A 115,343-nucleotide genomic window follows, 5' to 3' on the forward strand; every position below is an offset into this window, starting at 1 on the left:
ACGACCCCCGCGTGCGCCACCGGATCGTGTTCCTGCCCGACTACGGCATGGCCATGGCCCAGAAGCTCTACCCGGGCTGCGACGTCTGGCTCAACAACCCGCTGCGCCCGCTGGAGGCCTGCGGCACCAGCGGGATGAAGGCGGCGCTCAACGGCTGCCTCAACCTGTCCGTCCTGGACGGCTGGTGGGACGAATGGTTCGAGCCGGACTTCGGCTGGGCCATCCCGACCGCCGACGGACTCGGCGCGGACGAGGACCGCCGCGACGACCTGGAGGCGAACGCCCTCTACGACCTGATCGAGGGCCGGGTCGCCCCCCGGTTCTACGACCGGGCCGGCCAGGCCGGACTCCCGGTCCGGTGGATCGAGATGGTCCGGCGCACCCTGGTCTCCCTGGGGCCCAAGGTGCTCGCGGGCCGCATGGTGCGGGAGTACGTGGAGCGGCTCTACGCTCCGGCCGCGCTCTCCCACCGCGCCCTGACCGCGGACGCGGCCCGGGACCTCGCCTGGTGGAAGGGCCGGGTCCGCGCGGCCTGGCCGCAGCTCACCGTCGAGCACGTGGAGGCCCTGACCGCGGGCCCGGTCGGCGGCACCGCCGAACTCGGGGCCACCCTCACCCTGCGCGTGCAGGTCTCCCTCGACGCCCTCGCCCCCGAGGACGTGGAGGTGCAGGCCGTCGCGGGCCGGGTCGACGCGCAGGACGTGATCCAGAGCGGGCGGGCCTTCCCGCTCAAGCCCGCCGGCGGACCCGACCTGGAGGGCCGCTGGCTGTACGAGGGCCCGCTCGCCCTCGACCGTACGGGGCCCTTCGGCTACACCGTACGGATCCTGCCGGCACACCCGCTGCTGGCGACCCCGGCCGAACTGGGTCTGGTCGCGGGCCCCGCCACGGGCACGGACACGGACACGGGAGGCGGTGTCGTGCTGCGCTGACGGCCCAGGCCGTCCAGGGCAGACCTTCAGGGGCAGAGCTTCAGGGGGCGGGCGGCGGGTCCACCAGCCGCCCGTCCTCCACCAGCATCCCGGCCCGCTTGACGCTGCGCAGGGCCGGGATCACCTCCACCTGCCCCACCCCGTCCACCGCGCCGATCCGCTCGGTCAGGTACGTGTACAGGGCGTCCGTGTCCCGGCACACCACCACCGCCATCAGCGAGGCGGCGCCGGTCACGGCCGCCGCGAAGGCCACCTCGCGGTGGCCCGCCAGCGCTGCCCCCACCTGCGCCAGCCGGGCGGGCGGAACGGTCAGCACGATCGTCGCCTCCGCCTCGTAGCCGAAGAGAGCCGGGACGAACTCCACGTCGAAGAAGACCGCCCCCACCTCGCGCAGCCGCTCCAGCCTGCGCCGCGCGGTGGACTCCGACAGGCCACTGGAACGGGCCAGTTCCGGGTACCCGGCGCGGCCGTCCCGGCCCAGCACCGAGAGCAGGGCCAGCTCCGCCTCGTCGAGCACGCACCGCTGCGGACCCGGATCGGCGGCCGGCCTTTCCAGGGCCGCGGCCTGGTCCGGGCCCAGGACGTCCAGGCCGACCCAGGCGTCGGGCCCCCCGAAGAACTTCCGCAGGATGGTGTGGGCACTCACGCCGGTCACCCGGCGGGTCCGCGGCAGCTTCTCCAGCAGCAGGGCGTCCCGGTCCTGGCGGGTACGGGCCCGGGTCATGCAGTGGATCTCGGTACCGCCCGAGCCCAGGGTCACCCACGCGATGTCCGGGCGGCGGGCGAGCGCCTCGGCCACCGGCAGCGCGGCGTCGGGAGCGCACTGCACCCGCAGCCAGGACTCGAAGAGCCCGACGCGGCTGCCCAGCGGCAGTCCGACGACCCGGATCAGGCCGGTGGTCCGCAGTCGCCGGTAGCGCCGTACAACGGTCTGGTCGGAGACCCCCAGGACCTCGGCCAGCCGGCTGAAGGGGGCCCGGCCGTCGATCGTGAGGGCCTGGACCAGGGACCGGTCGAGGAGATCCAGCTCCGTATCGTTCACGGTTTCCATCATTCCAGACGGTGAGATGAGGGAAATCCGGCGTCGGATGGCTGCTGGGTGGGGGGTGCCGGGGGCGGGCTGACATCGTGTGGGAGGCGGAAGCCGCGCCCGGGCCATCCGCCCGGTGCCCCGCCCCCGCACCGCCCCACCCCTGCCCCGGACACCCCCAGGAGTACCCCCATGCGCAAATGGCTGCCGTTGACGGCGGTGTGTCTCGGAGCCTTCATGCTCCTGGTCGACGTCACGATCGTGACCGTCGCCCTGCCCGACATGGCCGCCGACATGCACACCGGGTTCTCCGGGCTCCAGTGGGTGATGGACGGCTACGCGCTCGCCCTGGCCGCCCTGCTGCTCGGCGCGGGATCGCTCGCCGACCGGATCGGCCGCCGCCGCGTCTACCTCGGCGGCCTCGGCCTCTTCGCCGTCTCCTCCCTCGCCTGCGGCCTGGCCGAGGGCCCGGCCGCGCTCGTCGCCTTCCGCGCCGTCCAGGGCATCGGCGGCGCCGCGATGTTCGCCACCACCATGGCCCTGCTCAGCTCCGCCTACCAGGGACGCGACCGGGGCGTCGCCTTCGGCGTCTGGGGCGCGGTCAACGGAGCCGCCGCCGCGGCCGGTCCGATCATCGGCGGGCTGCTCACCGAGCAGTTCGGCTGGCGCTGGATCTTCTTCATCAACCTGCCGGTCTGCGCCCTCGCCGTGTACGTCACCCTCAAGGCCGTCACCGAGTCCCGCGACCCGCACGCCAAGGGCCTGGATCTGCCCGGCATGGCCACCTTCACCGCAGGCGCCGCGGCCGTCACCTACGCCCTCATCCGCGGCGGAGAGAACGGCTGGACCTCCGCGACCACCCTGGCGCTGTTCGCCCTGAGCGCCGCCGCCTTCGCCGCCTTCATCCTGGTCGAACTGCGCAGCTCCCGCCCGATGCTGGACCTCTCGCTGTTCCGCAGCCCGACCTTCGTGGCCGTCATGGCCGCCGCGCTGCTGATGTCCGGCGCCGCCTTCGGGTACCTGATGTACGTCTCCCTGTGGCTGCAGAGCGCCGAGGGCATGAGCCCGGTCGCCGCCGGTCTGACGATGCTCCCGATGAGCCTGGCCGCCTTCGTGGTCGCCGCCGTGACCGGCAAGCTGATGCACGGGGCCCCGGCCCGGATCACCATCGGCGGCGGGCTGTTCCTGATCGGCGCGGGCGCCCTGCTCATGGGCTGGATGCTGGACACCGGGGACGGCTGGACGGCGCTCGTCGCCGGACTGGCGGTCACCGGTCTGGGTGTCGGCATGATCTCCCCGGCCCTCGCGGCCGCCGCGATGGGGGCCGTGCCCCCGGCCCGCGCGGGGATGGCGGGCGGCGCCCTCAACACCGCGCGCCAGCTGGGCATGGCCCTGGGCATCGCGGTGCTCGGCGCCGTCTTCCAGTCCGGTCTGGAGGACGGTCTGGCCGGCTCCGGCCAGCCGCACGGCACGGCCGAGGCACTGGCCGGCGGCGGGGCCGGACAGCTGTTGCACGCGGCCCCGGCGGCCCGGCACTGGGTGGAGGCGGCCTTCGCGAGCGGGCTGCGCGACACCTTCTGGGTCTCGGGGGCGATGGGCCTGGCCGGGGCGCTGATCCTGGTCGTCCTGGTCCGCCGGCCGGCCGCTGCCGCGGGTGCCCCCGCCGGCGCCGCCCCCGCTGCCGCCGGGGCTCCGGCCGCGGTGCCGGGTCAGGGCTCCGGGGCGGAGCGGGGCGCCGGACACGCCGCCGTCTGAGCGACCCGGGCGGGCGTACGGGGCCGCGCGCGAAGGCCCGTACGTCGCCCCTTCGCGCGGCCCTCGTACGCCCCGAATCTGCTCCGGATCCGGGGCGTACGCGCGTTCGGGCCAGGAGGGGACCGTGAGGGTGAACCCTCGAACGCACTGCCGTGCCGAATCGTTTCTGCGTGCGCCTCCACTCCTACGCTGCCCGCGGATGCCACCGCATCAGGCGTCCGAGGAACCCGAGGAACGGACTCCCCCATGCGTCTTCGTACCACCGCCACCGCACTCCTAGGCGCCCTCGCGCTGGTCCTGCCGACCGCCGGGCTGTCGTACGCCAACGACCACGACGACCGCGAGAGCCTCGGCACGCTGCACTACCGGTACAGCGACGAGGTTGACACGCGGTACGGCTGGATCGAGCCCGCGGGCAACGACACCTGCTACCCGCTGACGCACGCTTCGCGGAACCACCCGGCCTTCCATGTGCGCAACGAAACGGAATCGCAGGCGCTGCTGTTCGAGGGCCGTTCCTGCGGCGGCCAGGCCGTGGAGACGCTGCAGCCGGGCGAGCGGGCGGACGACCTGTCGGTCCGCTCGGTCTCCTTCCAGCCGACCGATGCCTGGGACCACGACGGACGGCACGACGACGACTGGAGCGACGACGAGGACCGCAGCATCGGCGGCCGCGCCGCCGCCGCACCGGCCGACGGGACCTCGAAGATCCTCGACTCGGTCTTCAGCTCCGTCGGCTGACCCCACCGACCGCGAAGGGCCCGGCTCCCCCTGGGGGAGCCGGGCCCTTCACCTGTCCCGGGGCCTCAGTGACCGGCGGGCCGGTCCGCGCCCGCCGCGAGCCAGCGCACCACGTCCGCGGCCGTGTACGGCTCGGCGTTCGGGGCCAGCTCCGTGAGGAAGGACAGGTCCTTGCCGATCGTCACCAGCGGGGGCTCCACCCGGCCGTGCGGCCGGCGCTGGGCCAGCCCGATCGTGGCCAGCAGCCCGTTGCACAGGCACTGGCGGCCCTTGGTGTCGGCGGCGTCGCCGCCCTTGCGGACGTAGGCCGCGACCGGCTCGGCCGCGCACCGGTACACCAGACCGCGCGGACCCCGTACCGGAGTGCGCAGGAACCCGAGGTCGCAGACCCGGCGCCGGGTCTCGGACACCTCCGGCTCGGAGACCGTCCCGGGCAGGTCCGCCACCTTGAACGGGAACGAGGTCGGGGAGGCCTCGGGGTCGTTGCGGACCGAGAGGGTGCCGGTGTGCGCCCGCTCCAGCAGCTCCTCGCGCAGGTGGCGGGCCATGCCCGACTCCTCGCACAGGGCGAACGCGCTGCCGACCTGGACCCCGGCCGCGCCCTCGGCCAGCGCCCCGGCGACGGCCTCGGGACTGGCCTGGCCGCCTGCGAGCCAGAACGGCAGCCCGAGCGCCGTCATCTTGGCGAGGTCGGGGTTGTCGCGCGGTCCGTAGACCGGCTCGCCGTCCTCGTCGAGCTTCATCGGGCCGCGCGGCGGGGCGCTGTGGCCGCCGGCCTGGCTGGTCTCGATCACGAAGCCGTCGGGGCGGGTGATCTCGTCCCGGGCCAGGTAGGTGGCCAGGACCGGGAGCGAGACGATGGCCAGCACGTGGGGGCGGCGCAGCGGGCCGGGCAGGTGCCCGGCGAGCAGGGCCGCCGGGTCGAAGAGGTGCTCGAGCGGCTCCTCGTCCCCTTCTACGTGGATCTTGCTCACGCAGCGTTCGTAGACCGCCAGCCTCGAGGCGAGGGCAGGGATCTGACCGGGGACTCCCGCGCCCACGAGCACGTAGTCGACGCCTGCCAGGATCGCGCCGAACATTGCGGGGGCCGTGGCGAGCTGGATCTTCTCCAGGTAGTTGATGCCGATGACACCGTCATGTCCCTCCTTGGCGAGCCAGACCTCGACGAAGTTGCCGAGGACGGTAAGGATCTCGGCCTGCGATCCGCCCGTCGCCCGCAGTCGCGGGGTGGTGCGCATCGCCACGCCTTCCGCGAGGCCTTCCTCGCGGAAGTAGAGGTCGAGGGCGGACTGGGCGAGCTCCGGTAGCGGGAAGGCCGCCAGCGCCCGGCGGGCGTGGCCGCCGGGGTCGCCGGTCTGCAGCACGCGGGCCAGCACGACGTCCAGGGCCGTGCCGGAGACCACGCCCAACTGACCCTCGCCGGACACGGCCTTGGCCAGCCGCCAGCCGGAGACGCCGACGCCCATGCCGCCCTGGATGAGCCAGGGGTGCTGCGCGGCGGGGGCGTTCGTGGGGGGCTGCGGCATGGGTCACGTCCTCGGAATCACCCGAACCTACGGTTCCGTAGGTTCGCTGAATTCCACTATGACGCCGGCCCGGCCGGTCGGCGGACGCCGAAGGTCCCGGCCCTGGGGGTACGTGGACCCCGGCGGCCGGGCCCAATGGAACGGTGCCCCATGGAACAGGGCCGCCCGGGGAGGTTTCCTCCCGGGCGGCCCCGTGGTCTAGCGGATCAGCTCTGGTTCACAGCCGGCCCCGGTGGGGGTCAGAAGGTGAGCTTCCAGCTGTCGATCTTGCCGGTGTCGAGGTTCGCGTTGTCGTTGACCCGGAGCTTCCAGACGCCCTGGGCGACCTCGGAGGAGGCGTTGACCGTGACGGACTTGATGATGTTGTCCGCGCTGCCGCCGGTGCGGTTGTGCAGGTTGTACAGGGTGCCGTCGGGGGCGACGAGGTCGACCTTCAGGTCACCGATGTACGTGTGCAGGATGTTCACGTCCACCTTGAGCGTGCTCGGGGCGTTGCCCGTGCGGTTCACGGTGATCGGGGAGTCGACCGTCGCGTTGTCGGCGATCGCGAAGTCGGTGGTGTTCTCGAACACCGACGGCTGCGAGGTACCGACGGTCCAGACGAAGGACGCCGTACCGGTCTGGTTCGCCGAGTCCGTCACCGTGACCGTGGTGTTGTACGTACCGGCGGTGGAGGCGGTCCCGGAGATCAGGCCGGTCGAGGAGTTGATCGACAGCCCGGTCGGCAGACCGGTCGCCGCGTAGCTCAGGGCGCCGGCGTTGGTGCTGCTGGCCTGGATCTGGAGGCTGGCGGCGCTGCCCGTGACGGTGTTCTGGTTACCGGGGTTGGTGACCGAGACACCGGCGACGATGCGGGGACCGACGTTGATGGCGGCCCAGGCGTTGGCGGCGTTGTTGTACGTGGTCGAGCCCAGGCCGTAGAGGTCGGCGGCGGCCTTCAGCGTCTGGACGCGGGCGTCGGCGTAGTTGGTGGTCGACTTGAAGTAGCCCACCGTCAGCGCGCGGAACCAGATCTTCGAGGCGGCGTCGCGGCCGATCGCGGTGACCGGCAGACCGTCGGAGGTCGGCGAGTCGTAGCTGACCCCGTTGACGACCTTGGTGCCGGAGCCCTCGGAGGCCAGGTAGTACCAGTGGTTGGCCGGGCCCGAGGAGTAGTGGACGTCGATGGAGCCGATGCCCGAGTACCAGGCGTCCTTGGACGAGCCGTCCTTGCTGGGCTTGTCCATGTAGCGCAGCGGGGTGCCGTTGCCGCGGATGTCGATCTTCTCGCCGACCAGGTAGTCGCCGACGTCCTGCGGGTTGTTGGCGTTGAACTCGACGGCCGCCGCGAAGATGTCGGAGGTCGCCTCGTTCAGGCCGCCGGACTCGCCCGAGTAGGTCATGTTGCCGGTGACCGAGGTCAGACCGTGGGTCATCTCGTGCGCGGCCACGTCGATCGAGGTCAGCGGCTTGGTGTTGCCCGTGCCGTCGCCGTACGTCATGCAGAAGCAGGAGTCGCTCCAGAACGCGTTGACGTACGCGTTGCCGTAGTGGACCCGGCTGTACGGGGCCACGCCGTCGTTGCGCAGGCCGTTGCGGCCGTGCACGTTCTTGTAGTAGTCCCACGTCAGCTGGGCGCCGTAGTGCGCGTCCGCGCCCGCGGTCTCCCGGCTGGAGGCGGCGCCGGTGCCCCAGATGTCGTCCGGGCCGGAGAAGAGGGTGCCCGAGCCGCTGCCCGTGCCCCCGTTGAGGTCGTAGGTCTTGTGGCTGCCGCGCCCGGCGTCGGTCAGCGTGAAGTTGCTGCCCGAGGGGGAGGTGCCCAGGGTGACCTGACCGCTGTACATGGTGTTGCCGGTGCCGGTCTCGATGGCCTGCCAGTCGGTGATCTTCGCGCCGGTCTTGGCGTTGGTGATCACGTGCAGCTCGCTGGGCGTGCCGTCGTGCTGGACACCGCCGACGACCGTCTCGAAGGCGAGGACCGGGATGCCGTTGGCGGCCCAGATCACCTTGCGCGCGCCCTTGGATGCCTTGGTGTCCTTGGAGCCCGCGGCCTTGGCGGAGGAGATCGCCGCGGCGTCGGCCGAGGCCGGGGTGACGGTGGCGGTGGTGTCCGCGACCTTGATGTCGGCGTTGGTGGCCTTGGTGACGCTCTTGGTGACACCGTCCTTGGCGTGGACGGTCAGGTCACCGCCGAGCACCGGTATGCCGTTGTAGGTGCGCTCGTACGTGGTGTGCGTGGTGCCGTCCGCGTCCTTGACCACGTCACGGACGATGAGCTTCTCCGTGCCGGCGAGGCCCAGGGCCTTGGCCGCCTGCGCGGTGGTGGAGTTGGCCTCGGCCAGGAGCGTCGCACGCTCCGAAGCGCTGAGTGCGCGGTTCTCCGCGCCGGGGTTGACCTGGGCGACCGAAGCGGCCTTCGACGCGGTGGCGTCGGCGTTGGCGGATCCGGTCTGGATGCCTACGGCGAGGAGAGCGGCCGCGGCAACAAGCGCGCCGGCCGTGGTGGCACGCCGCTGGGGGGTGGGACTCAACGCAGACTCCTTCTGCAAGGGGGGTTCCGGATGGCTGGGTGGGCCTCCGGGCAGATCGGGCTGGTGCGAAGAACGGTCGAAGAGTGTCACCTGAGCGACGGGATGTCAGGGCCGCGTCAAAAGGTTGGCCGGAAATCGTTCGTTGTCCGAAGAGACGTATCCGGTATGCGGAACATTCACTTTGGGATGCGAGAGGGGCGTCCGGGGTGTCCGGCGGTCGGAACGCGGACGGCCGACGCTAACGCTTGGGCAACAAGATGTCCGGTTCCCGGAAACGGCATTTAACGTACGGGCGTTTGTCGTACTGTTTCCCGGTGCGCCTGATGTCCACTGTTTGGGGAAGCCGGGGACTCGCGCCATAGTCAGAGACCACGTGCCAGGGGGGCCCATGAGGCATGTCCATATACCTGTGCAAAGAGTGGCCGGTGCGACCCGGCTGTCGGCCATGCCGGCCAGGGGCCTCGGTGACAAGGCCCGTTGGTACCTGCCCGCCGCGGTCATCGCGGACCTGATCGGCGCGGGAATCCCCGTCGGCCTGGTCTTCGGGGCCGCTCAGCAGGCCCGGCCGCTGTACTGCGCGCTCGGCGCGGCTCTTGCCTGGACCGGCGTACAACTGGTGCGCCGGCGCTATGCGGGCCGCGTGCTCGGAGAATCCCGGGGAGTCCTGCCGGTCGTACACGACTGGCTGATTCTTATCGGTGTGCTCGCCGTGGCCCGCGTGGTCACGGGCGAGAACACCCCCCGGCTGTCCGCCCTGGGCGCCCTCGTGCCCGCCCTCCTCGTCACCGTCGCCTGCCACAAGCTGACCTACCGCCACCTCTCCGCCGCCCGGCGCGAGGCCCAGGCAGTGAGCCGGGTGCTGGTCGTCGGCGAGCCCGCCGCCGCCGAGTCCGTCATCGGACACCTCGCCGCGCGCACCGACCACCCGTACGTGGTGGTCGGCGTGGTCCCAGTGGGTCCCGGCGGACTGGACAGCGGGGTCCCCGTGGCCACGCGGCTCGGCTCCGCGATGGCGCAGACCCCGAACGGTGACTCCACCGCCGTGCTCGGCGCCGTCGCCAGCCACCGCGCCGACCTGGTGCTCGTCGCACCGGGGGCGCGTCTGGCGGGCGAGCGGCTGCGGCGGATCTCCTGGGCCCTGCACGACGCCGGGCTCGAACTGGCGGTCTTCCCCGGCCTGGTGGAGGTCTCCGTCAAGAGGCTGGAGACCCTGTCCGCGGGCGGCCTGGCCATACTGCGGGTGGCGCCGCCGGTGAGCCGCGGCATGCAGCCCCTGCTGAAGTCCGTACTGGACCGCGCGGGCGCGGCGATCGGACTGGTCCTGCTGTCGCCGGCCTTCCTCGCGATGGTCCTGGCGATCCGCTTCGGCTCGCGCGGGCCGGCCTTCTACCGGCAGCGGCGCATAGGCCGCGACGGGGTCCCCTTCGTCATGTGGAAGTTCCGCACGATGGTCGTGGACGCCGATGCCCGCAAGGCCGAGCTGTCCGGGGCCAACGAGAACGACGGCCTGATGTTCAAGATGCGCCGCGACCCCCGGGTGACCCGGGTGGGCCGGCTGCTGCGCCGCACGTCCATGGACGAACTGCCCCAGCTGATCAATGTGGTGGCGGGCGATATGTCCCTGGTCGGCCCGCGCCCGCCGCTTCCGGAGGAGGTGGCGGAGTACGACGAGGTCGAACTGCGCCGGCTCGCGGTGCGGCCGGGGATGACCGGGCTGTGGCAGATCAGCGGGCGGTCCGACCTCTCGTGGGACGAAACGATCCAGCTCGACCTGCAGTACGTGGACAACTGGTCGTTCACCAGTGACGTCGACGTCATGGGCCGCACGCTCCGCGCCGTCGTCGACGGTCGCGGAGCGTACTGAGGCACCGGGGCACCCCGCTTGGGATCAGCCCTGCGCGGGGGCCTTCCCGGCGCTCTGCTCGGCGCTCTGCGCACGCCACCAGGCGTACGTGGAGGCGATGCCCTCGCGCAGCGGGATCGCGGGCTTCCAGCCGAGCCCGGTCAGCCGGGTCACGTCCAGCAGCTTGCGGGGCGTCCCGTCGGGCTTGGTGGTGTCCCAGGCGAGCCTGCCCCGGAAGCCGGTCACCTCGGCGACGGTCTCCGCGAGGGCCTTGATGGTGAGGTCCTCGCCGCAGCCGATGTTCACCGGCTCGGCGCCGTCGTACTCGCGCAGCAGCACGGCGCAGGCGGCGGCCAGGTCGTCCACGTGCAGGAACTCCCGGCGGGGCGTCCCCGATCCCCACAGCGTGACCTCCTCGCGGCCCTCGGCGGAGGCCTCGTGGAAGCGGCGGATGAGGGCGGGCAGGACGTGCGAGGACTCCAGGTCGAAGTTGTCGCCCGGGCCGTAGAGGTTCGTGGGCATGGCGGAGATGTACGAGGCCCCGTACTGCTTGCGGTACGACTGGACCTGGACGATGCCGGCGATCTTCGCCAGGGCGTACGCCTCGTTCGTCGGCTCCAGCGGGCCCGTCAGCAGGGCGTCCTCGCTGATGGGCTGCGGGGCCAGCTTGGGGTAGATGCAGGAGGAGCCGAGGAACAGCAGCCGGCCGACCTCCGCGGCGTGCGCCCCGGCGACGACGCTCAGCTGGATCCTGAGGTTGTCCTCCAGGAACTGCACCGGGAACGTGCTGTTGGCCATGATCCCGCCGACCTTGGCGGCGGCCAGGACGACGGCGTCGGGCCGCACGTCCCGCAGGTACGCCGCGGTCGCGGCGGCATCGCGCAGATCGAGGTCGGCGCGGCCGCGGGTGAGCACCTCGTACCCGTCGGCGGTGAGCCGGCGGACGACCGCGGACCCCACGAGGCCGCGGTGTCCGGCGACGAAGACGCGGGCGTTCGGGGGCAGGAACGGCGAACTTGTCATACCGCCGATGATGCCAGTCCGCTGTCCGCGGTTTTACGGGGGAGCCCCGGCGTTGCCCTTCTCGACGCGCCCCTCGCACCGCTCGGCCCTGGCGGGCCTCCCGGGCTTCGCGCCGCTGCGCCGGGCTCCGTCCGGCGGTGGCCGGTCGAGGTTGCCGCCACCGCCGCCGCCCGGCGCGGGGTCCGGTGGGCGGGTGCGGGTGTCCGGCCCTGCGGGGCGGAGTTCCCCTACCCGCCCTTCCACCGTTCCCCAGGCGCTGCCCGGACCCGGTCCTCAAGCGCCGGACGGGCTGGGAAGGGGTGCCGGGCCGCGCCCGGACCCCGTGGGGCTGCGCCCCGGGCCCCGGTCCTCGAGCGCCGGGTGGGGCCGGTTGGTGTGAGCCCGGGCCCGGAGGGTCCGTGGGGCGGGCGGATTCAGGGTGGTAACGGCCAGTCCGGTACATACCGCCCCGCAAGGGGGCGAGGGGGCTCGATCCGGCGGGAGGGGCTTCCGGTGGAACGTGTACGGTACCCATCCGGTACCCGTCTCCAGCCCCCTGGCGGCGGACCGCGCAGCATCCCGGGCCCGGCCCCACTCCGCATCCGGCGGCCGGCCCGAACACCGGGGGCGCGGCCCCGGACCGAACTCCGGAGCCTGGTCCCGACCCGGCCCCGGAGCCTCGGTCCCGAGCCGTACTCCGGTGCCCGGTCCGGACCCCGGACCGGGCTCCCGGTTCCGACCCCGGGTCTTGGTTCCGGCCCGGAGCCGGTTCCGGCCCGGAGCCGGTTCCGGCCCGGAGCCGGTTCCGACCCGGAGCCGGTTCCGACCCGGGTTTTGGTTCCGGCCCGGAGCCGGTTCCGACCCCGGGCCCGGCCCCGACCCCGCTCCGGACGAGGCCCCGTGCCCCGCCCGGGGCCCCGTATGGCGAGGTGTGACCCCGAGTCCGGTCGGGGGTGCGCCTCGAGTCACACCCCGGGGCGTCCGCCCCGAAACGAACGGCTTCGGCCCGTACTACGGGGCGCAGCCACGACCGCACCGCACCGCAACGATCCCCAGGGGGACCCAATGGGCAAGACCGCGCTGATCACCGGCGTCACCGGGCAGGACGGCTCGTACCTCGCAGAGCTCCTGCTCTCCAAGGGCTACACGGTGCACGGGCTCGTGCGGCGGTCCTCCAGCTTCAACACGGAGCGGATCGACCACATCTACCAGGACCCGCAGACGGCGAACCGGTCGCTCGTGCTGCACCACGCCGACCTCTCCGACGGCGTCGCTCTGGTGAACCTGCTCCGCGAGATACGCCCCGACGAGGTCTACAACCTCGGCGCCCAGTCGCACGTCCGCGTCTCCTTCGACGCCCCGCTCTACACCGGCGACGTGACCGGCCTCGGCGCCCTGCGCCTGCTGGAGGCGATCCGGGCCAGCGGCGTGGACACCCGTATCTACCAGGCCTCCTCCTCGGAGATGTTCGGCGCCACCCCGCCCCCGCAGAACGAGGCCACCCCGTTCCACCCGCGCAGCCCGTACGGCGCCGCGAAGGTGTTCGCGTACTGGACGACGGTGAACTACCGCGAGGCGTACGGAATGTTCGCCGTCAACGGGATCCTCTTCAACCACGAGTCCCCGCGCCGCGGCGAGACCTTCGTGACCCGCAAGATCACCCGCGCGGTCGCCCGGATCAAGGCCGGCCTCCAGGAGAAGCTCTACCTCGGCAACCTCGACGCCGTCCGCGACTGGGGCTACGCCCCGGAGTACGTGGACGCCATGTGGCGGATGCTCCAGCAGGACGAGGCCACCGACTACGTCGTGGCCACCGGCGTCGCCGCCACCGTCCGCGAGTTCGTCGAGGCCTCCTTCACGCACGCCGGTCTCGACTGGAACGAGCACGTGCGCTACGACCCCAAGTACGAGCGCCCCAGCGAGGTCGACGCCCTGATCGGCGACGCCTCCAAGGCCAACGACCTGCTCGGCTGGAAGCCGACGGTCCTGGTGGCCGAACTGGCCCGGATCATGGTGGACTCCGATATCCGGCAGGTCGAGGACCAACTGGCGGGCGCCAGCGTCCGCATCGACCGCTGAGGCCATATATTTCACCTACGATTTGCTCTGTCCCGGCCATTCGCGCAGCTAACGGCGGGTGTGGCCGGGGCAAATCTGCCGTATGTCCGTAGTGCTCCATCCACACCGGACCCGTTGATTCCAAGTTGGTATGCAATGGGTCAAGCGTGGTGACCAGGCCCTCGCGTGAGCCCTAGTCTGCGCCAGTACATATGGCTGTTCCGATAGATGCCGAACCAGCCATTCAAGCCGGGCAATTGCCCTGGGGGGCTCATGCGTAGATCCAGAGGGCTGACTGCTGCCCTCGCCGTGTCACTGGCCGGCGCCGGCACCGCGATAGGCCTGGTGCTGATACCCGAGGCGTCGGCCATCACGCAGCCGGTCGCCTTCACCGCCGACAACCTGCCGACGTGGCAGCCCAACGGAATCGTCTGGGCGATGGCCGAGGCCAACGGCACCGTCTTCGCCGGCGGCACCTTCTCGGCCGTCCGCCCGCCCACCGGCGGCGCCGGCGCGGAGCAGGAAGCCGTGAACTTCGTCGCGCTCGACGCGGCGACCGGCGCCCCCACCTCCTGCAAGCTCTCCTTCACGATCGCCGACGGCAGCGCCACCGTGCGCGCCCTCACCGTCTCGAAGGACAAGAAGACCCTGTACGCCGGCGGCTACTTCGCCGCCGTCAACGGGACCCCGGTCAACAGCGTCGCCGCCATCGACATCGCGACCTGCGCCCCCAAGGCCTCGTTCCACCCGAAGTTCCCGTCCACGGTGCGCGCGCTCGCCGCCACCGAGGGCACCCTGTACGCGGCAGGGGACTTCAGCACCGTCGAGGGGTCGACCCGTGAGCGGTTCGCCGCGGTCGACGCCAGCTCCGGTGCGCTCAAGCCCTTCGTCGCCAACGCCGACGAGCCCGGCCGCGCGCTCCAGGTCAGCAACGACGGCAAGAACATCCTGCTGGGCGGTGACTTCTTCACCGTCAACGGCTCCCAGAGCCACGCGCTCGCCGTCGTGAACGCCACCACCGGAGCCGTCGCCAAGACGTACGGCACCATCCCCTCGATGTCGGTGATCAAGTCCATCACGGCCGACTCCACGGGCTACTACACCGGCGCCGAGGGCACGGGCGGCTTCGACGGCCGCGTCGCGCTGGCCACCGACTACAGCGAGAAGTGGCGCGACCAGTGCCTGGGCGCCACCCAGGCCGTGCTGCCGTACGACGGAGTCCTCTACAGCTCCTCGCACGCGCACAACTGCAGCTCCGAAGGCCAGTACCCCGACGGCAAGCGCCACTTCCTGCTGGCGCAGCTGACCGACTGGGCCAACGGCGAAGCCCCCGCGGCCGTCAACGGCTTCGTGCGCAGCCCGGCCAAGCTCGGCTGGCACCCCACCGCCAACGACGGCCTCGGCGAGGGCATCGGCCCGCGCGTGATGGCCGTGGCGGAGAAGGACTCCACCAAGTACATGTGGGTCGGCGGTGAGTTCACCCTCATCAACGGCAAGGAGCAGCAGGCCCTGACCCGCTTCGCCTCCACCGGCGACATCGGCGCCCCGACCACCCCGGTCTCCAGCGTCTCCAGCGTCAAGCCCGGCGAGGTCCAGGTCCGCTGGCGCGCCAGCTACGACGCGGACGACAGCAAGCTGACCTACCGCATCTACCGCAACGGCTCCGCGACCCCGATCGCCACCGTCAGCGCGAGCTCCCTGGAGTGGCTGCGCCAGCAGGCCTCCTGGACGGACACCACGGTCAAGGCCGGCGCGTCCTACAGCTACCGGGTCACCGCCACCGACGCGGCGGGCAACACCAGCGCCCTGTCGGCCACCACCTCGGTCTCGGTCCCGACCGCGGTCAGCGCGTACCCGAACCAGGTCCGCGAGGACGGCGCCAACCTGTACTGGCGCTACGACGACGTCGTCAGCCCGTACGTGGCTGACTCCTCGGTCTCCGGCAACACCAGCGGCATCCAGCTCAACGCCCCGGCCCTGCGCCAGACCCCGGGCGCGCTCACCGGAGCCAGCACGGCCATGGGCTTCAACGGCACCAGCCAGCAGGTGTACAGCGACCACCGTCAGACGGTCGGCAGCAGCTACACGCTGGAGACCTGGTTCAAGACGAACTCCACGCGCGGCGGCAAGCTGATCGGTTTCGGCAACAACCAGGACCGCAACAGCAACGCGTACGACAAGAACATCTACATGACCAACACCGGCCGGATCTTCTTCGGGGTCAACCCGGGCTCGCCGAAGACCGTCTCCACCGGCCTGCTGGACACGTTCAACGACAACAAGTGGCACCACGTCGTCGCCACCCAGGGCCCCTCCGGCATGGCGCTGTACGTGGACGGCAAGGCCAAGGACTCCAGTAACACCACCGGCTCCCAGGCCATCGAGGGCTACTGGCACGTCGGCGGCGACAACCTCGCCGGCTGGTCCTCCCGGCCGACCAGCAACTTCTTCGCCGGCCAGATCGACGAGACGGCCGTCTACCCGAAGGTGCTGACCGAGGCCCAGGTCAAGAACCACTTCAACCTGGCGAAGGCCGCCACCGACACGGTCTCCAAGGTCACCGCGACCGAGGACACCTACATCAACCAGGGCGCCCCCAGCACCGCCTACGGCACGTCCACCTCGCTCGCCGTCCGCGGCACCGGGGCCTACGAGACGTACCTGCGCTTCGACATCCCGGCCGCTCCGGCCGGCACGGTGCTGAAGTCCGCGTCCCTCCAGGTCAAGACCACGACCGCGGCGAGTGCCGGCACCACCGACACCGTCTCCGTGGTCCCGGTCACCGGTACCTGGAGCGGTGCGGGCACGACCTTCAAGAGCAAGCCCACCCTGGGCACCAGCCCGATCGGCTCCTTCGCGGGCGTGCCGGACGGTTCGGCGGTCCAGAGCACGCCGCTGGACACCGCGGCGCTCTCCGCGGCGCTGGGCGGCAGCTACAGCCTGGGCCTGACGAGCACGGGTACCGACCCGCTGTGGATCTGGTCCTCGGAGTCCACGGCCGTGGACGCCAAGCCGCAGCTGACCCTCACCTTCGGCGCGAAGTAACCGCTTGACGGAGTGCGGGGCCCGGCCGCCTGAGCGGCCGGGCCCCGCGCACCCCTCTCATACGTACGGGAGCCACCTCATGTACCGACGCTCCGCAGCGGTCGGCGTCCTGCTGGCCGCCGCCCTGACGCTGACGGCCTGCAGTTCGGGCGGCGACGGCAAGGCCGAAGCCTCGGCCGCCTCGCCCAAGCCGCCGGCCGCCTCGTCGGCGCCCGACCCGGCCGACGCCACGGCCACCCCGTCGCAGCCCCCGGCGGACGCGAAGCCGACGGGTCCCGTCCTGCCGGACACCAAGCTCGTCCCGAAGACGGGCAGCTTCACGGCGCCGCAGAAGCAGTACCTGAGCGGTCGGGTCCCGGAGCAGATGGACCCGGCGGCCGTCCTGCAGAGCGGCCAGGAGGCCTGCCAGCGGGTGGAGCGCACGGCGAAGAGGGACAAGGACGCGGCGGTCGGCGCCCTCGTGGCCGGGGAGATCCCGGGCGCGAAGGACGCCATCACCTACCTCTGCCCCGAGCAGAAGCCGGTCCTCGACGCGGCGGCGAAGGGCTTCCCGGACGGTACGAAGCAGTCCCCGGCGGCGGGCACGTACCGCGCGCTGACCCAGAGCACCACCTGCGTCTGGGAGGCCAAGGGCAAGGACGGCGCCGCCCTCGCCTCGGGCCCGCAGACCCCGCCGAAGCCGGGTGACAGGATCACCGCCAAGATCCCGGCGGGCACGACCCAGTTCGTCTCGAACGGCTGCTACGCGTGGGTGCCTTCGGCATAACACCCCCTGCACGTGACGCTCCGTGCCAGGCGCCACGCCCCCGCTGCCCCTACCCCGGGCACCGGGGGCGTTTCCGTTCCCGCATCGGGGGCATCCGCGTTTCCACACGGCGGGGCCGCACCCCGTCCACGATGCTGGAGGAGAATTCCATGAGGGGCATCAGCGGTTGCATAGGCCTGATCGTGGTGGGGGCCATCCTCACCTTCGCGAGCGACTGGCAGCTGCAGAGCGTCAACCTCGATCTGGTCGGGGTCATCATGATGGTGGCGGGCATCATCGGCCTCGCGGTCTACGCGAGCGTCCTCAAGCGCCGCCGCGTCGGCGCCCTCCCGGTCGTCGACGAAACCCGCCGGGGGCTCTGAGCCGACCGGCGGCAGCGCGGGAACGGCCCGCTGAGCAGCGCCTTCGGCGCAAACGATTCGACCCGGCCGGGCGGCGAAGGCACCATGGGCCGATGACGTCGACCGAAGAAGCAGCGATCGCTCTGCAGGACCATGTCGCCCTCTGGAGCGTCAGCGAAGTCAGCGGGAGCGATGTCGTCAGCACCGCCTGCGAAGCGCTGGTCGCCGGACTCGACACCCCGGGCCTGCGCGTCCTCGCAGCCTGCACGCGCGCCGAGGCGGTCTACGACGTCCACGACCTGCTCCCCGCGGCGCTCCACGAACTGGGCCTCGTCTTCTACCCGGTCGACGGCGCGGCCGGCCGCGAAGCCGCGGTCCCCGCGCTCGCACGCCGCATGCTCGCCGGCGAGTTCACGCCTTCGGAGCTCACGCTCCGCGTCCACCGGCGCTACGGCCACGAGCCGCTCCTGACACGGCGGCTCGCGGAGCTCGACGACGAGTACGACACCCTCGAGTACGGCGGCCGGACCACGGACGAGATCGACGCCGAGGTCAGGGCCGTGGCCCGGACCCTCGGGGCCCACGCCCACGTCCAGGGCCGCGAGGGCTGACGGTGCCGGGCCGGTCCGCTCAGCGGGAGATGCGTTCGTAGACCGGTAGCAGCGTGTCCAGGACCGCGTCCATCGAGAAGGCGGACGAGGCCAGTTCGCGGGCGGCCTTCGAGGACGTGGCGTTCTCGGCCGGGTCCAGCAGGGACAGGACGGCTTCCGCGACGCCCGCCGGGCCCGGGTCGACCGCGCGGCCCGCGCCCGCGCGGGCGATGTCGCGGGCCAGGCCGTTGGAGTGGGTCACCACCGGCGGGACGCCCACCGACAGGGCCTCCAGGACCGACATCGGGAACGGCTCGTCCACGGAGGGCAGTACGTAGACGTGCGCGCGGCGCAGCTCCGTCAGGACCTCCGCGCCGGACAGGGCGCCGGGGACCGTGAAGCGGGAGGAGAGGCCCAGCTCCGTGATCCGGGCGCGGACCGCCGCGAGCTCGCCCTCGTCCGGGCCGGCCACCACGAACTCCGCGTCCGGGTGCGCCGCCAGGACGGCCGGGGCGGCGTCGACGAAGTCCACCGGGCGCTTGCGGGCCTGCAGGCGGGCCGAGTAGAGGATCCGCGGGGGCCCGGACAGGGCGGGGCGCTCCTCCTGGGCCGGGGTGCCGTTGACGAGCCGGACGGTGTTCGGGAGCGGCGGCGCCCCGACCACGGCGTCGAGGCCCTCGCGCTCGTGCGGGGTGAGGTACAGCAGGGCGTCGGCGCCGCGCAGGAGGCGGCGTACCGCCAGCGCGTCCAGCACCTTGGCCAGGAGCTTCCCGCTCGGGTCGACCATGCCGTGGGTCTGCAGGACCAGCGGTGTGCCGGCCCGCAGCGCCGCCAGGGCGACGGGCAGGGTGACCAGGTCCCGCGCCAGGTGCACGTGGACCACGTCCGCTCCCCGCACCAGCCGGCCCGCGGAGGCGAGCAGGGCCGGCGAGGTCATCCCGCTGAAGCCGAGGGGGAGCAGGCGCCGGGCGGGGAAGAGCTTCGCCGGGACCCCTTCCACCGAGGTCGGCCAGGGCTCCGGGAACCCCTCGCCCAGCGCCAGCAGGTTCGCCTCGTGCCCGCGGGCCCGCAGCCCCTTGGCCAGGTTCAGCGCGACCCGCACCGGCCCGCCGAAGGCGTGCGTGGGGGAGTGCAGGGTGACGGCGTGCAGGACTCTCAAAGCGGCACTCACTTCGGCTCGTCGACCGGGCGGCGGTGCCCGTCCTGGGTCTGCAGGGTCAGCGCGGGGAGGTCCTTGTGGACCACGGACCCGGCGCCCGCGACCGCGCAGCGGCCGATGGTCACGCCGGCCAGCACGGTGGCCCGTACCGCCACCCACGCGCCGTCCCCGACGGCGATCGGCGCGTTGCGGTAGCGGAAGTCGGCGGCCCGGTGGTCGTGCGAGCCGGTGCACAGCAGCGCCTCCTGCGAGAGGCAGGCGTGCGCGCCGATCGTCACCGGCTCCAGGTTGAGTATCCAGGCACCCTCGCCGATCCACGCGTGGTCGCCCACGGTCAGCTTCCAGGGCCACAGCACCCGCACCTTGTGCCGGATCAGCACCCCTTCGCCGATCCGGGCCCCGAAGGCCCGCAGCAGCGCGACCCGCAGCCGGGCGGGACACAGCCAGCTCATGAAGAGCGTGTTCATCACGGCGAACCAGAGCGCCTGCGTCAGCCGCCCGCGCCCCTTGTCGTATCCGGCCAGCGTGAAGGCAGGAAGATCACGCACAGGCACCCCTCGTACTCCGGCCCCCGACGGCGCCCCCGAAGGCGCCTCCCCGGGCGCCCGAGCGCTCAGACTAGACTGCGCCCGAATCAGGCACAGGGGGTGGGGGCAAGCGTGGCGACCGACATACGCGGGGCCGTCGCCCGGGCCGTGCCGACGCGGCCGGGGGACGAGAAGGGCTGGGGCCGGGTCACCACCCCGCGGACGCTGCTCTCGCGGGCGCTCTCCGTGCCGCTGGCCCTCGGGTTCACCGTCTTCCTGCCGCTGTTCGTCGCGGTGCAGCCCGGCGCCGGGCAGCACGACGCGGCCTTCTGGCTCCAGCTGCTGCTCACCATGTACGCGGGCGCCCGGCTCTCGGCGATGGTCCTGACCAGCCGCCGCAAGCTGCTCCAGGGCTCCTTCTGGCTCTTCGTCTACATGGCCATGGGCGTGGCCCCCCTCGCGCAGGCCGTCCTCGGCCAGGTCCCGACCCCCGTCGTCGGCCCGCGCTCCGACCTCACCGCCGCCATCGGCCTGGTGCTGCTCGGCTGCGCCGCCTTCGACGTGGGCGTGCTGCTGGCCCGGCACCGGCCGGCGGGCCGCGCGGGCGGTTCGCTGAAGGAGCCGCGCCCGGTCATGGCGCACCGGCGGCGGCTGCACCTGCTGACGGCCGTGGCGTTCCTGGGCAGCGCGGCCCTGATCGTGAAGCTCGGCGGACCGGCGGTGTTCTTCTCCAGCCGCCAGGAGATCATCGCGGGCATCGAGGAGGCGGGCGTCTCCCAGGACGGCCAGGCCGGTCAGGCCCTGCTGCGGGGCTTCGGCACGGTCCCCGCGCTGCTGGCCCTGCTGCTGTACACGCGCTGGCTGATCACCTCGAAGTTCGCCCGCCGCAAGGTGTCGATCATCGTCACCTGGTCGGCGCTCATGGTCCTCAACCTGATCGTCAACAACCCGATCTCCAACCCGCGCTACTGGTTCCTCACGGTCATGTTCGCGATGCTCTTCACCGTCTTCCCGGTGAGCGCCGCGATGTACCGGGTGGCCCTGTCCATGGCCGTGGTGATCGCCCTCCTGATCTTCCCGTTCGCGGACCGCTTCCGCTACGACGAGAAGAACTACAAGCCGGTCGAGACGACCTCGTTCCTGGAGCCGATGGCGCTCAAGGACTACGACCAGATCGGCATGTTCGCGAACACCATCACCTTCTCCGAATCCGGTCCCGGCCATTCCTACGGGCGCCAGCTCGCGGGATCGGTCTTCTTCGCGGTGCCGCGCTCGGTGTGGTCGTCCAAGCCGCGCGACACCGGCGTGATGGTCGGCCAGTGGATGGGTACGGTCAACACCAACCTGTCCTCCCCGATCTGGGCCGAGCTGTGGATCGACTTCGGGCCGCTGGGCATGGGGGCGGGGCTGCTGGGGATGGGGTACGCCGCCGCCCGCGTCGACCGGCGCTACGCGAAGCGCGCCCGGCGCAGCTCGCCGCCGGGCAGCCTGATCTCGACGGTGGTCCCGCTGGTCGCGGGGTACTCCTTCATCCTGCTGCGCGGGCCGCTGCTCCAGGCCTCGGGCCGGATCGCCATCGCGGGGATGTGCCTGGCGCTCGTGGCCACGTACCGGCAGGACAGGGCCACCTCCCTGCGCTAAAGGTGGAACCACTCAACTTGTGCACCGGATACGCAACGCCGGTACAGTGGTCCCATGACCGAGACAGTGGGGCGCCGCGAGCGCAAGAAGGCCCAGACCCGCAAGGCCCTGGCCGATGCCGCGCTGCGCCTGTTCCTGGAGCGCGGGTACGACAAGGTCGGCGTCCGGGACGTGGCCGAGGAGGCCGACGTTTCGGTGACCACGCTGTTCAAGCACTTCCCGAGCAAGGAGGCCCTGGTCTTCGACGAGGACGAGGACAACGAGGCCGAGCTCGTCTCGGCGGTACGGGACCGCGCGCCGGGGCAGTCGGTCCTGCACTCCCTGCGCGAGCACTTCGTGGAGACCCGGGCCTCCCGCCGGATCGACGATCCGGCGGTGATCGCCCACCTCACGCTGGTCCGGGAGACGCCGGAACTGGTGGAGTACTGGGACCGGATGTGGCGGCGCCACGAGTTCGCGCTCGCCGCCGCGATCGCGGCCGAGGCCGGAGCCCCCGAGGGCGACCTCAGGTCCGCGGCGCTGGCCCGGTTCGTGATGGACACCGCGAGCCTGATCCGCGGCCAGGAAGACCAGCGGCAGGCCATGCGGGACCTGTTCGACCTGATCGAAGCGGGCTTCGGCGAGACCCCGGCCTGACCCGCGGCCGGCCCAGCCTCGGGCCCAGCCTCAGACCAACCCTCAGGCTGCCCGGACCTGGTCGGACGTGGCGGCCGGGGCCGGTTCGGGGGCCGGCAGCCGGGCCACCCGCAGCCAGCCCGCCGCGGCCTTCGCGGCGGAGCCGAGGGCGAGGCCCCACGCGGCCCCCGCCACGCCCCAGAGGGCGTACCCGCCCAGCAGCAGCCCGACCGACAGTAGCGAGAAGACCACCTGGAGCGAGAGGGTGGCCTTCGGGTTCAGCACCCGCAGGGTCAGCAGCGCACAGGTGCCCAGCCCCATGACGGCGTACTGGGCGCCCGTCGCGGGCAGCAGCGCGGCCGCAGCCTCCCAGGTGTCGCCGAGCAGTTCGCGGCCGACCCGCTCCGGCAGCGCGTACAGCACCGCCCCCCACGCGGCGCCGGTCAGCGCGAGCGCGCCGCCCATCAGGGCGGTCAGCCGGACCACGCCCCGCTTGCCCGAGGCCCGGCCGACGACGGGTGGGCCGAAGGAGTTCGCGGAGTTGAACAGCACGTTCAGCGGCCCGAACAGGGTGGTGGCGCCGCGCAGCGCGCCCACGGCCAGCGGGGTCGCGAAGACGCCGAGCCCCAGGACGGCGAGCTGGCTGGAGCCGTTGCCCACGGCGAACTCCACCACGAACCGCTGCCCCAGGTACCCGCGCCGCAGGTACGGGCGCAGGTCCGTGGCGCCGCCCCGCACCGAGGGCAGCAGCAGCCACAGGCCGAGCGCGAGCGCGGGCAGGGCGGAGACCCCCCACACCAGCACCAGCCGTCCGGCCGGGGAGCCCTCGGGCTGGAGCAGCAGCGCGGTCACCACGCAGGCCAGGCGCAGAGCGTCGGCGGCCAGGGCCCGCCCGGGGGCCCGCAGGGCGGAGAAGCAGTAGCGCAGCCCGTCCTGCAGCAGCACCAGGGGCAGTACGAGTCCCAGCGCGAGGAACGCCCACCCGGTCGCCCCGGGCAGCAGCAGGCCCAGGAGGGCCAGTACGGCTCCCACCGCCGCCGAGGCGGCGCCGGTGAAGGCGAGGCCCGAGCGGCAGGCCGCGGCGAGGCGGGCGGAGCCGGGGTCGTCCTTCTCCAGCACCAGGGTCTGGCCGACGTAGGCCATGTTCAGGCCGAGCAGCACCGTGAAGGTCACGTAGACCATCGAGAAGTCGGCGAAGCCGGCCGCCGAGGAGAGCCGGGCGGCCAGCACCAGGACCAGGATGTTCGTGGCGCTGGACGCGGCCTGGTCCAGTACCGAGGCGACCGCGGCGAGGGAGCGCCGGCTCACCGCCGGCCCGTGCGGACCGTACGCAGGGCGACCGTGTCGGTGCCGTCGCCCGGGATGTGCTGCGAGGCGTCGGCGGCGGCCACCTCGTAGGGGATCGGCTGCGGCTCGCGCGCGCGGGCCGACGGAGGCGCGGGGGCCGGCCGGGGCTCCTCGGCGGCGGGGCCGCCGCCCTTGGGGCTCCGGCCGAGGCCGCGCTTCTTCTCGCCGGGCAGCGGCGCGTGCAGTACGGCGCCCAGCACCGTGCCACCGGCCCCGCTGATCAGCTCGCGGATGCGGGAGAGGTCGGTGCGGCGCACCGCACCGGGGTTGCAGACCACCAGGACCCCGTCGACGCGGTCGACGAGCGCGAGGGCGTCGGCGTAGGAGAGGACGGGCGGGGCGAGCACCACGACGGTGGCGTTGGGGGAGTCGGCCTCGGAGATCAGCCGGGTGGCCCGCTGCGAGGTCAGCGCGCGGGGCACGTTGCGCACCCGCTCGCCCGGGATCAGGTCGAAGCTGCCCGACTCCCCGGCGTCCACCAGGAGCTGGCGGCCGTCGGGCCACTCGGTCTCCGCGTGCTGCGCGCCGGCGCCGCTCTGCGACTGGCTCCAGCGCGGCCGGCCGGCGGCGTCGGTGGGCAGCTGGCTGGCCAGGACCGGGGTGCGCAGGTCGGCCTCGATGAGGAGAACGTCCTTGCCGGTCTCCGCGAAGGAGGCGGCCAGGTTCACCGCGACGGCGGCGGCGATCTCGCTGCTGCCGCGCGGGGCGACCACCAGGAGGCGGCGCCGGTCCGCGAAGCGGGCGTCGTAGGCGAGCCGGAAGGCGACCGAGCGGAACTCCTCGGCCAGCCGGGGGTCCTCCTCGCCCGCCGCGAGCAGCGGTCCGCCGTCGGCCTTGCCCCGCGGCAGGGATCCCAGGACGGGCGCGCGCAGGGCCCGGGCGACGTCGCCCTCGGAGCGCGGAGCCGGGTCGAAGACGAGCCGCACCCAGGCACCGAGCAGGCCCAGCGCGAGGCCCACGGCGGCGCCGAGCGCGAGCGACATGGCGATGCCGGGGCCGTCGGCCCCGTGCGGCGGGACGGCGGTGCTGGTGACCCGGCCCGGGGTCATGTCCAGGGCCTTGAGCTTGGCGATGTTGCCGTTGAGCGTGTTGATCTTGCTCTGCTGGTCGGTCTTGGCGGCGTACGCGGCGTCCCGTGCCGGACCGGCCGGCATGCCGGCGGTCTGCTTGGTCAGGTCTTCGAGCTGCTTGGCCACCGGATCTCGCTGCTCCTGGTAGCCCTTGACCATCTTGTCGCGGGTGACGTCGAGGGCCTCCTGCCGCTTGAGCAGGTAGGCCTCGGTCATCGCGTTGGCGCGCCTGGCGGCCTCGGCGGGGGTGGCGGCGGTGTAGGTGAAGCGCAGCACCATCGTCTGCGGGGGGTTGGTCACCTGCAGACCGGCGCGCAGGGCCGAGAAGTCGGTGGCCGAGACCCCGAGCTTCTTCGCGGCCTCGTTGGCTATGGAGCTGGAGAGCGCGACCTGCCGCTCCGAGCCGATGTTGATCGCCTTGTCGGGGGCGAGGCTCGGGTTGAAGGGGTCGTCGGTGGGCGCGCGCAGCACGATGTCGGCGGTGGCCACGTAGGTGTCCGCCGTGGAGACGCCGAGGTAGACCCCGCCGAGCAGGCCGACGCCCACGCCCGCGGCGAGGAGCCGGCGGTAGCGCAGGAGCTGCTTGAACTGATCCCGGAGCAGGTCCGGTTCGTCCTCGGCCGGAGCCGCTGCCGGGCGGTTGGTCTCGATCACGGCCGGGGACCCCCAAGTGCTTCGTCCATCAGTGCGTCGATGCGGGCCAGGCCCGCCTCACGGCTCAGGTGCGCCGCCACGTGGCGCGGCCCGGCCGCGCCCAGCGCGTCCGCGCCCGCGGGGTCCTCGGCCAGTGCCCGTACGGCCTTGAGCAGGGCCTCCGGGTTCTCCGGCGGTACGAGCACCCCGGCGCCCGAGCGTTCCACCTCCTGGGCGGTCCCGCCCAGCGCCGCGACGGAGGCGACGACGGGACGACCGGCCTGGAAGTACGAGGTCAGCTTGGACGGCACGCTCATGTCCATCACGGCGGCGTGCTGCGTGACCGCGAGCACGTCCGCCGCGGCGAGGATATCCGGGAACTCGCCGTCGGCGGCAGGGGGGATGATGTCGAGGTTGGGAACGTCGGCCGCCAGATCGGCGAGGGCGGAGCGCTGGCTGCCGTCACCCATCAGTACGAACCGGACGCTCGGGTCGAGCCGGGCGGCGCCGACGAGGACCTCCAGCCCCTGCTTGAGCCCCATGTTCCCGGAGTGCAGGACGACGGTCTGGTCGGGGGCCCATCCGAGGTGGTGGCGGGTCCGGCCGCGGGGCTTGGTGGGCAGTGCCACGTGGGACCAGTTCGGGACGAGCCGGATCCGCTGGGGGTCCACGCCCATGGCGACGACCCGGTCGACGAACGTCTCGTGGATCACACCGACGAGGGCGGCCCGCTTCAGGGCGTGGGCCTCGGCCCGCCCGGCGAACGCGGCCGCCTTGTCCCCGCCGCTGATCCCGCTCTGCGCGGCGGCGGCGCCCATAAGGTCCTGGACGACCGGGACGAAGGGGACCTTCCAGCGCGCGGCGAGGCGCGCGGCCACCAGGCCGCCGGCCAGGCTCGGCATCTGGGCCAGGACCGCGTCCGGCTTCCCCATCCGGGGCGGGGCCACGGAGCCGTGGAGCAGAATCGATCCTTCGAAAAGGGCCCGGCGGACGGCGGTCTGACGCGGGGGAACGGTGTGCGCGCGCCGGTGCACGGTCACGCCCGCGCGCTGTTCCGTGCGCCGTAGCGCCCCCTTGTACTCCGGCTCGACGGACCACGCCGGGTAGTGGGGCATGCCCGCCAGGACGTGGGTCTCGTGACCGAGATCCGCCCAGTGCTCAGCGATCTGAGTGGCGTACGGGCCGATGCCCGTGTGCTCAGGGGCGTAATTCGTGGAAACCAGCAGTAGGCGCCGCTGACCGGATTTCGACACTGGACGTCCCCCTCTCACCAGGATGATGCGCACGTCACCCTATTCGTTCACCGGCAACACAGGGAACGTGCACGCTATTGTCTGCTAATCCGCCACACCGAGGTGTGCGGCTTCTGGGGGATATCACGTGACGGAGAAGGATATGTCCGAATTTGTTGAGTCTGGGCGGAGGTCCCACCGGATCGGCTACGCGCCGGGTGCCTACGACCTCTTCCATATCGGACACCTCAACATCCTTCGCCACGCCCGGAGTCAGTGCGACTACCTGGTGGCGGGGGTCGTGTCCGACGAAATGGCGGAACTCGCCAAGGGGCGCCGCCCGGTGATACCGCTCGTCGAGCGGCTCGAGATCGTCCGCAGCGTCCAGTATGTGGATGCCGCTTTTGTCGAGACCGTCCCGGACAAGGTCGAAACGTGGAAGCAAGTCCGTTTCGACGTCATATTCAAGGGCGACGACTGGCGCGGCACCCCCAAGGGCGACCAGCTGGAAAAGGACTTCGCCGTGCACGGGGTCGAGGTCGTCTACTTCCCGTACACGGTCCACACCTCCAGCACCCAACTGCGCCGGGCCCTGGACGTGCTGTCGGAGCCGCTCGCCACCGAACAGCGGGGCTGAGCGGACCGACGGCCGGCGCCTTCCCGGGCTACCTGGGGACGGCGCTGAGCTCCCGGAACCACTTCGCGAGGAACGCCACCAGGAACAGCGCGGCCATCACGCCCGCCCCGGCGTACGCCCAGCGGAACACCCCGCTCCCACCGAGGAGCAGGAACACCAGGCAGAACACCCCGTAGTCCACGGGCAGCAGCGCCACCGCGCGCAGGCTCGACGGCGCGGCGGCCGCGCTTCCCGGTGCGGGCTTCGGCTTGAGCTTCTCGGTCAGCAGCCCGCCGAAGAAGGTCACGACCGCGGCGAGCTGGAAGCCCAGCGGCACCAGCAGCCAGCCGGCCGAGGCGGCGCCGTCCGGCCCGCCGCCGATCCCGTAGGCCTCGGGGAAGCGGTAGAAGGCGATCAGTACGCAGGTGTGCAGCGAGGTGAGCTTCGCGCAGTCCACGACGTGGTCCAGCCACTCGCCCGCCGCGCTGCCGCCCCCGCGCAGCCGGGCGAGCTGCCCGTCGGCGGAGTCGAAGGCGAAGCCGACGGCGAGCAGGGCCCACACCGCGACCCCCAGCCCCCACGAGGGCGAGGCCAGGGCGACGGCGGCCGCGCCCGCGAAACTCAGGGCGGCGCTGATCAGCGTCACCTGGTTCGGGGTGAGCCCGAGTGCGTACGACCCGGCGGCCAGGTACCGCCCGACCGGCCGGTTGACGAACCGGGAGTACAGCGACACCCCCTTCGCCGACTTCTGCGCCCCGCGCAGCTCCCGCAGCGCGGTCCCGACACTCGCCATCGACACAACCCCTCGAACATCCGTATACGCGTGTGTGCGTACGAAGGGCACATCATCGCAGGAGGTCCGGGAACTCCCGCCCCGGGTCCGTCCGGCGCCGGAGCCCCGGACACGGCGCCGGAGCCCCGGACACGGCGCCGGACGCCCTACGCGTCCCCGCCCACCACCTTCAGCAGCAGCACCGAGCGGGCCGGTACGGTCACGCTCCCGCCCCCGCGGTGCACGGTGGCGGGCGCCGCCGCCTGGTCCTCCCGGGAGGTGTCCAGGACCAGTTCGTACGCCCTGCCCCACGGCGCCCCCGGCAGCGTCCAGGCCACCGGCCGGTCCCCGGCGTGCAGCAGGGCCAGGAAGCTGTCGTCCGTGACCTGCCGCCCGCGCTCGTCACGGCCCGGGATGTCCTGCCCCGACAGGTACAGGCCCACCGACCCGGCCGGGGCGTACCAGTCCCGCTCGGTCATCTCCGCCCCCGCCGGGGTGAACCAGGCCAGGTCGCGCAGCCCGTCCGCCCCCTGCGAGCGCCCCGAGAAGAACGCGCGGCGCCGCAGCACCGGATGGTCCCGGCGCAGTGCCAGCAGCCGCCGGGTCAGCGCGAGCAGCGCCTGCCAGGACGGATCCTCCAGCAGCGACCAGTCCACCCAGCTCGTCTCGTTGTCCTGGCAGTACGCGTTGTTGTTGCCGCCCTGCGTCCGGCCGAACTCGTCCCCCGCCACCAGCATCGGCACCCCGGTCGACAGCAGCAGCGTGGTCAGGAGGTTGCGCAACTGCCGCCGGCGCAGCGCCGCGATCCGCGGATCCGTGCCCTCCTCGGGCTCGCCCTCCACCCCGCAGTTCCAGGACCGGTTGTCATTGGTCCCGTCGCGCCCCGCCTCGCCGTTCTCCTCGTTGTGCTTGGACTCGTACGAGACCAGGTCGCGCAGGGTGAAGCCGTCGTGCGCGGTGATGAAGTTGACCGAGGCGTACGGCCGCCGCCCGCCCCACGCGTACAGGTCGCTCGACCCCGACAGCCGGTACCCGAGGTCCCGTACGTCGGGCAGCGCGCCGCGCCAGAAGTCCCGTACGGCGTCCCGGTAGCGGTCGTTCCACTCCGTCCACAGCGGCGGGAACGCCCCCACCTGGTACCCGCCCGAGCCCACGTCCCACGGCTCGGCGATCAGCTTCACCCGCCGCAGCACCGGATCCTGGGCGATCACCGCGAGGAACGGCGAGAGCATGTCCACGTCGTGCATCGAGCGGGCCAGGGCCGCCGCCAGGTCGAAGCGGAAGCCGTCCACGCCCATCTCCGTCACCCAGTACCGCAGCGAATCGGTGATCAGGCGCAGCACGTGCGGGCGCCCCGCGTGCAGGGTGTTGCCGCAGCCGGTGTAGTCCGCGTACCGCCGCTGGTCCGACTGGAGCCGGTAGTACGCCCGGTTGTCGATCCCGCGCAGCGACAGCGTCGGGCCCAGCTCGCCGGCCTCCGCCGTGTGGTTGTAGACCACGTCGAGGATGACCTCGATCCCGGCGGCGTGCAGCGCCTTGACCATCCGCTTGAACTCGCCGACCTGCTGGCCGGCCGTACCGCTGGAGGAGTACGCGGCGTGCGGGGCGAAGTAGCCGATCGAGTTGTAGCCCCAGTAGTTGCGCAGGCCCCGGCGCAGCAGGTGGTCCTCGTGCGCGAACTGGTGGACCGGCAGCAGCTCCACCGCCGTCACCCCGAGCCCGGTCAGGTGCTCGATCGCCGCCGGGTGGGCGAGGCCCGCGTACGTGCCGCGCAGGTGCTCGGGGATGCCGGGATGGCGCATCGTGAAGCCGCGCACGTGCAGTTCGTAGATGACCGAATCGGCCCACGGGGTCTTCGGCCGGACGTCGTCCGCCCAGTCGTCGTCGTCGTGGACCACGACCCCCTTGGGGACGTGCGGGGCCGAGTCGCGGTCGTCGCGCACGGTGTCGGCGATGTACTGCTGGGGCCAGTCGCGGACGTGCCCGTACACCTCGGGCGGCAGCAGGAAGTCCCCGTCCACGGCCCGCGCGTACGGATCCAGGAGCAGCTTCGCCGGATTGTGGCGGGCCCCCGTCCACGGGTCCCAGCGCCCGTGCACCCGGAATCCGTACCGCTGCCCGGGCCGGACGCCCGGCAGGAAGCCGTGCCAGATCTCGTGGGTCAGCTCCGTCAGCGCGCAGCGGCTCTCGGAGCCGTCCTCCGCGAAGAGGCAGACCTCCACCGCCTCCGCGCCCTGGGCCCACAGCGCGAAGTTGGTACCGGCCGTCCCGCCCGGCCCCTGGTGGAACCGCGCCCCCAGCGGATGCGAGGACCCGGGCCACACCGGTGGCCCGGGAACCCCCCGGCCCACCGCGGCATGCCCCCTGACCTGCGGTTCCATCAGCCTCTGGGCCTGGCCGGCCGGATGCCCGTTCCCGTTTCCGTTCCCGTTCCCCGACTGGGTCCCGTTCCCGGCTTCGGTTCCGGGCTCGGTTCCGGCCTCGTCCAGGGGCCCGGCCCCGGATCCGGTCCCCACCCCGGCCAGGGGCTTCGCCTCTTGCTCGGCTGCGCTCGACACTGCCCGCCTCCACGGCTCTCGGTACCTGCGGGGGTGGGGGAACTGCGACCCCGGCGTCCCTGCCGCGGCCCGCCCCCGTCCGGTCCTTCCCACTGTTCTGCCCGGACTGTCCTGCCTGGAACGTGGGCCGCCCCCACGTTTCCCCCGGAGGGGCCCGGTCGTTGGAGGAACGTGACTCTTCTGACGAGGCGGGCAGGGGCGGGCTTGGCCGCCGTGGCGGTATGGGCGGGCCTCCTCGGAGGCCTGGCCGGATGCACCGAGAACGGCGGCTCCCCGATCGAGATCCAGCTGCCCGGCAAACCCCGGTCGCCGGACGAGGCGATCAGGATCACCCCCGGCGACAACGCCAAGGGGGTGCCGGCCGAGGGCCCGCTGACGGTCACCGTGCCCGAGGGGCGCCTGGAGCGGGTCGTGGTCACGAAGGTGGAGGACGCGCAGCAGGAGCAGGTGCCCGGCGCCATCGCCGTCGACGGGCTGAGCTGGAGCCCGGACCCGGCACAGGGCCGGCTCGCGCTCGCCGCCAAGTACACCGTGGACGCGGTCGCGCTCGACGGGCACAACCGCCGCCAGGCACGGCACACCACCTTCACCACCTACGTTCCCGAGGAGCGGTTCATCGGCTACTTCAAGCCGGAGAACCGCTCGACCGTCGGCACCGGCATGATCATCTCCTTCGGGTTCAGCCAGTCCATCGAACGCCGCGCCGACGTGGAGCGGGCCATCAAGATCACCTCCGTCCCCGCCGTGGAGGTGGTGGGTCACTGGTTCGGCGACGAGCGCCTGGACTTCCGGCCCAAGACCTACTGGAAGCCCGGCACCGAGGTCACCGTCAAGATCGGCCTGCGGGACGTCGAGGGAGCGCCCGGCTCCTACGGCATCCAGGACAAGACCCTGCGCTTCACCGTGGGCCGGTCCCAGATCTCCACCGTCGACGCGGCCGCGCACACCATGGAGGTCCGGCGCGACGGCGAACTGCTGTCCACCGTGCCGATCACCGCCGGGGCTCCGAAGAACATGACCTACAACGGGAAGATGGTGGTGATGGAGCTCTTCGACGTCACCCGGATGAACGGGCAGACCGTGGGCTTCGGCGGCGAGTACGACATTCCCGACGTCCCGCACGCCATCCGCCTCACCCGCTCCGGGACCTTCCTGCACGGCAACTACTGGGCCAGTCCGGACACCTTCGGCTCCACCAACGTCAGCCACGGCTGCATCGGCCTGCGCGACAACAAGGGCGGCGGCTCGGACACCCCGGCCGGCTGGTTCTTCGACCGGACCCTGGTCGGCGACGTGGTGGAGGTCGTCAACTCGCAGGACAAGACGGTCGCTCCGGACAACGGGCTGGGCGGCTGGAACATGTCCTGGCCCGCCTGGGTCGCGGGCTCCGCGATCGGCTGACCCGCCGCGGTCCGCCGTCCGCCCTGCGCCGTCCGCCGTTTCCCGCACGTGCCGCCGCCCGCACCCGACACCCCAGTCGAGTGATTGTCGTACCGGAATGCCGCAGTGGGGGAGTGTCGGTCCGCCCGGCTCGCCGGGGCCCGCCGCCAGCCTGTACGGGCCTGCCCGCACGCGGCGGCGGGCAACGGACGGAGCGTCATGTCAGCAAGGAAGTGGACCCTCGGACCCCTGGGGCTCGCCCTCGGGGCCGTACTGGCCGCAGGCGCCCCGGCCGTCCTGGCGGCGCCGGCCGCGCCGGGCCCCGGCGGGCCGCAGCCGACGCCCGCCCGGCACACCGCCGCGGCCCTGCGGGCCCCGCTGCCCGGCGGGCTCGGTCCCTGCCTCGGGGCGGGGTGTCCGCCCGTGTTCCCGCCGATCGACGTCGGCACCGATCCCAACGGCTACGACGAGGCCGTCAACATCTTCGTCGGCGCCGACTTCCTGGTCCGCGAGCGCGCCGCCGAGGCCGAGGGCAAGGTCGTCGTCCTCGGCAGCTTCGACCAGAACAAGAACCTGGCGGCCACCGGCGGCGGGTACAACATCGGCATCGTCGGGGCGGGCTCGCTCGTGCGGCCCCCGGCAGGCTCGGACTTCCTCACCACCGGCCGCAACGTCACCATCGCCGCCCGGCAGCAGCTGATCTCGGACGGCGGCGTCGTCCGCCACGCGGGCACCGCCCCCGGGCCCGGCACCGTCACCGGCCCGCTGGTGGCCGACCCCGCCGCGATCACCCCCTACGCCGCCCTGCGCGACCAACTCACCTCGGCCAGCCGGTGCTACGCCCGGGTCGACGGCAGCCCGCGCCCGGCCACGGGCACCGCCGTCAACCAGGACGGCACCACCGTCTTCACCGGGGACAACACCTCCGCGCTCCAGGTCTTCAACGTGAACTTCGACCTGGTGAGCGCGCGCGACGGTGCCGTCGGCATCCGCTTCGACCGGATCCCGGCCGACGCCACCGTCCTGGTCAACGTCCTGGGCGCCAGCCGTACGATCAACACCTACAGCGGCGGCATCAACGACACCGGGCCGGGCGCGGACCCCTGGAACGGCTACCGCACCCGGCTCCTGTGGAACTTCCCCGACGCCACCGCCGTCCAACTGGCCGGCACCGGACAGTTCCAGGGCAGCGTGCTCGTCGGCGAGCAGGCCTCGCGCACCACCGTGACCCTGCCCGGCACCAACGGCCGCTTCTTCACCACCGGCGAGCTCGTCCACACCAGCACCGCGGGCGGCGGCCAGGAGCTCCACGCTTACCCGTTCGACGGGGACCTGCCCGACTGCGGGAACACGGCGCCGGTCACGGGCGCCGTCTCCCTCACCAAGCGGGACGACGCGGACAAACCGCTGGCCGGAGCCACGTACGAGCTGTGGCGGGAGACCAACGGCACCCCCGGAGCCCAGTTCACGAGCCCCGGCGGGGACACCAAGGCCGCCGACTGCGTGACCCCGGCGAGCGGCGTCTGCTCCCGCACCGTCCCGCTCGGTACGTACTACTGGCGCGAGACCCAGGCACCGGACGGCTACCGGCTCGAGGACAACCCCGTCGCCGAACTGACGCTGACCGAGCGGAACGCCACCGCGGGCGTGAGCGTGAGCGTGAGCAACGCGAAGCTCCCGGGCAGCGCCGAGGTGGTGCTGCGCAAGTCCGACGCGGCCGGCGGGGCCCTGCTGTCCGGCGCCCGCTTCGAGCTGTGGCGCGAGGCCAACGGCCGTAGGGGCCTGCAGACCGGCGGAACGGACCCCGACGCGCAGCTCGCCGGGTCCTGCACCACCGACGCGCAGGGCAGCTGCACGGTCCAGCTCCCCATCGGTGAGCTCTACTACTGGCGGGAGACGCAGGCACCGGCCGGCTACGACCTGCCGGCGGACCCGGTCACGCCCTTCGACCTCGACGAGGGACACGTGACGACGGGCCTCGTCGTCGGTTCACGGACGAGCGGACCGAGAAGCCCGACCACGAGGGCTCGATCGAGGTCCTGAAGAAGGACGCGAAGACGAAGCGCCCGCTGCGCGGGGCGGTCTTCGAGGTGTGGAAGGAGACCAACAGCACCCAGGGCCTCCAGACGCGCGGCATCAACCCCGACCGCAAGGTGACGGAGGGCTGCGCGACCGACCGGGACGGGGTCTGCACGTTCCCGGGCCTGGAGGAGGGCTGGTACTACGTGGTCGAGACGGCCGTCCCGGAGGGCTACGTCCTGCCGCGGAACCGGGTCAGGGGTCCGCTCCACCTGGAGGAGAGCACCCCGGACCACCTGCTGGTGATCACCCTGGAGAACAAGCGGGACGACCAGGGCAAGGGCGGCAAGGGCAAGGGCCCGAAGCGGCCCGCGGAGTAGCCCGCCCGGGTAGCCCGCCCGCGTAGCCCGCCCGGGTGGGCCGGTGACCCTGCCGGCCGACCCGCCGCGCCGGGGCCGGGCCGGTCCGGTTGGCTCGGAGCCGACGGCCCGGCCGGCGGGCCCGAGGAGGTCCGTATGCGCGCAAGGGACACGGCCGAGGCCGTAGGCGCGATCGGCAGGGCGGCCGCGACGGCCGCGATCCTCGCGGCGGCCGTACTCGTCCCGCCGCAGGCGGCAGCCGTGGCGGCTCCCTCCCCGACCCCCTCGGCCCCTGCCGAGGGGGCGTGCACCGCCGGGACCGGCCCCTACCAGCGCGAGCTGGAGGGCCACCTGCGCCGGACGGCCGACGGGAGGCAGGACGCCGGGGACTGCGAGGCGATCCGCACCTTCCAGCGGGCCAACGGGATCCGGCCCGCCGACGGCTACGCCGGGCTGGTCACCTACCGCACCATGGTCGCCGTCGCCGCCCGTGCGAACCCCAACGCCGGCGGCGGATGTCCGGTCCGTTCGCACCGGGTGACCTGCGTGGACCTGGAGCGCCAGCTCCTGTGGGTGCAGCGCGGCCGCACGGTGGTCCTCCCTCCCGTGCCCGTCCGCACCGGACGCGACGAGGAGGAGACCCGCCGCGGCTGGCACGAGGTCTACTGGCGCAGCGAGGGCCACGTGTCCACGCTCTACGACTCCCCGATGCCCTACGCCCAGTTCTTCGACGGGGGCCAGGCCCTGCACGGCCGCCCCGGCAACCTGTACGCCCACGGCGGCTCGGCCGGCTGCGTCAACCTCACCGTCCCCGACGCGCGGCGCCTGTGGGACCTGCTCACCGAGGGCGACGCCGTCTACGTCTGGGGCACCAAGCCCGGCACGGAGGACTGACTCCCGGCGCCCGCACCACTCTTGGGACGGAACGGTGACACGACCGTACTGTCTCGTGATCCCCCATGTGATTTCCTGGCGATTAAGCGCGCGACTGTCCGTGCGCGGGGGACATGGGGAGAACAAGAGTGAACCTGCAGCCGATACGCGGCCGCGCCCGCACCGGCCTGCCGGCCCTCCTGCTGGGCGCGGCCCTGCTGTTCACCAGCGCGTGCAGCGGTGGCGGAGACGCGGGCGGCAAGGGCGGGAGCGGTGGCGGAGACGGGGTGACCGGCACGACCGGGACCGAGGCGTCGAAGGCCGTCGTGAGCGTCAAGCCGGACGACGGGGCCAAGGAGGTCGCGACCAGCGGCATCCTCAAGATAACCAGCACCGGCGGCAAGCTCACCACGGTGACGGTCGCCGACACCAAGGGCAACGCGGTGGACGGCAAGCTCGCCGCGGACGGCGCGAGCTGGGAGCCCGTCCGCAACCTCGCCTCCGCCACCGAGTACAAGGTGCACGCGGTGGCCAAGGACGAGGCCGGCCGCGAGTCCGCGAAGGACACCACCTTCACGACCCTCACGCCCGCCAACACCTTCATCGGCCAGTACACCCCCGAGGACGGATCGACGGTCGGCGTGGGCATGCCGGTCTCGATCAACTTCTCCCGCGGCATCACCAACCCCGAGGCCGTCGAGAAGGCGATCACGGTGACGGCCGACCCCGCCGTCCCGGTCGAGGGCCACTGGTTCGGCAACGACCGCCTGGACTTCCGCCCCGAGAAGTACTGGGCCGCGGGCACCAAGGTCACCCTGAAGATGTCGCTCGACGGAGTTGAAGGCCGTCCGGGGGTCTACGGCAAGCAGACCCGTACGGTCACCTTCAAGGTCGGCCGCTCCCAGGTCACCACGGTCGACGCCGCCGAGCACCAGATGAGCGTGGTCCGCGACGGCGCGGAGATCAAGAACATCCCGATCACCGCCGGCGCCCCCGCGAACACCACGTACAACGGCCAGATGGTCATCAGCGAGAAGTACAAGGTGACCCGGATGAACGGCGCCACCGTCGGCTTCGGCGGGGAGTACGACATCTCCGACGTCCCGCACGCGATGCGGCTGACCACCTCCGGCACCTTCGTCCACGGCAACTACTGGGCCTCGTCCGGCACGTTCGGCTCCGAGAACGTCAGTCACGGCTGCGTGGGCCTGAAGGACGTCCGCGGCGCCGGTGACGGCAGCCAGCCCGCTGCCTGGTTCTTCAACGAGTCGATCATCGGTGACGTGGTCATCGTGAAGAACTCCAAGGACAAGACGGTCGCCCCCGACAACGGCCTCAACGGCTGGAACATGGACTGGGCGGAGTGGATCAAGTAATCCCGGCCGGTACGTAGTTCAGCGGGCCCGGTGCTGTGACCCACAGCACCGGGCCACTCGCCGTTAACCGGCGCTAACCTTCCCGTATGACCATCTCTCTCGAAGTCTCCGAAGGCGTCGGCGTCATCCGGCTGGACCGGCCGCCCATGAACGCCCTGGACATCGCCACCCAGGACCGGCTGCGCGAGCTCGCCGTCGAGGCGACCGACCGGGCGGACGTCCGTACGGTCGTCATCTACGGCGGCGAGAAGGTGTTCGCGGCCGGCGCGGACATCAAGGAGATGCAGACGATGGACCACGCGGCCATGGTCGCCCGGTCCCGCGGCCTGCAGGACGCCTTCACCGCCGTGGCCCGGATCCCCAAGCCCGTGGTCGCGGCCGTCACCGGCTACGCCCTGGGCGGCGGCTGCGAGCTGGCCCTGTGCGCGGACTACCGGATCGCCGGCGACAACGCGAAGCTCGGCCAGCCCGAGATCCTGCTCGGCCTGATCCCCGGCGCGGGCGGCACCCAGCGGCTGTCCCGGCTGATCGGCCCCTCCAAGGCCAAGGACCTCATCTTCACCGGCCGCATGGTCAAGGCCGACGAGGCGCTCGCCCTCGGCCTGGTGGACCGTGTCGTACCGGCCGCCGAGGTCTACGAGCAGGCGCACGCGTGGGCCGCGAAGCTCGCGCAGGGCCCGGCCCTCGCGCTGCGCGCCGCGAAGGAGTGCGTGGACGCGGGGCTGGAGACCGACATCGACACCGGGCTGACCATCGAACGGGGTTGGTTCGCGGGCCTGTTCGCCACCGAGGACCGCGAGCGCGGAATGCGCAGCTTCGTCGAGGAGGGGCCCGGGAAGGCGAAGTTCTCGTAGGTCCTGCAGATCGCGCCGATCCTCCCTGCGGGTGGATTAGCCAGGCCTTAAGGCAGCCTTAAGGTGAGCTGGTGATCCACTCTGGGTGATCGCCGTTGCGCGGTGCGTCACCGCAGGTCAGAGGCGCGCAACCGGCTCCGGGTTGCCGATCGCATATGCCAGGACGACCCCTCGGGATCCACGCTCCCGAGGGGTCTTTTCCTGCGGAACGGCCCGAACGGCCTGGGTGGCCCTCCATGATGGGTGCATGGCGGGTCTGGAGGGTGTGGAACAGCCGCGGCAGCGCAGTAGCGCTTCCGTCGTACGGCTCACGGCGGCCCTGGAGGATGAACTGGGCCTCAAGGCACTGGAGTTGTACGGGAATCCGGCCGAGGCGGAAGTGACGCTGCCGTCGATGCCCGAGTCGGCGAGCACCGCCCGCCGGCTCACGCAGTGCGTGGTCGTACGCCTGTGGGGGCTCTCGCCGCAGATCGCCGAGCACACGGTCCTGCTGGTCTCGGAGCTCGTGGGCAACGCCGTCCGGCACACCGGGGCCCGTTCCTTCGGTCTGCACATGGTCAGGCGGCGCGGCTGGATCCGGGTCGAGGTGCGCGACCCCTCGCGCGGGCTGCCCTGTCTGATGCCGGTGCACGAGATGGACACCACCGGGCGGGGGCTGTTCCTCGTCGACAAGCTCTCGGACCGCTGGGGCGCGGACCTGCTGCCGCGCGGAAAGATCACCTGGTTCGAGATGCGGGTGGCGGACCGCTAGGAGCCCCCTGGAACGCCAGAAACCCCCTGTCGCCGTTGTGGGGCGCTGCGGGGGTTTCATGGGTGTGCCGAGGATCGAAGGGGGTGTGATCCTCGGCAAGGACTTCGCTCGGGTCAACGGGAAGCCGTGGTTCCGACTATGGCAGACGAGGGACCAAATGCCAAAAGTCCCAAGTTGGACATAAGTGTGCATATCCTAAGACTTTCTACCTAAATCTTAGGTGAGATGGGCCACGGGCCTCATAATCATTGAATAAGCATCGACCGCTCTGAGTGAATCGTTGATCACATAGCGGACGGTTGCCGTCTGGTACCGGCTCGGCCGAAGGTCCTGAATTGGGTCACTCCCTACCTACCCGGGCATCCACCCCTTAAATGGGCGGGTGCTCTGCTACCCGGACCGCCGATCCGCTCTCCGTGCCGGCGCGGCGGTCGCCGCCGGTGCCCTCGCCGCGGCCTGTAGTGCCCCCGCCGGCCCCGCGGCCCCGGCGAAGGCCGCCCCGGACAGACCGGCGGCCCCGGCCAAGGCGGCCCCGGCGAAGGCGGCGCCCGCCCCGCGCCGGTTCGCCGGCCAGCCCGTCGAGATCGCGCACGGTCCCCGCGGCGGGTCCGGCGTCGCGCTCACCTTCCACGGCAACGGCGACCCCGCCATCGCCAAGGCGGTGCTCGCCGAGGCGGAGCGGGCGGGCGCGCGGGTGACCGTACTGGCCATCGGCGCCTGGCTCGACGCCCACCCGGAGATGGCCCGCCGGATCCTGGACGGCGGCCACGAGCTCGGCAACCACACCCAGCGCCACCTCGCGATCAACACCATGCCCGAGGAGCAGGCGTACGCCGAGATCACCGGCTGCGCCGACCGGCTCAAACGGCTGACCGGGTCCATCGGCACCTGGTTCCGCCCGTCGCAGACCCAGTACGCCACCCCCCTGGTGCGAAAACTGGCCCAGCGGGCGGGCTACCCGCACGTCCTCTCGTACGACGTGGACTCCCTCGACTTCACCTCGCCCGGTGCCGCGGCCGTCATCCGCACCGTCATCGGCCCGATCCAAGGCGGATCGGTGGTGAGCCTGCACTTCGGCTACGCGGACACGGTCGACGCGATGCCACCCCTCCTCGAAGAACTCGCACGCCGCAAACTGCGCGCGGTGACCACCACGGAGCTGCTGACCCCATGACGACCACTCGCCTTCCCCGGAAGGCCACCGCATTGCTGGCCGGACTGGTCCTCGCCGCCCTGACCGGCTGCGGAGCGGCCGACAAGGGACCTGCCGAGGCCCTCGGCACGAAGGGGCCGGCCGCGCCCGTCAAGGCCGTACCGGCCGCACCGCCGGGGCTCGCCGGCATGCCGCCGCTCCTCGATCCGAACGACGTCTACGCGGCCGACCGGCCGAACAAGCTCTCCCCGGTGGTCAAGGACTTCCCGTCCCGCGTCTACGTGCCGAACACCAACTCCAACACGGTGTCCGTCATCGACCCGGTGACGTACAAGGTCATCGACACCATCCCCGTCGGGATCCAGCCCCAGCACGTGGTCCCCTCCTGGGACATGAAGACCCTCTGGGTCAACAACAACCGGGGCCACACGCTCACCCCGATCAACCCGGCCACCGGCGAGGCCGGCAATCCGGTGGAGGTGCACGACCCGTACAACCTGTACTTCACGCCCAACGGCAAGTACGCGGTGGTCATGGCCTCCATGGACAAGGAGCTGGTCTTCCGCGATCCGCACACGATGGACCGCGTGAAGACCGTCCCCGTGACCTGCTTCGGCGTCAATCACGCGGACTTCTCCGCGGACGGCCGCTACTTCATCGTGAGCTGCGAGTTCTCCGGTGAACTGCTCAAGGTCGACACCGAGAAGATGGAGGTCGTCGGCCAGCAGAAACTCCCCTTCGAGGGCGCGATGCCGCAGGACGTGAAGGTCTCGCCGGACGGAAAGACCTTCTACGTCGCGGACATGATGGCGCACGGCATGTGGGTGCTCAGCGGCGACAAGTTCGAGACCCCCAAGCTACTGCCCACCGGAAAGGGCTGCCACGGACTGTACGTCAGCCGCGACTCCAAGGAGATGTACGTCTCCAACCGCGGCGAGGGATCCGTCTCCGTCTTCGACTTCACGCAGAACAAGCTGACCAAGAAGTGGGAGCTGCCCGACGGCGGCAGCCCCGACATGGGCGGCGTCTCCGCCGACGGCAAGGTGCTGTGGCTCTCGGGCCGCTACAACTCCGAGGTCTACGCCATCGACACCACCACCGGCAAGCAGCTCGCCAAGATCCCGGTGGGCGGCGGACCTCACGGCCTGGCCGTCTACCCCCAGCCCGGCCGCTACTCCCTCGGCCACACCGGCATCTTCCGGTAGACCGCCGGCGTGCGCGTACGTACGACGCGGGCGTGCCCCGGGAGCTCGCACAGCTCCCGGGGCACTCTCACCTGCTCACCGACGCCTCCTCACCAGGCGACGGGGAGCCGCTCGGGAAGCCGCTTGATGAAGCCGGTGCGCCACACGAGGTTCTCCGCAGGCACCGCGAGACGCAGCTCGGGCAGCCGCTCGACCAGCACCTCCAGCGCGATCTCGGCGTGCGCCCGGCCCAGTGCGGAAGCCGGGCAGAAGTGTCGGCCGGCGCCGAAGGCGAGGTGGGCGTTGGAGCTCTCGCGCCCCAGGTCCAGCTCGCCGGGGTTCTCGAAGGCCTCGGGGTCGAAGTTGGCCCCCTCCAGCAGGACGAGCACCAGCTCGCCCTCCTCGACCAGCACGTCCCCGACCTGGATGTCCGCCATCGCGATGCGCGGCAGGCCGTCGCCCACGGACAGGTTCCAGCGGAGCAGCTCGTCCACGGCCTTGCCCATGCGCTCCGGATGCTTGCGCAGGTACCCGATGAGCTCGGGCTTCTGGAGCAGCGCCAGGACCGCCAGGGTCAGGAACGCGGAGGTGGAGACGGCTCCGGCCCCGAAGAGCGACACGGCGACGGTGGCGAACATGTCGTCGGTCAGGTGCGCCGACTCCGGGTCCGCCTCCTTCAGCTCGGCGAACTTGCCGAGGAGCCCCGTACGCTCCTCGGCAGGCAGCGCCAGCTGCGCCTTCAACTGCTCCTCGAAGTAGCCGACGTCCTTGTACCAGTTGAGCGCGGAGTCGGCGAACGGCTCGCGCGCGGTCATGAACGCGACGTCCAGCCCCGACATCAGCCGGCGCCAGTCCTCGAACGGCACGCCCAGCACCTGGCAGTGCATGGCCGCCGAGAAGGGATCGGCGAAGCCGGCCCGCAGGTCGGCGGGCCCGCCCTCGGCGACGAGCTGGTCGATGAGCTCGCCGGCCGCCCGGCGCAGCCGGTCCTGAAGGCCCTTCTGGCGGGGGTTGAGCGCCTTCATGACCGCGTTGCGCAGTCCGGCGCTGTTGATGTTGCCCATGTTGTTGACGACCTCGGGCGGGATCGTCAGCGCGTACTGGCGCGGGACGCCGGCATTGGCCGTGTCCTTGAGGCTGAAGCGCTCGTCCTCCAGCACCTGCTTGGCCAGCGCGTAGCTGCTCACCAGCCAGGCCGGATCCCCGGTGAGGGTGCGGACCTTCGCGACGGGCGCCTTCTCGCGCAGCCAGGTGCACTCCTCGGGGAGCACGTCACCGCGCCGGGACAGCGGGAAGTCGATGAGGGGCTCGGTGGTCTGTCCGTCCCCCTGAGCGGAATGGGCCTCAAGCTGCTCGACGCTCATCGACGGTCCCTTCGGTCGGTGCGGTGTGCGCGTTTTCGGCCGCCTCGGGGCGAACCACGGCGTATGCCTGGTTCCTCGTCGCGCGCAGTCCCCCACCGCGCGCGAAGAGGACATCGGTCATCGGCATCTTGACGTGGTAGGCCGCCACGGAGGACGGCACGTCGAGAATGCTCGGGGTGTCGATGAAGAACGGCAGCTCGGCTGCCATGTAATCGAAACACACCTGCAACTGTGCGTCGGTGATGGATTCACCTTCCGGCAACTTCGAACCCACAAAGTGCAGGGCCATTTCCTCGCAGCCCTTGCGGAATTCGTCGTCGGTCTCCAGGAAATGGAGTACGCGTCGGTGCAGAAGTTGGTAGACGGAGTTCGTCCGGAACTCCGACAGTGCTCTCACTCGGATCTCGGCATTCGGAGGTCCTGATTCCTCCACGCCCTTGAGAATCCTTCGCCGGACTGCCTTGATTTCCTTCGTCGCACGCTTCTCCGCGTGTTCCCGGGTGTAGCCGAAGGCGGCGAACATCCCGTCCACGTGGAGGTCTGCGTAGACGAAGTCGACCTGTGCGAAGCGGGTCGTGGCCCATCGGGTGAGGCTGGATATGCGCTCGGAGGTGAAGTAGCTGTTTCCGGGACTCACTCCGATGAGCACATGGTCGCCGTCTTCCCAGATGTGGTGGCAAGTGCGGGTGAAGGGCAGAACTTCGAATGATGCGTCAGCTGTGATCGTCACCTGTGTGATCGCCCTTGTTGCCGCTTGTCCCTGGGGGCCCTGCGCTCCCGGTGTGGCGGCAATGTCGCTACGTTATGCGGTGGTCCCGGAGCGTGACAAGTAGGGGCTTGAATTGTTGGCTGGAATTATCGCTTCCGCACTACGGAAGAGTAATTGAATTTCTATCTGCCGCTCGAACGGGACCCGGGGCGTGAGGGGGGCGGGCCTGCCGCTACCCTGAGCCGGTCAACAAGCACCAAGAAGGGGTGGACCCAGTGGCGGACATCGAGAGCGCACGGACGACGTTCGGCAAGTTCGACGTGAACGGTGACGGCTTCGTGACGGCGGACGAGTTCCGTTCGGCGATGGCGGAGATGGGCGACCCGTTCGTCACCGGCCCGGTCGCGGAGGCCGTGATCGCCGCCAAGGACTCGAACGACGACGGCCTGCTGAGCTTCGACGAGTTCTGGGCCTCCCTGAACAAGTAAGCCCCCGCGCCGCCCCCGGCCCCCGCCGGGCCGGGGGTGCGCGCGTCAGGCCTGCCGCGGCCCGCCGGCCATGCCCTCCACCTCGGCGAGGGCCTCCTCCAGCCAGCGCAGCCAGAAGGTCTCCAACCCGGTTCCCGCGTGCAGCACGACACGCCGCAGCCGGTCCTCGTCGGAATCCCGGCCGACCGGGAAATCCTTCTCCTCGATGCCCTCGTACACGGCCAACTGGGCCCGGTGCAGCTCCAGATGCCGCCGCAGTTCGGCGCCCAGCCCCTGCGGCCCGACCACCGCGGCCGCTCGGATCCGCAGCAGCAGCGGATCCCGCACCGGCTTGGGATCCTGACGCTCCCCGACCCACCGCGCCAGCTCCCCGCTCCCGGCGGGCAGCACCTCGTACTCCTTCTTCTGCCCCCGTACGGGCCCCTCGCTGGGCAGCGCCCGGATCAGCCCTGCCTCCTCCAGCCGGCCGAGCTCCCGGTAGATCTGCTGGTGCGTCGCGGACCAGAAGTACCCGATCGACTTGTCGAACCGCCGGGTCAGCTCCAGCCCCGACGAGGGCTTCTCGAGCAGGGCGGTGAGGATGGCGTGCGGGAGCGACATGCGGCCATCCTAGGTTTGCGGCAGATCGAGCACGCGGATCCCGCCCTCCTGGGCGACGGCCAGGCGGATCCCGTCGGGGTGCAGGGCCACGACCGGGGTCGGGACATGGGGGACCCCGTACGATCCCACCCGGTGCGACACCGGGACCTCGGGCCACTCGGCCAGGACGGAGCCCGTACGGGCATCCACGAGGCGGGGGTGCCCGCAGAGGCTGACCACCCGGTCCCCGCCGCAGGCGAGCAGGGTCCCCGCGGTGAACCCGAGCGGGCTCCGGTGCAGCCACCGCTCCTCGGCGGCGGACCACACGCCGATCTCCTGCGGGCCGAGGGCCGCCGGTTGCTCGCCGCCCTCGTCGTGGAGCACCACCTCGCCGGTGGCAACGGCGACGCGATCCCCGTCCAGCCAGCAGGCGGCGACGACCTCGCCGCCCTGCCCGTCCGGCTGGGACACCCGTCCCCGGCAGTCGAGTTCGGCGGCGCCGGCCACCGCCGCGGCCAGGTCGAAGACCTGCAGCGCGCCGAACGGATACCACTCCCACCCCGCGGACAGCAGCCGCCGCCCGTCCGGGCTCACCGCGAGCCGGGAGTGGAAGATGTCCTCCGGGTACCGGGCGGCGGGGGTCAGCCGTTCGCCCGTGGCCGCGTCCTCGGTCACGGGGGTGTCGTACGCGTCCGGGCAGTGCACCAGCACCTCACGGCCGTCCGGCAGCGCGCCGAGCGCGACCGGGTAGTCGTACTCCTCCGCGTGGTAGAAGCTCCGGTCCAGCTCGCGGATGATCTCCACACCTTCGAGGAGGAGGGCCTTGGTGCCGCGCTCCTCGTAGATCACCGTCCAGCGCCCCGAGGGCGAGCGCACCGCGTGGTCGAACCGGTAGGAGAGCACGGGGCGGAAGTCGTGTTCGCGTCCGTCCGGCGCCCAGCGGCGGAAGCCGCCGAGCGGGTCGACCAGGTCCTCGCCCTCCCAGAAGAGGGACTTCGGCTCCGAGGTTGCCTTCAGCGTCTTCATGGACGCGCAACCTACCTACCGCCAGGCGGCCAGCGCCTCCGGGTTTCGGGGGCCGGGGGCGTCCGCCGCCAGCAGTCCGTGGGCCCGCAATAGCGCGGCCACCGCCGGGGACCAGGCCGGGCGCAGCCCCGCCGAGGTGAGCAGGTCCGGGTCGGACAGGAGCGCCTCGGCCGGGCCGAAGCGGATGCCGGACGGGGTCAGGACCGCCGCGTCGTCGGCCCAGCGGACCGCCAGGTCCACGTCGTGGGTGGCCATCACCACCGTCGTGCCGGCGGCGCGCAGGCCCGCGAGGACGTCGAGGAGCCGCTCCTGGCCGTCCGGGTCCAGTCCGGCCGTCGGCTCGTCCAGGATCAGCACCCGCGGGGCCATCGCCACCGCCCCCGCGATCGCCGAGCGCTTGCGCTGGCCGTAGGAGAGCAGGTGGGTGGGGCGGTCGCGGAGCGCGGTGATGTCCAGGGCGGCCAGCGCCGCGTCCACGCGGGCGCGGACCTCCTCCGTGCGCAGGCCCAGGTTCATCGGGCCGAAGGACACGTCCTGTTCGACCGAGGCCGCGAACAGCTGGTCGTCGGGGTCCTGCACCACGAGCTGGACGGACGTGCGCAGCCGGGTCAGGCCGGCCCGGTCGTACGGGACCTGCGTGCCGTCGAGCCGCAGCGAGCCCGAGCCGGGCCGCAGGCCGCCGCTCAGCAGCCGCATCAGCGTGGTCTTGCCGCTGCCGTTGCGGCCCAGCAGGGCCAGCGCCCGGCCCGCCGCGATGGCGAAGTCGACGCCGGTCAGCACCTCGGGGCCGTCCTCGTAGGCGTAGCCCGCGCCGGACAGTTCCACCACCGGCTTCGGCGACGGGTTCACAGGAACATCTCCTTCAGGGTGAGGGTCAGGGTGATCAGGGCCGCCAGCAGCGCGGCGGTGGCCGTCAGGAAGCGCCACGACAGGGTCGCCTCCGGTACGAGGACCCGCAGCGCGCCGTCGTAGCCGCGTCCGGCCAGTCCCGCCTGGAGCTTGGCCGCGCGGTCGAAGGCCCGTACGAAGGAGGTGGCGGCGAGCCCGGCCAGGGAACGCCAGACCGCCGCCCGGCCGGTGTGCCCGAGCCGGGCCGCCTGGGCCCGGCGCACCTGGGCCATGGAGTCGAGCAGCAGGAAGCCGATCCGGTACATGACCAGGGCCACGTCCACCACCGGGGCCGGCACCCCGGCCCGGACCAGCCGGGGCAGTACGTCGGAGACCGGGGTGGTGAACGCGAACAGCAGCAGTCCGAGCGAGGCGGCCGAGGTGCGAAGCAGCAGTTCGGCAGCGAGCCGGGGGCCGTCGGGGGCCAGGGAGACCGGCCCCGCCGGGCCGCCGACCGCGAACAGCAGCGGCAGCGCCCCGGTGAAGCAGAAGCCGAGCGGGATCCGGAAGGCCCGCCAGAGCTGCCGGCCGGCCACCCCGGCCGGGCCGAGCAGCACGGCGAGGGTGGCGGCGGCCACCAGCGGCCCGCCCGGCCAGGGCGGCAGGCACACGGCGGTGACCGTCAGCCCGATCCCGAGCAGGGCCTTCTCCAGCGGGTGCCGGCCGCGCCAGCGACTGCTGTGCGCGGCCACGTCGATCGGCAGCACCGCCTAGGCCTCCGGGGCGGTGGCGGCAGTGGCGGCGGCCGCTCCCTGGCGGCGGCCCTTGCGGACGCCGAAGTAGTACGCGAGCACGCCCGCGCCCAGTGCCGCCTGCAGGGCGAACAGTGCGGACTCGATCTCGCCCGACGGGGGCTCGTACAGCGGGGAGAACCAGGGCTCGTAGTCCGGCTTCAGCTCGGTGATCGCCGTCTCGGCCTGCGCGTCGGCGCCGGCGAAGGGCTCCTCCTTGTGGTCGCCCATCCCCAGCGCGACCGGCAGCACGGCCAGCGCCGCCACCAGGAGCAGCAGCAGGCCGTTGATCTTCGTGTTCCGGGACATTCCGCTCATCAGGCCGCCGCCTTCTCTCCGGTACGGGTGGCGGTCAGCTTCGCGACGCCGAGGCGGACCAGGTCCGACTTGCTCGACGCCATCAGCAGCCGCATCACCAGGACGGTCAGCAGCCCCTCGCTCACGGCCAGCGGGATCTGCGTGACCGCGAAGATCCCCCCGAACTTCGCGAGGGAGCCGACGAACCCGGAGGCAGGGTCCGGGAAGGCCAGGGCGAGCTGCACGCTGGTGACGCAGTAGGTGACCAGGTCGGCGAAGAAGGCGCCGAAGAACACGGTGACCATCAGCGGGAGGTCGAACTTCCGCAGCAGCCGGTAGACGGCGTAGCCCGCCCAGGGGCCGGCGATGGCCATCGAGAAGACGTTGGCGCCGAGGGTGGTGAGCCCGCCGTGCGCCAGCAGCAGGGCCTGGAACAGCAGGGTGATCGTGCCCAGCACCGCCATGATCGGCGGCCGGAACAGGATCGCCCCGAGCCCGGTGCCCGTGGGGTGTGAGCAACTGCCCGTCACCGAAGGGATCTTCAGTGCGGACAGGACGAAGGTGAAGGCGCCGGACGCTCCGAGCAGCAGGGTGCTCTCCGGGTTGGACTTCACCTCGCGGGTGAGCGCGCGGACGCCGTGGACGACGAAGGGGGCGGACGCGGCGCCCCAGGCGACCGCGTGCAAAGGGGGCAGGAACCCCTCGGCTATATGCATGAGTAGGGAGACCTCTCCAGCACCTCGTGGATGGACAACGCGCCCCGGCCGGTCTCCTGGCTCACGGGTTGACGTCCATGCTCCGCCTTCCCGGGCAGCGCGGAACCTCCCGCGCAGCCCAGTGGCTTTCCCGCAGGAGTGGAGCCGGACTTCCCGATCACAGTGGCGAGGGCCGCACCGGTTTCCCACCGGTTTCCCGAACACCAAGGCCCGCTGACCCTAGTCGGACGCACGGACCGGTAACAACCCGCCCCAATCGCGCCGACCTCCGTCCGGATTCCGCTTCGTGGTGACGCTCCGTGACCGAGCTCGCGGTGTCGTCGCCAAGGGTGGTGACCGGAGGGGGAGTTCCGCATTTCGGAGACCGCCGGTGACCGGGCGATCCGCCGCACCCGGCCGTTCCGTACGGTCGCTGGGTGCCCGGACGGGTGCGGTCCGCTGGCGGGCCCGTCCCGGGGCGCCGAGGCTGGTGGGGTGACCGCCGAATCCGATGCCGCGCCCGCCTTCGACTACTCCGACCTCACCGCCGTCTACGTCAACTGCACGCTCAAGCGATCGCCCGAGCCCAGCAACACCGAGGGCCTGATCGGCAGGAGCCGCGCGGTGATGGAGGCGGCCGGGGTCCGGACCTCGCTCATCCGGGCCGTCGACCACGACATCGCCACCGGAGTCTGGCCCGACATGACCGACCACGGCTGGGAGAACGATCAGTGGCCGGTGCTCTACAGCCAGATCATGGACGCGGACATCCTCGTGCTGTGCGGCCCGATCTGGCTCGGGGACAACAGCTCGGTGATGAAGCAGGTCATCGAGCGGCTCTACGCCTGCTCGTCGATCCTGAACGACCAGGGCCAGTACGCCTATTACGGGCGCGTGGGCGGGGCGCTGATCACGGGCAACGAGGACGGCGTCAAACACTGCGCCATGAACATCCTCTACAGCCTCCAGCACCTCGGCTATGCGATCCCGCCGCAGGCCGACGCCGGATGGATCGGCGAGGCCGGACCCGGGCCCTCGTACCTGGACCCCGGATCCGGCGGCCCCGAGAACGATTTCACCAACCGGAACACGGCCTTCATGAGCTGGAACCTCATGCACCTGGCCGCCCTGCTCAAGCGGGCCGGCGGGATGCCGGCGCACGGAAACCAGCGCTCCCTGTGGGACGCGGGCTGCCGCTTCGACTTCCCGAACCCCGAGCACCGGTAGCCGCGCCCCGTCTCCCGCCGGCGCGTGCCTGCTCAGCAGACGTTCGGGTGCGCCACGTCCAGGACGAAGCGCTCCGGGGAGTGCAGCGTGGACGAGGTGTAGGCGGGCTTGGTGTCGAAGGCGGCGCCGAAGGTGACGTACCCCTCGTAGTCGCCGGTCAGGGCGAGGCCCTTCAGCTTGGGCAGGTAGATCTTGATGAGCTTGGGCCCGAGGTAGACGTTGCGGCCCGCCTCGTCGTGTCCGGCTGCGGGATGCAGGCGGATCTCCAGGAAGTACCGCCCGGCCAGCGGGACGGGCTTGCCGGACCCGTCGTAGACCAGCTCCGGGACGGGGGTGACGGTGACCTCGGGTACGTATCCCTGCAGGTCGATGACCACCCGGTCGTACGTGCAGTGCCCGCCCCAGCGGGCATTGACGACGAGCGGAGTGGCGGTGGCGGTGGTGGTGGGCGTTGCGGTCGTGGCTGCGGCGGAGGCCGGTGCGGCGAAGGCGAGCATGGCGGCGAGCAGTGCGCCCAACCCCAGTGCGGTGGCCTGCCGGCGGCGTGGACGGTTCATTGCGTCCCCTCGATTCCGAGAGACGGGGAACGGTGTCACCCGTGAAGACGCGCCCGGTACGGCAGCGGTTGCACCGGGTTCACCCGGTCCGGCGGGTCCCGCCCGTTGCGCCCGGTTCAGCTGGGCAGGAGGGCGTTCAGCTCGGCGTCGAGGTCGTAGTGCAGGTGTTCCTGGCCGCGCGGAACGAGCTCGGTCATCCGGCGGCACAGCGCGTGCACGTCCTTGGCCCGGGCGGACATCACGCAGGACTGCGTGCCGTTGCTGAAGGCGAAGAAGACCCGCGGCTCGGTGCCCCTCCAGCGCGGCCACACCTGGATGTCGCCCTCACCGGTGGCGCAGACCTGGCCGTCGAGCAGCAGCTCCCGGGAGAAGACCCAGCGGGCGAGGTGCATTCCGGCGCCCTCGAAGTCGAGGGAGATCTCGTAGGGCCGATCGGTGCGGTACACGAAGACGCCCCGCACCGGGACGGGCTCGGGAGCGGCCTCCAGGCGGAGCGGGAGGACGCGGTGTTCGGTGCCGGTCATGCGGGCGCCTCTCTCTCGGGGTGGGGTCCCCGCCGGCGCATGTGCGCAGGGCCCACTCGGGCAAGCTAGCCCACCCCCGGGCCGCCCCGGCGCGGCCAAAGGTCCCCTTCGCCCGGGCCGCTCGGCCCGTCTTCGCCCGACGCGCCGAGCCCCGCCCTCCGGGGGGAGGGCGGGGCTCGGTGGAAGGGCGTGCGCGGCCGGGGCGGGGCCCCGGCCGGAACTACGGGAGCGGGTTGTAGATGAAGGACTCGTGGGAGTTGGACTGGCCGATCGCGGTGAAGCCCGAACCGTTGGCCTGGGCGCCGTTGTTCTGGTTGGAGGCACCGAAGCCCGAGGCGACCTGCTGGGCGGTGGAGGAGTTGCCGGTGTTGCTGCCGCCGACCCCGCTTCCGAGGACACCGGCGAGGGCCGCGTTCGACGCGGTCCCGGCCGCACCGGCCCCGTTGTCGGCCTGGGCGACGCCCGAGAGGAGCGCGAAGGCGAGGGGGAGCGATGCGGCGGCCGCCATCATGCGGATGCTGCGAGTGCTTGCCATGTTTCAAGTCCTCCAGTTAAGCAAAACGGCTGTGGTCCAAGACGGTTGGCCGAACCGCCGGGGGTGTGGACGCGACGTCGTGCCCCCACCCTGGCGCAGGTGATCATCAAGAAACCAGCCCAGAGTGCCTTGTTCCCCCTCAAGCGTGATCAACCCACCGCCAAACCTCACAACCCACTCAATCTCGAACGAAGTTACTGGCGTAACCCACCTGCCCGGCAGGGGGAACGACGAAGGCCCCGACGCGAAGCGTCGGGGCCCGAATCGTTCAGCTGGTGCAGGTCAGCACTCGATGACGTTGACCGCCAGGCCGCCGCGGGCGGTTTCCTTGTACTTGACCTTCATGTCGGCGCCCGTCTCCTTCATGGTCTTGATGACCTTGTCGAGGGAGACCTTGTGGCTGCCGTCGCCGCGCATCGCCATCTTGGCCGCGGTGACGGCCTTGACCGCCGCCATCCCGTTGCGCTCGATGCAGGGGATCTGGACGAGGCCGCCGACCGGGTCGCAGGTGAGGCCGAGGTTGTGCTCCATGCCGATCTCGGCCGCGTTCTCGACCTGCTCCGGGGTGCCGCCCAGGACCTCGGCCAGCGCGCCGGCCGCCATCGAGCAGGCCGAGCCGACCTCGCCCTGGCAGCCGACCTCGGCGCCGGAGATCGAGGCGTTCTCCTTGAAGAGCATGCCGATCGCGCCTGCGGCGAGGAGGAAGCGGACCACGCCGTCCTCGTCCGCGCCCGGCACGAAGTTCATGTAGTAGTGCAGGACCGCCGGGAGGACGCCCGCCGCGCCGTTCGTCGGGGCCGTCACGACCCGGCCGCCGGCCGCGTTCTCCTCGTTGACCGCCATCGCGTAGATGGTCGCCCACTCGCTGCGGTGCATCATCGGGTCGCCCTCGGTGCGCAGCTGGCGCGCCGTGGAGGCGGCCCGGCGCTTGACCCGCAGGCCGCCGGGGAGGATGCCCTCGCGGGACATGCCGCGCGCGACGCAGGACTGCATGACGCGCCAGATCTCCAGCAGGCCCTCGCGGATCTCGTCCTCGGTGCGCCAGGCCTTCTCGTTCTCCAGCATCATCGAGGAGATCGACAGGCCGGTCTCGTTCGCGAGGCGCAGCATCTCGTCTCCGCTGCGGAAGGGGTACTTCAGCGGGGTGTCGTCGAGCTTGATCCGGTCCTCGCCGACCGCGTCCTCGTCCACGACGAAGCCGCCGCCGACCGAGTAGTAGGTCTTCTCCAGCAGGGGGGTGCCCGCCTCGTCGTACGCGAAGAGCGTCATGCCGTTCGCGTGGTACGGGAGCGAGCGCCGGCGGTGCAGGATCAGCTGGTTCGGCTCGTCGAAGTCGATCTCGTGGCCATCGCCTATCTCGGTGCTCAGCAGGCGCAGGCGGCCCGTCTGGCGGATGCGCTCGACCTCGGCGTCGGCGGTCTCCACGTTCACGGTGCGGGGCGAGTGGCCCTCCAGGCCCAGCAGCACCGCCTTGGGGGTGCCGTGGCCGTGCCCGGTGGCACCGAGGGAGCCGAAGAGCTCGGCGCGGACCGAGGCGGTCTGGGCGAGGACGCCGTCCTTCTTGAGCCGGGTCACGAACATGCGCGCGGCGCGCATCGGTCCGACGGTGTGGGAGGAAGAGGGACCGATGCCGATCGAGAAGAGATCGAAGACGGAGATGGCCACGGTTGCGGACTCCTATGTCTGCTCGTGGGTGGGAAGCGTGGGCAGGAGGGGCTGATCGGGTTGATCGGATTGATCGGGGACGATCTGCGGATTTTGTCCGGCAGCCGAGCTTAACGCGGTGAGGTGAACGGCTCGGCCGCCGGACGGGTCGGGAAGGGGATGCTCAGGCGTGGCTCAGTTCGCGCTCCGGAGCGTCGGCCGTGTCGGCCGCCTCGGCGGGGGCGTCCAGGACCGGGTCCGGGCCCGGCAGGCCCGCGTAGTGGGCCTTGACCCCGGACCGTACGGCCCAGAAGTAGAAGCCCAGGGCGGAGACGGCCACGATGGCGATGTCCACGCCGCCGGGGATGAATCCGCTGCCGCCGAACTCGCTGCTGCCGAGCGCCGACAGCGTGCCCAGCCACAGCAGGAAGGCGATCATCCACCAGGCCGGGGCGAACTGCTTGGCCATGTTCTTCTCGCCCTTGCGCTTGAGCACGATCGCCGCGATCGGGGCGGCCACCAGGGTGAGCAGCACCACCTTGCCGGTGTCCGGCCACTTGGACCAGTACAGGGCGCAGGCGGCGAAGGCGAAGGTGATCGGGCAGAGGATGCTCGCCGCCGGGAGGCGGAAGGGGCGCGGCAGCTCGGGCTTGGTCTTGCGGAAGACGCCGACCGCGATCGGGCCGATCAGGTACGAGACCACCATCGCGGCGGAGACGACGCTGGCCAGGGCCTCCCAGCTGTGGCCGACGGTGACCAGCAGCAGGATCGAGAAGCCGAGGTTCAGCCACATCGCGGGACGCGCGGTGCCGTACTTCGGGTGGACCTCGCGGATCTTCTTCGGGAAGAAGCCGGTGTCCGCGAGGTTCTGCGCCATGTACGAGGCGGAGGCGACGTTGCCGATGTTGGCACCGGACGGGGAGATGAAGGCACCGAACTGGAGCATCGTGACGACCCAGTGCAGCATCAGCATCTTGGCGAGGTCGGCGAACGGCGAGGAGAAGTTGATGCCGTTCCAGCCGCCGGCCTCGGCGAGCTTCTCCGGCGGGACGCCGCCGATGAAGGCGATCTGCAGGGCCAGGTAGATGACCAGGCCGAGGGAGAGGGCGCCGACCAGGGCCAGCGGAATGGCGCGGCCGGGGTTCTTGGCGGCGCCGCCGAGGTTGACGACGGCCTGGAAGCCGTTGAAGGCGAAGACCACGCCGGAGGTGGTGACGGCGGTCATGACCGCGGACCAGCCGTTGGGGGCGAAGCCGCCGTGGTCGGTGAAGTTGCCGGTGTGGAAGCCGGAGGCGATCAGGGCGATCACGGCGAGGACGGGGATGGCGAACTTGACCAGGGTGAGGAGGTTGTTCGCCTTGGCGAGCAGCGCCACCGACCAGTAGCAGGCGAGCCACAGGGCCACGGTCAGGAACAGGGCCATCGCCATGCCGGAGGTGGTCAGGCCGCCGTTCTCGACCAGGCCCTTGGCCCAGCCGAAGTTCCAGGAGGACATGTACTGCGTACCGGCGATGGACTCGATCGGGATCAGCGCGGCGATGGCGATCCAGACCGCCCAGCCGGTGATGAAGCCGAGGACGGGGCCATGTGAGATGGTGCCGAAGCGGGCCATCGAGCCGGGCAGCGGGTAGGCGGCGCCCACCTCCGCGTAGGACATGGCGATCATGCCGATGAAGACGGCGCCGATGACCCAGGCGATGATCGCCGCGGGCCCTGCGACGGCTGCCGCCTGACCGGCCCCGAAGAGCCACCCCGATCCGAAGATCGAGCCGAGGCCGATCATGATCAGGGCGAAGAGACTGAGTCCCTTCTTGTTCGCTGCGCTCATGTCCATGGGGTGTGCTGTCCGTCCTGCCAGGGGGTGCGGTCTTTCCTTTATCCGGAGCCTATTTGCCATTTATTGGCAGATTCAGCGGCACTAGGTCGCCTCCACCTGGGGCTTTGGTCATGAAAGAGGCCCGGCCCTGTGCAAAACAAGGCCGGGCCCTCTCAGGCCGGCGCCTAGAGCGTCGGGTACAGCGGGAACTTCGCGGCGAGCGCGGAGACGCGCGCCTTGAGGTCGTCCGCGTCGTAGGCGGGCTTCAGCGCCTGCGCGATGATCTCGGCGACCTCGGTGAAGGCCTCGGCGTCGAAGCCGCGGGTGGCCAGCGCCGGCGTACCGATCCGCAGACCCGAGGTCACCATCGGCGGCCGCGGGTCGTTCGGGATCGCGTTGCGGTTGACCGTGATGCCGACCTCGTGGAGGCGGTCCTCGGCCTGCTGACCGTCCAGCTCGGAGTTGCGCAGGTCGACCAGGACCAGGTGCACGTCGGTGCCGCCGGTGAGGACGTCCACGCCCACGGCCTTGACGTCGTCCTGGACCAGGCGGGCGGCGAGGATCTTCGCACCCTCCAGGGTGCGCTCCTGGCGCTCCTTGAACTCGGGCGAGGCCGCCACGAGGAAGGAGACGGCCTTGGCCGCGATCACGTGCTCCAGCGGGCCGCCCTGCTGACCCGGGAAGACCGCGGAGTTGATCTTCTTGGCCAGCTCCTGCGTCGACAGGATGACACCGCCGCGCGGACCGCCGAGGGTCTTGTGCGTGGTGGTGGTGACGACGTGGGCGTGCGGCACCGGGTTCGGGTGCAGACCCGCGGCGACGAGGCCGGCGAAGTGCGCCATGTCGACCATCAGGTACGCGCCGACCTCGTCCGCGATGCGGCGGAAGGCGGCGAAGTCGAGCTGGCGCGGGTAGGCGGACCAGCCCGCGACGATCAGCTGCGGCTTGGACTCCTTGGCGAGGCGCTCGACCTCGGCCATGTCGACCTCGCCGGTCTCGTCGACGTGGTACGGGACCACGTTGTAGAGCTTGCCGGAGAAATTGATCTTCATGCCGTGGGTCAGGTGACCGCCGTGGGCCAGGTTCAGACCCATGATCGTGTCGCCCGGCTTGATCAGCGCGAACATCGCGGCCGCGTTGGCCTGCGCGCCCGAGTGGGGCTGCACGTTCGCGGCCTCGGCGCCGAAGAGCGCCTTGATGCGGTCGATCGCGATCTGCTCGACCACGTCGACGTGCTCGCAGCCGCCGTAGTAGCGGCGGCCGGGGTAGCCCTCGGCGTACTTGTTGGTCAGGACCGAGCCCTGGGCCTCCATGACGGCGACCGGAGCGAAGTTCTCCGACGCGATCATTTCCAGGGTGGACTGCTGGCGCACGAGTTCGGCGTCGACGGCGGCGGCGACGTCCGGGTCGAGCTCGTGGAGGGGAGTGTTCAGTACAGACATCAGGGTTCCCTGGGTCAGTTGCCGGCGGTGAGCTTGGCGTACTCGTCGGATGAGAGCAGGTCGGCGGGCTCCTCCGTGACGCGCACCTTGAAGAGCCAGCCACCCTCGAAGGGAGCCGAGTTCACCAGCGCCGGGTCGTCGATGACGTCCTGGTTGAACTCGACGATCTCGCCGGTGACGGGGGAGTACAGGTCGCTGACCGACTTGGTCGACTCCAGCTCGCCGCAGGTCTCGCCCGCGGTCACCGTGTCACCGACCTCGGGAAGCTGGGCGTAGACGACGTCACCGAGCGCGTTGGCCGCGAACTCCGTGATGCCGACCGTCGAGACGCCGTCGACGGCGCCCGACAGCCACTCGTGCTCCTTGCTGAAACGCAGCTGCTGGGGGTTGCTCATGACCTGATTCTCCTGGATGCGGGGGAGTGGATACGAACGGAGGTCGTGCGGGACGGCGGGATGCGCCGGTCAGCGGTGAGGCGTGGTGCGGTGCGGGTACGGCGTTACTTCTGCCGCTTGTAGAACGGCAGGGCCACGACCTCGTACGCCTCATGCGTACCGCGAATGTCCACGCCGACGCCGGAGGTGCCGGGCGCGGCGTGCGCCGCGTCGACATAGGCCATCGCGATCGGCTTGCCCAGCGTCGGGGACGGGGCGCCCGAGGTGACCTCGCCGACGACCTGGCCGTCGAAGGTCACGGAGAAACCGGCGCGCGGAACGCGGCGGCCCTCGGCGATCAGGCCGACCAGCTTGCGCGGCGCCTTGGAGGCGGCGCGCTCGGCGGCGGCCTCCAGGGCGGCGCGGCCGACGAAGTCGCCCTCCTTCTCGAACTTCACGACCCGGCCCAGACCCGCGTCGAACGGGGTCAGGGCGGTGGTCAGCTCGTGCCCGTACAGCGGCATGCCCGCTTCCAGGCGCAGGGTGTCGCGGCAGGACAGGCCGGCCGGGACCAGGCCGACGCCCTCGCCCGCCTTGGTCAGCGCCTGCCACAGCTCCACGGCGTGCTCCGGCGAGACGAACAGCTCGAAGCCGTCCTCGCCGGTGTAGCCGGTACGCGCGATCAGCGCGGGCACCCCGGCGACCGTGCCGGGCAGGCCGGCGTAGTACTTCAGCCCGTCCAGGTCGGCGTCGGTGAGGGAGGCGAGGATGCCGGGGGACTCCGGACCCTGCACCGCGAGCAGCGCGTACGCGTCGCGGTCGTCGCGGACCTCGGCGTCGAAGCCGGCGGCGCGCTCGGTGATCGCGTCCAGGACGACCTGGGCGTTGGAGGCGTTCGCGACGACCATGAACTCGGTCTCGCCCAGGCGGTAGACGATCAGGTCGTCCAGGATCCCGCCGTCCTCCTGGCAGATGTGCGTGTAGCGGGCACGGCCGACGCCCACGGTGGAGATGTTGCCGACCAGCGCGTAGTCCAGGACCTTGACGGCCTCCGGGCCGGTCAGGGTGATCTCGCCCATGTGGGAGAGGTCGAAGAGACCGGCCTTGGTGCGGACGGCGTTGTGCTCGTCGCGCTCGCTCCCGTACCGCAGGGGCATGTCCCAGCCCGCGAAATCGGTCATGGTCGCACCGAGGGAACGGTGCAGCGCATCGAGGGCGGTCAGGCGGGGGGCAGTGCTCATGGGTGTGGCTCCCGGGTCCCAGGGAATGACATGACGAGGAGGAGTTCCTCCCCATCTGTCATCGGAACCTGAGAGGTTCGCCGAGAGTTCCCCGCTTCCAGGGGAGGCCTCGACTTGCACCTTGGGTGGAGCCGTCGCCCGTGCCCTCACGGGCGGTGGCGCGGCTCGCTTTTCAGATCTGCCTCATCCACGCGGTACGGGGCCTGAGAGATTCAAGGGAGGTACTTGCTCCTTCGGCGCCCGGGCACCGCCTTGCGGCGTGCCGGGACTCTCCCGCGCGGATTCAAGCGGCCGGTATGCAGTTAGGTGTCCAGATGGCGCACATCATTGCACGAGGTGCGGCCGAATGGGGGAGGGGGTCCGCAAGCGGAGCGGAACCGGAGCGGAACCGGACACCCCGGATTACCGTCTCTTTACACTCAGGGGGAACGGGTCCAGGTGACCCGGCCCGGGGGAGGCGAGCACTGTGCGGAGATTCGGACCACTTGCATCGACGAGTACGGCCGCCGTCGAGGACGTGATGGCCGCGGTGCCGACCCAGCGCGCCGTCGTACGGGATCCGGCGGCGGGGGCGCCCGGGGAGTGCGCAGAGCCCGGAGCGGTACGGGACCTGCGCGGAGCCGAGGGACCGCGGCGGCTCCGCTTCGCCGCCGGGGACGTCGTGGTGGTGTCCGGACTGCCCGGCGGCGGCAAGAGCACCCTGATCAAGCGGGCCGCCGAGGGCGGCGGCATCGACTCCCAGGACGCCCGCGAGCGGTGGGAGCGCCGGATGCCGGCCGCCCTGCCCTACGCGGTGTACCGGCCGGCGGTCCGGATCGCGCACTACTGGGGACTGTGGCGGGTGCTCCGCTCCGGGGCCCCGGCCGTCGTCCACGACTGCGGTACGCAGAGCTGGGTCCGGGCGCTGCTGGCCTCGGCTGCCCGGCGGCGCGGCCGCTCGCTGCACCTGGTGCTGCTGGACACCACCCCCGAGGAGGCCCGGGCCGGACAGGCGGCGCGGGGCCGCGGGGTGTCGGCGTACGCCTTCGCCCGGCACCGCGGCGCGGTGACCCGGCTGCTGCGCGAGGCCGAGGCGGGCCGCCCGCCGGCCGGCTGCACGTCGGTGACCCTGCTGGACCGCCCGGCGGCGTCGCGGCTGACGTCGATCGGCTTCCGCTAGCGGCGGCGGGGCGCCGCGCGAGGCCCGTACGGGCTCCCGTACGGGCGGCCCCCGGAGGGGGTGTCGCAGGCGCCCGTTAATCTCGGGAATCTCGGGTCGAGAACCTCGGGTCGAGACCAAGGCAAGCGAGCGGAGACGTACATGTGGCCGGGTAACGAGCTGGAGCAGGTGCTCGGGGCGGCGCTCGGACAGGCGGACGCCGGGGGGCGGATCATCGAGGTCCTCGGACGGAGCGACCTGTGGATCCCGCTGCCCGGCGGGGTGAACAGCCTGAGCCTGCCCACCATGGAGATCGACGGCGCCGCGTACGTGCCCGTCTACAGCTCCGAGGAGCAGTTCCGCGCCTGCGCCGGACCCGCCATGGACTTCGCCGTCGCCCCCGCCGCGGACTTCGCCCGGGGCCTGCCCCCGCAGCTCGGCATCGCGGTCAATCCGGAGGGATCCGTAGGCGTGCCGCTGCCCCCGCCGGCCGTCGCGGAGCTCTGCCGCACCGGCGGCGGCCCGCTCGACGGCCCGGCCACCGGCGGCCGGGTCCGGCTCTACGAGCCCGACTGGCAGGAGGACCCGGTCGATTTCCTGGCCGCCGCCGCGGAGGAGTTCAGCGCCAGCGGAGTCGTCGCCTCCGCGCACCGCTGCCTCGCCAGCGTCGAGGGCGGCTCGCCGGAGCTCTACATCGGTGTCCGCCTGCTGGGATGGGAGCCCGAGATGCGAAACGCCCCGATGGACGCCCTGGGCCGGGCCCTGACCCGCGTACCGCCGCCCTGGCCGGTGCAGTTGATCCTGCTCGACGCCGCGGAAGACCCGGTCGTCGACTACATCACCACGCGCGTACGCCCCTTCTACCTGCCGTAGTGACGCTTAAGCTGGTGGCCGACACGCGTGGACGACGGGCGGACGAACAGACGAAGAGGGGTACCGGGTGAGTGCGTCAGGCACGGCCGCGGTCGGGCAGGTCGAGCACATGCTGCGCCAGGTGACTCCCGGGCGCTACGAGAGCTACGAGTCCCTCCTGCACGCCCTGGCCGAGGGACGGCTGTGGATGCTCCTCTGGCAGGGGCAGCCCGGCTCCCCGGAGACCCAGTACGGCGGCATGGAGGTCGAGGGCCTCGGGTACGCGCCCTGCGTGACCTCCCCGCAGGAACTGGCCGCCAGCGGCTGGAACCGCGGGTACGAGGTGGTCACGGGCCGGGACATCGCCCGCGCCCTCTACCCCGACCGCTGGGGGCTGTGGCTCAATCCGCACGCCCAGGGCGGCGGCGTCGGCATCCCCTGGGCCGACCTGCGCCGGGTCGCCACCGGGCTGGACCGGATGCCGGCCGGCCCGCTGCGGCTGTCCGAGCCCGCCATCGAACTGCCGCAGTTCTACGGGCTGCTCACGCAGCACGCCCACCGCACGCCGGCCGTCCGCTCGCTGCGCCGCGCCTGGGTGCAGCCCGCGCTGGGGTCCCCGTACCTCGCCGTCGGGCTCGACCTGTACGACGCCTCCGCGCACGCCCTGGAATCGGTCCGGGAGATGATGCGCCAGTCGGTCGGAGCGGTCCCCGAGGGGGTTCCCGTGTGCACGGTCGCGCTCGCGGACGAGCACGATCCGGTGGCGATGTGGCTGCGGGCGCAGACCCGGCCCTTCTACGACCGCGAGGGTCAGGCACCCGCCTACTGAGACGTCCCGCTTGTTGAGACATAGGCACCAAGGCCGCACGGAACAGTCGTTCCGTGCGGCCTTTGCGTTGTCCTGATTTCGACGCTGATGTACGCCCAATAGGCATGCTCGTAGGCCGAGTTGGGCGCCATGTCCGATTCCGTACCGAACAGGATGTCTTGCTCCGCTGAGGTGACAGTGAAGTCCGGATAACGGGAACTCGACCCTCAGATCACGGTTGCGCATCCATTCACCTGCGGGTCTGGCGGCTGATCGAGCGCCCGATGAAGACTCCCCACCCAAGAGCGGGTCAGTCTTCCGAAGGCGAGCTCGTCGCGGGAACTTCGCTTGTTGTTTCGTACAGCACCATGCGCATCACCAGCAATGCCCGTAGCGCACAGCCCCGGCAGTAACCGTTCCGCAGACAGACCGCAACCGCACCTCGCACTCCGAGCGCCACTCCGCACCAACGCCGCCACAGCGGCGGGCATGGGCCGGCTCACCCGTCGGCCGAGAGGGGTCCCCACCACGATGACGGCACCACTGCATGACACGAGCGCGGAGACTCCCGCTCCCGTGTCCGTAGCCGACGTCCCAGCCAAGGCCATCGAAGGCCGCTCGCCCGGCCGCATCGCCTGGATGCGGCTCAAGCGCGACAAGGTCGCGCTGACGGGCGGCGTGGTCGTGATCCTCCTGATCCTGGTGGCGGTCTTCGCCCCGCTGATCGTGAGCCTGCTGGGCCACCCGCCCAACGAGTTCCACGAGGATCTGCTCGACCCGGAGTTCGGGACGCCGCTCGGATCCTTCGGAGGCATCAGCTCCGACTACCTGCTGGGCGTGGAGCCGACCAACGGCCGCGACGTCTTCAGCCGGATCGTCTACGGCGCCCGCATCTCCCTGACCGTCGCCTTCCTCGCCGCCTTCGTCTCCGTCGTCCTCGGCAGCCTGCTGGGCGCCCTGGCCGGGTTCCTCGGCGGCTGGGTCGACGGTGTCATCAGCCGCACCATGGACCTGCTGCTGGCCTTCCCGCAGCTGCTGTTCACCATCTCGCTGGTCTCCGTCGTTCCCAACTCCCTGTGGGGATTCACGGGTTCGGGTGTCCGGATGGGCGTGCTGGTGGTCGTCATCGGCTTCTTCGGCTGGCCCTACATCGGCCGCATCGTGCGGGGCCAGACGATCTCGCTGCGCGAGCGCGAGTACGTCGAGGCCGCACGCAGCCTCGGAGCCGGCCGCGGCTACATCCTGATCAAGGAGCTGCTGCCGAACCTGTTCGCGCCGATCCTCGTCTACACGACGCTGATCATCCCGACGAACATCCTGACGGAGGCGGCCCTCAGCTTCCTCGGAGCCGGCGTCAAGCCGCCGACGGCCTCCTGGGGAAAGATGCTGTCCGACGCCATCCCCATCTACCAGGACGACCCCATGTACATGGTCGTTCCCGGCATGGCGATCTTCATCACCGTCCTGGCGTTCAACCTCTTCGGGGACGGGCTGCGTGACGCACTCGACCCCAAGGGCAGCTGAACCGCTTCATCGATTCCCCCACCAATGGAGGTTGAACAACGTGATCCGCAGAAAGAAGGCGCTCGCGATCACCGCGGTGGTCGCTGCCCTCTCGATGTCCGCCGTGGCATGTGGCAAGGACGAGGCCAAGACCCCGTCCAAGGACAAGCCGGCCGCGACGGGCTTCAACGCCGCGACCACCGGCGTGGTGAACCCGTCCACCACCAAGGGCGGAGAGCTCAAGCTCTGGTCCCCCCAGGACGTCGACTACCTCGACCCGGCGCGCGCCTACTACGGCTTCGTCTGGAACCTGCAGCGCCTCTACATCCGCCAGCTGTTCGCGTACGACAGCAAGCCGGGCGCCGCGGGCACCAAGCTGGTCCCGGACCTCGCCGCGGGCGACCCGGTCCTGAGCAACGACGGCAAGACGTACACCGTCAAGATCAAGGACGGCGTCAAGTTCGAGGACGGCACGCCGATCACCTCGAAGGACTTCAAGTACGGCATCGAGCGCGTCTTCGCGCAGGACGTGCTGTCCGGTGGTCCCACGTACCTGATCGACATCCTCGACCAGGGCCAGAAGTACCCCGGCCCGTACAAGGACACCGACCCCGACAAGATGGGTCTGAAGTCCGTCCAGACGCCGGACGACAAGACGATCGTCTTCAACCTGGCGAGCGCCAACTCGGACTTCAAGTACCTGCTGGCCATGCCGTCCTCCTCCCCGGTCCCCGCGGGCAAGGACACGGGCGCCACCTACACCAACAAGCCGGTCTCCACCGGTCCTTACAAGGTGTCGGAGTTCACGGCGAGCAAGGGCGCGACCTTCGTCCGCAACGAGAACTGGGACCCGAAGACGGACACGATCCGCACGGGCCTGCCGGACAAGGTCAGCTTCACGGTGACCACCAACCCGGACGACATGGACCAGCGTCTGATCTCCGGTGACATCGACCTCGCGGTCGACGGCACGGGCATGCAGGCCGCCGGCAAGAACAAGGTCCTCAAGGACGAGGCGCTCAAGGCCAACGCGGACAACCCGTTCACGGGCTACATCCGCTACTTCGCCTTCCCGACGGACGTCGCCCCGTTCGACAACATCGAGTGCCGCAAGGCCGTCATCTACGCGGCCGACCCGAAGTCCCTGCAGACGGCCCGAGGCGGCCCGACCAGCGGTGACCTCGGCGCGAACATGCTGCCGCCCGGCATCCCCGGCTCCGACAAGAAGTACGACCCGTTCGGCCTGACGAAGGGCGAGCCGCAGGCCGACAAGGCCAAGGAAGCGCTCAAGGCCTGTGGCAAGCCCGAGGGCTTCACCACCACCATCGCGGTCCGCAACAACCGTGCCCCCGAGGTCAAGTCCGCCGAGTCCCTGCAGGCGGCCCTCGACAAGGTCGGCATCAAGGCCACGATCGACCAGTACGACGGCAAGCTGTCCTCTTCCGTCATCGGTTCGCCCGAGAACGTGAAGGCCAAGGGCTACGGCATCATCGTCATGGGCTGGGGCGCCGACTACAACTCCGGCTCGGGCTTCCTGCAGCCGCTGATCGACGGCACGTTCATCCTGAAGAACGGCAACAACAACTACACGATGACGAACGACCCGGAGATCAACGGGCTGTTCAAGACCGCCGCTGCCGCTGCCACCCCGGACGCCGCCGCGCCGTTCTACACGCAGATCAACCAGAAGATCATGGAGAAGGCCCTCTACCTGCCGATCAACTTCGACAAGGCCTTCGTCTACCACAACCCGCGCCTGACCAACGTCTACTTCAACGACTCGATGGGCAAGATCGACCTTGCCACCATCGGCGTCATGAAGTAGTCGAAGCCGCCGAGGAACCCAGGCCGCCCGGCCCCGCCGGGCGGCCCAGGGCCCGCGGCACGTCAGACACAGCTGGTTCGCCTTCACCGCACATGCGCTAGTCCGAAGGGCAGGTGAAGGCCGCAGGCGGCGGCTGCCGTCCCCACAAGGGGCGGCGGTCGCCGGCCCGAGCGGCCGACTGCAGTGCTCGTCTACCTCATACGGCGACTTTTCAACGTCGCCGCAACGCTGCTGGTGGTCTCCGCGGTCACCTTCGGCATCTTCTTCGCGGTCCCGAAGCTGACCGGCAGCGACCCGGCGCTCATGTACGCCGGACGCGAGACCAACGCGACCGCCCTGGCGGGCATCCGGGTGAAGATGGGCTTCGACAAGCCCATCTCCGAGCAGTACCTGATCTTCATGAAGGGCATCTTCGCCGGCCGGGACTACGACGGCGGCACAGAGATCACACACTGTGCGGCCCCGTGCTTCGGCTACTCCTTCAAGACCGAGGTGCCCGTCTGGGACACCATGGTCGACCGCATGCCGGTCACCCTCTCGCTCGCTCTCGGCGCTGCCGTGATCTGGGTGATCGCGGGTGTGGCCACCGGTGTGATCTCGGCGCTCAGGCGCCGCACCGTGGTCGACCGCACCGTCATGATCGGCGCGCTCGCCGGTGTGTCCCTGCCGATCTTCTTCACCGGCATGGTGGCCCCAGCGATCTTCGTCTACGGCCTCGGCTGGCTGGACGTCTCCAACTACAAACCCATCACCGAGGATCCGGTGGCCTGGCTCAACTCCCTGATCCTGCCCTGGGTGACCCTGGCCTTCCTCTTCGCCGCCACCTACGCCCGCATCACCCGCGCCACGATGCTGGAGGTCCTCGGCGAGGACTACATCCGCACCGCCCGGGCCAAGGGCCTCAAGGAGGGCGTGGTCATCCGCAAGCACGCCCTGCGCTCGACCCTCACCCCCGTCGTCACGATGTTCGGCCTCGACCTCGGCGGACTCCTCGGCGGCGCGGTGCTCACCGAGACGACCTTCAACTTCCAGGGCCTGGGAACGGCCGCCGTCGCCGCCATCAGCGCGGGAGACCTCCCCGTGATCATGGGAGTCACCTTGCTCTCCGCGCTCTTCGTGGTGCTGGCCAACCTGATCGTGGACATGCTGTACGCCGTCATCGACCCGCGCGTGAGGCTGACGTGACCGAGAACCACCCCACCGCAGACGCAGCCGCCGCTTCCGCGTCCGCCACGGCATCCGCCCCCGTGCCGACCCCCGCCTTCGTGCCCGAGCAGGGCGGGGCCCGGGACCGGGCCTTCCTCTCGGTGCGCGACCTCAAGGTGCACTTCCCGACCGACGACGGCCTGGTCAAGTCCGTCGACGGGCTCTCCTTCGACCTGGAGCGCGGCAAGACCCTCGGCATCGTGGGCGAGTCGGGCTCCGGCAAGTCGGTCACCTCGCTCGCCATCATGGGCCTGCACCGCACCGGCCACGTCCGCAACCGCCCGCAGATCTCCGGCGAGGTCGTGCTCGACGGCGAGGACCTCGTCCAGGCCGACGCGGACCGCGTCCGCACGCTGCGCGGGCGCAAGATGGCGATGGTCTTCCAGGACCCGCTGTCCGCGATGCACCCGTACTACTCGGTCGGCAAGCAGATCGTCGAGGCCTACCGGACCCACCACGACGTCGACAAGAAGACCGCGCGCAAGCGTGCGGTTGAGATGCTCGACCGCGTCGGCATCCCGGAGCCCCAGCAGCGCGTGGACTCGTACCCGCACGAGTTCTCGGGCGGCATGCGCCAGCGCGCGATGATCGCGATGTCGCTGGTCAACAACCCCGAGCTGCTCATCGCCGACGAGCCGACCACCGCACTGGACGTCACCGTCCAGGCACAGATCCTGGACCTGATCCGGGACCTGCAGAAGGAGTTCGGCTCCGCCGTCATCATGATCACGCACGACCTCGGTGTGGTCGCCGAGATGGCCGACGACATCCTCGTGATGTACGGCGGCCGGTGCGTGGAGCGCGGCAGCGCCGAGAAGATCTTCTACGAGCCCCGCCACCCCTACACCTGGGGCCTGCTCGGCTCGATGCCCCGCATCGACCGCGAACAGACCGACCGCCTCATCCCGGTCAAGGGCTCGCCGCCCAGCCTCATCAACATCCCCAGCGGCTGTGCCTTCCACCCGCGCTGCCCGTACGCCGACCTGCCCAAGGGCGGCATCACCCGTACCCAGCGGCCCGAACTGGCGCTGGTCGAGGGAGCCGCGGAGGGCGACGGCCGGCACTGGGCCGCCTGCCACCTCTCGCCGGAGCAGCGGAACCGGATCTGGACCGAAGAGATTGCGCCGAAGCTGTGACCGATATGAAGAAGACGGCAACGGGCACGGTCCCCGCACAGGCGGACTCGTCCCCCGAGCCGCTGCTGAAGGTGACCGGGCTGGTCAAGCACTTCCCCATCACCAAGGGCCTGCTGCGCCGCCAGACCGGCGCCGTGAAGGCCGTCGACGGCATCGACTTCGACGTCCGGCGCGGTGAGACCCTCGGCATCGTCGGCGAGTCCGGCTGCGGCAAGTCGACCATGGGCCGGCTGATCACCCGGCTGCTCGAACCGACCGGCGGCAAGGTCGAGTTCGAGGGCAGGGACATCACGCACCTGAGCGTGTCCGGCATGCGCCCGCTGCGCCGCGACGTCCAGATGATCTTCCAGGACCCCTACGGCTCGCTGAACCCGCGGCACACGGTGGGCACCATCGTCAGCGCCCCGTTCAAGCTCCAGGGCGTCGAGCCCGAGGGCGGCCTCAAGGCGGAGGTCCAGCGGCTGCTGGCGCTCGTGGGACTCAACCCGGAGCACTACAACCGCTACCCGCACGAGTTCTCCGGCGGTCAGCGCCAGCGCATCGGCATCGCCCGCGCCCTGGCCCTGAAGCCGAAGCTCGTCGTGGCCGACGAGCCGGTCTCGGCCCTGGACGTCTCCATCCAGGCCCAGGTGGTCAACCTGCTGGACGACCTCCAGGAGGAGCTCGGCCTCACGTACGTGATCATCGCCCACGACCTGTCGGTCATCCGGCACGTCTCGGACCGGATCGCGGTCATGTACCTCGGCAAGATCGTCGAGCTCGCGGACAACAAGTCCCTGTACACGGCGCCCATGCACCCGTACACCACGGCCCTGATGTCGGCCGTCCCGGTGCCGGACCCGCGCCGGCGCGGAGCGAAGAGCGGCCGCATCCTGCTCAAGGGGGACGTGCCCTCCCCGATCTCGCCGCCGAGCGGCTGCCGCTTCCACACCCGGTGCTGGAAGGCCACCCAGATCTGCACCACGCAGGAGCCCCCGCTCCTCGCGCTGAAGACCGGCCACCAGGTCGCCTGCCACCACCCGGAGAACGCCCCCGACCAGGCCCCGGGCGACCCGGCCCTGCCGGGCGCGGCGGAGGTCGTGGCGAAGCCGACGGTCTGAGCCCACCTCAGGCGGCGCCGGCCGGGTCCGGCGCCGCCGGGGGAGATCCGGCGCCACCCCGGAAGGCGCCGGGGCGCCGCTGGGTGACGTCGGAGCTGCCCGGTGGTGCATTGCCGCCGCCGGGGCGGCACCGTCCCCGCCGGCACCCTGCGTCCCGTGCCGGCCGACTGCCCGGGGCCCCACCGGGCCAAATCAGCCCCGCCGGCGTTTGAGTCGCGGGGGTTCGGGGGCGGAGCCCCTGACGGCGGCGCCGCACCCGGCCGCGGTCCGGACCCCCACGGGGTGCGGTCCCGACCTGGCAGGGCCTGCCGCCCCTTCGCAGCCGTGGCCGCGCCACACATGTTCGAGCCCGCCGCGGGCGACCGGCACAATGAGCCCGTGCTCCACGATCTCTTCCCGCCCGGAGTCCAGCACAGCCTGGACCTCGCGGGCATCTTCGTCTTCGCCACGGCCGGCGCGCTGCTCGCCGTACGCAAGAACTTCGACGTCTTCGGCATCGTCGTCCTCGCGCTCGTCACCGCCCTCGGCGGCGGCCTGTTCCGCGACATCGTCATCGGCGCCACCCCGGCCGCGGCCTTCAGCGATCTCGGGTTCTTCGTCACGCCGCTGGTCGCCGCCGCGATCGTCTTCTTCCTGCACCCCGAGGTCCAGCGGATCAACCGCGCCATCAACGTCTTCGACGCGGCCGGCCTCGGGCTGTTCTGCGTGACGGGCACGACCAAGGCCTACGAGTACGGCCTCGGCCTCACCGCCTCCGCCGCGCTCGGCCTGGCGACCGCCGTCGGCGGGGGCGTCCTGCGCGACGTCCTGGTCAACGAGGTGCCCTCGCTGCTGCGCGACCGCGAGATGTACGCCGTGCCGGCCGTCATCGGCGCCTCGATGGTGGCGCTGTTCATCAGCTTCGACAACCTGAACGCCCTGACGACGGGCCTGGCGATCGTCACCACCTTCGTGCTGCGGCTCCTCGCCATCCGTTTCCACTGGCGGGCGCCGCTCGCGTGGAACCGCCGCTCGTCGGTGGCGGAGGAGCCGTAGGGCGGCCGGGAGGGGCCGTAGCGGTCGCCACAGTCGCCAAAGCTACCGCTTAGTAGGGGTCGGGTGTACGGTCGTTCCATGTCTCACGCAGCTGCCAAGGCCTCCATCGGCGACAGCGAGTTCGACCGCGACACCGCCGTCACCGCCCGTGCGGGCGAGCCCGGGGTGTACGACGCGGAGCTCTCCGCCGGGTGGACCATCATCACCGCCGTCAACGGTGGATACCTGCTGGCCCTCGTCGGCCGCGCCCTCTCGTCGGCCCTGCCGCACCCGGACCCCTTCACGGTCTCCGCGCACTACCTGACCTCCTCGGTTCCCGGCCCCGCCGTGATCCGCACCGAGGTCGTACGGGTCGGCCGCAGGCTCTCCACCGGGCAGGCCTCCCTCTTCCAGTTCGACGAGAGCGGCGCCGAGGTCGAGCGGATCCGCGTCCTGGCCTCCTACGGGGACCTCGCGGCGCTCCCCGACTCCGTCCACACGACGGCCCTCCCGCCCGTCATCCCCGCCTACGAGGACTGCCTCGGCCCCGAGGCCGGCCCGGCCCCGATCCCCGGCAGCTCGGCGATCGTGGACCGGCTCCGGCTGCGGCTGGACCCGGAGACGGCCGGCTGGGCCGTCGGGCAGCCCTCGGGCAAGGGGGAGATGCGGTCCTGGTTCGAGCTCGCGGACGGCCGCGACGCGGACCCCTTCTCCCTCCTCCTGGCGGTGGACGCGCTCCCGCCGACTTCCTTCGACCTCGGCCTGCTCGGCTGGACCCCGACGGTGGAACTCACCACCCACATCCGCCACCGTCCGGCGCCCGGTCCGCTCCGGGTGTCGATCACCACGCGGAACTTGGCGGGGGGCTTCCTGGAGGAGGACGCGGAGGTCTGGGACTCGGCGGACCGACTGGTCGCCCAGTCCCGCCAGCTGGCGAGTGCCCCCCGGGGGGCGGCCGTTCCTGCCCCTTCTTGATGCGTCCCTCGCACCGCTACGCGGGCTTCGGGCCGCTGCGCCGGACTCCGTCCGGCGGCGGCTGGGCGGGGCTGGCGCCACCGCCGTCCCGGCACGGGTGGGCGGGTGCGGCTGGGTCGGCCCTGCGGGGCGAGGTCCCCTACCCGCCCTTCGCCCGTTCCCCGGGCGGTGCCCGGACCTCTGTTGTGTGCGGCGCCGTTGCCAGGGGCCAGCCCCCGGAACCCCCGCTCCTCAAACGCCGGAGGGGCTGATTTCGCCGGGCCGGGGCTGGATTGCCCGCAGGGCAATTCCAGCCCCTCCGGCGTTTGAGGAGCGGGGTCTGGGGCGGAGCCCCAGGGGCTCGGGCGGAGCCCGGGGCCTGACGGGTCAGGGCGGAGCCCTGGGAACGGTGGAAGGGCGGGTAGGGGAACTCCGCCCCGCGCAGCGGCACACCGGCGAGCCCCGCGCCCCCCGGGGCCGAGGGGGCCGGGCCGCACGCACGGTGCCTCGGACTCGCCGGGCGCCCGGCGAGGGTCAGGGGTGTCGTGCCCCAGGCACGGGTCGCCCAGGGCGCCCCGCGCACGGTGAGGGGCAACGGGGCCGCGCCCCACGCACGGTGCCCGGCGGGTCGGACGGATCCGTCAGGGGGTGTGAGGGGACGGCGGGGGAACCCGGGTGCGGGGGACTCGTAGAATCGGGGGATCATGGCCTACCTCGACCACGCCGCCACCACCCCGATGCTGCCGGAGGCCGCTGCGGCGATGACCGCGCAGTTCGCCGTCACGGGCAACGCGTCCTCCCTGCACGCCGCCGGCCGCCGCGCCCGCCGCACCGTCGAGGAGGCCCGCGAGGCCCTCGCCGACGCACTCGGGGCCCGTCCGAGCGAGGTGGTCTTCACCGCCGGTGGTACGGAGGCCGACAACCTCGCCGTCAAGGGGCTCTACTGGGCCCGCCGCGACGCCGATCCCGCCCGGACCCGCGTCCTCGCCAGCCCCGTGGAGCACCACGCCGTCCTCGACGCCGTGCACTGGCTCGCCGAGCACGAAGGGGCGCAGGTCGAGTACCTGCCCGTGGACCGCTACGGGCGCGTGCACCCCGAGGCCTTCCGCGAAGCGGTCGAGCGGGGCCCCGACGACATCGCGCTGGCCACCGTCATGTGGGCCAACAACGAGATCGGTACCGTCATGCCGGTCGCCGAACTGGCCGCCGTCGCCCGCGAGTACGGCATCCCGCTGCACTCCGACGCCGTCCAGGCCTTCGGTCAGCTCGACGTCCGCTTCGGCGACAGCGGCCTCGCCGCGATGACCGTGAGCGGCCACAAGGTCGGCGGACCCTACGGGATCGGCGCCCTGCTGCTCGGCCGCGACCAGAGCCCCGTACCCGTCCTGCACGGCGGGGGCCAGGAGCGGCACGTCCGCTCCGGCACCCTCGACGTCCCGGCCGTCGCCGCCTTCGCGGTGGCAGCCGTACTCGCCGCCGAGCGGCGCGAACGGTTCGCCACCGAGATCGGCGCCCTGCGCGACCGGCTCGTCGCCGCCGTGCTCCACGAGGTGCCCGACGCGGTCCTGGGCGGCGACCCGGCCGGCCGGCTCCCCGCCAACGCGCACTTCAGCTTCCCCGGCTGCGAGGGGGACTCCCTGCTGCTCCTGCTCGACGCCCAGGGCATCGAGTGCTCCACCGGCTCCGCCTGCACGGCGGGCGTGGCGCAGCCCAGCCACGTGCTGCTGGCCACCGGCACGGACCCGCGACTGGCCCGGGGGACCCTGCGCTTCTCCCTCGGCCACACCTCCACGCAGGCCGACGTGGACGCGGTCGCCGCCGCCATCGGCCCGGCGGTGGCCCGCGCCCGCACGGCGGGGCTGAGCTAGGGCGTCCGGGGCGATCAAGGCGGCCAGGGCGGCTAGGCCGTCTTGGCGCCCGCCGTGCCGGCTTCGTTGACCATGCGGAGGTAGCGGTCCCAGTCCCAGTGGCGGCCCGGGTCCGTGTGGTCGGCTCCGGGCACCTCGGAGTGGCCGAGGAAGTGCTTGCGGTCGGCGGGTATCCCGTACCGCCTGCACACGTCGGCGGCGAGCCGCGCCGAAGCCGCGTACATCGCGTCCGTGAAGTCCTTCGGCCGGTCCACGAAGCCGACGTGCTCGATGCCGATGCTGCGCTCGTTCATGGACCGGTTGCCCGAGTGGAAGGCGACGTCGAGCTCGCGCACCATCTGCTCGATGTGGCCGTCCTGGCCGACTATGTAGTGCGCCGACGCCCGGTGGAACGGATTCTTGAAGGCGTCGACCGAGGACTTGAAGCCGCCCTGGGTGACATGCACCACGATCCGGTCCACCCGGTAGTCCGCGGGCCGGTCCGCCAGCCGCCAGTTCGCCGGAGAGGCAGCCGTCCAGGAAGCCCCCGCGTGGTCCAGCTCGCCTTCCTTGCGCGGCTTGGACACCCCGGGCACCAGCCACCAGGCCCGCCCGATCTCGTCGCGCCCCACGACCGCCGCGGCCGCCAGCACCCCGAGGCCGCCGAACAGCACCGCCCTGCGGGTCCGCCCGGGCCGCCCCTTGTTGCCCGTACCGCCCTTGTCGCCCTTGCTCGCCATGGTGATCCACCCCCTGCCACCGAGAACGCGCTGTGACCCCGCGCGGTTCCCCCGTACCCTGGAAGGTGCTATGACTGAGAACCTGCCGAGCGTCCCCCGCCCCCTCCGCGTCCTGGCCGCCATGTCCGGCGGTGTGGACTCCGCCGTCGCCGCCGCCCGCGCGGTCGAAGCCGGGCACGACGTGACCGGCGTCCACCTCGCCCTGTCCGCGAACCCGCAGTCCTTCCGGACCGGGGCCCGCGGCTGCTGCACGATCGAGGACTCCCGCGACGCCCGCCGCGCCGCCGACGTCATCGGCATCCCGTTCTACGTCTGGGACCTCGCCGAGCGCTTCCGCGAGGACGTCGTCGAGGACTTCATCTCCGAGTACGAGGCCGGGCGCACCCCGAACCCCTGCCTGCGCTGCAACGAGAAGATCAAGTTCGCGGCGCTGCTCGACAAGGCCCTCGCCCTCGGCTTCGACGCCGTCTGCACCGGTCACTACGCCACCGTCGTCCTGAACCAGGACGGCACGCGCGAGCTGCACCGCGCCTCCGACATGGCCAAGGACCAGTCCTACGTCCTCGGCGTCCTCGACGAGAAGCAGCTCGCCCACGCGCTGTTCCCGCTCGGCGACACCCTCACCACCAAGGAAGAGATCCGCGCCGAGGCCGAGGAGCGGGGCCTGGCCGTCGCGAAGAAGCCCGACAGCCACGACATCTGCTTCATCGCCGACGGCGACACCCAGGGCTTCCTGGCGAACCGCCTGGGCAAGGCCGAGGGCGACATCGTCGACGAGGCCACCGGCGAGAAGGTCGGCACCCACGAGGGCGCCTTCGGGTTCACCATCGGCCAGCGCAAGGGCCTGCGGATCGGCCACCCGGCCCCCGACGGCAAGCCGCGCTACGTCCTGGACATCTCCCCGGTGAACAACACGGTCACGGTGGGACCGGTGGAGGCGCTCGACGTCACCGCCCTCACCGCGATCCGCCCCCGCTGGTGCGGCTCCACCGCCGCCGCCCCGGGCACGTACACCGCGCAGCTGCGCGCCCACGGCGGCGAGACCGAGGTCTTCGCCGAAATGGTCGGCGGTGAACTGCGGGTCGCCTTCACGGAGCCGGTCCGCGGCGTGGCTCCCGGCCAGGCGATCGTCCTCTACGACGGCACCCGCGTGGTGGGCTCCGCCACGATCGCCACGACCACCCGCGCCTCGGCGTCCGCGTCCGTCTAGTCCGAGCTCAGACCACCGTCAGGACGATCTTGCCGGTGGTCCGGCCCCGCTCGACGATCTCGTGGGCCTTCGCGGCCTCGGACAGCGGCAGCACCGCCTCGATGACCGGGCGCAGCCTGCCCTCCTCGACCAGGGCCGCGATCTCCACCAGGCCGCGGTGGTCGGGCTCGACCAGGGTCCAGCCGGTGTGGACCCCGTCGGCGTCCCCGGCGTCCGGCACGTCGTCCGGGGAGGGCAGGGTCACCAGGTGCCCGCCGGGCTTCAGGACCTTCAGCGAGCGTGCTCCGGCGTCGCCGCCGAGGGAGTCGATCACCACGTCCACGTCCGACACCGCCTCGGTGAAGTCGGCCGTGCGGTAGTCGATCAGTTCGTCGGCGCCCAGTTCGCGCAGCAGGCCGTGCTTGGCCTCGCTCGCGGTGCCGATCACGTATGCGCCGCGCGCCTTGGCGATCTGCACCGCCAGGTGGCCGACGCCCCCCGCCGCCGCGTGCACCAGCACCCGCTGCCCGGGGGTGACCCGGGCCGTGTCCACCAGTGCCTGCCAGGCGGTCAGCGCCGCCAGCGGCAGGGCGGCCGCCTGTACGTGGTCGAGCGAGGCGGGCTTGCGGGCGAAGTGCCGGGCCGCGCCCACCACGTACTCGGCGTAGCCGCCCGCCTGGCGCGGGAAGCCCGGCATCCCGAACACCTCGTCGCCCGCGCGGTAGAGCGTCACGCCGGGGCCGACCGCCTCGACGGTGCCGGAGACGTCCCAGCCCACGATCGGGACCTCGCCCCAGGCGATCAGGGCGCCGCTGGCCCGGGTCTTCGCGTCGACCGGGTTGACCCCGGCCGCGTGGACGCGTACCAGGATCTCGTTCAGGCCCGGCTCCGGCCGCTCGATCTCCCGCTCGACCAGGGTCTCGGGGCCGCCCCACTCGCTCACGACCATTGCGCGCATGTCTGTTCTCCTCAATCCGTCCGACGGCGTTGCACGGCGCCGGGCCCGTTCCGAAGCCGGGGTCTTCCCCGGCGACACGTCCCAGACTCGGGCACCGAGGCGGCCGCCGGTGTTGGCCGTCCGGCCACCATGTGACAGAATCTGGCCATGATGAAGGCGTCGCAGACATCGCAGGCAACCGGGGCATCGCGGACAGCGGGGGCATCAGAGATCCCGGCGGCGCCGCAGGTCCCGATGTCGGCGTGCGCGGCCTCGCCCGGCGGCCCCGCGCCGCATCCGCGTCGGCACCGGATCGCGGTGCTGGCCCTGCCCGGTGTCCCCCCGTTCGAGCTGGGCATTCCGTCCCGGGTCTTCGGCAGTGCCGTGGACCATTCCGGGGCCGCCCTGTACGAGGTCGTCGTCTGCACGGCCGACGGCGGCCCGGTGCTCAGTGACGCGGGGTTCGGCATCCAGCCCGCCGCCGGGCCCGAGGCGCTCGCCGAGGCCGACACCGTGATCGTCCCGCCCACCCACGCCATGCCCGAGCTGGCGCTCGGCGGCCCGCTGCCGCCCGAGGTGGCCGCCGCGATCGCCGGCATCCGCCCCGGCACCCGGCTGGTCTCCATCTGCACCGGCTCCTACGTGCTGGCCGCCGCGGGCCTCCTCGACGGGCGTCCCGCGACCACGCACTGGAACCTGGCCCCCGAGTTCCGCCGGGCCTACCCGAAGGTCAAGGTCGACGAGGACGTCCTGTTCGTCGACGACGGCGACGTCCTGACCTCCGCGGGGGTCGCGGCCGGGGTCGACCTGTGCCTGCACCTGATCCGTTGCGACCACGGGGCGTCCGTGACCAACCGGGCCGCCCGGACGTGCGTCGTACCGCCCTGGCGCGACGGCGGGCAGGCCCAGTACATCGACCGGCCCGTCCCCGAGCCCACCGTCGCCACCACCACGGCCACCAGGGCGTGGGCCCTGGAGCGGCTCGCCGAACCGATCGCCCTCGCCGAGCTCGCCGAGCACGCCCGCATGAGCCTGCGCACCTTCACCCGGCGCTTCCGTGACGAGGTCGGCATGACCCCGGTGCAATGGCTCACCGCCCAACGCCTGGACGTCGCGCGCCATTTGCTGGAGACCAGCGATCTCGCGGTCGACCTCGTCGCCCACCGCTCCGGCTTCGGATCCGGGAACTCCCTTCGCCAGCACATGCGCGCCTCCCTCGGCGTCTCCCCGATCGCCTACCGCCATACCTTCCAGCTCAACTCCTCAACTGGTACGCATCATTGATGGGCCGTCAGTCCCTCGGCATACTGCCTGGTTCCTGCACTCTTCTCTCAGGGGGAACCACGTGCGCAACCACCACGCCAGGGCGGGGGCGGCGGCCTCGGTCGCGGCGGCCGCCGCCCTCGCGCTCGCGGCGGGGCTGACCACCCCGGCCGCCGCGGCGCCCGCGATCGGCTCGTTAGCCGCTGCGACCGGCTCGTCAGGCAGCGGGACCGGCGCGAAGTCCGCCGCCCCGTCGGCCCCGACCGCCCGCGTCACCCTCGTCACCGGCGACCGCGTCGTCCTCGCCGCCGACGGCAGACCCGTCTCCCTCGAACGCGCCGCGGGCCGCGCGCACATCCCGTTCTCCGTGCACACCGAGAACGGCCACACCAGCGTCGTCCCGTACGACGCCCAGGCGCTGATCCGTGCCGGGAAGCTCGACCCGCGCCTTTTCGACATCACCGAGCTGAGCCGCCCCGAGTACCTGGCGGCCCGCTCCTCCGGCCGGCTCCAGCTGATCGTCGGCTACGAGGGCCCCGCCACCGCCGCCCGGTCCGCCCTGCGGGCCACCGGCGGACCGCAGGTCACCCGGACCTTCCCCACCCTCGACGCCGAGGCCGTCAGCGCGGCCCCCAAGGACGCCGCGGCCCTCTGGGAGGCGCTCACCGACCCCCGCGGGGACGCGGGCGGCCGGGCCGCGGCCCCCGGCGTCGCCACGGTCTGGCTCGACGCCGTGCGCACCGCCACCCTCGACCGGAGCACCCGGCAGATCGGCGCCGACCGGGCCTGGGCCGCCGGGTACGACGGCGCCGGAGTCAAGATCGCCGTGCTCGACACCGGCGTCGACGCCACCCACCCCGACCTCGCGGGCCAGGTGGTCGCCGAACAGAACTTCTCCCGCTCCGAGGACGCCGCGGACCGCTTCGGCCACGGCACGCACGTCGCCTCCATCGCCGCCGGTACGGGCGCCCGCTCGGCCGGCGCCTTCAAGGGCGTCGCGCCCGGCGCGAAACTGCTGAACGGCAAGGTCCTGGACGACCGCGGCTCCGGCAACGACTCCGGGATCCTGGCGGGCATGGAATGGGCCGTCGCCCAGGGCGCCGACATCGTCAACCTCAGCCTCGGCGGCCCCGACGCACCGCAACTCGACCCCGTCGAGGCGGCCGTGAACCGGCTCAGCGCCGAGACGGGCGTGCTGTTCGCCGTGGCCGCCGGCAACAGCGGCCGCCGCGGCCCCGGCAGCATCCAGTCCCCGGGCAGCGCGAGCGCCGCGCTCACCGTCGGCGCCGTCGACGACGCGGACGCCCTCGCCCCCTTCTCCAGCACCGGCCCGCGCCTCGGCGACGGCGGAGTCAAGCCGGACGTCACGGCGCCCGGCGTCGACATCACCGCGGCCGCCGCCCCCGGCAGCGTCATCGACCGCGAGAACGGCCAGGACCCGGCCGGATACCTGACCATGTCCGGCACCTCCATGGCCACCCCGCACGTCGCGGGCGCCGCGGCCCTGCTCAAGCAGCAGCACCCCGACTGGAAGGGCGCCGAGCTCAAGGGCGCGCTGACCGGCTCCGCCAGGGGCGGCGCGTACACCCCGTACCAGCAGGGCACCGGCCGGATCGCCGTCGACGGCGCGCTGGGTCAGAGCGTGGTCGCCCAGGAGCCGGCGCTGACCTTCGACATGCAGCCCTGGCCGCACGCCGACGACACCCCGCAGAGCCGGAAGATCACCTACCGCAATCTCGGCGCCGCGCCCGTCACCCTCGACCTCGCCGTGACCGGCACCGGCCCCGGCGGGGCGCCCGCGCCCGGGGGCTTCTTCACCCTCGGCGCCGGGCAGCTCACCGTCCCGGCGGGCGGCACCGCCGAGACCACGCTGACCGTGGACACCCGGCTCGGCGGAACGGCGGACGGCACGTACAGCGCGTACACCACCGCCACCGCGACCGGCGGCGGTCAGCGGGTGCGTACGGCCGCCGTGGCCGAACGCGAGGCCGAGTCCTACGACCTGACGCTCCGCCACCTCGGACGCGACGGGAAACCGGCCAAGGACCACGCCACCACCGTCCAGGGCGTCCGGGACGGCGCGGCGGGCCGCCGCTTCGAGGCGCACGACCCCTCCGGCACCGTCACCCTGCGCGTCCCCAAGGGCGGCTACCTCCTCGACGCCGCCCTCGTCGTCGACCCGCTCGACCTCACCCGGGGCGCCGACTGGATCGTCCAGCCCCGGCTCGACGTCACCGCCGACACCACGGTCACCCTGGACGCGCGCACCACCCGGCCCGTGGAGATCACGGTCCCCTCGAAGTCGGCGCAGGCCCAGTTCGTGATGCCCACCTACACGCTGAGCGAGGGCGGGGCCTCGTACGACTTCGGCTTCTGGCTCGACTCCCTCACCGGCTTCCGCACCCGGCAGCTCGGCCCGGATCCCGCGGCCGGCACGCTGCGCCAGCAGTGGGACGTGCACTGGCAGGACGGCGCCTCAGCGGAGTACCACGCGGTGCTGGGCGGCCCCGTACGGAGCCTCGCCACCGGCTACACCCGCCGGCTGAAGCCCCGCGACCTGGCGGCCCTCGTGGTCGCCCAGGGCGCCTCCGCCCCGGGCAAGGAGGGCGCGGTCGTCGCGATGGGCGCCCTCCCGGGCAGCCGCTCCGGGAGCTCGATGTCCGCCCGGCGGCCACTGCCGGCCACTGCCACGCTCTACGTCTCCACCCTGGACGGGGCGACCTGGGACCTCCTCTTCAGCCAGAGCTCCGGCCACGACGACAACGGCTTCCCGCGCGAGGAGGCGGCCTACGCGGCGGATCCCGGGCGCACCTTCGCGGGCGGCCGCACCTACCGCGAGCGCTTCAACACGGCGGTCTTCGCACCCCGCACCGACGCCGCCCACGGGGTGCTGCGCGAAGGCAACGCGATCGGGGGCTCCGTACCGCTCCTGGCCGACGGAGCGAACCACGCGGGCGGCTTCTACGAAGCCACCGGCAGCACCGTGCTGCGCCGCGACGGCGTCGAGGTGGGCCGCAGCGAGGCCCCGCTGGAGTCGAGCGACCCCTTCCCGGTCCCGCCGGGCGAGGCCTCCTACGAGCTCACCACGACCGCCCGGCTGAGCCGGGAGCTCTCCGCCACATCCTCCGAGACCACGGCCACCTGGCGGTTCCGCTCGAAGGAGACGGCCGGACCGACCCCGCTCCCGGTCTCGGTGGTCCGCTTCGACGCCCGCCCGGCCCTGGACGGCACCCTGCCGGCGGGCCGCACGGTGAACTTCCCGGTCACCGTCCAGGGCCCGGCGGCCGACGCCCGGGCCGCCCTCCGGGCTGAGGTCTCGTACGACGAGGGCCGCACCTGGCGCCCGCTCCACGTCCACCACGGCAGGGTGGACGTCCGCACCCCCGCGAAGGGCGGCACGGTCTCCCTGCGCGGCACCGTCACGGACCGCTCGGGCAACCGGTCGCAGGTGACGGTCCTGCGCGCCTACCTGGCCGGCTGACGCCGCCCGCCCGCCGATGACCCCGGAGGTAATCGCTTCCGGGGTCACCGGCGGGCAGGATCGGATCAACCAGCCGATCCCGCACGGAAGAAGAGGCCCGAGATGACCGCCTACGCCATCGGCCACATACGCCCCGAGACCATGAACGAGGACATCCTCCGCTACATCGGGGAGATCCAGGCCACCATGGACCCCTACGAGGGCCGCTTCCTCGTCCACGGCCGCCAAGTGGAGGTCATGGAGGGCACCTGGCCCGGCACGATCGTGCTGATCGGCTTCCCCGACATCGAGCGCGCGCGGGGTTGGTACGCGTCGGAGGCCTACCAGGCGCTGATCCCGCTGCGCGCCGATCACATCGCGGGCGACATCATCCTGGTCGACGGCGTCCCCGCGGACTACGACGCCTCGAAGACCGCGGCCGCCCTCCGCGAAGCCGCGGGCCTCTGACGGTGTCGAACCACGCCACCTTCCTCGTCGACCGCCGGCGCTACCAGTCCTCCTTCGGCGCGGTCGGCCTGGACCTCGACCTCCTCGCCGGGCCGCGGGCGTTCGTGCCGTTCGCCGAGGCCCACGCGGAGGCGAGCGGGTCCTGGTACGACGACGACGCGTGCGAAGCGGGCGCGCTCGTCGACGGGGACGCGAAGGTCCTGCTGGTGTTCGCCTGGGAGGGCGTCTTCGCCTCCACGCGCACCCGCGCGGCGGCCCTGGACCTGCTGCGGCTCGCCTGGCCGGGCTGGCGGGTGCGCTGGCTCTACGACGGCCAGCGCGGCCTGCGCGCGTACGTCGGGGCCGAGCCCTGCACGTACCCGGGCAGGGCGACCGCCAGCCCGGTGCTGGAGCCGGGCGATCCGGAGCTCGCCGAGCCCGACCCGTCGGTGCTGGTCGTCACGGTGGGCGGGCGCTGCCACGTGCTGGGGATGGTCGGCGACCACCCGGTGGACGAGGGCCCGGCCCTGCTGGACCGGCTGGCGGGGGAGCCGGAGCACGCGGAGTACGCGGGTGCCTGCGAGGGCGGGCTCCACGTGGACCCGCGGCTGCGGCGGGTGGGGTGGTGGCACACGACCCGGCAGCCCGGGCTGCCGGAGGTGGCCGGGCTCTGGCCGGGGTGGACCGTGGAGTTCTGGGAGGACCGCTGGGCGGAGCACGTGCGGCGGGCTCCGGCGGTGGCCCTGCGGGAGCCGGACCGGGCGGCGGCCCTGGCGGAGGTGCGCGACGCCGCCCTCGCCCGCTGGGCCGGACCCCGGCGCGACGTCCGTGCGGCGGTCCGCGCCGCCGCTCCCCGGGCCCTGATCGGCCCGGGCCTGGCCCCGCCGCTCCGGTCCGCCCGTGCCGCGGAGGCACGCGAGGCGATCCTCCGGGCCCACGCCGAGGCCCTCTGACGGCAGTCGGCCGATCCGGCGGCCCCGCGCCGCCGGAGCCGCACCGGGTGCCACGACCTGAGCCGCAGCCGCGACCTGAGTCGCCGCCGCAGCCGCAGCCGCCGCCGCAGCCGCCGCCGCAGCCGCCGCAGCCGCGGCGGCGGCTCCGGCCGCGTACGTGGGTGCGGCGTGGGTGGGGTGGGGCACCTGCGAGCATGGGAGGCATGGCCACTCACCTCATCACCGGCGCCGGCTCCGGCATCGGCAAAGCCGTCGCGGACCGCCTGCACGCCCGCGGCGACGACCTCGTCCTCCTCGCCCGCGACGCCGCCCGCGCCCGGCAGCTCACCGACCGCTACCCCGGCTCGAGCGCGCTCGTCGGGGACCTCGCCGACCCCGACCGGCTGTCGTGGGCCTTCTCCAAGCAGGCCGTCCCGGAGCGGATCGACTCCCTCCTGCACATCGCCGGCATCGTGGATCTCGGCCCGGTGGGGGAGCTGCGCCCCAAGACCTGGCACCAGCAGCTCAACGTCAACCTGATCGCCCCCGCCGAGGTCACCCGGCTCCTGCTCCCCACCCTGCGGGCCTCGCACGCCACCGTCGTCTTCGTGAACTCCGGCGCAGGGCTCGCCGCCCACGCCGACTGGAGCGCGTACGCCGCCTCCAAGCACGGGCTCAGGGCGCTGGCGGACTCGCTCCGGGCGGAGGAGAAGGAGAACGGCATCCGCGTCACCTCCGTCTACCCCGGCCGCACCGCCACCCCCATGCAGATGAAGGTCCGCTCGCAGGAGGGCGAGTCCTACGACGCCGCCGACTGGATCGACGCCGAGTCCGTCGCGACCACCATCGTGATGGCCGTCGACCTGCCCCGCGACGCCGTGGTCAGTGACCTCACCGTCAGGCCCGGACGATGAGCGCGAGCCGCACCGGCGGAGCCACCGGGGTCGGCTCGCTCCCCGGCGGCGACGCCCGCGAGGCCGCCAAGACCGTCACCGGCTCCTTCGAAGAGTTCCCGTACCTCGCCGAGCTGCCCGCCCGGGGCCCCGGCTCGGACATGATCGGCCGCTCCCTCGGGCTGCTCGTGGACATGTACGCGCACGTCGAGCCCAGCGGCTGGCGGATCAGCGACCGCCCCGGCCGCGACAGCAAGCGGGCCCGCTCCTGGCTGGGCGAAGACCTGGACGCCCTGGAGGAGTTCACCCAGGGGTACGAGGGCCGGCTCAAGGTCCAGGCCGTCGGCCCGTGGACGCTGGCCGCCTCCCTGGAGATGCACGGCGGCGAGTCCATGCTCCAGGACCCTGGGGCCTGCCGGGACCTGGCCGGGTCCCTCGCGGAGGGCGTCCGCGAGCACCTGGCCGACGTACGCAAGCGGATCCCCGGCGCCGAGATCGTCCTCCAGTACGACGAGCCCTCGCTGACCGCCGTCCTGCTCGGGCGGGTGCGCTCCGCCAGCGGCTACCGCACGTACCGCGCCGTCGACCGGCAGGTCGTCGAGGGGACCCTGCGCGAGCTGTTCGCCGTCCACGACGGAGAGGTCGTCGTCCACTCCTGCGCCCCCGAGGTGCCCTTCGGTCTGCTGCGGCGCGCCGGGGTCTCGGGCGTGTCGTTCGATTTCTCCTTGCTCACCGAGCGCGAGGATGACGCCATCGGGGAAGCCGTCGAAGCCGGTACGAAACTCTTCGCCGGAGTGGTGCCCGGGACCGACGGCCCGTTGTCGGACCCGGGCGGTAGCGTCATGGGTGTCAGGAAGCTCTGGCGCAGGCTGGGGCTGACCCCGGGGACTCTGGCGGAGTCCGTCGTGGTCACCCCGGCGTGCGGTCTGGCGGGCGCTTCGCCCGCCTACGCACGGGCGGTTCAGGCCCACTGCGTCAGGGCGGCGAGGTCGCTCGCCGACAACCCTGAGTGATGGATCGAGACGGGTCACGGGAGGACACGGCATGGCAGCCGAACAGAAGCAGGGCAGCGAATCGGCCGTACCGGCGGAACTGCGCGAGCAGCACGCGCTGATCGCCGAGCAGGTCGAGGAGCACCGCTTCCGGTACTACGTGAACGACCAGCCGGTCGTCAGCGACGCCGAGTTCGACACGCTGCTGCGCTCGCTGGAGGCGCTGGAGGAGCAGTACCCGGAGCTGCGCACGCCCGATTCGCCCACCCAGAAGGTGGCCGGGGCGTACGAGACGGACTTCGCCTCCGTGGTACACCGCGAGCGGATGCTCTCCCTCGACAACGCCTTCGACGACGAGGAACTGGCGGCCTGGGCCGAACGCGTGGCCCGGGACGCCAACACCTCCGACTACCACTACCTGTGCGAGCTCAAGGTGGACGGCCTCGCCGTCAACCTCACCTACGAGAACGGCCGCCTGACCCGCGCCGCCACCCGCGGCGACGGCCGCACGGGCGAGGACATCACGCCCAACGTGCGCACCATCGCCGACATCCCCGACCGGCTGAAGGGCGACCGGATCCCCGCCCTGGTCGAGATCCGCGGCGAGGTCTACTTCCCGATGGAGAAGTTCGAGGAGCTCAACGCCCGGCTCGTCGAGGCCGAGGGCAAGCCCTTCGCTAACCCGCGCAACGCGGCGGCCGGTTCGCTGCGCCAGAAGGACCCGAAGGTCACCGCGAGCCGCCCGCTGCACATGGTCGTGCACGGCATCGGCGCCCGCGAGGGCTTCGAGATCGAGAACCAGTCGCAGGCGTACGAGCTGCTGCACGAGTGGGGCCTGCCCACCGCCCAGCACAACAAGGTGGTGTCCACGCTCGCCGAGGTCCGGGAGTTCATCGCGTACTTCGGCGAGAACCGCCACTCGGTGGAGCACGAGATCGACGGCGTCGTCGTCAAGCTCGACGAGATCGCCCTCCAGGGCCGGCTCGGGTCCACCGCGCGCGCCCCGCGCTGGGCCATCGCCTGGAAGTACGCGCCCGAAGAGGTCAACTCCAAGCTGATCGACATCAAGGTCGGCGTGGGCCGCACCGGACGCGTGACCCCGTACGCCCAGGTGGAACCGGTGACGGTGGCGGGCTCCGAGGTGGAGTTCGCCACCCTGCACAACCAGGAGGTCGTCAAGGCCAAGGGCGTGCTCATCGGGGACACGGTCGTGCTGCGCAAGGCCGGCGACGTCATCCCCGAGATCCTCGGACCGGTGGTCGACCTGCGGGACGGCAGCGAGCGGGAGTTCGTCATGCCCGCCGAGTGCCCGGAGTGCGGGACGAAGCTGCGGCCGATGAAGGAGGGGGACATCGACCTGCGCTGTCCCAACGGGCAGACGTGTCCCGCGCAGTTGCGCGAGCGGCTCTTCTACCTCGGCGGCCGCCAGTCCCTGGACATCGAGAACTTCGGCGCGGTGGCCGCGGCCGCGCTCACCCACCCGCTGGAGCCGGCCGAACCGCCGCTGCGGGACGAGGGCGACCTCTTCGACCTCACCATCGAGCAGCTCCTGCCCATCAAGGCGTACGTGGTCGACCCGGACAGCGGGCTGCCCAAGCGGGACCCCAAGACGGGCGAGGAGAAGATCGTCACGGTCTTCGCCAACCAGAAGGGCGAGCCGAAGAAGAACGCCCTGTCGATGCTGGAGAACATCGCGGCCGCCAAGGACCGCCCCCTGGCCCGCATCATCAACGGCCTGTCGATCCGGCACGTCGGCCCGGTCGCCGCGGAGGCGCTGGCCCGGGAGTTCCGCTCCATCGAGCGGATCGAGCAGGCGACCGAGGAGGAACTGGCCGCCACCGACGGCGTCGGCGCGATCATCGCGGCCTCCCTCAAGGAATGGTTCGCCGTCGACTGGCACCAGGAGATCCTGCGCAAGTGGCGGGCGGCCGGCGTCCGGATGGAGGAGGAAGGTTCCGGCGAGGACGAGGGGCCGCGCCCGCTGGAGGGGCTGACCGTCGTCGTCACCGGAACTTTGCAGAGCCACACGCGCGACGGTGCGAAGGAGGCCCTGCAGAGCCGCGGCGCCAAGGTGACCGGGTCCGTCTCGAAGAAGACCTCCTTCGTCGTGGTCGGCGACAACCCCGGCTCGAAGTACGACAAGGCCGTGCAGCTGAAGCTCTCCGTCCTCAACGACGCCGGATTCGCCGTCCTGTTGGAGGAGGGCCCCGACGCGGCGCGCGAGGCGGCGCTCCCGTTGGACGGCGACTCCGCGGCGGAGTAGCGAAGGCGAACGGATGCGTGGCGTGCGGCCGTACGAGCGGGCGCGCGCCGGGCGCGGCCGGCGGTGGGACCCGGTGGGCCGCGGCCGGTACCGGGTCCCCGCGAGGCCGGTACAAGGCTGGTGGTGGGCCCGCGGCCTGTCGGATCATCGGACGGGCGGCCAGGGGCCTGGTCCAAACTCACCCGTTCGGCGGATACCGTACTGATGAGGATGGCTGGGTCGTATTCGGGCAACCGCCGCCGACCGCTGCCCCTGGGCGCCTCCCGCGTCCTACTGTTGTGGGGTGCGCCTGTCGTGCACGGCTGCTTGACGCGCTTCCAGCCGTGATGGCATGACATCGGGGCCATCGCGTGGCATCGGCATCGCCGGCTGTGAGAGGGACGGGCATGAAACCCACCGAAAGCGCCGACCCGTCACCAGATTTCGGCGGGGAGTTCCCGTCCATGCGGACGGGCCGGCTCGGTGTCCTGGGTTCCAGGACACCGCAATCGCGACCACTCGACACCGGAGTGGGCGCGGGCGGGGCGGACCGGAACGCGGTGCTGCCCTTCGCCATCGTCACGCTCGCCGCCGTCGTGCTGGGCGTCGGCGTCGTCTTCGCGCTGACCGGCCGTCACGCCCTGTTCCCCGGCGGCCCGGTCGGCTGGGCGCTCGCCCTGCTCACCGGCATCATCGTCGGCCACCTCGTCGCCCTCGGCCGCGACCGGTGGTGGGGCGGCACCGGATCGGGCGCGGCCCTCACCCTCGGCGTCCTCATCCTCTACGGATGGGTCCCCGCCGGCCTGGTCTCCCTCGCCGTGGTCTCCCTGGTCGGCGCCGCCCGCAGGCACCGCTGGCGCCAGGGCCTGCTGCACGGAGCCACCGACATCCTCGGCATCGGCGCGGGCGCCCTCGTCCTCGCCGCGTTCGGCGAGTCGCCCTCCGTCGAGGCCCCGTGGCGGCCCACCGGCTGGGAGCTCGACGCGGTACCCGAAGTCGTCCTCGTCGCGCTCGCCTACCTGCTCGTCACCCGGGTCCTGCTGTGGCTCGCCCTCGCCCCGAGCGGCGGGGGACTGCCCACGGTCGCCCGTACCGCGCTGCTGCGCCAGGCGCTGGTCGCCGTCGCGCTCCTCGGCATCGCCCCGCTGATCTGCGTGGTCGCCGAATCGCAGCCGGTGCTGCTGCCGCTGTTCGCCGTACCGCTGATCGCCCTGGACTCCACGCTGTGGATCGCCCGCGCCCGCGCCGAGGAGCAGCTGCGGGACCCGCTCACCGGGCTGCCGAACCGCCAGTGGCTACTGGAGCGCGCCTGGAGCGCGCTCGACCAGGCCGAACGTTCCGGCAACCGGGCGGCCCTGGTCCTGATCGACCTGGACCGCTTCCGCGCGGTCAACGACACCCTCGGCCACCTGGCCGGCGACCGGCTCCTCCTGCAGATAGCGGACCGGCTGCGCCAGGCCCTGCCCCCGGACGCCGAGGCGGCCCGCCTGGGCGGAGACGAGTTCGCCGTCCTCCTCCCCGTCGCCGACTCCACCACCAGCGCCCAGCGGATCGCCCGCCACCTCGTCGCCGAACTCAGCTCCCCCCTCGACCTGGACGGCCTGACCCTGGTCCTGGAGGCCAGCGCCGGCCTCGCCGTCTTCCCCGACCACGCACTGGACGCGGAGGGACTGCTGCGCCGCGCCGACGTCGCCATGTACCAGGCGAAGCGGGACCGCACCGGGGTCGAGGTGTACGAGTCCAAGCGCGACAGCAACACCCCCGACCGGCTCGGCCTGCTGGGCGACCTGCGCAGGGCGCTGGACGCGGGCGAGGTGGAGCTGCACTACCAGCCGAAGGTCCGCTTCGACGGCAAGGTGGCCGGGCTGGAAGCACTGGTGCGCTGGGTGCACCCGGAACGCGGGCGGGTCCCGCCGGACGAGTTCATCGCGATCGCGGAGACCTCCGGGTTGATGCCGCACCTGACGGAGTACGTACTGGAGACCGCGCTCGCGCAGGTCGCCCGCTGGCGGGCCCAGGGCCTCAAGGTCCCGGTCGCCGTCAACGTGTCGCCGCGCGACGTCCACACCCCCGGCTTCGCGGGCGCCGTGGCCGCGCGCCTCGCCCGGCACGGGGTCCCGGCGAGCGGGCTCCAGCTGGAGATAACGGAACACGTCCTGCTGGAGGACCCGCAGCGGGCCGCCGACACCATGGCCGGGCTGACCGGGCACGGCGTGAAGATGTCCCTGGACGACTTCGGTACGGGCTACTCCTCCCTCGTCCACCTGCGGCGGCTGCCCGTCAGCGAGCTCAAGATCGACCGCTCCTTCGTGGCCCGCCTCGCGGTGGACGCCCAGGACGCGGAGATCGTCCGCTGCACGGTGGACCTCGCACACTCCTTGGGCCTGCTGGTCGTCGCGGAGGGCGTCGAGGACGACGAGACGTGGGAGCGCCTGCGCGACCTCGGCTGCGACGCCGTCCAGGGCTGGCTGGTCGCCGCCGCGATGCCTCCCCAGGAGGCCACGGCCTGGCTGCTGGCCCGCGGCGAGCGCGGCTGGCGGCGGCCGGCGGACATCACGGCGGAGCTCGCGGCGGAGGCGGCGTCCGCGGCGGCGGCGCAGGCCCCGTGAGGTAGGTGGAGGCACCGGCGGTGCACGTGCCCGTGCCGGGCGATCCGCCGTCGGTCTTCCGCGCGGGCGGGATCACGCACGGCCCGAGCCAGCAGCCGGAGGCGGCGCTCGACCCGCGGCGGATGGACCCGTCCCTCACGGTCCAGCCGATCACCCTCGACAAACGCCGGAGGGGCTGGATGTGGCCGGTGTGGGCTGGATGGCGCGGAGCGCCATTTCAGCCGTCCGGCGTTTGAGGACCGGGGTCTGGGGCGGAGCCCCAGGGTCTTTCGGGGTCCGGGCAGCGCCCGGGGAACGGTGGAAGGGCGGGTAGGGGAACTCCGCCCAGCGCAGCGGCAAGGGTCGCAGTGGGGAACTCCGCCCCGCGCAGCGGAACCCGAGCCGGGGCGGGCTGCGGACAGCCTCGCCGCGCGGCGGAAATCGGCCCGCGTGGGGGCTTCGTACCGCCCCGGGGGGAAACCGGGGCGCCGGGCAGGGGCGGGGCCCCATAGGATTGGGGCCGAAACCTACACACCCGAACCCCCAGAGGATCGCTGCATGCCTGGCATCACGCGCGAGGAGGTCGCCCACCTCGCTCGGCTGGCACGTCTGGAGCTGAAGAGCGAAGAGCTCGACCACTTCGCTGGACAGCTCGACGACATCATCGGCGCGGTCGCCCGCGTTTCCGAGGTCGCCGACCAAGACGTCCCGCCGACCTCCCACCCGCTGCCGCTGACGAACGTCATGCGCGCGGACGAGGTCCGTCCGTCGCTCACCCCCGAGCAGGCGCTTTCCGGCGCTCCCGCCCAGGAGCAGCAGCGTTTCAAGGTGCCGCAGATCCTGGGGGAGGACTAATCACCATGGCTGACATCAACATCATCAAGCTCACGGCCGCCCAGACCGCCGAGAAGATCGCCTCCGGCGAGCTCACGGCCGTCGAGGTCACCGAGGCCCACCTGGCCCGTATCGGGGCGACCGACGAGAAGGTCCACGCCTTCCTGCACGTCGACCGCGAGGGCGCGCTGGCCCAGGCGGCCGCCGTCGACGCCAAGCGTGCGCGCGGCGAGGAGCTCGGCCCGCTGGCCGGCGTACCGCTCGCGCTCAAGGACATCTTCACCACCGTCGGGATCCCCACCACCGTCGGTTCGAAGATCCTCGAAGGCTGGATCCCGCCGTACGACGCCACCCTGACGCGCAAGCTGAAGGAAGCCGACGTCGTCATCCTCGGCAAGACCAACATGGACGAGTTCGCCATGGGGTCGTCGACGGAGAACAGCGCTTACGGGCCCACCGGCAACCCCTGGGACCTCTCGCGGGTCCCCGGCGGCTCCGGCGGCGGCTCCGCGGCCGCGCTGGCCGCGTTCCAGGCGCCGCTGGCCATCGGCACGGACACCGGCGGTTCCATCCGCCAGCCCGCCGCCCTCACCGGCACCGTCGGCGTGAAGCCCACCTACGGCGGCGTCTCCCGCTACGGCATGGTGGCCTTCTCCTCCTCCCTCGACCAGGGCGGTCCCTGCGCCCGTACGGTCCTGGACGCGGCCCTCCTCCACGAGGTCATCGCCGGCCACGACCCGATGGACTCCACGTCCATCGACGCCCCGGTCCCGCCGGTCGTCGAGGCGGCCCTGAGCGGCTCCGTCGCCGGCATGCGCGTCGGTGTCGTCAAGCAGTTCGCCGGCGAGGGCTACCAGGCCGGCGTCGTCCAGCGGTTCAACGAGTCCGTCGCCCTCCTCAAGGAGCTCGGCGCCGAGATCGTGGAGCTGGACTGCCCGTCCTTCGACCTCGCGATGGCCGCGTACTACCTCATCGCGCCGTCCGAGTGCTCCTCCAACCTGGCCCGCTTCGACGCCATGCGCTACGGCCTGCGCGTCGGCGACGACGGCACCAAGTCCGCCGAGGACGTCACCGCCCTGACCCGCGAAGCCGGTTTCGGCGACGAGGTCAAGCGCCGCGTCATCCTCGGCACGTACGCGCTCAGCTCCGGCTACTACGACGCGTACTACGGCTCCGCCCAGAAGGTCCGCACGCTCATCACGCGGGACTTCGAGAAGGCCTTCGAGCAGGTCGACGTGATCGTCTCCCCGACCACGCCCACCACCGCCTTCGCGATCGGTGAGCGCACCGACGACCCGCTGGCGATGTACCTCGCGGACCTGTGCACCATCCCGACCAACCTGGCCGGCAACTCCGCCATGTCGCTGCCCTGCGGCCTGGCCCCGGAGGACGGTCTGCCGGTCGGGCTCCAGATCATCGCCCCGGCGATGAAGGACGACCGCCTGTACAAGGTGGGTGCCGCAGTCGAGGCCGCCTTCGTCGAGCGCTGGGGCCACCCGCTGCTTGAGGAGGCTCCGTCGCTGTGAGTTCCAATACGAGTGCGCTGTCCAAGGCCAAGGGCTTCAGGAAGTCCAAGTCCGGTACGTACCTGTCGATCGGCACCACCGCGTTCGGTGCCCTCAGCGTCGTCAAGCAGGCCAGGAAAGCCCGCAGCGAGCACGACACGCTGAAGCTGATCGACGCCGTCGTGTCGGCCGCCGCCATCGTCACCGGCCTCGCGATCCTGTACCGCGAGCTGAAGCGTCTCGGCGACGACGACGTCCTGCTGGGCTGAGAGGGAATTTCCACTGTGACTGCCATTGAACTGCTGTCGTACGAGGACGCCCTCGCGTCGTACGACCCCGTCATGGGCCTCGAGGTCCATGTCGAGCTCGGCACGAAGACCAAGATGTTCTGCGGCTGCTCGACCGAGCTGGGCGCCGAGCCCAACTCGCAGACCTGCCCGGTCTGTCTCGGCCTGCCCGGCGCGCTGCCGGTCGTCAACGAGATCGGCATCGAGTCCGCTATCAAGATCGGTCTCGCGCTGAACTGCGAGATCGCCGAGTGGTGCCGCTTCGCCCGGAAGAACTACTTCTACCCGGACATGCCGAAGAACTTCCAGACCTCCCAGTACGACGAGCCGATCGCCTTCAACGGCTTCCTCGACGTGCAGCTGGAGGACGGCGAGATCTTCCGCGTGGAGATCGAGCGCGCCCACATGGAGGAGGACACCGGCAAGTCGCTGCACGTCGGCGGCGCCACCGGCCGTATCCACGGCGCGTCCCACTCCCTGCTGGACTACAACCGCGCCGGCATCCCGCTCATCGAGATCGTCACCAAGCCGATCGAGGGCGCCGGCGAGCGCGCCCCCGAGGTGGCCAAGGCGTACGTCGCCGAGCTGCGCGAGGTCATCAAGGCGCTCGGCGTCTCCGAGGCCCGCATGGACAAGGGCCAGATGCGCTGCGACGTCAACCTGTCGCTGCGCCCCACCCCCGAGTCCGAGTTCGGCACCCGCAGCGAGACGAAGAACGTCAACTCGCTGCGCTCCGTCGAGCGCGCGGCTCGCTTCGAGATCCAGCGCCACGCGGCGGTGCTCTCGTCGGGCGGCTCGATCGTGCAGGAGACCCGGCACTTCCACGAGGAGGACGGCTCCACCACGGCCGGCCGCATCAAGGACAACGCCGAGGACTACCGGTACTTCCCGGAGCCCGACCTGGTCCCGATCGCCCCGGCCCGCACCTGGGTCGAGGAGCTGCGCTCCGGTCTGCCGGAGATGCCGCGCGTGCGCCGCAACCGCCTCCTGGAGGAGTGGGGGATCAACGAGCACGACATGCAGTCGATCCTCAACGCGGGCGCGGTGGACTCCATCGTCGCCACCATCGAGGCCGGCGCCGACTCCACGGCCGCCCGCAAGTGGTGGATGGGCGAGCTGGCGCGCAACGCCAACGAGCAGGGCGTCGTCGTCGACGAGCTGCCCATCACCCCCGTCCAGGTCGCGCGCGTCGCGGCCCTGGTGGCGGCCGGTGAGCTCAACGACAAGCTGGCCCGCCAGGTCCTCGAAGGCGTCCTCGCCGGCGAGGGCACCCCGGACGAGGTCGTCGAGAAGCGCGGCCTGAAGGTCGTCTCGGACGAGGGCGCGCTCGGCGCGGCCGTGGACGAGGCCATCGCGGGCAACGCGGGCATCGCCGACAAGATCCGCGGCGGCAAGGTCGCCGCCGTCGGCGCGCTGGTCGGAGCGGTCATGAAGACCACCCGCGGCCAGGCCGACGCGGCCCGCGTCAAGGAGCTCATCCTGGAGCGCCTGGGCGTCTCCGAGTAGTTCGCGCGATCGGCGTGCGCGAAGGCCCCGTACCGGATCCGTCCGGTACGGGGCCTTCGCGGTCTCAGCGCTTGAGTACGGGGGCGGCGATGACGACGGTGCCGTTGTCGCAGCCCTTGTCCACCTTGATGCGCAGCCGCAGGGCGCCGCTCACCTCAAGGGTGTGGGTGATCGGCTTGCCCAGTTGCACGAGCTCGGAGAAGGCGGCGGGCTGGCCGTCGAGGGAGAAGCTGATCCGGCCCTTCTCGTTCGTCGAGCCGTCGTCGATGCCCACGATGAAGTCGAGCTTCTTCCAGGCGCGGTTGAGGTCGAACTCGGTGTACGTGTCGCTGTAGCAGCGGCGCTCGGCGACGAACGCCGCCCCGTACTCCTTGGTGTCGATCTTGGCCGGCCGGACCTCGAACCCGCCCAGGTCCGTCACCGGGCTCATGACGGTCAGATCGGCCGCGTTGACGCCCGGCGCGACCCCCGACGGGGGCTGGGTTCCGGTCGCCGTGGGCTGGGCCGTCGGGTCGACGGACTCGGACTCGGATGCGGACGGTGTCGGTGTCGGGGTCGGGGTGGGGGTGGGAGCCGGGTTCGCGGGGGACGAGGCCGCCTTGTCCCCGCTGGCAGCCGTGTTCGAGCCGTCCGCGTCCTTCTTGTCCCCGAGCAGCTTCACGCCGGCCACGGCGCCGCCCGCCACCACCAGGACGGCGAGCAGCGCCCCCAGCACCACCCGGGCCCGCCGCTTCTTGCGCGGCGGCGGTGCGGGCGCCGGTTCCGCGGGTGAGGCGGCAGCGGGCGCCGGCCCGTACCCCTGCGGCACGGTCGCCTGGACCGGCGGCGGGGTGTACACCGGCTCGGTGGGCGGGGGCGTGTACGCGGGCTCGGTGGGCGCCGGGGTGTACACCGGCTGCGCCGGGGGAGCCGCGGGCGGGGCCGCCGGGACGGCCGGAGCCACCACCGGCGCCGCGGGCGGCTGCGAGGGCTGCTGGGGCGGAGCCACGGGCTTCGGCGGAGCCGCTGCCGGAACCGGGGGAGCCGCCGGGGGCAACGGCACCGCGTCCTGGACTACCCGCTGCGAGGTGGACGAGGTGGTGGACACCACCGCACGGCGGATGTCCTTCATCCAGCCGGCCAGGTTCAGCGGACGCTTCAGCGGGTCGGCGGCGTAGATGGAGGCGATCCGCGCCCGCTGCTCCGCGTCCAGCACCGCGAACTGCGGCAGCCGTACGAGGGCCTGCGCCAGCAGCTCCGGCGTCGAGGGCGGGGACTCCCCGCTCAGCAGGAAGTACGCGATGGCCCCGAAGGCGTACCGGTCCGCGCCCGGGGTCCGCTTCCCCTCGAAGACCTCCGGCGCCGCGTAGCCCTGGGTGAACCACACCTCCGCCGTCTGGTGGTCGGCGGTCAGCTTGCTGAGGCCGAAGTCCACCAGGGTGGCCTGCCCGTGCGCGTCGACCATGACATTGCCCGGCGACAGGTCACCGTGGATCACCTGACGCCCGGAGGGGGTCGCCTTCCCCGAGTGCAGCCAGTCCAGTACGTCGGCCAACTGCTCCAGCGTGCGCATCACTTCGCGCCGCTCGGCGGCCGTGGCGAGGGTGCGCTCGGCCCGCCAGTCCCGCAGGTCGAGTCCGTCGACGTGGTTCATGACCAGGACCAGGGCCCGCCCGGTCAGGGTCGAGGACTCCCCGGGCCGGTGGATCGGCGGCCCCTCGAAGTGCTCCCGTACGCCCACGACACCCGGCCGGTGGACGAAGCGCAGCAGTTCCGCCTGCTCGTTCCACTTCTGGCTGATCCGGTCGAAGACGTCCGGGGTGATCGTGGTCTTGGAGTCGAGCACCTTCACGACGACGGGCTCGGATCCTCCCGCGAGCTCGATCTCCGCGAGATAGAGCACGGCCTCCCCGCCGCGCCCGATGGACCGGAGCAAACGGTAGCGATCCGCCGCCGCGTCCGGCCCGATGTGCAGATTCTGGCTGGTCAATTTCCCCCCAGCGCCCAGTATTTGATGGAGGCACAGTTTCCCGTGGTGCGGTTGACGGGGTCAATGGAAATCGGAACTCGCACCCCCATCGAGACCTTCCCGGCCGGTGGCCCGGCAGACTGTGCGCGGGGAAAACGGACTGGGGGAGGTGTGCCGGTGGAGATCGGTTCGATGGTCATCGCCGTGGTGGGCGTCGCGGGGACGCTGGGCGGCACGCTGCTCACCCAGCTGGGTGCGACGCGCGCGAAGCGCCGCGAGATCGAGCTCGTGCGCGGTCACGACGCGGTGCGCGAGAACCTGCTGCTGCGGCGCACCTGCTACGCGGGCCTCAACCGGGACGCCCGGCAGTTCACCACGGCCCTCAACCGGCATCTGCACGCCATGAGGGAGCGCGGGGTCGAGGAGGTAGACCGGACCGCGCTCGACGCCGCGAAGGACGCCTTCCGCGACCAGTACTCCGAGGCGCAGATGATCGCCCCCGGCCCCGTCCTCACGCCCGCGATGGCGGTCAACCGCGCCCTGACGGACGTCTACGGGCAGGTGAAGCGCCTGGAGCGGGGCGAGCCGGCCCGGGGGGAGTCGATGGAGGCGGCGGCGGAGGCCCAGCAGGGCATCTGGGCTGCGCTCCGGGTGATGCGGGCGGCGATGAGGGCCGACCTCGGAGTGCCGGACGGGGGGTGAGCCCCGCCGTACTCCGAGCGGTCAGCGGGTGGCGTCGCCGACGAAGGCGGCCCAGGCGGCGGGGGCCACGGTCAGGACCGGGCCCTCGGTGACCTTGGAGTCGCGGACGTGCACGGCGGCGGGGTGGGCGGCGACCTCGACGCAGTCGCCGCCCTCGTCGGTGCTGTAGCTGGACTTCCGCCACTGGTAAGCGACTTCGAGGCAGTTGCCGCCCTCGCTGCCGCTGTAGCTCGACTTGAACCAGGTCAGTGCGTGGGCGGTCATGACTCTCCTAGCAGGTCGTCCAGCAGGCGCTTGCTGTCCTCCATGGACAGCGCCTGGTTCCGCAGGATCCCATACTTGAGACTCAGCGGATGGACCTCCTCGGGGTCGTCCAACAGGAAGCTGACGCCCTGCCCTTCGATGTACGCGAGCGGGTCGTGGTCGCCCGTTTCCAGCAGCACCATCGGGCCGTCGAGAGCGGCGTGTGTTTCACGGTCGTTGGCCATGATCTGGAGCCCGAGGAAAGGGAGTTCGGCCATCTCCCTCAGGTGGCAGAGCTGGTCTCGGAAGACCTCCCGACCCCCGATGGGCCGTTCCAGGACGGACTGCTCCACGATGTAGTGCATCATCGGCGGCCAAGGCTTGCGCCCCAGCATGGACTGGCGGGCCAGTCGGGTGGCCGTCTGCACCTCGATCTCCTCGGCGGTGAGTGGCGGATACAGCGAGCCGAAGACGGCCGCCGCGTACTCCGGGGTCTGGAGCAGCCCCGGGATCACAGAGTTCTCGTACGAGAACAGGCTCTCCGCATCCCGTTCGTGCGTGATGAAGTCGATCGCGAACGCCGGGTACCGCTCCCGCTTCGGGATCCTCGCGAGCGAGCTGCTCAACAGCCCGCCCGTGCCGAACAGTTCGTCGAGCGTCGCCGCCATCCGCGGCTGGAGCAGCCGGCGGCCCTGCTCCATGGAGGCGATGGTCTCCGGGTCGGTGTGCAGGTGCTCGGCGAGGGCCGCCTGGGTGTACCCGGCCTGCTTGCGGAAATGCGCGGCCATCGTGCCCAGGACTCGCCACGAGACGTTCCTTTGGGGCCTGTTGTCGTCTGCCATGCCTGCGACATCCCCGGGTGAGGTGGAGGTGACGCGCCGTCGACCCGTACGGCACCCGTACAAAATCAAGAGTTCTGTAGCGATCGCTACGTAAAGTAGGTACGGTTCTTTCTGTAGTGACCGCTAAGGAAATCTAGGGGGATCCCATGAGCACCGCACTGACCAGTACCTACGCCCGTACCGTCCGCAAGGAGGGCGGTGGCCCCGGCCTGCTCCTCGCCCACGGCGGAGGGGGCTCGGTCGAATCGAACTTCGGTCCGATCCTCGATGCCCTGGCCGAAGGCCACACCGTCGTGGGCGTGGACTACCCGGGTACGGGAGGGACCCCGCGCGCCACCGGGCCGCTCGAACTGGACGAGCTGGCAGATCAGTTGGTCGCCGCCGCCGACGCGGAGGGGCTGGGGCGGTTCGCCGTCCTCGGCTACTCGCTCGGCGGGAACGTCGCCGTGCGCATCGCCGCCCGGTACCCCGAACGGGTCACCGCGCTCGTGCTCACGGCGAGCTTCGCCCGCGCCGGTCACCGGCTCGGCCTCGTCACCGACCTCTGGGCCGAACTGGCCCGCCGCGGGGAGGCCGAGCTGCTCGCCCGGCTCCTCGTCCCGCTCACCCTCAGCCCGCGGGTGCTGGAGGGGATGACCGGTGAACAGGTGGAGGAGGCCGTACGGGCCACCGCGGCCTCCTTCCCGCCCGGAGGCGCGGACCACGCCGCCCTGGTGAAGGGGGCCGACCTGCGCGCCGACCTCGCCCGGATCGACGTACCCGCGCTCGTCATCGCGACCACCGCCGACCTGCTCGTACCGCTGGAGGTGCAGCGGGAGCTGGCGGACTCGCTGCCGGGCGCCCGGTGGGCGGAACTGGCCACCGGGCACCTGCCGTTCGTCGAACGCCCGGCGGAGTGGGCGGAGCTGGTCACCGGATATCTGGCGGGGCCGGTGACGGATCGCGGGTGAGCGGGAGTCCGAGGCCGGCCGGGCCGACCCGGCTCAGGCGCCCGTGGTGCCGTCGACGGCCTCGCGGAGGAAGTCCGCGTGGCCGTTGTGGCGGGCGTACTCGTGGATCATGTGCAGCATGAGCAGGCGCAGCGAGGCGTCCTCCTCCCACTTCTCCACCCGGACCGTCACCTCCAGGGACTCGGCGGCCTCCTCCACCGCGCGGGAGTGCTCGACCTCCGCGCGCCAGGCCGCGAAGGCCTCGGCGCGGGTCGAGCCGGAGGCGTCGTAGGCGGCCTGGAAGTCGTGGGTGTCCGACCACAGATGGGGGACGTCCGCCCCGCCGAAGGTGCGCCGGAACCAGTGCCGCTCCACCTCCGCCATGTGCCGCACCAGTCCGAGCAGGGACAGCGTGGAGGGCGGGGACGCCTGGCGGCGCAGCTCCTCGTCGGTGAGGCCCTCGCACTTCCAGGCGAGGGTGGCGCGGTGGAAGTCGAGGTACGCGCGGAGCGTCTCGCGCTCTCCCCCGGTCAGGGGAGGGGCGGTGCGGTGGGCGGATTCTGTTGCGGCCATGGCAGAGATCTTGCCCCGTAGGTCCCGGGGGGTGGAAGGCGTTCGCCCCTACTGCGTCCCGTTTTTTGTTCCTAAAGTGAACATATGCCGCCAAGTCGTGCCCATATCACCCATATCCCCCACGTGAAGGCCCTCGGACCCGTGCTGCTCATCGGCGTCGGAGCGGGCGTCGGAGCCGTGCTCTTCCGGTGGATGGTGATCGGGGCGACGGAGCTGCTGTCCGGCCACGCCGACTACGCGGGGGCCGGCCACACCGCCCACCCCGGCGCACGGTTCCTCGGCCCGTACTTCGTCCTGCTCGCCCCCGTCGTCGCCGGCCTCGTCTACGGCCCGCTCGTCCACCGCTACGCCCGCGAGGCCCGCGGGCACGGGGTCCCCGAGGTCATGCTGGCCGTCGCTCACAACGGCGGGAAGATCAAGGGCCGCGTCGCCGCCGTCAAATCGCTCGCCTCCGCCCTCTGCATCGGCGGCGGCGGCTCCGTCGGCCGCGAGGGCCCCATCGTCCAGATCGGGGCGGCACTCGGCTCCACCCTCGGACGCCTGCTGAAGTCCGACGAGGAGCACACCACACTGCTCCTCGCCTGCGGCGCGGCCGGCGGCATCGCGGCCACCTTCAACGCACCGCTGGCCGGCGTGGTGTTCGCGATGGAGCTCATCCTCCGCCGCTGGACCTCCCGCACCTTCGGGTACCTCGCCCTCGCCTCCGTCACCGCCTGCGCCATCGCCCGCGCGGTCTTCGGCGACCGGCCGTTCCTGGTCCTGGAAGCGATGCACGTGGGCCACCCCGGGCAGTACCTGCTCTTCGCCGCCCTCGGAGTCCTCGCGGGAACCGTCGGGATCGGCTTCACGCGCTTCCTCTACGTGGCCGAGGACCTGTGCGACCGGCTGTGGCGCGGCCCGGAATGGCTGCGCCCGGCGGTGGGCGGGCTGCTGCTCGGCCTGATCCTGCTGGCACTGCCCCAGATGTACGGAGTCGGCTACCCCGTGCTGGAGGGCGCGGTCCACGGGAAGTACGCCCTGGGCCTGCTGCTGCTCCTGATGCTGGGCAAGATCCTGGCGACGAGCACCACGATGGGCATCGGCGGTTCGGGCGGGGTCTTCACCCCGTCCCTCTTCATCGGAGCCACCCTCGGCGCCGCCGTCGGCCTGGTGACCTCCCCGGCCGACGCCCCCGCCTTCGCGCTGGTCGGCATGGCGGCGGTCTTCGCGGGCAGCGCACGGGCCCCGATCACGGCGGTGGTCATCATGGTGGAGCTCACCGGGGAGTACACCCTGATCGCCCCCTTCATGCTCGCGGTGGCCCTGGCGACGGGCGTGAGCCGCCTGCTCAGCAGGGACACGGTGTACACGCTGAAGCTGACGCGAAGGGGGATCGAGCTGGCGGCGTAGGGGGGCCTGGGGCCGTCTCGCCCCGTCTACTCCTTCGCCTCCCAGATCCAAGGCACCGTCACGCCCAGCACGCCGAAGCCCAGCCGTTCCAGGATCGGCCGGCTGTCCTGCGAGGCGTCGACCTGGAGGTAGCGGATGCCCCGGTCCGCCGCCACGCGGGCGCGGTGGGCCACCAGGAGGCGGTAGATCCCGCGGCCACGCCATTCCGGGACCGTGCCGCCGCCCCACAGGCCCGCGAAGGGGCTCCCCGGGCGCATTTCCATCCGGGCCGCGCTCACCGGGGTGTCGCCCGCCATCGCGACGACGGCCTCGATGGTGTCCGGCTCGTTCCTGAGCAGGTTCAGCATCAGGTCCCTGATGCGCGGGCGGTCCGAGCCGAAGGCCCGGCGGTGGGCCTCCATCATCAGCTCCACGCCGGCCTCGTCGGTCACCACCCGCAGTGTGATGCCCTCCGGCGGTTCCACCGACAGGGCGGCGAGCTCCTCCACCCGCGCCACCAGCAGGGTCTCCTCCGGCTCCGCCACGAAGCCGGCGGCGCGCAGCCGGTCGCCGAGGTCGGCGGGGCGGTCGTGGCCGTAGAGCTTCCACTCGAACTCCGCCGACGGGATCTCGCCCCGAGCGGCCAGTGCGGTGAAGAACGCCACCTGTTCCGAGATCGCCGCGTCCGCGGTGTGCTCGTCCAGGTCCGACCAGAGCACCGTGTTCCCTCCGGTCGCGGGCACGATCTGCCGTACGACCGGGCCCGCCCGTTCCACCCGCGCGTCACTGGTGTCCGGCCGGGCGTCCTTGCGCATCACGGAGTCGAACTCGGCGCGCACTGCTCTCAAATCCTCTGCGTTCATCGTCATCGGGCCAGCTCACCAGCCGCCGACGGGTCCGACAACTGCATTAACCTCACCCCCGTGAGCGACCCCACGCACCCCACGCACCCCACCCCCTTCGCGCACCCGTCCGCGCACCCCGCCGTCTACACCGGCAAGGCCGCCCCCGACGCCGCCGTCGACCGGGGCTGGCTGCTGGGGCACTTCAAGGAGCCCGGCGATCCCCGCCACAGCGAGGACGTGGAGATCAAATGGGGCGTCCACCCCAAGGGTGAGGAGCGGGCGAGCTGGGTGCGCGGAGAGTCCCGTACGGCGTTGCAGGTACTGATCAGCGGCCGGTTCCGGCTGGAGTTCCCCGGCCGCAGCGTCGTCCTGGCCGAACAAGGGGACTACGTGGTGTGGGGACGCGGAGTCGACCACTCCTGGTACGCGGAGGAGGACGCGGTGGTGCTGACCGTGCGCTGGCCCTCGCTGCCGGGCTACCGGGCGGACGCGGCACCCGGCGAAGAGCCCGTCGGCGACCCCGCCGGCCCGTCCGACGACCCGTCCGGCCCGTCCGACGACCCATCCGGGCGGACCTCCGCTCCGAACCCCGTGTGACCTAGGTCCCGGACCTGCCCGAACGCCTGTGACGCTGCCCACGATGGCTGCCAACGATCACGCGACGCTGCGATCGTGAAGGTGTAGACCAATCGCACGCAACAAAATTCCAGAGCTCGACGCCCGAGCCCAGCGTTCAGTTTTCAGTGTTCACGCGTTCTTTCCGACGGGCCGTTCCCCGGTAAGGATCCGAACCACCAGGGAGCCCGTCCGTTGTCAGCCCTCGCACGCTGGTGCATGCGGCACCGACTCGTCGCCGTCCTGATCTGGCTCCTCGCCTTCGGCGGGACCGCCGCCGCCGCGGTCGGCGCGGGGACGGCCTTCTCCAACGACTACGAGGTCCCCGGCACGGAGTCCGCCAAGGCGCACGCCCTGCTGCGCGAGGGGTTCCACGGGCAGGGCGGCGACACCAACACCGTCGTGTGGCGGACCCCGGACGGGCAGAGCGTGCGGACGCCGGCCGTACGGGAGCGCATGACGCGGGCCCTGGATTCGATAGCCGGGCTGCCCGGAGTCGGATCGGTCGCCGGTCCCTACGGTCCCGGGCCCGACAGCGCGGCCCGGATCAGCCCCGACGGACGCACCGCCTACGCCGTGGTCACCTTCGACCGGCAGGCCGACTCGGTGCCCAAGGGCGAGGCGAAGGCCGTCGTCGACGCCGCGCGGAACCCGGCCACGCAGGCCGACGGGCTCCAGGTCGAGCTCGGCGGGCGCGCCGTCGGCCTCACCGAAGCCCCCTCCGCGCACCTCGCCGAGGTCATCGGCGTGGCCATCGCCGCGGTGGTGCTGTTCCTGGCCTTCGGTTCCCTGGCCGCCAGCCTGCTGCCCATCGCGACCGCCCTGGTCAGCGTGGGCACCGCCTATTTCGGCATCACCCTCCTCGGCCACGCGATGCCGGTCGCCGACTTCGCTCCGATGCTCGGCACCCTCGTGGGCCTCGGAGTGGGCATCGACTACGCGCTGTTCATCGTCACCCGCCACCGCAAGGGCCTCAAACGCGGGCTCCCGGTCGCGGAAGCCGCCGAGAGCGCCGTCGCCACCACCGGCCGGGCCGTGGTCTTCGCGGGGGCCACCGTCTGCATCGCGCTGCTCGGCATGCTGGTGCTCCGGCTGAACTTCCTGGACGGCGTCGCCATCGCCGCCTCCCTCACCGTGGTCCTGACCGTCGCCGCCTCGGTGACCCTGCTGCCCGCGCTCCTCTCGTACATCGGCATGCGCGCGCTGTCCCGCCGCGAGCGGCGCAAACTGGCCGCCGACGGCCCGCGGCCCGAGGCGGTGACCGGCTTCGCCGCCCGCTGGTCGGTCTTCGTCGAGCGCCACCCGAAGCTGCTCGGTCTGGTGGCCACGGCGGTCATGGTGGTGCTGGCGCTGCCCACGCTCTCCCTCCACCTCGGCACCTCCGACCAGGGCAACAACCCGGCCACGTCCACCACCCGCAAGGCCTACGACCTGCTCGCGGACGGCTTCGGCCCGGGGATGAACGGCCCGCTGACCGTGGTCGCCCGCCTCGGCGGGGCCGGCGACCGCGTCGCCGTGGAGGCGCTGACCGAGTCGCTCCGTACGACCAGGGGCGTGGCCGCCGCCGGACCGGCGGTCTTCAACCGCGACGGCGACACTGCCGTCGTCACCGTCGTACCGGACTCCGCTCCGCAGTCCCGGGCCACGAGCGAGCTGGTCGACAGACTGCGCGAGGACGTCATCCCGCGCGCCGGCCACGACACCTCCCTCCAGGTCCACGTCGGCGGCGTGACCGCCGGGTACGATGACTTCGCCGAGGTCATCGTCGGCAAACTGCCGCTCTTCGTCGGTGTGGTCATCGCACTCGGCTGCGTGCTCCTGCTGCTGGCCTTCCGCTCCATCGGCATCCCGGTCAAGGCCGCCGCCATGAACGTCGCAGCCGTCGCCTCCTCCTTCGGAGTCGTCGTGGCGATCTTCCAGTGGGGCTGGGGCAGCGAACTCCTGGGGCTGGGCAGCGCCGGGCCGATCGAGCCCTTCCTGCCGGTGATCATGGTCTCGGTGCTCTTCGGACTGTCGATGGACTACCAGGTCTTCCTGGTCAGCCGGATGTACGAGGAGTGGCTGGAGACGGGGGACAACAGGCGGGCGGTGCGCGTCGGCCTCGCCGAGACCAGCCGGGTGATCAACTCGGCGGCCGTCATCATGATCTCCGTCTTCCTGGCCTTCGTACTCAGCGGTGACCGGCTCATCGCCATGTTCGGCATCGCGCTCGCCGCGGCCGTCGCCCTCGACGCCTTCGTCCTGCGGACCCTCCTCGTGCCGGCCCTGATGCACCTGCTCGGCGGAGCCAACTGGTGGCTGCCGGCCTGGCTGGACCGCAGGCTCCCGAAGATCAGCATCGAGCCCCCCGAGCGCCGCCCGCATGCGAAACTTCCCCTGCAACGGCCCGGCGCGGACCCCGTCACGAGCGAGGAAGCGGCCGAGCCCGCGACCAGCTCCCGGTGATCCGGCCATCCGCCGCTCGATACCCAAGGAAGAACGCGCATGTTCTCGATAGACCTCGCCGACGACGCCCAGCTCTTCCCGCTGGAAGCCCGGCACGCGGAGGAGTTCTTCGCCCACATCGAACGCGGACGCGAGTTCATCGGCCAGTACGTCGGCTTCCCCGACCGGTCCTCCGACCTGGAGTCCGCCCGCGCCCTGCTGGCCAAGTACGCGCTCACGGCGGGGGAGGACGGCGCGCGGTTCTTCGGGATCCGCCTCGACGGCACGCTCGTGGGCGGGGTGCTCTTCCCGGCGTTCGACGCGGCGACGGGCAACTGCGAGATCGGCTGCTGGCTGGAGCCCGCCGCGGCCGGCCGCGGCCTCGTCACGAAGGCCTGCCGGGTCCTGATCGACTACGCCTTCGGTGAGCGCGGCATGCACCGCGTCGAGTGGCACGCCGCCTCCGGCAACAAGAAGAGCCTCGCCGTGGCCGAGCGCCTCGGCATGACCCGTGAAGGCGTGCTGCGCCAGAACCACCTGCACCGGGGCGTCCGCCAGGACACCGAGGTCTGGGCGCTCCTCGCCCCCGAGTGGTCCGCGGCCCGCTCCGCGTAACGGCCCTCCGCGGCCTCCGCGCAACCTCCCTCCGCGTCGGCCCGTCGCCGCCCCGCCGCCGCCCCGCCCCGAGCCTTCCGGAGGGCCGGGGCGGGGCGCCGCACGCCGCTCGGCCGGATTCTCAGGAACCTCTCAGAAAAGCCGCCTACGGTGCCCCGCATGGACACCACCAAGACCCCCGCCCCGACCGCTCCCGAGGCGGACTCCCCGGCCGACCTGAAGAAGGCCGCCACCGACGGGACGACCGCCCCGGCCGCCGCGGACACCACCACCACCGACGAGGCCCTGGACCTGAACGAGGGGACCGAGGAGGCCGAGGAGTTCGACGGGCTCGACGCCGAGGCCGACGAGGAGCAGAGCAGTGGTGTCGCCTCCGGAGCCTCCGCGATCGTCGCCGCCGGTCTCGGCCTGATCGCCCTCAGCGGCAGCTGGACCTCCCGCGTCATGGGCGAGCGCGAGACCCTCAAGGGCCAGATCAGCTCGGCCGACGCCTCCAGCACCGCGGACAAGATCGAGGCGCTGTACGGCAACGCCTGGCACATGACCGCCCTGGTCAACGGCGTCCTGTCGACGATCGCACTGCTCCTCGCCGTCTTCGTGCTGGCCCGTCCGGCCTTCGGCGCCCCCGGCCGCACCCTCCCGGCGTGGGTCCGCTCCGTCTCCTGGGCCGCCGTCGTCGTCGCCGTCATCGGCATCGCCGCTTTCCTGGCCATGTACCTCCTCGCCCTCCCGACGGCCCCCGCCGCCTAGGCCGTTCACTGCTTCCGGGGCGGCCGCCTAGGCCGTTCGCGGCGACCCGGCGGCCCGCCTAGGTACTGCCTTAGGCCACCTCAGGGACCCCCGGTCCCGGCCTAAGGCCCCCCGGCCCGTACAGATGCGGCATGCTCCCGATGTGCCGGCACCCCCTGGGGCGCGAATCTTGGATCACACCGAACGAGGTGTCCGAGAAAAGCGAACCAGGGAGCACGAGATGTTCGAGTACGAGATCGCCACCGCCCGCCGCGACGACCTCATCCGCGAGGCCGACGCCTTCCGTCTGGTCCAGGAAGCGAAGAAGGCCCGCCGCCTCTTCTCCCGCAGCCAGGAACCGGAGGGGTCGGTGAGAGGACAGCGCGGCCGGTTCACCCGCGCCGCGTAACCCGCGTCGCGAGACCGTGCGAACCGGCACGTGATGAGAAGCGCACCGATATCCAGTGCCGACGGGCAGGGCCTCTGTGCGATGCTCGGCGGCGTGGAGACCAGATCTGTCAGCCCGGTGTTCGTCGGCCGAGCCGACGAACTGGCCGTACTCACCGACGCCCTGACGCGCGCCGCCGGCCAGGAGCCGCAGGCACTGCTCATAGGCGGCGAGGCCGGGGTCGGCAAGACCCGCCTCACCGAGGAGTTCCTCTGCGAGGCCGACCGCCGCGGCGCGGTCGTAGCCGTCGGAGGCTGTGTGGAGATCGGGGCGGAGGGACTTCCCTTCGCCCCGTTTTCGACCGCACTGCGCACCCTGCACCGCCTGCTCCCCGACGAACTGGCCGCGGCCGCCGTCGGCCAGGAGGGCGAACTCGCACGCATCCTCCCCGAACTGGGCGAGACCCCGCGCGGCCCGCACGACGAGGAGAGCACCGCCCGGCTCTTCGAACTGACGGCCCGGATGCTGGAACGGCTCGCCGCCGACCGCACCGTCGTCCTCGTCCTGGAAGACCTGCACTGGGCGGACACCTCCACCCGGCACCTGCTCTCCTACCTCTTCCGCGCACTCGGCAGCGGCCGGCTCGTCGTGGTCGCCACCTACCGCGCCGACGACGTCCACCGCCGCCATCCGCTGCGCCCGCTCCTCGCGGAGCTCGACCGGCTGCGCACCGTCCAGCGCATCGAGCTGTCCCGCTTCAACCGGGCCGAGGTACGCCGCCAGCTCGCCGGGATCCTCGCCTCCCAGCCCGACGAGGAGTTCGTCGAATCGGTCTTCGACCGCTCCGACGGCAACGCCTTCTTCGTCGAGGAACTCGTCGCCTCCCGCGCCAGCGGCTGCCGCACCGGCCTCACCGAATCCCTGCGCGACCTGCTCCTGGTCCGCGTCGAGGTCCTGCCCGACGCCGCGCAGCGCGTCGTGCGCATCGTCGCCGAGGGCGGCTCCACGGTGGAGTACCCCCTGCTGCGGGCCGTCACCCGGCTCTCCGAGGACGAACTGATCGAGGCCCTGCGCGCGGCGGTCGGCGCCAACATCCTCCTCGCCACCCCCGACGGCGACGGCTACCGCTTCCGCCACTCCCTGGTCCGCGAGGCCGTCTCCGACGACCTGCTGCCCGGCGAGCGCGCCCGCGTCAACCGCCGCTACGCCGAGGAGCTCGAACAGGACGACTCGCTGATCCGCGCGGAGGAGCGGGTCATCCGCCTCGCCACCTACTGGTACTACGCCAACGACTCGGTCAAGGCCCTGCCCGCCGTGCTCGCGGCCTCGGTGGCCGCCCGGCGCCGGCACGCCTACTCCGAGCAACTGCGCCTGCTGGAACGGGCCATGGAACTGTGGGAGGCCGTACCGGAGGAGGTGCGCGGCGAACTGCGCCCGGCGGACTACACCGAGGTCTACCCGCCCTGCGGCTGCGACCCGGCGACGACCCCGCTGCAACGCCTCGACCTGCTGGCCGAAGCCACCGTCGCGGCCCGCTTCGGCGGCGAGCGCGAACGCGCGCTGAAGCTGACCAAGACGGCCCTGCGGCTGCTGGCGGACGGCCACGACCCGCTGCGCGCCGCCTGGTTCTGGACCGAACGCTCCCGGATGATCGCGAGCCTGGCCCGCGGCGACGGCTGGGAGGAGCTGGCCAAGGCGCAGGAGCTCGTCCGCGGGCTGCCCCCGTCCCAGGTGCACGCCGACGTCCTGGTCCGGGCCGCGAGCTGGGGCATGCTCCACAAGCCGGGGCCCGACAACCTGGTCGCCGCCGAACGCGCCGTGGAGTACGCGCGGATGGTCGGCGCCGAGGACACCGAACTCAACGCCCGGATCACCGTCGGCAGCCTGCTCGTCGACTCCGGGGACACCCAGCGCGGACTCGCCGAGATGCACGCGGTCAGGGACCGGGCCGCCGAGCTCGGACTCGCCATGCTGGTAGGACGCGCGCACGTGAACCTCACCTCCCACCTGGAAAGCCTGGGCCGGTCCCGCGAAGCGGTGGAACTGGCCGAAGAGGGCGCCGAGCTGGTCAAGAACTCCCATCTGATGGACTCCGAGGCGTACATCCGGGGGAACATGGCGGAGAGCCTGTACAGCCTGGGCCGGTGGGAGGAGGCCGCGACGCAGGCCCGCCGCACCCTGACCCTCGTCAGCAGCGCCGCCCCGCGCGCCGCCGCCGTCGTACGGCTGTCCTACCTGGCCCTGGCCCGCGGCGAACTCGCCGAGGCGGCCGGCCAGCTCACCGCCGCCCGTACCCACTTCGGGGCCCACGACGGGCAGCCCCAGCACCGGATCCCGCTGTTCCGCCTCGCGATCGGCGTGGCCGCGGCGGAGGGCCGGATAGCCGACGTCCGCAGCGAGGTGGCCGCCGTCATCGACCACGGTTTCCCGCTCGGCATCCACCGCTACGCCTGGCCGCTGCTGCTCGCCGCCGCCTCGGCCGAAGCCGAGGCCCGCGGCCTGCCCGGCGCGGAGGCCGGCCGCGAGGAGGCGCTGACCGTGCTGCGCACCGCGGCCCGGGGCCTGGCCACACCGGCCCCGGTGTGGACCGCCCACTCCGAGTACCTCAGGGCCGAGCTGCTGCGCGCCGAGGCCCGGGACACCGTCGCCGACTGGACGGCCGTGGAAGCGGCCGTACGCCCCCTGGAGCGCCCCTACCTGCTCGCCAGGGCCCAGTACCGGCTCGTGGAGGCGCTCCTGGCCGCCGGCGGGGACCGCGAGGCCGCCGCCGGGCTGCTCCAGGAGGCCTACGCCGCCGCCGAGCAGCTCGGAGCCCGCCGGATCCGGGAGGACCTGGCCCTGCTCGCACAGCGCGCCAGGCTCCCGCTCACCCCCGTGGACGACGCCGCCGGGGCCCTGCTCGCTCCGGGCGCGGACCCGGTCGAGGCGCTGGGCCTGACCAGCCGCGAACGGGACGTGCTGCGCCTGGTCGCGGCGGGCCACACCAACCGCCAGATCGCCGAGGAGCTCTTCATCTCCCCGAAGACGGCCAGCGTGCACGTCTCGAACATCCTGGCGAAGCTCGGTGTCGCGAGCCGCGGCGAAGCGGCCGCCCTGACCCACCGGCTGCGGCTCTTCGGCCCCGTGGCCCAGCAGCCCGCCGGGACGCACTGAAGGGGCTCAGGGCGGCTACCCGGCCTGGGCCGCCGGGTGCTCCTTCGCCCGTATGAGCACCTTGCCGGAGTCCAGGTCTATCGGACCCTTTCCCGGGTCGCCGTCGTTCACGTCGATCCGGGAAAGCTCCAGCCGCTTCTTCTCCTCGTCCGTGTGCTTGCGTCCCGGACTGAACAGCTCCTCGATCATGTTGAACATCGCGTCCACCGCGCCTTCCGGCCCCCCGTCGGGGCCCGCCGCTCATCCCACGGTCAGTGTCAGGATCCTGTCGTCACCGGTTTCCGGCGACCCGCGCCCGTCCGTCTCGCTCGTGACCAGCAGCAGTCTGTCCCCGCCCAGGGCCACCACGGTGCGCAGCCGGCCGTACTCGCCCGTCAGGAACGCCTCGGGCGCCGCCACCGGCTCCGCCCCGGCCAGCGGGATCCGCCAGAGCCGCTCCCCCTTCAGCCCGGCCATCCAGACGGAGCCCTGTGCCCAGGCGATCCCGCTCGGCGAGGCCTCGTCGGTCTTCCACACCGCCACCGGATCGCGCATCCCCGGCTTGCCGGCCTTGCCCTCGGCCTCCGGCCAGCCGTAGTTCGCGCCGGGCTCGATCAGATTCAGCTCGTCCCAGGTGTGCTGGCCGAACTCGGCCGCCCACAGCCGTTTGTCCTTGTCCCAGGCGAGCCCCTGCACATTGCGGTGCCCGTAGGAGTAGACGACGGAGTCGGCCTCCGGATTGCCGTGCACCGGCTCCCCGTCCGGGGTCATCCGCAGGATCTTCCCGCCCAGCGACTTCTTGTCCTGGGCCAGCCCGGTCTCCCCGGTCTCGCCCGTCCCGGCGTAGAGCATCTTGTCCGGGCCGAAGGCGATTCGCCCGCCGTTGTGGATGAGCCCCTTGGGGATCCCCCTGAACACGGTGTCGGGCGCGCCCAGCTGGTCGCCCGCCGGTCTCCGCTCGTCATAGCGCAGCCGTGCGATGCGGTTGTCGGACTCGGTGGTGAAGTAGGCGTACACCATGAGGTCCGAGGCGAAGGAAGGGGACACGGCCAGGCCCAGCAGCCCGCCCTCGCCGCCCGGGGCCACCCCGGGCACCTTGCCGACCGGGGTCACGGCCCCCGTGCCCACGTCGACCCGGCTGATCGTGCCCTTGTCCCGCGAGGCGACCAGCAGGTTCCCGTCGGGCAGCGGAGCCACCCCCCACGGGGACTCCAGGCCCTGCGCGGCCACGCCGGTCACGGTCACGCTGCCCTTGGCCGGAGGCCCGGAGGGCGACGCGGACGCGGAGCCGGAGGCCGACGGGCCGCCCGAGGCGCCCGGCGGCGCGGAGCCCGCCACGGTGCCCGGTGGCGCATCGCTCGGCCGGGCTCCGGTGCCGGCCGGCGGCGAGCAGCCCGCCGCGAGCAGCGCCCCGCATCCCGCCAGGGCGAAGGCCGCCAGCACCCCGCGGGACCGGGCGCGCGGCCCGGCGTACGACCGCGGCGGCCCGTCCGCCCGCCGCCGCTCCGGGCCCTGCTCCCGATCCCGCTCCGGCGCCCGGCCCAACCCCTGCGGCTGTCCCTGCGGCTGTCCCTGCGGCTGGCCCTGCCCTCGTCCCCGCGCCTGTCCGTTTCGCATCGCCGTACTCCCCTCCGGTCCTCCGATCGTGCCCTCACACGACTCAACAGCGCCGACCATGCCCCAAGTTCCGCCACTCGTACACTCGATCGAGTGGTTCAGGCCCCGACCGGCACCGGCAGCTCCGACAGCTCCACCAGGTCCTCGGCGGTCAGCCGCACCTGGGCCGCCCGCGCGTTCTCCTGCGCCCAGTGCGCCTGCCCGGCCCCGGGCACGGGAACCACCTGCGGCCCCTGCGCCAGCACCCACGCCAGCGCCACCTGCGCCGCCGTGACCTGGTCCCCGTGCCGCCGGGCGACCCGCCGCAGCCCCGCCACGAGCACCTGGTTCGCCGCCATCGCGTACGCCGTGAACCGCGGATGCCTGGCCCGGACGTCCCCGGGCTCGAACCCCTCGCCCGGGACCAGTGTCCCGGTCAGGAACCCGCTCCCCAGCGGCATCGCCGCCAGGAACCCCACCCCGCGCGCCGCGCACCACGGCAGCAGCCGCCACGCCGCCTGCGGCGACCACACCGACAGCTCCGCCTGCACCGCGCTCACCGGGAACACCTGCTGCGCCCGCTCCAGGTGCCGCACGGTCGCCTCGTACGCCCGGTCCCCGCGCGGCCCCGCACCCGGCCCGGTGCCCGCCCCCAGCGCGCAGAAGCCCAGCGCCCGCACCTTCCCCGCACCCACCAGCTCCGCCAGCGCGCCCCAGGACTCCTCGACCGGCACGTCCGGGTCCACCCGGTGCAGCTGGTACAGGTCGATGTGGTCGGTGCGCAGCCGCCGCAGCGAGGCGTCGCAGGCCCGCCGCAGGTACCCCGGGCGCCCGTCGGCCACGACGTGCACCCCGTCGGCCCGCAGCCCCGCCTTCGCGGACACGAAGGCGTCCGGCCGGCGCTCGCGCAGCACCCGGCCGAGCAGCAGCTCGTTGGTGTAGGGGCCATACAGATCGGCGGTGTCGAGCAGGTTCGCCCCCAGGTCGAGGGCGGTGTGAAGGGTGTGCAGCGAGTCCTCGCGCCGCCTGCGCGAAGGCGCGTACGCCCCGCTCATCGGCATGCATCCGAGGCCTATGGCACCCACCGTGAGCGCCCCCGCCCCGATCGACCTGCGCTCCACCGTGCGTCCCCCCTGGTCCCGCCTGGTCCTCCCGGTCCCGGCACACAAACTAACGGCTCGATCCGGATCCCCTGACATAGCCTCCTGATCATGACTGCAGAGATTCCCGAGACCCTCGACGTATGGCTCCCCTTCCCCGCCGAGGAGATCGAGGGCCTGCCCGATTCCTTCCGCTACCGCCACTGGGACGGCGAGGAGACCTTCCCCGCCGATCCGGCCGCCTGCGTCTTCTACGTCACCCCGTACATGAAGTCCCCGGCCGTCACCCTGCGCCCGCTGGCCGCGATGCCCCGCCTGCGGGTCGTCCAGACCCTGACCGCCGGGGTCGATCACGTCCTGGGCGGCCTCGGCGACCTGGCCCCCGGCGTACGGCTGTGCAACGCCAAGGGCGTCCACGACGCGAGCACCGCGGAGCTCGCGCTCACCCTGGTCCTGGCCTCCCTGCGCGGGATCCCCGGCATGGTGCGCGGCCAGGACCGCGAGGAGTGGCGCTTCGGGTTCTACGAGGCCCTCGCGGACAAGTCCGTACTGATCATCGGCTACGGAGCGGTCGGCGCGGCCATCGAGGACCGGCTCGCGCCCTTCGAGTGCGAGCGGACCGTCCGGGTGGCGCGGACGGCGCGCACCACGGCGCGCGGGCCGGTGCACGCCCTCGCCGACCTGCCCCAACTCCTGCCCGCGGCCGACGTGGTGATCCTTTCCACACCGCTCACCGAGGAGACGAGGGGCCTGGTGGGCGCCGGATTCCTCGGCCGTATGAAGGACGGCGCGCTGCTCGTGAACGTGGCCCGCGGACCCGTCGTCGACACCAAGTCCCTTCTGGCGGAGGTGGAGTCGGGCCGGCTGCGCGCCGCACTGGACGTCACCGATCCGGAACCGCTGCCTTCAGGCCATCCGCTCTGGCATGCTCCGGGTGTCCTGATCACCCCCCATGTGGGCGGCAGCAGCTCCGCGTTCGAGCCGCGGGCCAAGCGTCTGGTGGCCCGTCAGCTCCGCCGGTTCGCCGCCGGAGAGCCCGTGGAGAACACGGTGTTGATCACGGATTGACGCGCGACGCGCACGCTCCGCGTTCGTCCGGACGCGCTCGGTGGGCACAACTCCCTTGTTGGTGACGGAGCGTAGAGAAACTATGTCCCTGAGTGACGAAAGTGGTGTATCGTCCGGAACAGGGGCTGCGCCACGAACGTCTGGCGCTGGGGAGTGATCGGACACTTTGGGGGGCGACGGGCGATGCACGGCCAATGGACGAAGGATCCGATGCGGCGAAGCCGCCGGAGGCGAAGGTGCCGGGACTGGACCGCGCCGGAACCAGCCAGCGAGGGGGACCGGTGACCACCCCGGGGGCGGCGCTGCTGACCCGCCGGCCCCTCGCCGGCAGCGGCGGTGGCGGCGGCAGCGGCTCGACGGGGCTGGCGATGCAGCTCCTCCTCGCGGTGGTCAGCAGCGGGTACGCCGTCGGCGCCGCCCTCGGCTGGGGATCCGAGGAACTCGCCGAGATCATGGGCGACTTCGGACTCAGCGCCGCGGGCCTGCTCGCCGCCGTCTCCTGTTTCACGTACGCCCGGGCCATCGACAGCCGGGAGCGCCCGGCCTGGCTGCTGTTCGCGTTCTCCTCGCTCATGGGCTGCTGCGGCAACGCCGTCTGGGGCTGGTACGAAGTGGTCCTCGGCGAGGCCGTACCGAAGCCCTCGCTCGCCGACTTCGCCTTCCTCTGCTTCGCACCGCCCGCCATCGTGGGCCTGCTCGTCCTCGCGAAGCGCCCCGTCACCCGGGCCGGCTGGGTCTGCCTCGGCCTCGACTCCTGGCTCATCGGCGGCTCCCTGCTCACCCTCTCCTGGAGCCTGGCCCTCGCGCACGCCGCGCGCTCCGCCCAGTCGGGCGCCCCCGGCAGCGTCCCGCGCGCGGCGCTCTCGCTGGCCTACCCGCTCCTGGACATCGCGCTCGTCTCGATGGTGCTGGTGCTGCACTTCCGCCGCTCCGAGACCAACCGCTCCGCCGTGAACACCGCCATCGCCGCCCTCGCCCTGACCGTGCTGAGCGACGCGCTGTTCACCTCGCCGCTGCTCAGCGCCGAGTACCAGTCCGGCCAGCTCCTGGACGCCGGCTGGTTCGCCGGCTCGCTCCTCCTCGCGTACGCGCCCTGGGGCGCCCGCCGGCTGCCCCCCGGCCCGGAGACCGCCGCCCCCGCGCACGTGCGGGCCGAGCGGCCGCACAGCCGCCCCATCACCGGCTCCCTGCCCGCCCTCACCCCGTACCTCGCGGCGGCCGTCTGCACCCTCGGGATCCTCTACAACGTGGTGGACGGCCGGAAGGTCGACCGGGTCGTCGTCTTCACGGGCTGCACGGTCGTGCTCGCCCTGGTCATCCGCCAGGGCATCATGCTGCTCGACAACATCGCGCTGACCCAGGAACTGGCCCAGAAGGAGAACCACTTCCGCTCCCTGGTCCAGGGCTCCAGCGACGTCATCATGATCGCCGCGCCCACCGGGACCCTGCGCTACGTCAGCCCCGCCGCCGCCGGGGTCTACGGCCGCGAGGCGGAAGAGCTGGTCGGCACCGAGCTGGCCACCCTGATCCACCCGGAGGACCTGGGCCGCGTCGTCCACGAGGTGCGCCGCTTCCTGGCCGCGCCGCCCGCCGAGGAGCCGACCACCCGCATCGAGTGCCGGTTCAGATCGGGCGCCGGCGAGTGGCTCAATGTGGAGTCCACCGTCAACCGCCACCAGGGCGGTCTGATCCTGAACAGCCGCGACGTCACCGAGCGGGTCCGGCTCCAGGCGCAGCTCCAGCACAGCGCCGAGCACGACCCGCTCACCGACCTCCCCAACCGGGCCCTGTTCACGCGCCGGGTCCGCCAGGCCCTCACCGGACGCCGGGCCGGGGACCACAGCACCGCCGTGCTCTTCATCGACCTCGACGGGTTCAAGGCGGTCAACGACACCATCGGCCACCAGGCCGGCGACGAGCTGCTCATCGAGGCCGCCCGCCGGCTCCAGGACTCGGTACGGGCCGGGGACACCGCGGCCCGCCTCGGCGGAGACGAGTTCGCCGCCCTGATCCTGGGCGACGGCAGCCGCGACCGCACGGCCCGCGAGTACCAGGTCCACGAGATCGCCGACCGTCTGCGCACCACCCTCTCCCAGCCCTACCGGATCGCCGGGAGCGAGGTCCGGGTCGCCGCCAGCATCGGCGTGGCCTTCGCGGATCCCGGCATCACCCCTTCGGACCTGATGCGCAACGCGGATCTCGCGATGTACCGGGCGAAGGCGGGCGGCAAGAACCGGGTCGAGATGTACGCGCCCCAGATGCAGGCCGAGGTCGTCCGCAAGGCGGAGCTGGCGGGCCGGCTGCGCACCGCGCTCCACGACGGGGAGTTCGCCCTGCTGCACCAGCCCGTGGTCTCCCTGGCCTCGGGGGAGATCTCGGCCGTGGCGGTGCAGGCTCGGTGGCGTTCCGCCCAGGGAATCCTGTTCACCCCCGCCGAGTTCCTGCGGGTCGCCGAGTACAGCGGAGGAGGAGGGGCCGGAGGAGGAGGGGCCGGCGAGGGCGGGCACCACGCCGTCCCGGACGCCTCGCGCACCGCGGAGCTGGGGCGCTGGCTGCTGGAGGAGGCCGTCGGGCAGGCCGCCGAGCGCCACCGGGCCGGGCACGACGTCCCCGTGGCCGTACGGATGACCGCGCAGCGGCTGCTGGACCGGTCGATGCCGCTGGGCTCCGTGGAAGCCCTGCTGGCCCGCAACGGGCTGCCGTCGGGCGGGCTCGTCCTGGAGCTCGCCGTATCCGACCCCAGGGTGCCCTTCGACGACCTGGAGCGGCGCCTGGCGGCCCTGCACCGGCTCGGGGTCCTGATCGCCCTCGACGGCTTCGGCAGCGGTTACGCGGCCATCAGCGCCCTGCGCAGGCTCCCCGTGGACATGCTCAAGCTCGACCGGGGCCTGGTCGAGGGGGTCGTGGAGTCCCCCCGGCTGCACAAGATCACCGCGGGCCTGTTGCGGATCGCGAACGACCTCGGCATGCAGTCGGTGGCGGAGGGTGTGGACCTCCCCGAGCAGGTCATGGCACTGCGCGCGATGGGCTGCACCCACGGACAGGGAATGGCCTTCTCCGGCCCGCTGGACGAATACAGGCTGCGCCGCGCGCTCGTGCGCGGTACGTTCCCAGTACCGGGAGGCGCAGCTCAACCCGCGTTGGCCGGTGGTTCACCAGGGGGCTCGATGGTCATCCGTAGAGGCTCACATAATGAGACGCCCGTCCCACCCGCTTGACATCACCCTCCCGCCGGAGGGAGGGTCAATGCCATGCGCACCCGAATTCTCGTACTTGGAAAGCGCGTCGGCTGAAGCTGGGGCCAGCATGTCCCCGTTCAACGCACCCGACGCGCTCCCCTCGCTTGCCTCCCGGCACGAGGGGTTTTTTGTTGCACTGGCAACGTCGCATCTCGTAAAACCCTCCTCGTAAAACCCTCAGCTTCGAGAAGAGAATGCCGATGACCGAGCAGGCCACCGGGGCCCACCATCCGCAGCCGCGGGCCCGTTCCGGCGGACACCAGTCCGCCGCAGTTGAGCACGTCACGGGTGCGCAGTCCCTCATCCGCTCTCTCGAAGAGGTGGGGTGCGACACCGTCTTCGGCATCCCGGGCGGCTGCATCCTCCCCGCGTACGACCCGCTGATGGACTCCAAGAAGGTCCGTCACATCCTGGTCCGCCACGAGCAGGGGGCCGGCCACGCCGCCACCGGCTACGCGCAGGCCACCGGCAAGGTCGGCGTCTGCATGGCCACCTCCGGCCCGGGCGCGACCAACCTGGTGACCCCGATCGCCGACGCGCACATGGACTCCGTGCCGCTCGTCGCGATCACCGGCCAGGTCTCCTCCAAGGCGATCGGCACCGACGCCTTCCAGGAGGCGGACATCGTCGGCATCACCATGCCGATCACCAAGCACAACTTCCTGGTCACCAGGGCCGAGGACATCGCCCGGACCATCGCCGAGGCCTTCCACATCGCCTCCACCGGCCGCCCCGGCCCGGTCCTGGTCGACATCGCCAAGGACGCCCTGCAGGCGAAGACCACCTTCTCGTGGCCGCCCAGCCAGGACCTCCCCGGCTACCGGCCGGTCACCAAGCCGCACGCCAAGCAGATCCGCGAGGCCGCGAAGATGATCGCCGCCGCCAAGCGGCCGGTCCTCTACGTCGGCGGCGGCATCATGAAGGCCGGCGCGACCGCCGAGCTGAAGGTCCTCGCCGAGCTCACCGGCGTCCCGGTCGTCACCACCCTGATGGCCCTGGGCTCCCTCCCGGACAGCCACCCGCAGAACGTCGGCATGCCGGGCATGCACGGCGCCGTCACCGCCGTGACCGCGCTCCAGAAGTCGGACCTGCTGATCGCGCTCGGCACCCGCTTCGACGACCGCGTCACCGGCAAGCTGGACAGCTTCGCCCCCTTCGCCAAGGTCATCCACGCGGACATCGACCCGGCCGAGATCGGCAAGAACCGCGACGTGGACGTCCCGATCGTCGGTGACGCCCGCGAGGTCATCGCCGACCTGATCCAGGCCGTCCAGGCCGAGGTCAACGAGGGCAACGCAGGCGACTACACCGCCTGGTGGAAGGACCTCAACCGCTGGCGCGACACCTACCCGCTGGGCTACGACCTGCCCGAGGACGGCTCGCTCTCCCCCCAGCAGGTCATCGAGCGGATCGGCCAGCTGGCGCCGAAGGGCACCATCTACGCGGCCGGCGTCGGCCAGCACCAGATGTGGGCCTCGCACTTCGTGAACTACGAGGAGCCCCGCACCTGGCTGAACTCCGGCGGCGCCGGAACCATGGGCTACGCGGTCCCCGCCGCGATGGGCGCCAAGGTCGGCATGCCGGAGCGCACGGTCTGGGCGATCGACGGCGACGGCTGCTTCCAGATGACCAATCAGGAACTGGCCACCTGCGCGCTGAACAACATCCCGATCAAGGTCGCGATCATCAACAACGGCGCGCTGGGCATGGTCCGCCAGTGGCAGACCCTGTTCTACAACCAGCGGTACTCGAACACCGTCCTGCACGGGGACGAGACGGGCACCGACACGGCCGTCGGCTCCCAGCTCGGCGAGTCCGCCGCCCCCCGCATGGGCACCCGCGTCCCGGACTTCGTCAAGCTGTCCGAGGCCATGGGCTGCGTGGCGCTGCGCTGCGAGGACCCGGCCGACCTGGACAAGGTCATCGCCGAGGCCAACGCGATCAACGACCGCCCGGTCGTCGTCGACTTCATCGTCCACGAGGACGCCATGGTGTGGCCGATGGTCGCCGCCGGCACCTCGAACGACGAGGTCATGGCCGCCCGGGGCGTCCGCCCCGACTTCGGCGACAACGAAGACGACTGAGCCGAGAGAGCCGAGAGAGAGAACGACTCACATGTCCAAGCACACGCTCTCCGTCCTGGTCGAGAACACGCCCGGCATCCTCGCCCGGATCGCCGCGCTGTTCTCCCGCCGCGGGTTCAACATCGACTCCCTCGCGGTCGGTGTCACCGAGCACCCCGACATCTCGCGCATCACCATCGTGGTGAACGTCGAGGACCTCCCGCTCGAGCAGGTGACCAAGCAGCTCAACAAGCTGGTCAACGTGCTCAAGATCGTCGAGCTGGAGCACACCAACGCCATCGAGCGCGAACTCGTTCTGGTGAAGGTCCGCGCCGACAACGAGACGCGCTCGCAGATCGTCGAGATCGTCCAGCTGTTCCGCGCCAAGACCGTCGACGTCTCCCCCGAGGCCGTCACCATCGAGGCCACCGGCGGCACCGACAAGCTGGGCGCGATGCTCAAGATGCTGGAGCCCTTCGGCATCAAGGAGCTCGTCCAGTCCGGCACGATCGCCATAGGGCGCGGCGGCCGGTCCATCACGGACCGCAGCCTGCGCGCGCTCGACCGCAGCGCCTGAGCCCGGCCGGGCCGGTGACACCGGCCCGGCCGCGCCCGCCCGTCCGTTTCTCACTCGCTCGTATGGCGAGACCGAGATCCACGTATTCCGTTCCCCGCCGTACGGTGGGAGCAACACCAGCGCACCAAGGAGATATCCCAGTGGCCGAGCTGTTCTACGAGAACGACGCCGACCTGTCCATCATCCAGGGCCGCAAGGTCGCGGTCATCGGTTACGGCAGCCAGGGCCACGCCCACGCGCTGTCGCTCCGTGACTCCGGCGTCGACGTCGTCGTCGGCCTGCACGAGGGCTCGAAGTCCAAGGCCAAGGCCGAGGAGCAGGGCCTGAAGGTCCTCCCCGTCGCCGAGGCCGCGGCCTGGGCGAACGTCATCATGATCCTGACCCCGGACCCGCTCCAGGCCGAGATCTACGCCGCGTCGATCGAGTCGCACCTGGAAGAGGGCGACGCGCTCTTCTTCGGCCACGGCTTCAACGTCCGCTACGGCTTCATCAAGCCGCCCACCAACGTGGACGTCGCCCTGGTCGCCCCGAAGGGCCCGGGTCACCTGGTCCGCCGCCAGTACGAGGAAGGCCGCGGCGTGCCCTGCATCGCCGCCGTCGAGCAGGACTTCACCGGTTCCGCCTTCCAGCTCGCGCTGTCGTACGCGGCCGGCATCGGCGGCACCCGCGCCGGCGTCATCAAGACCACCTTCACCGAGGAGACCGAGACCGACCTGTTCGGTGAGCAGGCCGTTCTCTGCGGTGGCGCCTCCGC

The 115,343-nt window shown here is 72.0% G+C and carries 97 protein-coding genes, 1 pseudogene and 2 riboswitches (2 of these 100 only partly in view); of the genes and pseudogenes, 61 read left to right on the top strand and 37 right to left on the bottom strand.

Going from position 1 to position 115,343, the window contains the following annotated elements:
• Window positions 1–932, top strand: the 3' end of a protein-coding gene (gene glgP / locus OG435_RS30960; protein WP_266881202.1) for an alpha-glucan family phosphorylase. It extends 1,714 nt beyond the left edge of the window; 932 of the gene's 2,646 nt are visible here — the last part of the coding sequence; its start codon lies beyond the left edge, outside the window; it ends in the stop codon at window positions 930–932.
• 40 nt (window positions 933–972) lie between these two features.
• Here the strand turns inward: glgP and OG435_RS30965 are convergent, their stop codons facing one another.
• Window positions 973–1,983 (bottom strand): Lrp/AsnC family transcriptional regulator, encoded by a 1,011-nt coding sequence (locus tag OG435_RS30965; protein WP_266881203.1) that lies wholly within the window; start codon window positions 1,981–1,983, stop codon window positions 973–975.
• A gap of 171 nt (window positions 1,984–2,154) precedes the next feature.
• Between OG435_RS30965 and OG435_RS30970 the strand changes: the two genes are divergently transcribed.
• Window positions 2,155–3,717: an MFS transporter gene (locus tag OG435_RS30970; RefSeq protein ID WP_266881204.1), complete on the top strand. Its 1,563-nt coding sequence runs from the start codon at window positions 2,155–2,157 to the stop codon at window positions 3,715–3,717.
• Window positions 3,718–3,963: 246 nt separating this feature from the next.
• Window positions 3,964–4,458, top strand: coding sequence for a hypothetical protein (locus OG435_RS30975; RefSeq protein ID WP_266881205.1), 495 nt, complete (start codon window positions 3,964–3,966; stop codon window positions 4,456–4,458).
• 65 nt (window positions 4,459–4,523) lie between these two features.
• Here the strand turns inward: OG435_RS30975 and OG435_RS30980 are convergent, their stop codons facing one another.
• Complete coding sequence (locus OG435_RS30980) at window positions 4,524–5,984, bottom strand: nitronate monooxygenase (RefSeq protein WP_266881206.1); 1,461 nt, start codon at window positions 5,982–5,984, stop codon at window positions 4,524–4,526.
• A 239-nt stretch (window positions 5,985–6,223) separates the two neighbouring features.
• Window positions 6,224–8,494, bottom strand: coding sequence for a M4 family metallopeptidase (locus tag OG435_RS30985; protein WP_266881207.1), 2,271 nt, complete (start codon window positions 8,492–8,494; stop codon window positions 6,224–6,226).
• Between the two features lie 388 nt (window positions 8,495–8,882).
• On the opposite strand from OG435_RS30985, the gene OG435_RS30990 reads away from it, so the two are divergent.
• Window positions 8,883–10,358: a sugar transferase gene (locus OG435_RS30990; protein ID WP_430625720.1), complete on the top strand. Its 1,476-nt coding sequence runs from the start codon at window positions 8,883–8,885 to the stop codon at window positions 10,356–10,358.
• Window positions 10,359–10,382: 24 nt separating this feature from the next.
• On the opposite strand, the gene OG435_RS30995 is transcribed toward OG435_RS30990, so the two are convergent.
• Window positions 10,383–11,360 (bottom strand): GDP-L-fucose synthase family protein, encoded by a 978-nt coding sequence (locus OG435_RS30995; RefSeq protein WP_266881208.1) that lies wholly within the window; start codon window positions 11,358–11,360, stop codon window positions 10,383–10,385.
• 1,044 nt (window positions 11,361–12,404) lie between these two features.
• Between OG435_RS30995 and gmd the strand changes: the two genes are divergently transcribed.
• From gmd to OG435_RS31020, 5 genes are all read left to right on the top strand, one after another.
• Window positions 12,405–13,418, top strand: a complete 1,014-nt coding sequence (gene gmd, locus OG435_RS31000; RefSeq protein ID WP_266881209.1) for a GDP-mannose 4,6-dehydratase — start codon at window positions 12,405–12,407, stop codon at window positions 13,416–13,418.
• A gap of 252 nt (window positions 13,419–13,670) precedes the next feature.
• Window positions 13,671–16,442 (top strand): DUF7594 domain-containing protein, encoded by a 2,772-nt coding sequence (locus OG435_RS31005; protein WP_266881210.1) that lies wholly within the window; start codon window positions 13,671–13,673, stop codon window positions 16,440–16,442.
• Window positions 16,443–16,521: 79 nt separating this feature from the next.
• Window positions 16,522–17,208 carry a hypothetical protein gene (locus tag OG435_RS31010; protein ID WP_266881211.1) on the top strand — a complete coding sequence of 229 codons (687 nt, stop codon included), beginning with the start codon at window positions 16,522–16,524 and terminating at the stop codon, window positions 17,206–17,208.
• A 149-nt stretch (window positions 17,209–17,357) separates the two neighbouring features.
• Complete coding sequence (locus tag OG435_RS31015; protein ID WP_266881212.1) at window positions 17,358–17,570, top strand: hypothetical protein; 213 nt, start codon at window positions 17,358–17,360, stop codon at window positions 17,568–17,570.
• Between the two features lie 92 nt (window positions 17,571–17,662).
• Window positions 17,663–18,160: a hypothetical protein gene (locus OG435_RS31020; RefSeq protein WP_266881213.1), complete on the top strand. Its 498-nt coding sequence runs from the start codon at window positions 17,663–17,665 to the stop codon at window positions 18,158–18,160.
• Window positions 18,161–18,179: 19 nt separating this feature from the next.
• Here OG435_RS31020 and OG435_RS31025 read toward each other — a convergent pair whose 3' ends face one another.
• Window positions 18,180–19,298 carry a glycosyltransferase gene (locus OG435_RS31025; RefSeq protein WP_266882238.1) on the bottom strand — a complete coding sequence of 373 codons (1,119 nt, stop codon included), beginning with the start codon at window positions 19,296–19,298 and terminating at the stop codon, window positions 18,180–18,182.
• 8 nt (window positions 19,299–19,306) lie between these two features.
• Complete coding sequence (locus OG435_RS31030) at window positions 19,307–19,846, bottom strand: WcaF family extracellular polysaccharide biosynthesis acetyltransferase (RefSeq protein WP_266881214.1); 540 nt, start codon at window positions 19,844–19,846, stop codon at window positions 19,307–19,309.
• Between the two features lie 111 nt (window positions 19,847–19,957).
• Between OG435_RS31030 and OG435_RS31035 the strand changes: the two genes are divergently transcribed.
• Window positions 19,958–21,466, top strand: coding sequence for a hypothetical protein (locus tag OG435_RS31035; RefSeq protein WP_430625721.1), 1,509 nt, complete (start codon window positions 19,958–19,960; stop codon window positions 21,464–21,466).
• Window positions 21,467–21,520: 54 nt separating this feature from the next.
• Window positions 21,521–22,102: a TetR/AcrR family transcriptional regulator gene (locus OG435_RS31040; RefSeq protein WP_266881215.1), complete on the top strand. Its 582-nt coding sequence runs from the start codon at window positions 21,521–21,523 to the stop codon at window positions 22,100–22,102.
• Between the two features lie 42 nt (window positions 22,103–22,144).
• On the opposite strand, the gene OG435_RS31045 is transcribed toward OG435_RS31040, so the two are convergent.
• The 3 genes from OG435_RS31045 to OG435_RS31055 are packed head-to-tail and all read right to left on the bottom strand — an operon-like array spanning window position 22,145 to window position 26,354.
• Window positions 22,145–23,389, bottom strand: coding sequence for a hypothetical protein (locus tag OG435_RS31045; protein WP_266881216.1), 1,245 nt, complete (start codon window positions 23,387–23,389; stop codon window positions 22,145–22,147).
• Window positions 23,386–25,152 (bottom strand): lipopolysaccharide biosynthesis protein, encoded by a 1,767-nt coding sequence (locus OG435_RS31050; protein ID WP_266881217.1) that lies wholly within the window; start codon window positions 25,150–25,152, stop codon window positions 23,386–23,388. The genes OG435_RS31045 and OG435_RS31050 overlap by 4 nt, the downstream gene beginning before the upstream one ends.
• Window positions 25,149–26,354, bottom strand: coding sequence for a glycosyltransferase family 4 protein (locus OG435_RS31055; protein ID WP_266882242.1), 1,206 nt, complete (start codon window positions 26,352–26,354; stop codon window positions 25,149–25,151). The genes OG435_RS31050 and OG435_RS31055 overlap by 4 nt, the downstream gene beginning before the upstream one ends.
• Before the next feature lie 172 nt (window positions 26,355–26,526).
• Here OG435_RS31055 and OG435_RS31060 point away from each other — a divergent pair, with 172 nt between their 5' ends.
• Window positions 26,527–27,000 carry an adenylyltransferase/cytidyltransferase family protein gene (locus OG435_RS31060; RefSeq protein ID WP_266881218.1) on the top strand — a complete coding sequence of 158 codons (474 nt, stop codon included), beginning with the start codon at window positions 26,527–26,529 and terminating at the stop codon, window positions 26,998–27,000.
• A gap of 28 nt (window positions 27,001–27,028) precedes the next feature.
• On the opposite strand, the gene OG435_RS31065 is transcribed toward OG435_RS31060, so the two are convergent.
• On the bottom strand, window positions 27,029–27,772 hold the full coding sequence (locus OG435_RS31065; protein WP_266881219.1) for a CDP-alcohol phosphatidyltransferase family protein: 744 nt from the start codon (window positions 27,770–27,772) through the stop codon (window positions 27,029–27,031).
• Window positions 27,773–27,918: 146 nt separating this feature from the next.
• Window positions 27,919–30,309 carry a glycogen debranching protein GlgX gene (gene glgX / locus OG435_RS31070; protein WP_430625722.1) on the bottom strand — a complete coding sequence of 797 codons (2,391 nt, stop codon included), beginning with the start codon at window positions 30,307–30,309 and terminating at the stop codon, window positions 27,919–27,921.
• A 204-nt stretch (window positions 30,310–30,513) separates the two neighbouring features.
• On the opposite strand from glgX, the gene OG435_RS31075 reads away from it, so the two are divergent.
• The 9 genes from OG435_RS31075 (at window position 30,514) to OG435_RS31115 (ending at window position 40,279) form a co-directional block, all read left to right on the top strand.
• Window positions 30,514–31,710: an Ig-like domain-containing protein gene (locus OG435_RS31075; RefSeq protein ID WP_430625723.1), complete on the top strand. Its 1,197-nt coding sequence runs from the start codon at window positions 30,514–30,516 to the stop codon at window positions 31,708–31,710.
• 198 nt (window positions 31,711–31,908) lie between these two features.
• Window positions 31,909–33,732: a choice-of-anchor A family protein gene (locus tag OG435_RS31080; protein WP_266881221.1), complete on the top strand. Its 1,824-nt coding sequence runs from the start codon at window positions 31,909–31,911 to the stop codon at window positions 33,730–33,732.
• A 26-nt stretch (window positions 33,733–33,758) separates the two neighbouring features.
• Entirely contained in the window at window positions 33,759–34,088 is a 330-nt protein-coding gene (locus tag OG435_RS31085) for a prealbumin-like fold domain-containing protein (RefSeq protein ID WP_266882246.1), read from the top strand.
• 135 nt (window positions 34,089–34,223) lie between these two features.
• Window positions 34,224–34,961 (top strand): L,D-transpeptidase family protein, encoded by a 738-nt coding sequence (locus OG435_RS31090; protein ID WP_266881222.1) that lies wholly within the window; start codon window positions 34,224–34,226, stop codon window positions 34,959–34,961.
• Between the two features lie 113 nt (window positions 34,962–35,074).
• Complete coding sequence (locus OG435_RS31095; protein ID WP_430625724.1) at window positions 35,075–36,316, top strand: L,D-transpeptidase; 1,242 nt, start codon at window positions 35,075–35,077, stop codon at window positions 36,314–36,316.
• Window positions 36,317–36,402: 86 nt separating this feature from the next.
• On the top strand, window positions 36,403–37,170 hold the full coding sequence (locus OG435_RS31100) for an enoyl-CoA hydratase/isomerase family protein (protein WP_266881223.1): 768 nt from the start codon (window positions 36,403–36,405) through the stop codon (window positions 37,168–37,170).
• Between the two features lie 247 nt (window positions 37,171–37,417).
• Window positions 37,418–37,921, top strand: a complete 504-nt coding sequence (locus OG435_RS31105; protein ID WP_266881224.1) for an ATP-binding protein — start codon at window positions 37,418–37,420, stop codon at window positions 37,919–37,921.
• Between the two features lie 382 nt (window positions 37,922–38,303).
• A complete protein-coding gene (locus OG435_RS31110; RefSeq protein ID WP_266881225.1) occupies window positions 38,304–39,095 on the top strand; it encodes a polysaccharide deacetylase family protein in 792 nt (263 codons plus the stop codon).
• Window positions 39,092–40,279, top strand: a complete 1,188-nt coding sequence (locus tag OG435_RS31115; protein WP_266881226.1) for a YncE family protein — start codon at window positions 39,092–39,094, stop codon at window positions 40,277–40,279. The genes OG435_RS31110 and OG435_RS31115 overlap by 4 nt, the downstream gene beginning before the upstream one ends.
• 89 nt (window positions 40,280–40,368) lie before the next feature.
• Here OG435_RS31115 and OG435_RS31120 read toward each other — a convergent pair whose 3' ends face one another.
• Window positions 40,369–41,622 carry a cytochrome P450 gene (locus tag OG435_RS31120; protein WP_266881227.1) on the bottom strand — a complete coding sequence of 418 codons (1,254 nt, stop codon included), beginning with the start codon at window positions 41,620–41,622 and terminating at the stop codon, window positions 40,369–40,371.
• The gene (locus OG435_RS31125; protein ID WP_266881228.1) at window positions 41,603–42,352 is read right to left on the bottom strand and encodes a tRNA-dependent cyclodipeptide synthase; all 750 of its coding nucleotides are present in this window, start codon (window positions 42,350–42,352) and stop codon (window positions 41,603–41,605) included. The genes OG435_RS31120 and OG435_RS31125 overlap by 20 nt, the downstream gene beginning before the upstream one ends.
• 254 nt (window positions 42,353–42,606) lie before the next feature.
• On the opposite strand from OG435_RS31125, the gene OG435_RS31130 reads away from it, so the two are divergent.
• The gene (locus tag OG435_RS31130) at window positions 42,607–42,819 is read left to right on the top strand and encodes an EF-hand domain-containing protein (RefSeq protein ID WP_243336380.1); all 213 of its coding nucleotides are present in this window, start codon (window positions 42,607–42,609) and stop codon (window positions 42,817–42,819) included.
• A 45-nt stretch (window positions 42,820–42,864) separates the two neighbouring features.
• Here the strand turns inward: OG435_RS31130 and OG435_RS31135 are convergent, their stop codons facing one another.
• The 6 genes from OG435_RS31135 to OG435_RS31160 are packed head-to-tail and all read right to left on the bottom strand — an operon-like array spanning window position 42,865 to window position 47,056.
• Window positions 42,865–43,419: a PadR family transcriptional regulator gene (locus OG435_RS31135; protein ID WP_266881229.1), complete on the bottom strand. Its 555-nt coding sequence runs from the start codon at window positions 43,417–43,419 to the stop codon at window positions 42,865–42,867.
• Window positions 43,420–43,428: 9 nt separating this feature from the next.
• Window positions 43,429–44,424, bottom strand: a complete 996-nt coding sequence (locus tag OG435_RS31140; protein WP_266881230.1) for a WD40 repeat domain-containing protein — start codon at window positions 44,422–44,424, stop codon at window positions 43,429–43,431.
• 15 nt (window positions 44,425–44,439) lie between these two features.
• Window positions 44,440–45,273: an energy-coupling factor ABC transporter ATP-binding protein gene (locus OG435_RS31145; protein WP_266881231.1), complete on the bottom strand. Its 834-nt coding sequence runs from the start codon at window positions 45,271–45,273 to the stop codon at window positions 44,440–44,442.
• Complete coding sequence (cbiQ, locus tag OG435_RS31150; RefSeq protein WP_266881232.1) at window positions 45,270–46,019, bottom strand: cobalt ECF transporter T component CbiQ; 750 nt, start codon at window positions 46,017–46,019, stop codon at window positions 45,270–45,272. Before cbiQ ends, OG435_RS31145 begins: the two co-directional genes overlap by 4 nt.
• Window positions 46,020–46,022: 3 nt before the next feature.
• Window positions 46,023–46,352 carry an energy-coupling factor ABC transporter substrate-binding protein gene (locus tag OG435_RS31155; RefSeq protein ID WP_323187952.1) on the bottom strand — a complete coding sequence of 110 codons (330 nt, stop codon included), beginning with the start codon at window positions 46,350–46,352 and terminating at the stop codon, window positions 46,023–46,025.
• 8 nt (window positions 46,353–46,360) lie between these two features.
• Window positions 46,361–47,056, bottom strand: coding sequence for an energy-coupling factor ABC transporter permease (locus OG435_RS31160; RefSeq protein WP_266881234.1), 696 nt, complete (start codon window positions 47,054–47,056; stop codon window positions 46,361–46,363).
• 29 nt (window positions 47,057–47,085) lie between these two features.
• Window positions 47,086–47,279, bottom strand: a riboswitch (cobalamin riboswitch).
• A 251-nt stretch (window positions 47,280–47,530) separates the two neighbouring features.
• Here OG435_RS31160 and OG435_RS31165 point away from each other — a divergent pair.
• Window positions 47,531–48,262 (top strand): flavodoxin family protein, encoded by a 732-nt coding sequence (locus OG435_RS31165; protein WP_266881235.1) that lies wholly within the window; start codon window positions 47,531–47,533, stop codon window positions 48,260–48,262.
• 32 nt (window positions 48,263–48,294) lie between these two features.
• On the opposite strand, the gene OG435_RS31170 is transcribed toward OG435_RS31165, so the two are convergent.
• The 8 genes from OG435_RS31170 to gcvT all read right to left on the bottom strand — a co-directional run bounded on the left by OG435_RS31170 (window position 48,295) and on the right by gcvT (window position 56,395).
• Complete coding sequence (locus tag OG435_RS31170) at window positions 48,295–48,819, bottom strand: AMIN-like domain-containing (lipo)protein (RefSeq protein WP_266881236.1); 525 nt, start codon at window positions 48,817–48,819, stop codon at window positions 48,295–48,297.
• A 116-nt stretch (window positions 48,820–48,935) separates the two neighbouring features.
• Window positions 48,936–49,343, bottom strand: coding sequence for an SsgA family sporulation/cell division regulator (locus tag OG435_RS31175; protein WP_266881237.1), 408 nt, complete (start codon window positions 49,341–49,343; stop codon window positions 48,936–48,938).
• A gap of 220 nt (window positions 49,344–49,563) precedes the next feature.
• Window positions 49,564–49,878: a hypothetical protein gene (locus OG435_RS31180; RefSeq protein ID WP_266881238.1), complete on the bottom strand. Its 315-nt coding sequence runs from the start codon at window positions 49,876–49,878 to the stop codon at window positions 49,564–49,566.
• Window positions 49,879–50,160: 282 nt separating this feature from the next.
• The gene (locus OG435_RS31185; RefSeq protein WP_266881239.1) at window positions 50,161–51,543 is read right to left on the bottom strand and encodes an L-serine ammonia-lyase; all 1,383 of its coding nucleotides are present in this window, start codon (window positions 51,541–51,543) and stop codon (window positions 50,161–50,163) included.
• Window positions 51,544–51,706: 163 nt separating this feature from the next.
• Window positions 51,707–53,356, bottom strand: coding sequence for an APC family permease (locus OG435_RS31190; protein ID WP_266881240.1), 1,650 nt, complete (start codon window positions 53,354–53,356; stop codon window positions 51,707–51,709).
• Between the two features lie 167 nt (window positions 53,357–53,523).
• The gene (gene glyA / locus OG435_RS31195; RefSeq protein ID WP_266881241.1) at window positions 53,524–54,780 is read right to left on the bottom strand and encodes a serine hydroxymethyltransferase; all 1,257 of its coding nucleotides are present in this window, start codon (window positions 54,778–54,780) and stop codon (window positions 53,524–53,526) included.
• 14 nt (window positions 54,781–54,794) lie between these two features.
• Window positions 54,795–55,175, bottom strand: a complete 381-nt coding sequence (gene gcvH / locus OG435_RS31200) for a glycine cleavage system protein GcvH (RefSeq protein ID WP_266881242.1) — start codon at window positions 55,173–55,175, stop codon at window positions 54,795–54,797.
• 104 nt (window positions 55,176–55,279) lie between these two features.
• A complete protein-coding gene (gcvT, locus tag OG435_RS31205) occupies window positions 55,280–56,395 on the bottom strand; it encodes a glycine cleavage system aminomethyltransferase GcvT (RefSeq protein WP_266881243.1) in 1,116 nt (371 codons plus the stop codon).
• A gap of 182 nt (window positions 56,396–56,577) precedes the next feature.
• A riboswitch (glycine riboswitch) is annotated at window positions 56,578–56,681 on the bottom strand.
• Between the two features lie 234 nt (window positions 56,682–56,915).
• Between gcvT and OG435_RS31210 the strand changes: the two genes are divergently transcribed.
• From OG435_RS31210 to OG435_RS31260, 11 genes are all read left to right on the top strand, one after another.
• Complete coding sequence (locus tag OG435_RS31210) at window positions 56,916–57,554, top strand: AAA family ATPase (RefSeq protein ID WP_430625784.1); 639 nt, start codon at window positions 56,916–56,918, stop codon at window positions 57,552–57,554.
• Between the two features lie 141 nt (window positions 57,555–57,695).
• On the top strand, window positions 57,696–58,406 hold the full coding sequence (locus OG435_RS31215) for an enhanced serine sensitivity protein SseB C-terminal domain-containing protein (protein ID WP_266881245.1): 711 nt from the start codon (window positions 57,696–57,698) through the stop codon (window positions 58,404–58,406).
• A 67-nt stretch (window positions 58,407–58,473) separates the two neighbouring features.
• A complete protein-coding gene (locus OG435_RS31220) occupies window positions 58,474–59,214 on the top strand; it encodes an enhanced serine sensitivity protein SseB C-terminal domain-containing protein (protein WP_266881246.1) in 741 nt (246 codons plus the stop codon).
• 510 nt (window positions 59,215–59,724) lie between these two features.
• On the top strand, window positions 59,725–60,717 hold the full coding sequence (locus tag OG435_RS31225; protein ID WP_266881247.1) for an ABC transporter permease: 993 nt from the start codon (window positions 59,725–59,727) through the stop codon (window positions 60,715–60,717).
• A gap of 94 nt (window positions 60,718–60,811) precedes the next feature.
• A complete protein-coding gene (locus OG435_RS31230; RefSeq protein ID WP_430625785.1) occupies window positions 60,812–62,521 on the top strand; it encodes an ABC transporter substrate-binding protein in 1,710 nt (569 codons plus the stop codon).
• Between the two features lie 183 nt (window positions 62,522–62,704).
• Window positions 62,705–63,706 carry an ABC transporter permease gene (locus tag OG435_RS31235; protein ID WP_266881249.1) on the top strand — a complete coding sequence of 334 codons (1,002 nt, stop codon included), beginning with the start codon at window positions 62,705–62,707 and terminating at the stop codon, window positions 63,704–63,706.
• 62 nt (window positions 63,707–63,768) lie between these two features.
• Window positions 63,769–64,863 carry an ABC transporter ATP-binding protein gene (locus OG435_RS31240; RefSeq protein WP_266882250.1) on the top strand — a complete coding sequence of 365 codons (1,095 nt, stop codon included), beginning with the start codon at window positions 63,769–63,771 and terminating at the stop codon, window positions 64,861–64,863.
• A 5-nt stretch (window positions 64,864–64,868) separates the two neighbouring features.
• Window positions 64,869–65,963: an ABC transporter ATP-binding protein gene (locus OG435_RS31245; protein WP_266881250.1), complete on the top strand. Its 1,095-nt coding sequence runs from the start codon at window positions 64,869–64,871 to the stop codon at window positions 65,961–65,963.
• A 378-nt stretch (window positions 65,964–66,341) separates the two neighbouring features.
• Window positions 66,342–66,998, top strand: coding sequence for a trimeric intracellular cation channel family protein (locus OG435_RS31250; RefSeq protein WP_266881251.1), 657 nt, complete (start codon window positions 66,342–66,344; stop codon window positions 66,996–66,998).
• A gap of 78 nt (window positions 66,999–67,076) precedes the next feature.
• Window positions 67,077–67,952 carry a thioesterase family protein gene (locus tag OG435_RS31255; RefSeq protein ID WP_266881252.1) on the top strand — a complete coding sequence of 292 codons (876 nt, stop codon included), beginning with the start codon at window positions 67,077–67,079 and terminating at the stop codon, window positions 67,950–67,952.
• A gap of 683 nt (window positions 67,953–68,635) precedes the next feature.
• Entirely contained in the window at window positions 68,636–69,799 is a 1,164-nt protein-coding gene (locus tag OG435_RS31260; RefSeq protein ID WP_266881253.1) for a cysteine desulfurase family protein, read from the top strand.
• A gap of 32 nt (window positions 69,800–69,831) precedes the next feature.
• On the opposite strand, the gene OG435_RS31265 is transcribed toward OG435_RS31260, so the two are convergent.
• Entirely contained in the window at window positions 69,832–70,518 is a 687-nt protein-coding gene (locus OG435_RS31265) for an N-acetylmuramoyl-L-alanine amidase (protein WP_266881254.1), read from the bottom strand.
• Between the two features lie 70 nt (window positions 70,519–70,588).
• On the opposite strand from OG435_RS31265, the gene mnmA reads away from it, so the two are divergent.
• Window positions 70,589–71,728: a tRNA 2-thiouridine(34) synthase MnmA gene (gene mnmA / locus OG435_RS31270; RefSeq protein ID WP_266881255.1), complete on the top strand. Its 1,140-nt coding sequence runs from the start codon at window positions 70,589–70,591 to the stop codon at window positions 71,726–71,728.
• 7 nt (window positions 71,729–71,735) lie between these two features.
• Here the strand turns inward: mnmA and OG435_RS31275 are convergent, their stop codons facing one another.
• Window positions 71,736–72,665, bottom strand: coding sequence for an NADP-dependent oxidoreductase (locus OG435_RS31275; protein ID WP_266881256.1), 930 nt, complete (start codon window positions 72,663–72,665; stop codon window positions 71,736–71,738).
• A gap of 234 nt (window positions 72,666–72,899) precedes the next feature.
• On the opposite strand from OG435_RS31275, the gene OG435_RS31280 reads away from it, so the two are divergent.
• The 12 genes from OG435_RS31280 (at window position 72,900) to gatB (ending at window position 89,593) form a co-directional block, all read left to right on the top strand.
• Window positions 72,900–73,928: a GlxA family transcriptional regulator gene (locus OG435_RS31280; protein ID WP_266882252.1), complete on the top strand. Its 1,029-nt coding sequence runs from the start codon at window positions 72,900–72,902 to the stop codon at window positions 73,926–73,928.
• Between the two features lie 61 nt (window positions 73,929–73,989).
• A complete protein-coding gene (locus tag OG435_RS31285; RefSeq protein WP_266881257.1) occupies window positions 73,990–77,388 on the top strand; it encodes a S8 family peptidase in 3,399 nt (1,132 codons plus the stop codon).
• A 102-nt stretch (window positions 77,389–77,490) separates the two neighbouring features.
• A complete protein-coding gene (locus OG435_RS31290; RefSeq protein WP_266881258.1) occupies window positions 77,491–77,835 on the top strand; it encodes a DUF1330 domain-containing protein in 345 nt (114 codons plus the stop codon).
• A gap of 2 nt (window positions 77,836–77,837) precedes the next feature.
• Window positions 77,838–78,767: a hypothetical protein gene (locus OG435_RS31295; protein ID WP_266881259.1), complete on the top strand. Its 930-nt coding sequence runs from the start codon at window positions 77,838–77,840 to the stop codon at window positions 78,765–78,767.
• A 203-nt stretch (window positions 78,768–78,970) separates the two neighbouring features.
• On the top strand, window positions 78,971–79,660 hold the full coding sequence (locus OG435_RS31300) for an SDR family oxidoreductase (protein WP_266881260.1): 690 nt from the start codon (window positions 78,971–78,973) through the stop codon (window positions 79,658–79,660).
• A complete protein-coding gene (locus tag OG435_RS31305; RefSeq protein WP_266881261.1) occupies window positions 79,657–80,652 on the top strand; it encodes a methionine synthase in 996 nt (331 codons plus the stop codon). Before OG435_RS31300 ends, OG435_RS31305 begins: the two co-directional genes overlap by 4 nt.
• A 31-nt stretch (window positions 80,653–80,683) precedes the next feature.
• The gene (gene ligA, locus OG435_RS31310; protein ID WP_266881262.1) at window positions 80,684–82,894 is read left to right on the top strand and encodes an NAD-dependent DNA ligase LigA; all 2,211 of its coding nucleotides are present in this window, start codon (window positions 80,684–80,686) and stop codon (window positions 82,892–82,894) included.
• A gap of 386 nt (window positions 82,895–83,280) precedes the next feature.
• Complete coding sequence (locus tag OG435_RS31315) at window positions 83,281–85,482, top strand: bifunctional diguanylate cyclase/phosphodiesterase (RefSeq protein WP_266881263.1); 2,202 nt, start codon at window positions 83,281–83,283, stop codon at window positions 85,480–85,482.
• A 537-nt stretch (window positions 85,483–86,019) separates the two neighbouring features.
• Window positions 86,020–86,316, top strand: coding sequence for an Asp-tRNA(Asn)/Glu-tRNA(Gln) amidotransferase subunit GatC (gatC, locus tag OG435_RS31320; protein ID WP_007266718.1), 297 nt, complete (start codon window positions 86,020–86,022; stop codon window positions 86,314–86,316).
• Window positions 86,317–86,321: 5 nt separating this feature from the next.
• Window positions 86,322–87,821 (top strand): Asp-tRNA(Asn)/Glu-tRNA(Gln) amidotransferase subunit GatA, encoded by a 1,500-nt coding sequence (gene gatA, locus OG435_RS31325; RefSeq protein WP_430625725.1) that lies wholly within the window; start codon window positions 86,322–86,324, stop codon window positions 87,819–87,821.
• Window positions 87,818–88,069 (top strand): hypothetical protein, encoded by a 252-nt coding sequence (locus OG435_RS31330; RefSeq protein ID WP_266881264.1) that lies wholly within the window; start codon window positions 87,818–87,820, stop codon window positions 88,067–88,069. Before gatA ends, OG435_RS31330 begins: the two co-directional genes overlap by 4 nt.
• A 15-nt stretch (window positions 88,070–88,084) precedes the next feature.
• Entirely contained in the window at window positions 88,085–89,593 is a 1,509-nt protein-coding gene (gene gatB / locus OG435_RS31335; protein WP_266881265.1) for an Asp-tRNA(Asn)/Glu-tRNA(Gln) amidotransferase subunit GatB, read from the top strand.
• A 64-nt stretch (window positions 89,594–89,657) separates the two neighbouring features.
• Here gatB and OG435_RS31340 read toward each other — a convergent pair whose 3' ends face one another.
• Entirely contained in the window at window positions 89,658–91,562 is a 1,905-nt protein-coding gene (locus tag OG435_RS31340; protein WP_266881266.1) for a protein kinase domain-containing protein, read from the bottom strand.
• Between the two features lie 156 nt (window positions 91,563–91,718).
• Here OG435_RS31340 and OG435_RS31345 point away from each other — a divergent pair, with 156 nt between their 5' ends.
• Window positions 91,719–92,243, top strand: a complete 525-nt coding sequence (locus OG435_RS31345; protein WP_266881267.1) for a hypothetical protein — start codon at window positions 91,719–91,721, stop codon at window positions 92,241–92,243.
• 21 nt (window positions 92,244–92,264) lie between these two features.
• Here OG435_RS31345 and OG435_RS31350 read toward each other — a convergent pair whose 3' ends face one another.
• Window positions 92,265–92,507 (bottom strand): DUF397 domain-containing protein, encoded by a 243-nt coding sequence (locus OG435_RS31350; RefSeq protein WP_266881268.1) that lies wholly within the window; start codon window positions 92,505–92,507, stop codon window positions 92,265–92,267.
• Window positions 92,504–93,328: a helix-turn-helix domain-containing protein gene (locus tag OG435_RS31355; protein WP_266881269.1), complete on the bottom strand. Its 825-nt coding sequence runs from the start codon at window positions 93,326–93,328 to the stop codon at window positions 92,504–92,506. Before OG435_RS31355 ends, OG435_RS31350 begins: the two co-directional genes overlap by 4 nt.
• 146 nt (window positions 93,329–93,474) lie before the next feature.
• Here OG435_RS31355 and OG435_RS31360 point away from each other — a divergent pair, with 146 nt between their 5' ends.
• On the top strand, window positions 93,475–94,278 hold the full coding sequence (locus OG435_RS31360) for an alpha/beta fold hydrolase (protein WP_266881270.1): 804 nt from the start codon (window positions 93,475–93,477) through the stop codon (window positions 94,276–94,278).
• 33 nt (window positions 94,279–94,311) lie between these two features.
• On the opposite strand, the gene OG435_RS31365 is transcribed toward OG435_RS31360, so the two are convergent.
• The gene (locus OG435_RS31365) at window positions 94,312–94,830 is read right to left on the bottom strand and encodes a DinB family protein (protein WP_266881271.1); all 519 of its coding nucleotides are present in this window, start codon (window positions 94,828–94,830) and stop codon (window positions 94,312–94,314) included.
• Between the two features lie 84 nt (window positions 94,831–94,914).
• Between OG435_RS31365 and OG435_RS31370 the strand changes: the two are divergent.
• A pseudogene (locus OG435_RS31370) lies at window positions 94,915–96,210 on the top strand (chloride channel protein); the annotation flags it as partial.
• Window positions 96,211–96,245: 35 nt separating this feature from the next.
• Here the strand turns inward: OG435_RS31370 and OG435_RS31375 are convergent.
• On the bottom strand, window positions 96,246–97,067 hold the full coding sequence (locus tag OG435_RS31375; protein ID WP_430625726.1) for a GNAT family N-acetyltransferase: 822 nt from the start codon (window positions 97,065–97,067) through the stop codon (window positions 96,246–96,248).
• A 165-nt stretch (window positions 97,068–97,232) separates the two neighbouring features.
• Between OG435_RS31375 and OG435_RS31380 the strand changes: the two genes are divergently transcribed.
• The 6 genes from OG435_RS31380 to OG435_RS31405 all read left to right on the top strand — a co-directional run bounded on the left by OG435_RS31380 (window position 97,233) and on the right by OG435_RS31405 (window position 104,967).
• The gene (locus OG435_RS31380) at window positions 97,233–97,640 is read left to right on the top strand and encodes a signal peptidase I (protein ID WP_266882258.1); all 408 of its coding nucleotides are present in this window, start codon (window positions 97,233–97,235) and stop codon (window positions 97,638–97,640) included.
• A gap of 213 nt (window positions 97,641–97,853) precedes the next feature.
• Window positions 97,854–100,103 (top strand): MMPL family transporter, encoded by a 2,250-nt coding sequence (locus tag OG435_RS31385; RefSeq protein WP_266881272.1) that lies wholly within the window; start codon window positions 97,854–97,856, stop codon window positions 100,101–100,103.
• A 39-nt stretch (window positions 100,104–100,142) separates the two neighbouring features.
• Window positions 100,143–100,697, top strand: a complete 555-nt coding sequence (locus OG435_RS31390; RefSeq protein WP_266881273.1) for a GNAT family N-acetyltransferase — start codon at window positions 100,143–100,145, stop codon at window positions 100,695–100,697.
• A 159-nt stretch (window positions 100,698–100,856) separates the two neighbouring features.
• Window positions 100,857–101,447 carry a hypothetical protein gene (locus OG435_RS31395; RefSeq protein WP_266881274.1) on the top strand — a complete coding sequence of 197 codons (591 nt, stop codon included), beginning with the start codon at window positions 100,857–100,859 and terminating at the stop codon, window positions 101,445–101,447.
• 220 nt (window positions 101,448–101,667) lie between these two features.
• Window positions 101,668–101,835: a hypothetical protein gene (locus tag OG435_RS31400; RefSeq protein WP_266881275.1), complete on the top strand. Its 168-nt coding sequence runs from the start codon at window positions 101,668–101,670 to the stop codon at window positions 101,833–101,835.
• A gap of 81 nt (window positions 101,836–101,916) precedes the next feature.
• Window positions 101,917–104,967 (top strand): helix-turn-helix transcriptional regulator, encoded by a 3,051-nt coding sequence (locus OG435_RS31405; RefSeq protein ID WP_323187954.1) that lies wholly within the window; start codon window positions 101,917–101,919, stop codon window positions 104,965–104,967.
• Between the two features lie 15 nt (window positions 104,968–104,982).
• Here the strand turns inward: OG435_RS31405 and OG435_RS31410 are convergent, their stop codons facing one another.
• From OG435_RS31410 to OG435_RS31420, 3 genes are all read right to left on the bottom strand, one after another.
• Window positions 104,983–105,165, bottom strand: coding sequence for a DUF6191 domain-containing protein (locus OG435_RS31410; RefSeq protein WP_266882260.1), 183 nt, complete (start codon window positions 105,163–105,165; stop codon window positions 104,983–104,985).
• A 42-nt stretch (window positions 105,166–105,207) separates the two neighbouring features.
• A complete protein-coding gene (locus OG435_RS31415; protein WP_266881277.1) occupies window positions 105,208–106,563 on the bottom strand; it encodes a PQQ-dependent sugar dehydrogenase in 1,356 nt (451 codons plus the stop codon).
• 98 nt (window positions 106,564–106,661) lie between these two features.
• The gene (locus tag OG435_RS31420) at window positions 106,662–107,663 is read right to left on the bottom strand and encodes an aldo/keto reductase (RefSeq protein WP_266881278.1); all 1,002 of its coding nucleotides are present in this window, start codon (window positions 107,661–107,663) and stop codon (window positions 106,662–106,664) included.
• Between the two features lie 90 nt (window positions 107,664–107,753).
• Between OG435_RS31420 and OG435_RS31425 the strand changes: the two genes are divergently transcribed.
• From OG435_RS31425 to ilvC, 5 genes are all read left to right on the top strand, one after another.
• Entirely contained in the window at window positions 107,754–108,710 is a 957-nt protein-coding gene (locus tag OG435_RS31425; RefSeq protein ID WP_266881279.1) for a 2-hydroxyacid dehydrogenase, read from the top strand.
• 368 nt (window positions 108,711–109,078) lie between these two features.
• The gene (locus OG435_RS31430; RefSeq protein WP_266882262.1) at window positions 109,079–111,928 is read left to right on the top strand and encodes a putative bifunctional diguanylate cyclase/phosphodiesterase; all 2,850 of its coding nucleotides are present in this window, start codon (window positions 109,079–109,081) and stop codon (window positions 111,926–111,928) included.
• A gap of 215 nt (window positions 111,929–112,143) precedes the next feature.
• Window positions 112,144–114,033, top strand: coding sequence for an acetolactate synthase large subunit (locus OG435_RS31435; protein ID WP_266881280.1), 1,890 nt, complete (start codon window positions 112,144–112,146; stop codon window positions 114,031–114,033).
• Window positions 114,034–114,064: 31 nt separating this feature from the next.
• Entirely contained in the window at window positions 114,065–114,589 is a 525-nt protein-coding gene (gene ilvN / locus OG435_RS31440; protein ID WP_243337813.1) for an acetolactate synthase small subunit, read from the top strand.
• Between the two features lie 140 nt (window positions 114,590–114,729).
• Window positions 114,730–115,343: the 5' portion of a ketol-acid reductoisomerase gene (ilvC, locus tag OG435_RS31445; RefSeq protein ID WP_266881281.1), read on the top strand. Its footprint extends 388 nt past the window's final position; only the first 614 of its 1,002 coding nucleotides appear in the window; its start codon is at window positions 114,730–114,732; its stop codon lies off the right edge, out of view.

The organism is Streptomyces sp. NBC_01264 (assembly GCF_026340675.1).
Classification (GTDB): domain Bacteria; phylum Actinomycetota; class Actinomycetes; order Streptomycetales; family Streptomycetaceae; genus Streptomyces.

Excerpts from the sequence above, each read along its gene's own strand:
- OG435_RS30965 (WP_266881203.1), bottom strand. The coding sequence starts at position 1,983 with ATGGAAACCGTGAACGATACGGAGCTGGATCTCCTCGACCGGTCCCTG.
- OG435_RS30970 (WP_266881204.1), top strand. The coding sequence starts at position 2,155 with ATGCGCAAATGGCTGCCGTTGACGGCGGTGTGTCTCGGAGCCTTCATG.
- OG435_RS30975 (WP_266881205.1), top strand. The coding sequence starts at position 3,964 with ATGCGTCTTCGTACCACCGCCACCGCACTCCTAGGCGCCCTCGCGCTG.
- OG435_RS30980 (WP_266881206.1), bottom strand. The coding sequence starts at position 5,984 with ATGCCGCAGCCCCCCACGAACGCCCCCGCCGCGCAGCACCCCTGGCTC.
- OG435_RS30990 (WP_430625720.1), top strand. The coding sequence starts at position 8,883 with ATGAGGCATGTCCATATACCTGTGCAAAGAGTGGCCGGTGCGACCCGG.
- OG435_RS30995 (WP_266881208.1), bottom strand. The coding sequence starts at position 11,360 with ATGACAAGTTCGCCGTTCCTGCCCCCGAACGCCCGCGTCTTCGTCGCC.
- gmd (WP_266881209.1), top strand. The coding sequence starts at position 12,405 with ATGGGCAAGACCGCGCTGATCACCGGCGTCACCGGGCAGGACGGCTCG.
- OG435_RS31005 (WP_266881210.1), top strand. The coding sequence starts at position 13,671 with ATGCGTAGATCCAGAGGGCTGACTGCTGCCCTCGCCGTGTCACTGGCC.
- OG435_RS31010 (WP_266881211.1), top strand. The coding sequence starts at position 16,522 with ATGTACCGACGCTCCGCAGCGGTCGGCGTCCTGCTGGCCGCCGCCCTG.
- OG435_RS31015 (WP_266881212.1), top strand. The coding sequence starts at position 17,358 with ATGAGGGGCATCAGCGGTTGCATAGGCCTGATCGTGGTGGGGGCCATC.
- OG435_RS31020 (WP_266881213.1), top strand. The coding sequence starts at position 17,663 with ATGACGTCGACCGAAGAAGCAGCGATCGCTCTGCAGGACCATGTCGCC.
- OG435_RS31040 (WP_266881215.1), top strand. The coding sequence starts at position 21,521 with ATGACCGAGACAGTGGGGCGCCGCGAGCGCAAGAAGGCCCAGACCCGC.
- OG435_RS31060 (WP_266881218.1), top strand. The coding sequence starts at position 26,527 with ATGTCCGAATTTGTTGAGTCTGGGCGGAGGTCCCACCGGATCGGCTAC.
- OG435_RS31065 (WP_266881219.1), bottom strand. The coding sequence starts at position 27,772 with ATGGCGAGTGTCGGGACCGCGCTGCGGGAGCTGCGCGGGGCGCAGAAG.
- OG435_RS31080 (WP_266881221.1), top strand. The coding sequence starts at position 31,909 with ATGTCAGCAAGGAAGTGGACCCTCGGACCCCTGGGGCTCGCCCTCGGG.
- OG435_RS31090 (WP_266881222.1), top strand. The coding sequence starts at position 34,224 with ATGCGCGCAAGGGACACGGCCGAGGCCGTAGGCGCGATCGGCAGGGCG.
- OG435_RS31095 (WP_430625724.1), top strand. The coding sequence starts at position 35,075 with ATGGGGAGAACAAGAGTGAACCTGCAGCCGATACGCGGCCGCGCCCGC.
- OG435_RS31100 (WP_266881223.1), top strand. The coding sequence starts at position 36,403 with ATGACCATCTCTCTCGAAGTCTCCGAAGGCGTCGGCGTCATCCGGCTG.
- OG435_RS31105 (WP_266881224.1), top strand. The coding sequence starts at position 37,418 with ATGGCGGGTCTGGAGGGTGTGGAACAGCCGCGGCAGCGCAGTAGCGCT.
- OG435_RS31115 (WP_266881226.1), top strand. The coding sequence starts at position 39,092 with ATGACGACCACTCGCCTTCCCCGGAAGGCCACCGCATTGCTGGCCGGA.
- OG435_RS31120 (WP_266881227.1), bottom strand. The coding sequence starts at position 41,622 with ATGAGCGTCGAGCAGCTTGAGGCCCATTCCGCTCAGGGGGACGGACAG.
- OG435_RS31135 (WP_266881229.1), bottom strand. The coding sequence starts at position 43,419 with ATGTCGCTCCCGCACGCCATCCTCACCGCCCTGCTCGAGAAGCCCTCG.
- OG435_RS31140 (WP_266881230.1), bottom strand. The coding sequence starts at position 44,424 with ATGAAGACGCTGAAGGCAACCTCGGAGCCGAAGTCCCTCTTCTGGGAG.
- OG435_RS31155 (WP_323187952.1), bottom strand. The coding sequence starts at position 46,352 with ATGTCCCGGAACACGAAGATCAACGGCCTGCTGCTGCTCCTGGTGGCG.
- OG435_RS31160 (WP_266881234.1), bottom strand. The coding sequence starts at position 47,056 with ATGCATATAGCCGAGGGGTTCCTGCCCCCTTTGCACGCGGTCGCCTGG.
- OG435_RS31170 (WP_266881236.1), bottom strand. The coding sequence starts at position 48,819 with ATGAACCGTCCACGCCGCCGGCAGGCCACCGCACTGGGGTTGGGCGCA.
- OG435_RS31175 (WP_266881237.1), bottom strand. The coding sequence starts at position 49,343 with ATGACCGGCACCGAACACCGCGTCCTCCCGCTCCGCCTGGAGGCCGCT.
- OG435_RS31180 (WP_266881238.1), bottom strand. The coding sequence starts at position 49,878 with ATGGCAAGCACTCGCAGCATCCGCATGATGGCGGCCGCCGCATCGCTC.
- OG435_RS31190 (WP_266881240.1), bottom strand. The coding sequence starts at position 53,356 with ATGGACATGAGCGCAGCGAACAAGAAGGGACTCAGTCTCTTCGCCCTG.
- glyA (WP_266881241.1), bottom strand. The coding sequence starts at position 54,780 with ATGTCTGTACTGAACACTCCCCTCCACGAGCTCGACCCGGACGTCGCC.
- gcvH (WP_266881242.1), bottom strand. The coding sequence starts at position 55,175 with ATGAGCAACCCCCAGCAGCTGCGTTTCAGCAAGGAGCACGAGTGGCTG.
- gcvT (WP_266881243.1), bottom strand. The coding sequence starts at position 56,395 with ATGAGCACTGCCCCCCGCCTGACCGCCCTCGATGCGCTGCACCGTTCC.
- OG435_RS31210 (WP_430625784.1), top strand. The coding sequence starts at position 56,916 with ATGGCCGCGGTGCCGACCCAGCGCGCCGTCGTACGGGATCCGGCGGCG.
- OG435_RS31215 (WP_266881245.1), top strand. The coding sequence starts at position 57,696 with ATGTGGCCGGGTAACGAGCTGGAGCAGGTGCTCGGGGCGGCGCTCGGA.
- OG435_RS31225 (WP_266881247.1), top strand. The coding sequence starts at position 59,725 with ATGACGGCACCACTGCATGACACGAGCGCGGAGACTCCCGCTCCCGTG.
- OG435_RS31230 (WP_430625785.1), top strand. The coding sequence starts at position 60,812 with ATGTCCGCCGTGGCATGTGGCAAGGACGAGGCCAAGACCCCGTCCAAG.
- OG435_RS31245 (WP_266881250.1), top strand. The coding sequence starts at position 64,869 with ATGAAGAAGACGGCAACGGGCACGGTCCCCGCACAGGCGGACTCGTCC.
- OG435_RS31255 (WP_266881252.1), top strand. The coding sequence starts at position 67,077 with ATGTCTCACGCAGCTGCCAAGGCCTCCATCGGCGACAGCGAGTTCGAC.
- OG435_RS31260 (WP_266881253.1), top strand. The coding sequence starts at position 68,636 with ATGGCCTACCTCGACCACGCCGCCACCACCCCGATGCTGCCGGAGGCC.
- OG435_RS31265 (WP_266881254.1), bottom strand. The coding sequence starts at position 70,518 with ATGGCGAGCAAGGGCGACAAGGGCGGTACGGGCAACAAGGGGCGGCCC.
- mnmA (WP_266881255.1), top strand. The coding sequence starts at position 70,589 with ATGACTGAGAACCTGCCGAGCGTCCCCCGCCCCCTCCGCGTCCTGGCC.
- OG435_RS31275 (WP_266881256.1), bottom strand. The coding sequence starts at position 72,665 with ATGCGCGCAATGGTCGTGAGCGAGTGGGGCGGCCCCGAGACCCTGGTC.
- OG435_RS31280 (WP_266882252.1), top strand. The coding sequence starts at position 72,900 with ATGTCGGCGTGCGCGGCCTCGCCCGGCGGCCCCGCGCCGCATCCGCGT.
- OG435_RS31290 (WP_266881258.1), top strand. The coding sequence starts at position 77,491 with ATGACCGCCTACGCCATCGGCCACATACGCCCCGAGACCATGAACGAG.
- OG435_RS31300 (WP_266881260.1), top strand. The coding sequence starts at position 78,971 with ATGGCCACTCACCTCATCACCGGCGCCGGCTCCGGCATCGGCAAAGCC.
- OG435_RS31305 (WP_266881261.1), top strand. The coding sequence starts at position 79,657 with ATGAGCGCGAGCCGCACCGGCGGAGCCACCGGGGTCGGCTCGCTCCCC.
- ligA (WP_266881262.1), top strand. The coding sequence starts at position 80,684 with ATGGCAGCCGAACAGAAGCAGGGCAGCGAATCGGCCGTACCGGCGGAA.
- OG435_RS31315 (WP_266881263.1), top strand. The coding sequence starts at position 83,281 with ATGAAACCCACCGAAAGCGCCGACCCGTCACCAGATTTCGGCGGGGAG.
- gatC (WP_007266718.1), top strand. The coding sequence starts at position 86,020 with ATGCCTGGCATCACGCGCGAGGAGGTCGCCCACCTCGCTCGGCTGGCA.
- gatA (WP_430625725.1), top strand. The coding sequence starts at position 86,322 with ATGGCTGACATCAACATCATCAAGCTCACGGCCGCCCAGACCGCCGAG.
- OG435_RS31350 (WP_266881268.1), bottom strand. The coding sequence starts at position 92,507 with ATGACCGCCCACGCACTGACCTGGTTCAAGTCGAGCTACAGCGGCAGC.
- OG435_RS31355 (WP_266881269.1), bottom strand. The coding sequence starts at position 93,328 with ATGGCAGACGACAACAGGCCCCAAAGGAACGTCTCGTGGCGAGTCCTG.
- OG435_RS31360 (WP_266881270.1), top strand. The coding sequence starts at position 93,475 with ATGAGCACCGCACTGACCAGTACCTACGCCCGTACCGTCCGCAAGGAG.
- OG435_RS31365 (WP_266881271.1), bottom strand. The coding sequence starts at position 94,830 with ATGGCCGCAACAGAATCCGCCCACCGCACCGCCCCTCCCCTGACCGGG.
- OG435_RS31375 (WP_430625726.1), bottom strand. The coding sequence starts at position 97,067 with ATGACGATGAACGCAGAGGATTTGAGAGCAGTGCGCGCCGAGTTCGAC.
- OG435_RS31390 (WP_266881273.1), top strand. The coding sequence starts at position 100,143 with ATGTTCTCGATAGACCTCGCCGACGACGCCCAGCTCTTCCCGCTGGAA.
- OG435_RS31395 (WP_266881274.1), top strand. The coding sequence starts at position 100,857 with ATGGACACCACCAAGACCCCCGCCCCGACCGCTCCCGAGGCGGACTCC.
- OG435_RS31400 (WP_266881275.1), top strand. The coding sequence starts at position 101,668 with ATGTTCGAGTACGAGATCGCCACCGCCCGCCGCGACGACCTCATCCGC.
- OG435_RS31405 (WP_323187954.1), top strand. The coding sequence starts at position 101,917 with ATGCTCGGCGGCGTGGAGACCAGATCTGTCAGCCCGGTGTTCGTCGGC.
- OG435_RS31410 (WP_266882260.1), bottom strand. The coding sequence starts at position 105,165 with ATGTTCAACATGATCGAGGAGCTGTTCAGTCCGGGACGCAAGCACACG.
- OG435_RS31415 (WP_266881277.1), bottom strand. The coding sequence starts at position 106,563 with ATGCGAAACGGACAGGCGCGGGGACGAGGGCAGGGCCAGCCGCAGGGA.
- OG435_RS31425 (WP_266881279.1), top strand. The coding sequence starts at position 107,754 with ATGACTGCAGAGATTCCCGAGACCCTCGACGTATGGCTCCCCTTCCCC.
- OG435_RS31430 (WP_266882262.1), top strand. The coding sequence starts at position 109,079 with ATGCAGCTCCTCCTCGCGGTGGTCAGCAGCGGGTACGCCGTCGGCGCC.
- OG435_RS31435 (WP_266881280.1), top strand. The coding sequence starts at position 112,144 with ATGCCGATGACCGAGCAGGCCACCGGGGCCCACCATCCGCAGCCGCGG.
- ilvN (WP_243337813.1), top strand. The coding sequence starts at position 114,065 with ATGTCCAAGCACACGCTCTCCGTCCTGGTCGAGAACACGCCCGGCATC.